Here is a 112,631-nt window from a genome sequence, read left to right as displayed (position 1 = left end):
TCCGAAGTACAAGATCGCCCTGATCGTCGGCGCCGGCGAGGGCCTCAGCGCCTCGCTGACGCGGCTATTTTCGCGAGAGGGAATTCGTGTGGCCTTGGGCGCGCGCAGCATCGAGAAGCTCGGCGCGCTCTGCAACGAGACCGGCGCGCGCGCCTATGCCTGCGACGCCACCAAGGCCGAGGATGTCGAGCGTCTGTTCGGCCTGGTCGAACGCGAGATCGGAACACCTGATCTCGTGGTCTACAACGCCTCCGGCCGCAGCCGCGGTCCCTTCGTTGAACTCGTGCCCGCCGAGGTCGAGCAGGCGATCGCGATCTCGGCGTTCGGCGGTTTCCTGGTGGCGCAGGAGGCGGCGAAGCGCATGCTGCCCAACAAGAAGGGCGCAATCCTGTTCACCGGCGCCTCGGCCAGCGTCAAGGGCTATGCGCAATCGGCGCCGTTCGCGATGGGCAAGTTCGCGTTGCGCGGGCTGGCGCAGAGCATGGCGCGCGAATTGTCCCCGCAGGGCATCCATGTCGCGCATTTCGTGATCGACGGCGGCATCCGCAGCGCCGCGCGCATCGAGCCCGCCGACCGCCCGGATTCGATGCTCGATCCCGACGCGATTGCCTTGAGCTACTGGAACGTGCTGCAGCAGCCGCGCAGCGCCTGGACCTGGGAGCTGGAATTGCGGCCCTGGGTTGAAAAGTTTTGAGATGACGGAAATCATTTATAAGCCGTAGGCTGCACGCGAGCCGCAGCCAACTCCGTCATTGCGAGCGGAGCGAAGCAATCCATGCCTCGTCTCGGGGAAAGATGGATTGCTTCGTCGCTTCGCTCCTCGCAATGACAGATAAATAGGGGAAGGAAACATGACCGCTGAAATCAAGATCGAGACCGGCACCGACGAACTGCTCTGCATGATCCGCGACCGCGTCGCCGTCATCACGCTGAACCGTCCGGACGCCCGCAACTCGCTGTCGGACACGCTGACGCCGGCGCTGCGCACGATGATCCGGAGCTGCGGCGAGAACCCCGAGGTCGGCGTGCTGCTCGTCACCGGCGCCGGCAAGGCGTTCTGCGCCGGCGGCAACGTCAAGGGCATGGGCGCCAATCGCGATCCGAAGAAGCTCGAAATGTCCTATGAGGACAAGGTCGCGGACCTGCAGGAGCGCCAGCGCCTCTTGACCGGCGCGCTCGCCTCGGTGCGCAAGCCGACCATTGCCGCGCTGCCCGGCCCCGCGGTGGGCGCGGGCCTTGCGATCGCGATGGCCTGCGACATCCGAATCGCGGCGCAATCCGCCTTCATCTCGACCGGCTATCTGCGCGTGGCGCTGAGCGGCGACTACGGCATGGCCTGGCTGTTGACACGCCTGGTCGGCACCTCGCGCGCCCGCGAATTGATGTTCACCTCCGAGAAGGTCGATGCCGCAAGATGCGAGCAGATCGGTCTCGTCAACCGCGTGGTGCCGGACGAGACGCTGCAGGACGAAGCGTTTGCGCTGGCGAAATCGATCGCCGAAGGTCCGACGCTCGCGTTGCGTTACATGAAGGACAATCTCGACGAGGCGCTGCAATTCGACTTCGCCACCGCCCGCGACCACGAGGCCGAGCGGCTGATCCGCCTGACCACAACGGCCGATCACAAGGAGGCCGTGCAGGCCTTCATCGAGAAGCGCAAGCCGGTGTTTCGGGGCAACTAGGCGCGCAGCCTCTTCTCCTTCCCCCTGCAAGGGGGAAGGTCGGGATGGGGGTCAGCCACAAGTACCGCTGCTCGGGGAGAGAGTTGATCCCCACCCGCTTTGCTCTAGCGAGCAAAGCGACCTCCCCTTTTCAAGGGGAGGTTAGAGAAAAGGGCCCGGTTCTGGAGGGGCCAGAACCGGGCCTAGTCAGTCAAACCGCAAGCGAGGACATCACGGCCGAGCGGGAAGTGACGGCGAGCCGCCAGCTGGCACAGGGAATGTCTTGCGGTTCGACGTGGATCTCCTTCGCAAAGCGCACCAGCTTCCAGTCGCCGGGGCTTTGGGTAAAGGCGTAATCGGACTTGCGGGCGAGGCCGATCATCGCCGTATTGGAGCGCAGCGTGTCGCCGAAGATGCGCTCGGCTCCGAAAGACGCCGCGCGGCATTCGAGGTTCTTCAACAGCGCCTTGCCAATGCCGTGGCCCTGCCACCGGTCATCGATCGACAGGCCGAACTCGACGCTCGACGTATCGGCATGGAAGGCGTAGCGGGCTTCGCCGACGATGGTCTCAAAACCATCGACCAGCATCGTCGCGACCACCGTGAACCGGTCAGCCTCGCCGACGTGAATAAAACGCTCGAGCTCCATCTTCGGCAGCTCGCTGAGTGCACCCAGAAAGCGATTGTAACGCGACCCGGCGGAGAGCGAGCGGATGTAAGCCTGCAGCTCTTCGCGGTCGCGCGGCTCGACGAAGCGCACCTTGACCTCGCTGCCGTCCTTGGCGCGCAGCACATCAGAGTATTGCTTGAGATCGTCGAGATGCAGCGCAGTCATGACACGCTCCTCGGGGGTGAAGAATTGGCCGGCACCCCTCGATCGAGGCGGCGCCGGCGATGGCGGCCCATCAGGCCCGCCAGAACGGCTTGTCGGTCTCGAAAACGATGTCGCTGCGGGACATGCCGATGTCGTGCAGGTCGCGCTCGGTCCACTGCGACAACTCGCGGCGGCGCTCATAGCGATCCCACCAGACATGCAGGGTCTCACCGACCTGATCCAACAGGCCCGGCGTATGATGATTTGTCATCGATTCATTGGTGAAAATAGACATTTGCGGCTCCTCTCGGTAACCTTTTGGCGGTAATATTGGCGCTATTCGGTCTGTTCACAAACGACACTTTGTACCGCTTCGCATGAAATAAAGTCATGTATTGGGAGACCGTCCTGAGATGACCAGCCGCCTGCCGTCGTTGAACGGCCTGAGAGCGTTCGAGGCCGCCGCGCGGCACATGAGCTTCACGGTCGCGGCGTCCGAACTGAACGTGACGCAGACCGCGATCAGCCATCAGATCCGGCGCCTCGAGGAAGAGCTCGGCGTTCGTCTGTTCGTCCGCCAGAACCGCTCGTTGAGCCTGACGCCGGAGGCCGCCGAATACCTTCCGGGCGTCCGCGCCGCCTTCAACGACCTCAGGCTTGCGACCGACCGCCTGCTGCGCCGGGACGACGATCACGTGTTGACCGTCTCGACGCTGGCATCGCTCGCCGCCAAATGGCTGCTGCCGCGGCTGTCGGCATTCCAGGAAACGCATTCCGGCATCGACGTCCGCATCACCACCTCGACCAGCCTGGTCGACTTTCAGCGCGACAAGGTCGATGCGGCGATCCGCTATGGCCGCGGCCAATGGCCGGGCCTGCGCGCGGACTGGCTGATGGCGGACGAGCTGTTTCCGGTGTGCAGTCCGTCGCTGCTGGATGGAACCAGGCCGCTCAAATGCCCCGAAGACCTTAGGGACCACGTGCTGCTGCACACCAGCAATGCCAACAGCGACGACTGGCGGCTGTGGCTGACCGCGGCCGGATTGCCGACCGACATCTCCAAGCAGCCGGGGGTGACCTTCGACCTGCTGTTCGTAACGATCCAGGCTGCGATCGACGGCATCGGCATCGCGATGGGCCGCACCTCCTACGTGCAGGACGACATCGCCAAGGGCCGCCTCGTGGTTCCCTTCAAGATCGCGCTGCCTGCCGACGCCGGCTTCTATCTGGTCACGCCGCAGGGACGCGCCGATTCACCGAAGCTCTCCGCATTCCGCTCCTGGCTCGGCGCCACCGCGCATACCGCGCCTTGATGCGGCGCACGCCGCAACAGCGATTCCCCCCTACGGCTTTTTTCCGATAGCGGCGGCGCGATTTCGGGTTGGTCGCGCCGGACAGCCGTGCCAGATTGCCGCATATGGCAGGTAACTGCCTTGGCTGGCGAAACAATTTGCGCCGGCCGTTTGGTCACGGGGAGGAAAGGGCGTTATGTCGCAGTCGAGTTCATCACAAGTGCCGCAAATCAAGTCGCGTCTCGGCGCCATCCTGCGCGCGACCAGTGGCAATTTCCTCGAACAATTCGACTTCTTCCTGTTCGGCTTCTATGCGCAAGACATCGCGAAGGCGTTCTTTCCTGCCCAGAACGAGACGGCGGCCCTTCTCAACGCCTATGGCGTGTTCTGGCTCGGCGCGCTGATGCGCCCCGTGGGCGCGATCGTGCTCGGCTCCTACATCGACCGCATCGGCCGCCGCCAAGGCCTGATCGTGACGCTGGCGCTGATGGCGCTGGGCACCGTCGTGATCGCGTTCTGCCCGGGTTATGCGGCAATCGGCATTGCAGCGCCGATCATCGTCCTGATCGGCCGCCTGATCCAGGGTTTTTCGGCCGGCGTCGAGCTGGGCGGCGTGTCCGTCTACCTCTCCGAGATCGCAACACCCGGCAACCGCGGCTTCTACACCTCGTTCCAATCGTCCAGCCAGCAGGTTGCGATCTTCGTTGCGGCGATCATCGGCTATCTGTTGCGCGAAGTGATGCCCGGCGACACTTTCCTCGATGCGATCGGCGGCGTCGCCAAGTGGCGCATCCCGTTCTTCGTCGGCTGCATCATCATTCCCGTCATTTTCATGTTGCGGCGTTCGCTCGAGGAAACGCCGGCCTTCCTGGCCATGAAGAAGCATCCGACGCCGAGCGAAGTGTTCGCCTCGGCAATCGAGAACTGGCGCATCGTCATCCTCGGCATGATGATCGCGGTGCTGACCACCACGACGTTCTATTTCATCACCGTGTATGCGCCCGGCTTCGGCAAGGAGTTGCACCTTTCGGCGTCCGGGACGCTGCTGGTGACCCTGCTCGTCGCGGTGACGAATTTCATCTGGAATCCGGTCGGCGGCGCGCTGTCCGACCGGATCGGCCGCAAGCCGGTGCTGATCGCGATCGCGAGCCTGTCGTTCGTGACCGCCTATCCGGCCCTGTCGTGGCTCGCGCATGAGCCCACGCTCGGGAAGCTGCTCGCGGTGCAAATGATGTTCTCGTTCTACTTTGGCGTCTACAGCGGCACGATGCTGGGTTGTCTGGTCGAGATCGTGCCGGCGCATGTCCGCACCACCTGCTTCTCGATCGCGTTCGCGCTGGCGGCCGGCATCTTCGGCACCTCGACGCCCTTTGTCGCAACCAAGCTGATCAGCATGACCGGTGGGGACAAGGCCTCCCCGGCCTACTGGCTGATGTTCGGCGCGGCGCTCGGCATCATCGCCGCACTGATCGTCTATCGTGGCGGCCAGACCATCGAGCAGCGCGAGACGGTTGCTGCGTGATTGGCATATGCATTCGGGGCAGACTCCTTATTTGAGCATGATCTTTCGGAAAACCGCTACACACTTTTCCGGATCATGCTCATTCGCCTGCCCCTGTTGCTTTCCATGCCGACAGCGATAACAAGAGCGCATGGTTGATCTGACACGCAGGTTCGACGTGCTGGTGATCGGCGGCGGCAACGCCGCCCTCTGTGCTGCGATCAGCGCGCGGCGCGCCGGCGCCTCCGTGCTGGTGCTGGAGGGGGCCCCGAAGTTCTACCGTGGCGGCAACACCCGCCACACCCGCAACATGCGCTGCGCTCATGACGCGGCGACCGAGATCCTCACCGGTCCCTACACCGAGGAGGAGTTCTGGAAGGATTTGCTGCTGGTGACCGGCGGCCAGACCGACGAGGAACTGGCGCGCTTCATGATCCACGAGTCCAAGGACATCCTGAACTGGATCGTCGAACAAGGCGTGCGCTGGCAGCCCTCGCTCGGCGGCACGCTGAGCCTTGGCCGTACCAACTCGTTCTTCCTCGGCGGCGGCCGCGCGATGCTGAACGCGCTGTATCGCACCGCCGAGGAGCTCGGCGTCGACATCCTCTACGATGCCGAGGTGATCGACCTCGTGATCGAGGACGGCATGTTCCTGTCAGCGCAGCTGAAGCAGCCGGTCGGCGGCAAGACCGAGGTGCGCGCCTCGACGCTGGTCGGGGCGGCCGGCGGCTTCGAGGCCAACATCGAATGGCTGAAGCAATATTGGGGCGAGGCCGCCGACAATTTCCTGATCCGCGGCACACCCTATAACCGCGGCACGATCCTCAAGATGCTGCTCGCCAAGGGCGTGCAGGAGATCGGCGATCCCACGCAGTGCCACGCGGTCGCGATCGATGCCCGTGCGCCGAAATTCGACGGCGGCATCATCACTCGGCACGACTCGGTGGTGTTCGGCATCGTCGTCAACAGGCATGCCGAGCGCTTCTACGACGAAGGCGAGGACATCTGGCCGAAGCGCTATGCGATCTGGGGCCGCCTGGTCGCCGCGCAGCCGGACCAGATCGCGTACATCATTTTCGACTCGACCGTCGTGACGAGCTTCATGCCGACGCTGTTTCCGCCGATCGCGGGCGCGACGATCGCCGAGCTTGCCGGCAAGCTCGAGCTCGATGCCGCGGCACTGGAAAAGACCATCACCGAGTTCAACGCCGCGGTGCAACCCGGGACGTTCGACCACACCAACCTCGACGACTGTGCTACCCAAGGCATCACGCCGCCGAAGACGCATTGGGCGCGCAAGATCGACACGCCGCCCTACCTCGCCTATCCGGTGCGGCCCGGCATCACCTTCACCTATCTCGGTACCCGCGTGAACAGAGAGGCGCGAATGCTGATGAAGGACGGCAAGCCGTCCGCCAACATGTTCGCCGCCGGCGAGATCATGGCCGGCAACGTGCTCGGCAAGGGCTACGCCGCCGGCATCGGCATGACCATCGGCAGCGTGTTCGGCCGTGTCGCCGGCCGGGAAGCGGCGAAGAATGCGCGGAATTGAGTGCCGCGCGATCGGGGAGGAGCGATGTCACGTGTTGCGATGTTCGCCGCTGCGGCGATCCTGATGGCCTCGGCCGCCAGCCACGCCGCCGAGCCGATCGCGCTGCGCGACATGGGCTCGTTTCATGTCGGCGGCCGCCTCGTCGAGATATCAGGCAAGCCGGTGAAAGAAGTTACCTTCACGCCCGGCGGCGTGCCCGCAAAAGTCGATCCGAACGGCACCTACCAGGTCGAGCAGATGTACGTGCAGTACTTCCTGCCGCAAAACGAGAAGGGCGCCTATCCGCTGTTGCTGTGGCACGGCGGCGGCCTGACCGGCGTCACCTATGAGACGACGCCGGACGGCCGCGAGGGCTGGCTGAACTACTTCCTGCGCAGGGGCTGGAGCGTCTACAATTCGGACGCCGTCGAGCGCGGCCGCGCCGGCTGGGCGCAATATCCCGATATCTTCAAGGGCGAGCCGGTGTTCCTCACGACTGCCAATCCGTTCGAGCGCTTCCGCATCGGCGACGGCCCCGGCTCCTACGATCCCGATCCGGCCAAGCGCCGCCTGATGCCGGGCAGCCAGTTCCCGAACGAAGGCTACGAAAATTTCGTCAAGCAGAACGTGCCGCGCTGGACCACCACCGACGACGCGACGATCGCGGCCTACATTGCCGAGATCGATCGCGTCGGCCCCTGCATCATCCTGTTCCACAGCCAGGCCGGCACGTTCGGCTTCAAGGTCGCGCAGGCGCGGCCCGACAAGGTCAAGGCGCTGATCGCCATCGAGCCGGCCGGGGTCGGCGATCCCGCCAAGGTCGACGTCCTGAAGAACATCCCGACGCTGATGGTTTATGGCGATTACATCGAGCGCGATTCGCGCTGGCCGAAGATCCGCGCCACCGGCGGCGCCTTTGCCGACGCCATCCGCGCCGCCGGCGGCAGCGTCGACGTGGTCGACCTGCCCAAGGCCGGCATCACAGGCAATTCGCACATGATGATGATGGACAAGAACAACGCCGAGGTCGCCGGCCTGATCCAGACATGGCTGGAAGGCAAAGGGCTCACCAAGAAATAGGACACCAACGCGCGATGCACGGGACGAGAATCTTGCAGGAAGCCGACCGTCTGATGACGGTGTGCAATTCCTGCCGCTATTGCGAGGGCCTGTGCGCGGTGTTTCCCGCGATGGAGATGCGTCGCGCCTTCTCCGACGGCGACCTCAACTATCTCGCCAATCTGTGCCACGCCTGCGGCGCCTGCTACACGGATTGCCAGTTCTCGCCGCCGCACGAGTTCAACGTCAATGTGCCGAAGACACTGGCGGTGGCGCGCGCAGAGTCCTACGCCGCCTATGCCTGGCCGCGGGCCTTCTCCGGCGCGTTCGCGCGCAACGGTCTCGTCATCAGCCTGATCGCAGCACTCAGCGTTGCCGCCTTCATCTTCGGCTTCGCCGCGATCAACGACCGCGGCGTGCTCACCGGCATCCACACTGGTCCCGGCGCGTTCTACAAACTGATGCCGCATAATGCGATGGCGCTGCTGTTCGGCGCCGCTTTGCTCTACGCGATCCTCGCGCTGGTGATGGGCGTGCGGGCGTTCTGGCGTGATATCGGCGAGCCGGCCGGCATGACGACCGACGCAAGATCGCTGTTGCAGGCGGTCCGCGATGCCGGCGAATTGCGCTATCTCGACGGTGGCGGCGTCGGCTGCTTCAACGAGGACGATCATCCGACCGACCGCCGCAAGCTGTATCACCACCTCACCTTCTACGGCTTCGCCCTGTGCTTCGCCGCGACCTGCGTCGGCACGCTCTACCATTACCTCTTGGCGCGCGAGGCGCCCTATGCGTGGTGGGACCTGCCGGTGGTGCTCGGCACGCTCGGCGGCATCGGCCTCGTGGTCGGCCCGATCGGGCTCCTGTCGGAGAAATGGAAACGCGACCGCGTGCTGGTCGACGCGCAGCAGATGGGCATGGACACCGCGTTCATCCTGATGCTGTTCCTGACTAGCGTCACCGGCCTTGCCTTGCTGCTGTGGCGCGAGAGCGCCGCGATGGGCCCGCTGCTGGCGCTGCATCTCGGCGTGGTATTCGCGCTGTTCATCACCATGCCTTACGGAAAATTCGTCCACGGCATCTACCGTTTCGTCGCGCTGGTGCGCTACGCACGGGAACGGCAGATGATGGTGCACGGCGAATAATTGCCCGCCGTCATTCCGGGGCGATGCGCAGCATCGAGCCCGGAATCCATCGGGCGACATATCCAAGCGGAGAAATGGATTCCGGGCTCGCCGCTTGGCGGCGCCCCGGAATGACGCGCGGTCAGAGGTCCACCACCACGTAGTCGCTCTCTACCGCGACCTTGATGGTCTCGGCGACATACGGCCCCTTCACCACATTGGTGCCGGGCTCGACGCTGACCGGGTAGGCGCGCACGCGGAAGCGGCGCGGGTCGCAATAGGACTGGCCGGTGCGGATATCGAACTCCCAGCCGTGCCAGGGACAGCGCAGGATCTCGCCGAGCTTGGTGTATTCGATCTCGCCGGGGTCGGACGACGAGGCGAGCCCGATCAGCGGCCCCTCGCACAGCGCCGCGCCCTGATGCGGGCAGCGGTTCAGCAGGCCGAAGAACTCGCCCTTGACGTTGAAGATTGCGATCGGCCGTCCGTCGATCTCGAGGAATTTCCGCGACCCCGGCGGCAGTTCGTCCACCGGAGCAATCACATGACGCGCCATCTTAGGAAATACCGTACAGCTGCTTCGCATTGTCGAGATAGAACGCCTGGCGGTTGGCGTCGCTGACGCCGGCCGGCAGCACGCGCGACGGCTCGTCATAGTCCCAGTGCGGGTAGTCGGTCGCAAACAGCAGCTTGTCCCAGCCGATCCACTCGATGGTCTGGAACAGATGGTCGCGGCTCTCCGGATCCTCCATCGGCTGCGTCGTCCACCAGATGTGATCGCGGATATATTCCGACGGCTTGCGCTTCAGGTGCGGCACCTCGGCGTGCAGTCGCGAAAACACCTTGTCGAGCCGCCACGCCAGCGACGGCGCCCAGCCGAAGCCCGCCTCGACCATCACCATCTTCAGTTTCGGGAAGCGCTCGAACACGCCCTCGAGCACGAGGCTCGCCAGTGCGGTCTGCTGGCACTGCGAATGCCCGACCATCTCCTCGATGTAATAGCTCGGCCAGCCCGACGCGGTGATCGGGTTGCCGCCGAAGCCGAAGGCGTGCACACCGATCGGAAGACCGGCCTCCTCGGCCGCCTCATAGATCGGCCAATAACGGCGCTGGCCGAGCGGCTCGACATTGCGGCTCAGCAGCAGCACCTGGACGAAATTACTGTCGCCTGCGCGCCGGCGGATTTCGGCCGCGGCCGACACGCCGTCCTCGTTGGCGACGACGACCGAGCCCTTCAGGCGTAAATCCTTACTGGTCCATTTCTCGATCTGCCAGTCGTTGACCGCCGTGCAGATCGCACCGGCCAGATCCTGGTTGCGGATTCCCTGCCCGGTGTTGAGCGGATTGAGCACGCCGAGCGCGACGTTGTTGGGATCGAGATGCTGCTTCTGCATGAAGGACAGCGAGGAGCCCTGCGGCCCGCCTTCCGGCGGATAGGCATCGCGGCGCGAGGCATTGGGCTGCGCCTTCGGATAGGGCGGGCCTTCCATCATGCCCTGATAGGCATGGACGCCGAAGGTCTCGAGATGGCTGTGCCAGCGCTTGGCCAGATAAGGATGCAGTTCGTCCTTGGTCGCGCGGGCCGGATGAATGTCGCAATCGGCGATCGCGGTCTTGATGCCAGCCGACGCAGCCGCCTCGGGACGTTCCCGAATCTGGATGTTCATCGCACCGTCTCCTTCACCTGCAAGCGCGGATAGGTCGCATGCGGATTGTCGATCATGATCTTGCGGACCAGATCCTGCGACAATCCCTTCGGCAACACCTCGTCACCGTCGAACTGCCAATGCGGATAGTCGGTGGAGAATAGGATCAATTCGTCCGACTGCATATGGTCGAACAGCCGGTTCAAGGTGTCGCCGTCCGGCGGCGCGTCGACCGGCTGCAATGAGAAACGGATGTTGCTGCGCACAATCTCCAGCGGCGCGCGGTCGACCCAGGGCGTCTCCATGCGCACGCCGCGCCAGAACTTGTGCAGCCGCCACAGGAACGGCGGCAGCCAGGTGAAGCCGGACTCCAGCATCACCATCTTCAGGTTCGGGTGACGCGCGAACACCCCCTCGACGATCAGGCTGGTGAGCTGGGTCTGGAACGCCTGCGCCTGCGCGACATAATCCTCGATGTGATAAGAGCCCCAGCCGACCGAGGTCGGCGGGTTGTGATAGGCGCTGCCGGCATGGATGCCGATCGGCAGGCCGAGCCGTTCGGCCGCCGCGTAGATCGGCCAATAGTGCCGCTTGCCGAGCGGCATGTCGCCCATCACGAGCATCAGCACCTGCACGAAGCGTCTGTCCTGCGCGCAGCGCTCGATCTCGGCGACAGCCTTCTCGATGCTCTGCACGGGGATCACGATCGAGCCGCGCAGCCGATCGTCCTTGTCGAGCCATTCCTTGACCAGCCAGTCGTTGAGCGCGCGGCAGAACGCATCGGCCATGTCCTCGGAGAACACCATCTGCACGCCGTAGAGCGGATTGCAGATGCCGGTGGCGGTGCCGAACCGGTCGAGCGCCTGGCGCTGCATGTCGGCGAGGCTCGAACCCGGCTTGCCCTGCGCGGGACGCCAGTCCGGCCGCGAGGCGATCGGCGAGTTGGTCGGATAGGATTGCGAGATCAGGTCGGTCATGCCGCGCGTCGTCACCTGGTCCCGCCAGTAGTCGTTCATGTACGGCAGCAGACTGGTGAGATGAGGCACGGCGGGATGCAGATCGCAATCCACGCCGCCCGCGATCGGCGACGTCATGGTGTTTCCTCCGCGCACGCTCTCGCAACAACTGTCGGGGCGGCGCTTGGTTGTTGTCCGGCATTGAAGCAGTCCATGCCGCGCTCCGCAACATCGGCAGAGGCTGACGTGGTGTGCTAGGAAGGCAGAACGCCCCACGGGATTTTCATGGCAGTTTCCTGGCAGTTTTCCTGGCAGTTTTCATGACAAACAACGAGAAAGAGCGCCGATGAACGCACTCATATCCATCGCCGAGCAGGTCGCCGCAAAGCTGATCGCGAACAAGCAGACCATTGCGGTCGCGGAATCCTCCACCGGCGGACTGATCTCGGCATCGCTGCTCGCGGTGCCCGGCGCATCGGCCTATTTCCTCGGCGGCGGCGTGATCTACACCCGCGATGCGCGGCGCGTGCTGATGGACATTCCCGACGACGCCATGCGCGGTCTCCGCTCGTCGTCGGAACCCTACGCGCAACTGCTGGCGCGCCAGATCCGCGAGCGCCTCTCGGCGGATTGGGGATTGTCCGAGACCGGTGCGGCCGGCCCGACCGGCAACCGCTACGGCGATGCCGCCGGCCATAGCTGCATGGCGGTCGCAGGTCCCCGGCAGCAGGTGATCACGCTGGAGACCGCGAGCGGCGACCGGCAGGCCAACATGCAGACGTTCGCGAAGGCGGCGCTGGAGCTGTTGTTGAGGAACCTCGAGCAGTGACTTCAATTCCGTAGCCCGGATGCAGCGAAGCGCAATCCGGGGCGACTGCGTCCGCAGCACGACCGTTCCCGGATTTCGCTACGCTGCATCCGGGCTACGACGATTTCGCGCGTCCTCATTTCTCGCGGAACGAGCGCATGAACTGGTCGCTCAGCGGCTTCATCAGATACGACAGCATGGTGCGGTCGCCGGTCTGGACGAAGGCTTCCACCGGCATGCCGGGGATGATCTTCACCTCGCTGCCGAGGCGCGCGACCTCTTCCGGCGGCATCGAGACGCGGATCGTGTAGTAGCTCTGCCCGGTGCGCTGGTCGGTGTTGACGTCCGCGGAGACGCGGGTAACGACACCGTTCAGCTCCGGCGTGGTGCGCTGGTTGAAGGCGGAGAGCCGCAGCACGGTCTTCTGTCCGACCTGGAGCTTGTCGATGTCCTGCGGATTGACCTTGGCCTCGACCGACAGGTCATCGGCCCTCGGCACGATCATCATGATGGCGTCGCCCGCGGTAACGACGCCGCCGACGGTGTGGACGGTCGATTGCAGCACCACGCCGTCCTGCGGCGCGCGGATGTCGATGCGGCGGAGCTGGTCTTCGGCGGTCACCTTGCGCTCGACGAACTCGCCGATCTTGTCATTGGCCTCGCGCAGGTCCTTGGAGACTTCCGAAAGCATGTCCTTGTCGACCTGGATGATCTGCAGCTCGGTCTCGGTGATCTTGCCCTTGGCCTGGGCGCGTGAGGCAATGTACTGCGCGCGCTCGCCGGAGAGCCGCGCGGCGTCACGCTCCAGCGTGGTGAGGCGGGTCAGCTGCACCAGATGCTGCTCATAGAGCTGACGGACGCCGACCAGCTCCTGCTGCACCAGCGCGATCTCCTTGTCCTTGGCGGTTTCCTGCGCCTGCAGGCCGGCAATTTCCTCGTTGAGCTGGGTGACGCGTTCGCGCAACTGCGCCTTCTGGCCGGCGCGGCCGTTGACCCGCACCTCGAACAGCTTGGTTTCGCTCGCCATGATGTCGCGGACGTCGGGATCCTTGGCCTGCTCGGTGAGCTGCGGCGGAAATGCGATCTTGTCGAGGCCCTGCTGCTCGGCCTGGAGCCGGGCCGCACGCGCATAGAGACCGTTCAGCGTCTTGACCACGATCGCAAGGCTCGCCTTCACAACGGTCTCGTCGAGACGCACGACAACGTCGCCCGCCTTGACCGTGTCGCCGTCGCGCGCCAGGATTTCGCCGACGACACCGCCGGTCGGATGCTGCACTTTCTTGACGTTGGTATCGACCACCACCGAGCCCGGCGCGATCAGCGCGCCCGAGATCGGTACCGTCGCAGCCCAGCCGCCGACGCCGCCGCCCAGCACCAGGACCACGGCGAGGCCGACCACGAGGTGCTTCCTGATCGAAGCAAGTGCATTGCGCGGCTGATCGGTCATGCGGCCGCTCATGACTTGGTCGCCCCGGCATCGGCGACGATCTTGATCGGCGTCGGCACCGGCGGCGCGGCGCGCTGCAGCACCTGCGCGAGCACGGTTTCCTTCGGCCCGAAAGTCTGCATGCGACCGTCCTTGAGTACCAGCAGCTGGTCGACGCCCTCGATACCGATCGGCCGGTGCGCGACCACGATGACAATGGCACCGCGTTCGCGGGCGCTGCGCACCGCGCGGGTCAGCGCCTCGTCGCCTTCGCTGTCGAGGTTGGAGTTCGGCTCGTCCAGCACGATCAGGAACGGATTGCCGTACAGCGCGCGCGCCAGCGCGACGCGCTGTGCCTGGCCGGCGGAAAGCGCAGTGCCCTGCTCGCCGACCTGGGTGTCGTAGCCCTCGCGCATCTTGATGATCATCTCATGCACGCCGGCCTCCTTGGCCGCCGCGATGATGCCGTCGGACTTGGCGTCGGGATCGAACCGGCAGATGTTCTGCGCGACGGTGCCGGCGAACAATTCGACGTCCTGAGGCAGATAGCCGACATGGCGGCCGAGTTGGTCCGACGACCACTGATCGAGCGCGGCGCCGTCGAGCCGTACCTTGCCGCGCACCGGCACCCAGACGCCGACTAGCGCCCGGATCAGCGACGACTTGCCGGACCCGCTCGGGCCGATCACGCCGACGCCGCTGCCGGCTTCGACGGCGAAGGTGACGTCCTGCACAATCGGGCGCTGGTCACCCGGCGCCACCATGGTCACCCCTTCGACGGAAAGCTTCTTCTGCGGCGCCTGCAGCAGCGTCTGCTCCGGTCGCGCCGGAATCTGCTGCAGCAGGCGGTTGAGGCGCTGCCAGCTCTGCCGCGCGGCGACGAAGCTCTTCCAATGCGCGATCGCGAGATCGACCGGCGCCAGCGCCCGCGCGCTCAGGATCGAACCGGCGATGATGATGCCGCCGGTGGCCTCCTGGTGGATCACGAGATAGGCACCGACCGCGAGCACGGCGGACTGCAGCATCATGCGCAGCACCTTGGCGACCGCACCGAGCCCGCCGCTCACGTCGCTGGCCCGCTGGTTGCCGGACAGATACTCCTCGTTGGCTTCGTTCCAGCGCTTGTTCATCCGCCCGGCCATGCCCATCGCCACGAGCACTTCGGCGTTGCGGCGGCTGGAGGCAGCGAGATCGTTGCGCCGCGCCGCGAGCGACATCGCTTCCCTCGCCGGCGTGCGCGACAGGTATTCGGTGATCAGCGTCAACATCACCAGGATCACGGCGCCGACCAGCGCCGTGACGCCGAGCAGCCAATGGAACGCGAAGCAGATCAGCATGTAGAACGGCAGCCAGGGCAGATCGAAGAACGCACCGGGCCCCATGCTGCCGAGGAAGGAACGCACATTGTCGAGGTCGCGTAGCGGCTGCAGGCCCTCGCTGCGATTGCCGGCCATCAGCGGCAGCCGCACGATGGTGTCGAACACCCGCGCATTGAGCGCTTCGTCGAGCGAGGTGCCGACGCGGCCGAGAATCCGTCCACGCAGCAGATCGAGCACGCCCTGGGCCATGTAGAGGACCGCGGCGATGACGACGAGGCCGATCAGGGTCGGAACGCTGCGGCTCGGCAGCACCCGGTCGTACACCTGCAGCATGAACATCGAACCTGTCAGATAGAGCAGGTTGATCATGCAGCTGATGAGGCCGACGCCGATGAAGGCACTGCGGCATGCGCGCAGCGCCTCAGCCAGTTCGGAACGCCGGACAGCGGGCGCGACTGCCATAAAAACCGATCTCTGCAATCAAAAGAGCTACGTGATCACCGACTTGTATAGGCGTTTGCGACCACCGTCCATTTAAGTCGCGCCGACCAAAGCATGGTTGGCGGCCTATTTTTGTGATGCCACAGACAGTTGAAGGAATAATTAGCGTTAGCCGGCCGCGGAACCCGGGCCGGCCGCCGGTGCGCTTCTCGGAAAGGGCACGAGAATGACCGACATCGAGACCCGGCCGATCTCGCCATCAACATCGAGCAATACACCGCTGCCGACGCCGAGCCCGGCCTCCGGGCGCCAGCGGGCCTCGGCGCGAATGCCGATCCACGCCCCCCGCGGCGGTCTGAGCAGCTGCACCGCGAGGTTCGGATTGGGGTCGGCCACCACGTTCTGCACCGGGCGCGCGATGCCGTGGGTCCAGTCGGCCGGGCCGAGCACGCGCGCCAGCGGACCGGCGTCCGCAACCACGCTGTGGTGCATGCGAAACCAGGCGACATCGCCGCCGGCACGGGCCTCCATCGCGTCCATGAACCAGCTGCGGCCATGGACCGCGTGCGGGCTGCGCAGCGGAAAGCGCATGGGATCCACCGGGTCGGCTGCGCTGCCGCGAAAGCCGGGGATCTCGACCGCGCGTTCGCGCGACAGCGTCACGCGCACCGTCGCGCAGGGCTGCTCCTCGCCGACCGGCCAGAGCGTGTTGTCGACGACGCTGACCCGGCCGCCCTCGGTCACGGCGGCGACCTGCGTGCGCAATTCCGCCATCGGGGTCGGCCGCAGGAACCAGGCTGACGCCGATATCGCGGTGCCCCAGTTGCGCGGACCTGCCATCGCCTCGACCTCCGCGGTCAACAGGCTTGCGACCGCTCCGCCCTGCAGGCCTGCGAACGGCCCCGCCGCCAGCGCGGCCGGCTTCCAGTGATGCGGCGTAGCTGTTGGTTCGAAGATGGCCAAGGCTGATAAATCTCATGAGGTGAGCAGGATTGAGCGCAGGGCCAATCTGATCCAAGAATAGCGGTCATGACAAACGGCCATTCATCACTTCAGGTGAACCGGATTCACCCATTGGACGCCCCGGATCCGCGGGCCATCCCGCCGCTGCCGGCGCTGCTTGCATTCGAGCGCGCGGCCACCCAGCTCAGCTTCCGCCGCGCCGCGCGCGACCTGTCGCTGAGCCCGTCGGCGATCAGCCACCAGATCCGCGGGCTGGAACAGCAGTTCGGCACCAAGCTGTTCGTCCGCGGCGCGCGCTCGGTGCGCCTGACCGCGGACGGTGAGCGTTACCTTGCGAAAGTGTCGGCCGCGCTGGCAACGCTGCAGGAAGCAAGCCGCGACATGCTGCGGCAACGCGGCGAGGCCAGCGGCGAGCTGTGGATCAGCTCGCTGCCGTTCTTCACCAGCGCCGTGCTGCTGCCGGCGCTGCCGGAGTTCAAGCGGCGCCACCCGCAACTGACGCTGCGGATTGAGGCCACGCACCAATATGCCGACTTCAACGGCTCCCGCGTCGACGTCGCGGTCCGCTACGGGCGGGAACATGCGGCCGGGCTGAAGGTCGAGCCGCTGGTCCAGGTCAGGGCATTGCCGGTGTGCACGCCGGCGCTGGTCAAGGCGGGGCTTCGGAACCCGGCAGACCTGTCGCGCGAGGTGCTGATCCATGTCACGACGCAACCGCGGGGGTGGCCGGCCTGGCTCAAGGAGGCGGGGCTGCCACATCTCGCCCCGCGCGGGCATCTGTGGCTCGACAGCGTGCCGGCGATGCTGGAGGCCGCAGAACATGGGCTAGGCGTGGCGCTTGCAATGGCGCCGCTGATCAAGGCGCGGCCAGGCTTCGGCAAGCGGCTGGTGGCGCCGTTTGCGTTCGAGGCCGAGCCCAGCGAGACGATCTATCTGGTCTCCCGCACCGAGCAGGCGCGGGACCGGCGGATCGCGGCGGTGCGGCGCTGGATCGCCGAGGCGGTCGCGCGGGCGAGCTAAACCGTCGCCGCGGCCGGCTCTGCCAGGACGCAGCGCGCCAGATGGCCGGGCGCGACCTGCACGCTCGGCGGCAGGCTCCCGCTGCAGCGCGGTTCGGCGAACTTGCAACGCGGCGCGAACGAACAGCTGGCCGGTGCCTGGTCGAGCGAGGGCGGCGTGCCCGGGATGGTCTCGAGCCGCTGTCCGCGCATCGCGCCGTGAATGGTCGAGGCCAGCAAGCCCTTCGCGTAGGGATGGACCGGCGTGCGCACGATGTCGCGCAAGGCGCCCTGCTCCACGATCTGCCCGGCATACATCACCGCGACCCGGTCGCAGATCTCGATGGCAACGCCGATGTCGTGGGTGACGAAGATGACGGACATCCCGAACTCGCGCTGCAACTCGCGCAGCAGCAGCAGGATCTGGATCTGCACGGTGGCATCGAGCGCGGTGGTCGGCTCGTCCGCGAGCAGGATCTTCGGCTTGCAGGCCAGCGCCAGCGCGATCATCGCGCGCTGGCGCATGCCGCCCGACATCTCGTGCGGATAGGAGTCCAGCCTTCGCCTCGCGGAGGGGATCCGCACCACCTCGAGCATCTCGAGCGCGCGCGCGGTAGCGTCGCGCTTGCTCTTGCCCTCGTGGCGCATCACCGTCTCCGCGATCTGGCGGCCGATCGTGTAGACCGGATCGAGCGCCAGCGCCGGCTCCTGGAAGATCATCGAGACGGTCTGGCCGCGGAATGCGGACAGCGCCTCGTCATCCATCGCCAGCACGTCCCGGCCGAGCACTTTCACGCTACCGGAGATCTGCGTGCGCTTCTTCGGCAACAGCCGCATCAGCGCGCGCAAGGTCACGCTCTTGCCCGAACCGGACTCGCCGAGCAGCCCCAACACCTCGCCCTCGCCGATCTGCAGGCTGAGATCGTTCACGGCATGGACCGTGCGATCGCCGGTGAAGCGAATGTTGAGGTTGTTGATCTCGACGAGGTTGGTCATGCGAGCTTGGGGACCCTGGCGTGGAAGTCGGTCGCGCGCTGGAAGGCAGCGCCGATCCGGAGCAGCACCGCTTCCTCGAAGGAGCGGCCGATCAGTTGCATCCCAACCGGCAGACCCGTCTTGGTGAAGCCCGAGGGGATCGCGAGCGACGGCAGGCCGAGATAATTGACCGGGCGGGTGAACCGGGTCAGCCGCTGGATCACCGCCTCCGCGCCAGGGCCATTGCCGACATCACTCTCGGCGATGGTCGGCGCCGGTACCGGCGAGGACGGCGCGATCACAGCATCGATCCCGCTGACCGCCGCGTTGTGCGCGGCGAGCGCGGGCCCACGCCAGCGCATCGCCTCGAGATAGGTGACTGCCGGAATGGTCAGGCCGTTCTGCAGCCGCATCAGGACCTGCGCGCCGTAATCCTGCGGCCGCTCGATCATCCAGCGCTTGTGGAAGGCGGCGGCCTCGACCGCGAGAACCAGTTGCGACGCCGAGCCGAGCTGGCGCTGATCAGGCAGCTCGACCTTGACGATCTCGGCACCCTCCTTCTTCAGGGTCGCCACCGTCTCGTCGAGGACGCGCGCCACCTCGCCATCGAGGTCGTCGACATAGAACGCCGTCGGGACGCCGATCTTGAGACCCTTCAACGACTGCTTTGTCGCCGCCATGTAGTCCGGCACTGGCTGCGTCGACGCCGTCAGATCCTCAGGGTCGGCGCCGGCCATCAGGCCGAGCAGCAGCGCGCAGTCCTCGGCAGTCTGCGCCAGCGGGCCGACGGTGTCGAGCGATTGCGACAACGGCATTGCGCCGGCGCGGCTGATGCGGCCGACCGTCGTCTTCAGGCCGGTGACGCCGCAGAAATGCGCAGGCATCCGGATCGAACCGCCGGTGTCGGAACCAAGTGCTGCGAAGGTGAGCCGTGCAGCGACCGCCGAGCCCGAGCCCGAGGACGAGCCGCCGGTGATGTGCTCGGTGTTCCAGGGATTGCGCACCGCGCCGTAATGCACGTTGTGGCCGGTCGGCCCATAGGCGAACTCGACCATCTGCAGCGAGCCGAGCCGGACCTGCCCGGCATCCTTCAGCCGCTGCAACGCGGTCGCGGTCGTCTTCGGCACGAAGTCGCGGCGGATCAGCGAGCCGCAGGTCACAACCTTGCCAGCCTCGTAATACATGTCCTTGTGCGCCAGCGGCACGCCGTGCAGTGCGCCCCGGCTGTTGCCCTTGGCGAGCGCGGCATCGGCCTCGGTGGCGGCGGCCAGCGCCTGCTCCGATTCGATCGCCATATAGGCGTTGAGGCGCGGCTGCCATTCCGCGATGCGGTGTAGTACGGCGCGCGTCACCTCATGCGAGGAGAGTTTCTTGTCGGCAATCGCCTTGGCGACCGCGGTCAGCGTCATCAGGGCAGGTTCGGTGCTCATTTCGACACCTTCTGCGCCAGCAGGAAGCTCGCGGGTTCGAGATCGAACGGCAGCGTGCCGGAGATCGGCGCGAAGCCGTCGAATGCCGGTCCGATCGAATTGGCGATGCGGTTCGCGACCTCGTCGTCAGCGGGCACGTCGGCGACATGCGCGATCACCTTGACGTCCTTGGGAGTTGGTCTGGTCATGCCGCGTTTTCTCCTTTTGCTTTTGCCGGCGCGCGGCTGTGCCCCGAGCCAGGAATGGCCATGTAGCATGCCGCTTGATGGCCCATTGTATCGAGATCGCTGAGTTTTGGCGTGACGTTTGCGCAGAGCGGCTCCGCAAACGGGCAACGGGTGTGGAATCGACAGCCGGCCGGCGGATCGATCGGATTGGGTGGATCGCCCGAGATCGGCGGCACCTCGGTGCGCCTGTCAGGATCGGACGACGGCATCGCGGCCAGCAGCGCGCGGGTATAGGGATGCGCCGGCGCGTCCCAGACCGCGTCGACCGGGCCGAGCTCGACGACTTCGCCGAGATACATCACCAGCACGCGATCGGAGATGTAGCGAACGACGTTGAGATCGTGGCTGATGAACAGATAGGTCAAGCCGAATTCACGCTTCAGGTCGGCGAGCAGGTTGAGCACCTGCGCCTCGACCGACTTGTCGAGCGCGGACACCGCCTCGTCCAGGATCACGAGCCGCGGCGACAGCGCGAGCGCGCGGGCGATGTTGACGCGCTGGCGCTGGCCGCCCGACACTTCGTGTGGATAACGGTTGGCGAAAATCTCCGGGCGCAAGCCCACCTTGCCGAGCAGCTCGCGCGCCAGCGTCCGCGCCGTGTCATCGGCCATGCCGTGCACTTTGGGTCCGAACGCGATCGACTCCTCGATGGTGAGGCGCGGATTGAGTGAGGCGTAGCTGTCCTGGAACACCATCTGCACGCCGCGCCGCAAATCGCGCAGCGAGAGCGCGGCGCCGACCTGCCTTCCATCATAGATGATGTCGCCGGCATCGCGCGTCATTAGATGCATCAATAGCCGCGCGGTGGTCGACTTGCCGCAACCGGATTCACCGACGATGCCGACGGTCTCGCCCTTCATGACTGCGAAGGTGACGTCGTCGACGGCCCGCACGGTCTTGCGCGGGCTGAACAGCCCGCCGCGCACCGGAAAGTGCTTGGTCAGTCCATTGACTTGCAACAGCGGCTGCGCGGCGCCGCCGACATCGGCGATCGGCTCCAGCATGTCGGTTACGGGATTGGCATCCGTCATCGCACTAATTCCTGATGTCCATGGCGCTGCGCATGCCGTCGCTGAGCAGGTTGAAGCAGATCGAAACCGCGAAGATCATCGCCCCCGGCAGCGCCGCGACCCATGGATTGACATAGATCGCGGTGCGCAGCGTGTTCAGCATCAAGCCCCATTCGGGCTCCGGCGGCTTGGTGCCGAGCCCGAGGAACGACAGACCGGCGGCGAGGATCATCGACACCGAGATCAGGCCGGTGGCATAGACGAAGATCGGGCCGAGCACATTGCCGAGCATGTGCACGCGCATGATGGTGAAGGGACCGGCGCCGGAGGCGCGCGCCGCCTCGACGAAATCCATGTTGCGCACCCCGGTGGTGACGCTCTCGGCGACGCGGGTGATCTGCGGCACGAACACGATGGTCAACGACACGATCGAATTGGTGATGCCGGCGCCGAGCGCACCCGAGATCGCGATCGCCAGCAGCACCGACGGGAAGGCGTAGAACACGTCGACGGTGCGCATGATCGCGGTATTGAGCTTGCCGCCGACGTAGCCGGCGACGAGGCCGAGCGAGGTGCCGATCACGAAGGCGAAGATTACCGGCAGGATGCCGATCACTAATGAGAGACGGCCACCATAGATCAGCCGCGCCAGCATGTCGCGGCCGAGCTCGTCGGTACCGAGCGGATAGCCCGGCGTGCCGATGTGGCGGAGGCGGCGGATCATCGAGCCCTGATAGGGATCGGCGAGATGCAGCCATGGCGCCAGCAGCGCGGACGCGAAGATCAGCACCAGGATGATGGCGCAGGCCATGCTGACCTTGTCGCGCCGGATGCGGCGGCCGACCGTCGCCCAATAGCCGCGCGCCTTGCTCGCCGGGGCGGCCTGCAATGCGGTATCGCTCATTGCACTCATGCTCAGCTCCGCTTGATGCGCGGATCGATCGCGGCTTGCGCGATATCGACCAGGAGATTGAGCAGCACGAAGAACAGCGCCAGCACCAGGATCGTGCCCTGCAGCAGTGGCAGATCGCGCTGGAAGATCGCCGAGTTCAGCAAGAGCCCCGAGCCCGGCCAGGAGAACACGGTCTCGATCAGGATCGAACCGCCGAGCATGTAGCCCAGTTGCAGGCCCATCACCGCAAGCGCGGTCGGCGCCGCGTTCTTGATGACGTGGCGAAACACGCCCGTCTCGCGCAGGCCCTTGGCGCGCAGCGCCTCGACGAAGTCCTGGCTCAGGATGTCGCCGGTCAGCGCACGCACCGTGCGGGTGACGATGCCCATCGGGATCACCGAGGTCGTGATCGCGGGCAGCACCAGATAGCGCAGATGCTCCCAATCCCACGCCCAGGCGCCCGAGCCGCCGGGACCGGCGCCGACCGCAGGCAGCCAGTTGAGCTGCACCGAAAAGATGATGACCAGCACCATGCCCAGCCAGTAGTGCGGCAGCGAGACGCCGGCGATGGCGATCGACGTTGCGACCTTGTCGACCCAGGTGTCGCGGAAATAGCCGGCGATCAGGCCGAACAGCAGGCCGAGCGTGAAGCCGATCATCGCAGCCGCAATCGCCAGCATCACGGTGTTGCCGACCGCGCGCATCACTTCCGACAGGACCGGCCGTCCGGTGGCGATCGAATTGCCGAGATCGCCATGGATCGCGCGCCACAGCCACAGGCCGAACTGCACCGGCAACGGTCGATCGAAGCCGTAGGCGCTGCGCAATTGCGCGGCGAGCTCCTGCGAGGCGTCGGCCGGCAGCACCGCGACCAGCGGGTCGCCGGGCGTGATGTGCACCAGGAGGAAGCACACCAGCGCGACGCTGAGCACGATCGGAATGACGTAGACGATCCGTCTGGACGTATAGGCGAGCACGTTGCGTTCTTTCTTCCTTCTCCCCTTATGGGAGAAGGTGGCGCGCGAAGCGCGCCGGATGAGGGGTTCTATCCGCGGAGACTGTCACTTCATCAGAGCGAGGAGCGTCCGCGGAGACAACCCCTCACCCGGCTTCGATGCTGCCGCATCAAAAGCCACCCTCTCCCGCAAGGGGAGAGGGTACACCGGTCTACGCCGCCGGCGTCACGGCACGACCGAGACCGGAGAGAAGTCGACGAACCAGCTCTTCGGCTGCACAAAGCCCTTAACCTTCGGGCTCATCGCGCGCGGTGCGACGTCGTGAGCGACGTACAGGAACGCCGCATCGTCGACCGAGGCGGCGTGCAGCTCGGCGAGCGCGGCATCGCGCGCCGCCGGCTCGAAGGTCTGGCGGGCCTTCTTCACCAGTTCGTCGAACTTCGGATTGTTGATGAAGCCCCAATTGTTCGAGACCGGCGGCGCCATGCCCGATTGCAGGAAGCGCACCAGCGCGAAGAACGGATCCATCGCCGCATAGGTGACGTTGGTCGCGTTCGAACCGTTGGCCGACGGATCCTTGGCGCCGCGCCGCCAGTTGGTGAACAGCGTATTCCACTCGATCACGTCGAGCTGCACATCGAAATAACACTCGGCCAAAGCCTGTTGCAGATACTCGTTCATCGGCAACGGCAGCATCTGGCCCGAACCCGATGCCGAGGTCTGGATCTTGACCGTCAACTTCTTGTTCGGACCGAAGCCGGCCTCCTGCATCAGCTTCTGCGCGGCCGGCTTGTCGTACTTGATCTGGAAGGTCGGGTTGCCGCGCCAGGGATGGCCGGGCTCGAAGGTGCCGGTGGCCGGCACCATCAGCCCTGCGAGCAGGCCGTCGCGCAGTCCTTCCCGATCGACGCAGAGATTGGCCGCCTTGCGGACGCGGATGTCATTCCACGGCGAGCCCTCGACGCGCGAGAACTGCCAGGGCCAGACATGCGGCTCCTCGTTGGAATACAGATTGAAGCCGCGCTGCTTGATCTCGGGCAACGCATCGGGCGCCGGTGCCTCGATCCAGTTGACCTGCCCCGACAGCAGCGCCGCGGTACGCGCGTTGGCCTCGGGCATCGGCAGCAGCACCATCTTGTCGGTCTTCGGCACGCGGGCCTTGTCCCAGTACTTCTCGTTCTTCACCAGCTCGAGCCGCTCGCGCGGGGTGAAGCTCGACATCTTCCAGGGGCCGGTGCCCGACGCGTCCTTGGCGAACGCGGCCCAAGCAGCCTGCGACTTCGCCTTGGCATCGGCGCCTTCGGCCTTGTCATAGAATTGCTGCCACTTGGTTGGGCTCGCCATGAACAGATTGGTGAGGTTGATCGGCAGGAAGCTGTCCGGCTCCTTGGTGGTCAGCTCCACCGTCATGTCGTCGATCTTGCGCGCCGCGACCAGCGTCGGCATGCGCGAGGCGGTGACGCCGACCTGACTCGCGTCGAATTGCGGCGCGTCCTGCTTCAGCACCTTGTCGACATTCCAGACCACCGCGTCGGCGTTGAACGGCGAGCCGTCGTGAAAGGTGACGCCTGGACGCAGCTTGAATATCCACTTGGTCTTGTCGGCATCGTCGACCTTCCACTCGGTGGCCAGGCCCGGAATCATCGCGCTCGCCTTGTCCGACGACGACAGGTCCCACATCGTCAGTGCGTCATACATCGTGAGCCCGGTGAAGCGGTTGCCCTCGAAACCCTGGTCGGGCTGGCCGAGCGTGCGCGGAATATCGGCAGCCGTCATGCCAATGCGCAGCACGGTCTCGGCGCTGGCGATCGCCGGCACGCCGGCCGCAATCGCGAGCGCCAGCATGAATGCCGTCGCTTTGGTCTTCTTGTTACGCATCTCAGCAACCCCTTCGAAGTCTGGTGACATTTTGGTGATTATTTCTTGGGCAAGCGTATGCAATGCCTGTGCCAAGAGGAATAGATCTTCAGCAAATAGCCGCTGGGCGCGTCATTTCTTCCCACCTTAGGCTAAGATGGGGCAATGCTGCCTATTCTGGCATCATGCTTGCAAGTTTTGGCTCCGACTTCCCACCAACGGAGCCTTTCATATGCGTGCGCGCAATTCGATCCTGATGGCGGCAATGGCGCTCGCCCTGGCCGCGAGCTGGCCGGCCATGTCCGCGCGGGCAGAGTCCATTGTGCGCTACGGCATTTCGATGGCCGACATTCCGTTGACCACCGGCCAGCCCGATCGCGGCGCCGGCGCCTATCAGTTCACGGCCTACACGATCTACGATCCGCTGGTGGCGTGGGAGATGGACGTCGCCGACCGGCCAGGCAAGCTGGTGCCGGGGCTTGCGACCGAATGGAAGGTCGATGACAATGACAAGACCAAGTGGCGCTTCACCTTGCGCAGGAACGTCAAATTCCACGACGGCAGCGACTTCAACGCCGACGCGGTGATCTGGAATCTCGACAAGGTGCTGAACGACAAGGCACCGCAATTCGACAAGCGGCAGAGCGCGCAGGTCAAGACCCGCCTGCCCTCGGTCGCGAGCTGGGCCAAGATCGACGACTATACCGTCGAGATCACCACGAAGACGGTCGACTCCTTCTTCCCCTACCAGATGCTGTGGTTCCTGGTTTCGAGCCCCGCGCAATATGAGAAGCTCGGCAAGGATTGGGACAAGTTCGCCAGCCAGCCCTCCGGCACCGGTCCGTTCAAGCTGACCAGGTTGGTGCCGCGCGAGCTCGCCGAACTGACCAAGAACCCGGACTATTGGGACAAGAAGCGGCTGGCGAAGGTCGACAAGATGATCCTGATCCCGATGCCGGAAGCCCTGACCCGCACCAATGCGCTGCTGGCTGGTCAGGTCGACCTGATCGAGACGCCGGCGCCCGACGCCGTGCCGCAGCTCAAGGCCGCCGGCATGCGGATCGTCGACAACGTGACGCCCCATGTCTGGAATTATCATTTGAGCGTGCTGCCGGGTTCGCCCTGGACCGACATCCGGCTGCGCAAGGCGCTCAACCTGGCGATCGACCGCGACGCGGTCGTCGGCCTGATGAATGGTCTTGCCAAGCCCGCCAAGGGCCAGGTCGACCCGTCGAGCCCGTGGTTCGGCAAGCCGAGCTTCGAACTGAAATACGACCTCGCGGCCGCCAAGAAGCTGGTGGAGGAAGCCGGCTACTCCAAGGACAAGCCGCTGAAGACCACCTTCATCATCGCCCAGGGCGGCACCGGGCAGATGCTGTCACTGCCGATGAACGAATTCCTGCAGCAAAGCTTCAAGGAGATCGGCATCGAGATCGACTTCAAGGTGGTCGAGCTCGAGACACTCTATTCGCACTGGCGCAAAGGCGCCGCCGACGAGATGAACGCCGGCATCACCGCCAATAACATCGCCTATGTCACCTCGGATCCGCTCTACGCCATCGTGCGGTTCTTCCATTCTGGCCAGGTGGCGCCGACCGGCGTCAATTGGGGCGGCTACAAGAATCCGAAGGTCGACGCGCTGATCGACGAGGCCAAACAGACCTTCGACAGCGCGAAACAGGATGCGCTGCTGGCGCAGGCGCACGCGTTGATCGTCGACGATGCCGCACTGGTGTGGGTGGTGCACGACACCAATCCGCACGCACTGTCGCCGAAGGTGAAGTCCTTCGTGCAGGCGCAGCACTGGTTCCAGGATCTGACGCAGATCGGGCTGGAGTAAATCTCTCGTAGTCCCGGCGGAGGCCGGCATACGTAGCGGCCAGCGCAAGAGGCAAGCGGCCAGACGGCTTTCTAACGAACACCCGTTTGTGGTTCCGGCCTTCGCCGGGACGACACCGGATCTGTGGCACCGATTTCGTCGTCAGCCGGGACGACACCAATTTGTGGCGCGTTACTTCGTCGTCAACGCAAAGGCGCCATCCCAATCGTCCGGCGGCGGCTCCTTCTGGAAGGTACGGATGCGCGCCTCGTAGAGGCGGTAGAGATATTGCAGCGTCTGTGCCTCGTCGGTCTTGCGGCCGCGCTCGATCGCCGCGAGCGCGCCGTCCCAATCGCGGCCGCGGTAGCAGGCGAGCATCTCGATGGTCAGGTTGCGTAGCCGCTGGAAGCGGCCAGAATTCGCGACGTCCTCGCGGCCGGCGATCGCATAGATCACCTCGGGCTCCTTCTTGCCCTTGACCATGATGAAGTCGAGCTCGAGGATCGCAAACTTCTCCTTCACCGCGAGCGCGGTCTTCGATCCCACGATGATCGGGAAGCCGTACTCCTTGGACTGCCCCTCCAGCCGCGAGGCCAGATTGACGCTGTCGCCGAACACCGAATAGTCGAAGCGCACATCGGAGCCCATATTGCCGACCACGCAGGTGCCGGTGTTGAGACCGACTCCGATGTTGAGCGGCACGTAGACGTGGCCGCCGTCCTTCGCCTCCTGCTCGCGCGCACGGTTGAGGTCGTCGACGCGCTCCAGCATGTCGAGAGCGGCATCACAGGCATTGATCTGGTGCTGCTTGTCGTCGAGCGGCGCGTTCCAGAACGCCATGATGGCGTCGCCCATGTATTTGTCGATCGTGCCCTTGCGAGCAAGGATCGCGTTGGAAAGCGGGGTGAGGAACCGGTTCATCAGCGCCGTGAGGCCCTGCGGATCGCTCTTGTAGGTTTCCGAGATCGTGGTGAAGCCGCGCATGTCCGAGAACATGATGGTCATCTCGCGCTCTTCGCCGCCGAGCACGAGCCGTTCCGGCGCCTGCGCCAGCTGCTCGACCAGCGCGGGCGACATGTACTGCACGAACTGCGACCTGATCTGCCGGCGCTGCTGCTGTTCGCGTACGAAGGCGGAGAAGATCAGGGTGAGATAGATCGCCGTCGTCGACATCAGCGGATAGGTGAAATCGATCAGGAGCCGGTGCTGGGAGTAGAAGTACCAGGAGGTGCCGATCAGCACCGAGGCAAACAACCCGCCGACCACGACCAGCGTGATCGGCCCGAACTTCGGCGCGAAGGCGATGACCAGCAGCCCCATGATCATCGCGGCGAGGAATTCGATGGCAATGCCGTAACTCGGCTGCGAAACCACGTCGCCGGTCAGCGCGCTCTCCAACACCTGGGCGTGAACCTCGACACCGGGCATGGCCGGCGTCACCGGTGTGGTCTTGATGTCGTTGAGCCCGATCGAGGAAGTGCCGATCAGGATCAGCTTGCCGGCGATCCTCTCCGGCGGCACCCGCCCATCCAGCACATCGACGGCCGAGACGTAGATCGAGGGGTCACGGCGGGCGTAGTGGATCCAGAGCTGGCCGTAGAGATCGGTCGGGATCGCAAACCCCTTGATGCCGAGGCTCTGGATGCCGCCCTTGTCGGCCTTGATCAGGATGGTGCCGGAGCCGCCCGCCACCCGCAGCATTTCGAAAGTCAGCGACGGCATGGTGATGCCCTGCGCGACCATCATCATCGGCACCCGCCTGACGATGCCGTCGCGCTCCGGCCTGATCGTGAACAGGCCCCGCCCGGCCGCGGCCTCCTCGAGCACCGGTACGTTGCGCAACAATCCCGGAAACTTGAACATGAAGCGCTGCGGCTCCTCGCCGAGCATCGCAAGCCCGGTGACCGGCAGCTTCTCGTTGAGGTCGGCGCGCACGTTGGGGCCGCCGGACTCGCCGAGCACCACACGCGAGTTCTTGATGGCGTCGGCCAGGATGCTGTCGTTGCTCGGCAGTTGCCGCAACCTGGCGCGCATCTCCTCGTCGAGGCTGCTGAACGTATCGGCCGCGATATCGGGGTTGAGGCGGTCAGGCTCGGAGAACACCGCGTCGAACGCGATCACCACGGCGCCGAGACGGGTGAGGTTGATGACGATGTCGGCGAGCCGCGTCCGCGGCCACGGCCATTGCCCGAGCCGGGGGTCGGCGAGGCTCTTCTCGTCGATATCGACGATCGTGACGGGCCGCGCGGTCTTCTGGCGGGGTTCGAGCACCTGGAAATTGTCGAACGTCCTGACGCGAAGCTCCTGAACCGGAGCCGGATCCGCGATCCGCAACGCGGCAATGCCGATCAGGAGCGCCACGCAGGCCAGCCGCGCGTAGCCGAAGCGCCGTCCGAACCATCTTCGTATCGCCTTCAGCCGTCTCATACCGTCTGGATATCACGCGCGGCGAGTAGTTCCAATCGAGCAGACGTTGCGCAATGCAGGATGCAGCCGGCCTTTCGGGAGGCCAAACGCCCATCACGTGTAATGAATGATGAAGTCGTTCTGGGACAAACTCGCCTTCGCGACGTTGTGCAACGTGATCGTGTCCGCACTGTCGATCGTGATCAGCGTATCAGCCGAATTCGTCGGCGATGTCGTCACGTTCTGATCGAACCAGTTGCTGAAGGTGCTCGTCGAGACGATCGCGGACAGGTCGATCTGGTCCTGGCCCGGCGTAAAGTTCAGGATCGTGTCATGATTGAAGTTCGGCGCAAACACGAACTTGTCCTGATAGCCCGATCCGAAAAACACGTCCTTGTCGCTGGTGCCCGTCAGCGTGACCGGCTGAGACGGATTTTGCTGGACGTTGAAGATCAGATTGACCGTATCGCTGGCGCCATGGCCGTCGGTCACGGAGAGCGCGATCTTGTCGGTCGCCGGCGGGGTCTGGCCGGGGTTGTAGACAAGGCCCGGTGACCCGAGCGCGGTGTTGATATCCGGGAGATGGCCGAGCAGCGCCGCCGGCGCGACGCTGCTGCCCGAGCCGGGGTTGGTCGCGGCCGCCAGGGTGAAGCTCTCGTTGGCGCCGGCATCGACATCGGTGACGGTGAGGCCGGAGATCGTTTCGGTCCCATCGGGGTTATTGGTGATGCTGATGTTGTCGGCATGGATCACCGGTGCGTCGTTGGCGCCGACGACATCGACCGTCAGCGTCGCAGTCCCGGTCGCGCCATGCGCATCGATGGTTTCGACGGTGAACGTGTCGGCATAGCTGCCCTTGGCCAGCGCATTGATCGCGGCGGCGTCGGGGACATAGCTGTAGGTGCCGTCCGGGTTGACCGTGAGCGAGCCGTAGATGCCCGCGATCGGCGAGTTGACCGCGACGTGGTCCGAATTGAGGGCGGCGTAGGTCAGCGTCGCGGTCTCGCCGTCGTCGACATCATGACCGTGCAGCGCGCCGGTGAGCGGGCTGAACGTGTCGTAGGCAGCGGTATCGGTGAGCGTGCCGGCGTTGACGTCAGCCAGCGTCGGCGCGTCATTGGCGCCGTTGATCGTGATCGTCACGGGCGTGGTGATGACGCCGCCATGATGGTCGTCGATCTGGATCGTGTAGGTCAGCGTCAGCGTCTCGCCGGCGGCGAGATAGTCGAAATTCTGGTCCGCGGCCGAGAAGATCCAGGCCTGCGATCCGTTCACATGGCCGGTCGAGTCCGTCAGCGTCCCCAGCGACAGCCAGTTCAGGATGGTGGACTGGTCCTCGGGCAGGCCCGCGGTCGCGCCGGATTCGGCTACACCGGTGATGCTCACCGCGTGGGTGTCGCTGAGATCCACATCGGCGAACTTCACGACGCCTGATGCGCCGTCCGGCTTGGACGAACCGGTCGTGTCAGTCTGCTCGGCGATGGTGGCGGTCTGCGGCTCCGACGTGATGGTTGGTGCATCGTTGCTGCCGTTGATCGTGATCGTCACCGGCTCGCTGATGACGCCACCATGGTGATCGTCGATCTTGACGGTGTAGGTCAGCGTCAGCGTTTCGCCGGCGGCGAGATAATCGAAATTGTTGTCCGCGGCCGAGAAGGTCCAGGCCTGCGACCCGTTCACATGGCCGGTCGAATCCGTCAGCGTCCCCAGCGACAGCCAGTTCAGGACCGTGGACTCGTCTTCAGGCAGGCCCGTGGTCGTGCCGGATTCCGCGACGCCGGTGATGGACACGCTATGGGTGTCGCTGAGATCGACGTCGGCAAACGCCACCACGCCTTGAGCCACATCCGGCTTGGTCGAGCCGGTCTCCCCGATCGCCTCGGTGATCGAGGCCGTCGGCGGCGCCGATGTGAATGTCGGAACGTCGTTGGTGCCGGTGATGGTGATCGTGACCGGCTGGGTGACGACGCCGCCATGGTGGTCGTCGACCTGGATCAGATAGGTCAGCGTCAGCTTCTCGCCGGCCGCCAGGTAGTCAAAATTCTTGTCGGCGGCCGAGAACGTCCAGGCATTGGATCCGATAACGCCGCCGGTCGAGTCCTTCAGCGTGCCGAGCGAGAGCCAGCTCAGTATGGTCGCCTGATCGGGGAGCCCCGTGGTAACGCCCGTTTCGGTGACACTGGCCACGGTGACGCTGTGGGTGTCGCTGAGATCGGCATCGGTGAAGGTCACCGTACCGGACGCAGTATCCGGCTTCGTTGAACCGGTCACACCTTCGGCCTCGGTGATGGCCGCCGCCTGGGTCGGCGACGTAATCACCGGGTTGTCGTCGGTGCCGACGATCGTGATCGTGACGGGGACCGTGACGACCCCACCATGATGGTCGTCGATCTGGACCGTGTAGATCAGCGTCAGCGTCTCGCCGGCGGCGAGATAATCGAAACTTCTGTCGGCGGCCGAGAATGTCCAGGGGCGCGATCCCGTCACGCCGTCGGTTGAATCGGTCAGTGCGCCCAGCGACAGCCAGCTCAACACGGTGGCCTCGTTGGCAAGTCCGCTGGTGACGCCGGCCTCGGTGACGCCGGTGATGGTGACCGTGTGGGTGTCGGTCAAATCCGCATCGGTAAACGTCACCGTGCCATGCGCCGTATCGGGCACGGCGGAATTCGTCGTCCATGGAAGTTCGGTGATCGAACCGACCTGTGCCGCGGACGTCACGACCGGCGTGTCGTTGGTACCGGTGATCGTGATGGTGATGGTGTTGAAGCCGGTCTCGTTGCTCAGCGGGTAGTTGTTATCGACGCGCACGAGATAGGTCAGCGTCAGCGTTTCGCCGGCGGCGAGGAAGTCGAACGCGCCGTCGGCAAGGCTGTAAGTCCAGGTCGCCGAGCCGATGTTGGTGTTCTGCGGATTGGGATCGAGCAGCAGCGGGATCTCGACGGCCTTGATGGCGGCCTGCTCCGCCGCCGTCAGCGACGACGTCACGTCGTTGCCGTGGGCATCCCGGTAGCTGAACGAATTGAAATTGACCGTCGCGGTCGGCTTGTCGCCGAGATTGACGTCCACCCAGGTGATCTGGCCGCTCACCGTGTCGGGCAGCGTGCTATGGGTCTGCCCGGCCTGTTCGGTGATCGCTCCATCCTGGGTCACGACATGCGGAGCCCCGGGGATGTGGTCGGACCTGCCGGGCGCCGCCTGTGACTGGGTATTGTTGGTCAACCCCAGCAGGAAGTTGATCGGCACGAAGGCGTCGCCGGTGGCGAGCTTCAGGCCGATCGTGACCGGGACGACGCTGTCCGTGAAGTTCGTCGTGAGCTTGGTGTTGGGATTCGAGTTGTCGGTGAACTTCAGCGCGAAGACGTCGGAGATCAGCTTCTGCGCATCGGTCGACAGCTGCGCCGACGAGACGAAGCTGACGCTGCCCTGGCCGTTGACGATGGTCTGGGTGCCGGCCTGATCGACGGTCGCGATCGGATTGAGCGTCGTCTTGTCGAACAGAATGTAGGAGCCGGTGGTGCCGTCGGGCTCGACCAGCACCTGGAATTTGGCCGGCGGCACGCCCCCCGTGCCCTGAACGTCGAAATCGATCTCGACCAGCACCGCGGTGCCGCGGATGCCCATGGTCGCGACCGGCGTATCGACCTTCATGTCGCCATGCTTGGCGGTCGCGCCGGCAACGAACGAGATCGTGCCCGAGACGAGGCTCATCAGCGCCGAATTGCTCGACCCGTTCGGGTCGTAGATCATTTCGTTCAGCACCATCTTGGCGTTCGGTCCGAGACCGAACACGGTGCCGTCGATGAAAGTGATGCCGAGCGTCGAGTCGCTGCCGGACTGAACCACGTCACCCTTGTTGACGTTGTCGCCCTGGTTCAGGACGATCGAGACGCCGTTGCGGATCGCGGTGGCGCTGCCCGCCAGCTTGGTGACGTGGCCGATGACCTTGGCCGGTTCCACCGCGCCGCCGGCCTGGGCATATCGGGTGTACCCTGTGAGCGCGTTGACGAGATCGCCGGTGAGATGCGCGCCTTCAGGCGACGCCAGCGCCGCGCGTTTCTCGCCCTTGAAGTAGTCGTGCAGGACGAGTTCCCGGTCATCCTTCGAGATGACGAGATCGAGCCCGGTCCGCTTGAAGTCGCCGGTAAACAGCAATTGCCCGTCGTCGACGGTGATCGCGCCGGGCGGAGCGCGGGTGGAAACGCTGTCGACATGCACCGTTCCACGGGCATAAGCGTCCGTGCTCGGCAAATAGCCGTCGAATTTCTCGACAAAGTTCACTGCGGATCACCGCACGATGGTTAATATTGGTAGAATATCCGAATGATTACGCCTGCATATCATCGGATAAAGCTTCGCGAAACCATCCTGTGCTTTCGCAAGGTGCTCTGATTGCGCGGTTTGACTGGGTGTGACTTGGCTCACTCTCAGATGAGTCGTGTAGTCCGAACTTGCCGGACGGTATCATAGGATGGGATCTGAGCCAAGATGGGTACTGAGCCACGTATTCGTGGTATTCGCTTGCATTTCTCTACTTGCCTTTATTTCCTCGCAGCCCCGAGAGGTCACTTGACCCCAATTTTCCGGCCAAAGCTGTGAATTGGCTTACAAATCGCAGCTATCCCGTGCGCGGACCGGCCGGGTTAACCAGAAGGCACGGATGAGGCGTTTCGCGGTGGAAAAAGGTTCGCCGGTTCGTTTCACAGACCGGTAAAGTTTTCGGGACCCGAAGTGTACGCCCTTTAGCCTGCTGCCCGGTTTCCCCACATCTTAAGTCGATTCGAAGGGATCGTTGGCCATGCTGCCGGCATGAAACGATCCGGTCGCGCGCGCGGTGCAGTATCCACCCGTCGATGAGCGGACAGGGGGTGTCGCATGGGTAACTCGCTTCGCTCGTTTGCGCTGCGTGCCGTCATGCTGGGCTTCGGCCTCGCCATGGCCGCACCGATTGCCGAGCTCAATGCCGCTTCGCTGCTTTCGCCCGGCCCCGCGACCCTGCTCAGAAAGTCGACCGAGCCGTTTGGCCTTACGACCAGCCCGCTTGCCGGCGGCGGCCTGCACGACAAATGGCTCGGCGTGCAGCGCCAGCTTGCCGACGAATTGGTGCAGATCGCAGCCTGCGAGAGCGCCCGCGCGGGATGCGCTTCTCCGGAGGCGCTGCGGTTCCTGGCGATCGTCGATGCCGGACGCGCGCGCAATGGCCGCGCCCGTCTCGGCGAGATCAACCGCGCGATCAATCTGGCGATCCGCCCGGGCAGCGATCTCGCGACTTATGGCGAGCCCGACGTCTGGGCCACACCGCTCGCCACGTTTGCGCGGGGAAGCGGCGATTGCGAGGACTATGCGATCGCGAAATTCGTGGCGCTCGGCAAGGCCGGCGTCGCGCCGGACGATTTGCGCATCGTCGTCATGCACGACCTGCTCGGTGGCGAGGACCATGCCGTGGTCGCGGCGCGGCTCGACGGCCACTGGCTGACGCTCGACAACCGGCGCATGACGATGATCGAGGATGCCGACATCAGGAATTTTCGGCCGACCTTCGTGATCGACCAGAACGGCGTCAGCCGCTATGTCGATGCGCCGCTCGCCACCGAGGCCGCGTGGCGGCCGTCGGCGACGAATTGAACGAACGATAGGAATCCGGTTCCGTCATTGCGAGGAGCGAAGCGACAACGCAATCCACATTTCCTCTCGCCGAGGTGTGGATTGCTTCGCTTCTCTCGCATTGGCGATTGTCCCAGCGCCCGGACCACCGCCTAGAACATTAGATTGTCCTTCACCAGCACCCAACGGCCGCCCTTGACCTGCTGCACCTGGGTAATGGTGTTGGCGAGATGATCGGTCTTGGAGAACTTGGTCGGCGGCGAGCTGAAGATGTCGAGGAACTTGTCGCCTGACTCCAGCGCGTCCAGCATCTTCTGGCCGGTGAGGTCCTTGCCCGCCTTCTGCGCGTAGAAGGCGAAGGTCATCACCGCGTTGTAGCCGATGATCGCCTGCGTGTTGGCCTCAGAGTTGAACATCTTCTTGTAGTTGACGAGCCAGTCCTTCACCTTGCCCTTGGCCGTGTCCTCGTAGGGAATCTCGAAGCCTGACGCTGCATAGAGGCCCTCGACGGCTTCCTTGCCGAGCGCCGGCACCTCGAGCACGTTGGTCGGGGTGGCGCCGAGGAAGGTCACGTCCCAGCCGAGCTTCCTGGCCTCGTTCATCGCGCCGATGGTCTCGCGGATCACGGTGCCGAGCACGACGAGGTCGCAGCCGTCGGACTTCATCTTGGCGACCTGCGCCGAGAAGTCGGAGGCGCCGCGCTTGTAGCTGGTGACCGAGGCCGGCTGCACCTTCATCGCGCCGAGCTGCTGGGTGAATCCGTCGAGCACGTTCTTACCGTACTCGTCGTCCTGATGCATGATGCAGGGCTTTTTGAAGTTCTTCCAGTCCATCATGTATTTGAGCGCAGCGCGCGTGCTCTCGACATAGGGCAGGAGGTTGTTGAACTTGAGCCGCTCCTGCGGCTTGGCGGGATCGAACTTGAAGGTGAATTCGGCGGCGGTCAGCGGGAACAGCTGCAATACGCCGGCATCGAACAGGATGTCCTGCGCGGCGAGCACGGTCGGCGAGCCCATCGGGCCGATCATCGCGAACACCTTGTCGCGCTCGACCATCTTCTGCGAAGCCAGCACGGCCTTCTTCGGGTCGTAACCATTGTCCTCCAGGATCATCTTGATCTTGCGGCCGTTGATGCCGCCGCCGGCGTTGATTTCCTCAACCGCCATCTTCATGCCGTTGGACACCGGAACGCCCCAGACCTTGATCGGGCCGGACAAATCCTGATGCGTTCCGATCACGATCTCGGTCGGCGAAATGCCTTCATTGGTGACCTTGGTCTGGGCTGCGGCCGGCAGACAGGTCAGCGCCAGCGCGCTAACCGCAAGGCCCAGCGCCTTCAGCGATTTCGACATTGCAGTCTCCTCCTAACATGGCCCATGTTGAGCGAAGGGTCGGGCCTGCTCGCTCCCTCGCCAATTCCATGCCTTCGCTTACGCGACCGCGCGTTCGCCATACATGGCGTCGATCTCGGCTGCGTAGCGCTTGTTCACAAAACTTCGCTTCAGCTTCATGGTCGGCGTCAGCTCCTCGTCCTCGGGCGTGAGCTGGCGCTCGATCAGGTAAAACTTCTTGATGGTCTCGACGCGCGCGAATTTCGCGTTGACCGCCTCGACCTCGCGGTGGATCAGGTCCTGGATCTCGCGGGCGCGGCAAAGGCTCGCGTAGTTGGTGAACGGGATATCCTGGTCCTGGGCATATTTCTCGACATTTTCCTGATCGATCATGATCAGGCAGGTCAGGTACGGCCGCTTGTCGCCGATCACGACAGCATCCGAGACATAGGGCGAGAATTTCAGCTGGTTCTCGATCTCGGACGGCGTGATGTTCTTGCCGCCTGAGGTGATGATGATGTCCTTCATCCGGTCGGTGATCTTGACATAGCCCTCATTGTCGATCGCGCCGACGTCGCCGGTGTGCAGCCAGCCTTTGGCGTCGATGGTCTCGGCGGTCTTCTCCGGCTGGTTGAGATAACCCATGAACAGGAAGTCGCCCTTGATCAGGATCTCGCCCTTCGGGCAGATCATCACCTCGCCCCAGGGCGCGGCCTTGCCGACCGAGCCGAGCTTGATGCGGTCCGCCGACATCATAGTCGCGACGCCGCAATTCTCGGTCTGGCCGTAGACCTCGCGCATGTCGATGCCGAGCGCGAGATACCAGCGGATCAGATCCGGCGAGATCGGCGCCGCGCCGGTCAGCGCGATCCGGCAGCGGTCGAGCCCGAGCATGCGGCGGATGTTGCGGAACACCAGCCAGTAGGCGGCGCGGTTGGCAAGCCGCAGCGACAGCGGCGGCGTCTCGCCCTGCAGCCGGCATTCGGTCATCCGGTTGCCGATCGCAAGCGCCCGGGCATACATCCAGTTCTGGAACGGGGTCGCATCCTTCAGCGCGATAGTGATGCCGGAATAGAACTTCTCCCAGATCCTCGGCACCGCCAGGAACGCGGTCGGCTGCACCTCGCGCAAATTGTCCGGCACCGTCTCAGGGCTCTCGGCGAAATTCATCACCGAGCCGAGCGCGAGCGAGATGTAGTAACCGCCGACCCGCTCGGCGACATGGCAGAGCGGCAGGAACACCAGCCGCTCCTCGCTGTCGGTCGAGGGGTAGAGATCGTTGGCATGGCGCATCTGGTGCGTCACGCTGCGGTTGGAGTGCATCGCGCCCTTGGGCGGGCCGGTGGTGCCCGACGTATAGACCAGGATCGCGAGATCGGCGGCGGTGCGGCTGCCGGTCATCTCATCCCACAGGGCATCATTGCCCTGCGCATGATTGCGGCCGAGCGCGGTGAATTCGCCAAGCGACAGCACCATCGGATCGGAGAAGCCGGAGAGGCCCTCCATGTCGAACACCACGATCTTGTCCAGCGTCGGACAGCGCGACCGGCAGGTCAGTACCTTGTCGAGCTGCTCCTCGTCCTCGACGAAGATCACCCGGGTGCGGGAATCATTGACGAGGTATTCGACCTGCGCCGCTGAATCGGTCGGATAGATGCCGGAGGACACGCCGCCGGCACACAGGATGCCCATGTCGGCATAGACCCATTCCGGCACCGCGTTGGCGATGATCGAGGCGACGTCGCCGGGACGGAAGCCGGTCGCATGCAGGGCGAAGGCGATGTCTTTGGACAGCTGCAGCCATTCGCGCCAGCTGGTCGGCTGCCAGATGCCGAACTTCTTTTCGCGGATCGCGGGCCTGTCGCCACGCGTTTGCACCGCGAGCAGAAAGCTCCTCGCGATCGTGTCGGCAACCGTCAGCACCGCTGGTCCTGCCATGCGCGCTACCCTCCTCTGCCGCTTGCCTCACGCGCTGGCTCTTACCGCCGGTCTTGTTCGCGAAGCAGGCCTGAAATCTAGCTCCAACTCACTCTCAGTGCCAAACCTTCCTCGGCCAACTTTAGTCGACGTCAACCTTCGGCAACGCCAGATATGCCTCAGCGCCACGTCTTCTTCTTTTTCCAGCGCCGCTCGCCCCGCGCGCCGGCTTCCTTGGCGCCAAGGTAGAACTCCTGGATATCGGGTGAATTCAGCAGCCGCTCGCAGGTGTCGTTCATGACGACACGGCCGATCTCCAGCACATAGCCGTAATGTGCCGTCTCCAGCGCGATCTTGGCATTCTGCTCGACCAGCAGGATCGACATGCCCTGCTCCTCATTGACGCGGCGGATGATGGTGAAGATCTCCTTCACCAGGATCGGCGACAGCCCGAGCGACGGCTCGTCCAGCAGCAGCAAGGTCGGCCGGTTCATCAGTGCGCGCCCGATCGCAAGCATCTGCTGCTCGCCGCCCGAAAGCTGCCCGGCCGGCTGGCCGAGCCGCTCCTTCAGCCGTGGAAAATAGCCGTAGACGCGTTCGAGGTCCTGCGCCACACCGTCGCGGTCCTTGCGCAGATAGGCGCCCATCATCAGGTTCTCGCGCACCGACAGGAACGGAAACACTTCCCGTCCTTCCGGCACATGGCTGAGGCCGAGCCGCACGATCCGGTCGGCCTCCATCCGCTGGATCGGCCTTCCGAGGAATTCGATCGAACCCTTCTGCGGATCGAGGATGCCGGAGATCGTCTTCAGCACCGTGGTCTTGCCGGCGCCGTTGGCGCCGAGCAGCGTGACGATCCGGCCGCGCGGCACCTCGAGGCTGATGCCGCGGATCGCCATGATCGGTCCGTAATAGCTTTCGATGTTGGAGAGCTTCAGGATGATGTCTGGCGTGCTCATGGCAGCATCCTCATGCGCCGAGATAGGCTGCGACGACGTCGGGATGGTGCTGCACCTCGGACGGCGAGCCCATCGCCAGCACGCGGCCGTAGTTCAGCGCGATGACGCGGTCGGAGACCCGGTTGACCAGCGTCATGTCGTGCTCGACCATCAGGACCGTGATGCCGAGCTCGCTCTTCATGTCGCGGATCCAGAACGACATGTCGTCGGTCTCCTCGACATTGAGGCCGGATGACGGCTCGTCGAGCAGGATCAGCTTCGGCTCCGAGCACAGCGCGCGCGCCAGCTCGATCACCTTGCGCACGCCGTAAGGCAGCCCCGAGATCAGCTTGTCGCGGTACGGTTCGAGATCAAGGAATTCGATTACCTGCTCGACGCGGCGGCGATGCGCTTTTTCGCCGGCCCGGACGCTCGGCAGGAACAACAGCTCCTGCCAGAGCTGGGTGGTGGAATGGCGATGGCGGCCGACCAGCAGATTGCTCAGCACCGTCGCATTCTCGAACAGCTCGATGTTCTGGAAGGTCCGCGCGATGCCGAGCTTGGCGATGTCGTAGGCCGGCTGCTGGGTGATGTCCTGATCCTCGAAGAAGATCTTGCCCGAGGTCGGCGGATAGATGCGCGAGATCAGGTTGAAGATCGAGCTCTTGCCAGCGCCGTTGGGCCCGATGATCGAGAGGATCTCGCCCTTCTCGACCGCGAAGCTGACGGCATCGACCGCCTTGAGGCCACCGAAATGCAGGGACAGGTTCTCGGCGCGGAAATAGCTCATCGGTTCCGCTCCGATTTCACGTAGATCTTCTGCCGCTTGAAAGTCGCGCGCTTGTAGAGCGGGAACAGCTGGAAGAAGAGCTTGATCTTGAGCCAGCGGCCATAGAGTCCCAAGGGTTCAAAGAGCACGAAAACCACGATGATGACGCCGTAGATCGCGCCCTTCAGCCCGTTGGCGGAAGCGAAGGCCGCGACCGCGTCCTGAATGTGGCCGGCGCGTTCCGTACCGGCGCCGAGCGTGGCGGCGACGCCGCCGATCACGCCGGGCATGTCGTCCTTCAGATAGGTCAGGAACGGATCGATCATGACCAGGAAGATCGCGCCGAGCACCGCGCCATGCAGGCTGAAGGTGCCGCCGATCAGGATCACGATGATGAACTCGATCGAGAGCTGCAGCGTGAACATCTCGGGCGAGATGAAGGAGAGCTTGTGGGCGAACAGCACGCCGGCAAAGCCGGTGATACCAGCCGAGATCGCGAACGATTTCACCTTGTAGAGCGCGACGTTGATCCCCATGCTGCGCGCCGCGGTCTCGCTGTCGCGGATCGCGACAAAGGCGCGCCCGGTCGGCGAGCGCAGCAGGTTGAGCGTGCCGACGATGGTCAGCACCAGCACCGCGAGACAGAGATAGTAGAAGGGGGGGCCGTCGCGCGACACCGTGGTGCCGAGCAGCTGAATGGTCTTGACCCGCATGCCTTCGTTGCCGTGGGTCACGCCTTCCCAGCGCGCCAGGATTTCCTCGACGATGAAGGCAAACGAGATCGTCGCGATCACCAGATAGATGCCCTGCAGCCGCAGCGCCGGAAATCCGACCAGCGCGCCGACCACGCCGGTGAGCAGGCCGGCGGCGAGGAAATAGACCGGAAACGGCACGTTGAACTGCTGCAGATAGGCCGCAGTGTAGGCGCCGATCGCCAGAAACGCGGCATGGCCGAGCGAGGCCTGGCCGGTAAAGCCGGTCAGGATCATGAGCCCGACGCCGACCGTCGCATAGATGCAGACGAAGACCAGCTGGCTCATCAGATAACTCGAGAGCGCATAGGGCGCGATCAGCAACACCGCCAGCAGCAGGCCGTAGGAGTAGACGTAGCCGGAATGCGGAAACAGCCTGATGTCGTCTTCGTAGTCGGTCTTGAAGAGAAACCGCATGCTGGCTCCTCAGACTTTCTTGCGCACATGAAGGCCGAACAGGCCTTCGGGCTTGAGCAGCAGCACCGCGAGCAGCACGATGTAGGGCGCGACGTCCTTCCACCCCTGCGGCAGATAGAAGCCGGCCATGCTCTCGATCACGCCGATCAGGACGCCGCCGACCACCGCGCCCGGGATCGAGCCGAAGCCGCCGAGCACGGCGGCCGGAAACGCCTTCAGCCCCAGCACCAGGCCGACATTGGAATGGATGAAGGTGATCGGCGCCAGCAGCACGCCGGCGCAGGTCGCCACAGCCGCCGAGATCGCCCAGACGATCGAGACCACGCGCTTGACCGGGATGCCCATGTAATAGGCAGCCAGCATGTTCTCGGAGCTGGCGCGCATCGCGGTGCCGAGCGTGGTGCGGTTGAAGAACAGATAGAGCAGCGCGCACAGGATGATGGTCGCCGCGATCACCGACAATTTGTCATAGGCGAGTACCAGGCTGCCGATCCGCAGCACGCCCTGGCTGAACGGCGTTTCGATCTTGAAGTCGTCGGTGCCCCAGATCATGCCGGCCACCGAGCGCAGGAAATAGCCGAGCCCGATCGTCGCCATGATGATCGAGAATTGCGGATAGCCGAGGATCGGCCGCACCACCAGCCGCTCGGCCAGCATGCCGAACAGCGCCATGCAGATCACCGCGCCGGCGAAACCGACCCAGTAATTCAGTCCGAGCATGCCGATGAAGGTGAAGGCGAAAAAGCCGCCCAGCATCATCAAATCGCCTTGCGCGAAATTGACGACCTCGGTTGCCTTGTAGACCAGCACGAAGCCGAGCGCGATCAGGCCGTAAACGCAGCCGAGCGCGATGCCGCTGACGAGCTGCTGAACAAAGTCCAGCATCGTTCCCTCCCCGATGCCCGGCGATTCTTATCCGATCGCTCGTCGCATCCCGCCTTCGCGCCCTTGTGTCGGAATCGCTGAAAGCCGCCTATGTCCGATCGGGATTGAGCCAAAAGGCCCGTTCCCTGTCAACAAACCGCTGACCCGGCTGTATCATCACATTTGCGGAGATATGCCGCAGCACGGACTAATACGGATATCGCGGTCGATTTACCCCGTGCGATTCACTGCACCGAAACGGTTTTTGTCCAAGGTCACGCAACCGACGAGCGAACTCCCGGATCGCCACACATCATGACTTCGGAACTATCCGCACTCGCCGTGCGAGGGTTAACCAAGCGTTTTGACCGGCCGGCGGTCGACGCGCTCGATCTCACCGTCCGTGCCGGTGAATTCTATGCGCTGCTCGGGCCGAACGGCGCCGGCAAGACCACGACGTTGCGCATGGTGGCAGGGCTGTTGCGGCCCGATGCCGGCACGGTGTCGATCTTCGGCATCGACGCACTGGCCGACCCGGTTTCAGCCAAGCAGATCATGGCCTGGGTGTCCGACGAGCCGATGATCTACGACAAGCTGACGCCACTGGAATATCTCGAATTCGTCGCCGGCCTGTGGGGCATCGATCCCCGCACGTCGGAGAAGTCGGCGCGCAATCTGCTGGTGTCGCTCGGGCTGGAGCCGCATCTCAACGAGCGCTGCGAGGGCTTCTCCAAGGGCATGCGCCAGAAGGTGGCGCTCGCCGGTGCGCTGGTGCACGATCCCCGCCTGATCATTCTCGATGAACCGCTGACCGGCCTTGACGCGCTGTCGGCGCGTCACGTCAAGGGTCTGCTGCAGGAGCGCGTCCGCGCTGGCGGTACCGTGATCATGACCACCCACATTCTCGAAGTCGCCGAGCGGATGGCCGACCGCATCGGCGTCATCGCGACCGGCAGGCTGATCGCCGAGGGCACGCTGGCCGAGCTGCGCGCGCGGAACGGCAGCAACGACACCACGCTCGAGGACATGTTCATCGCGCTGGTCGATACCGAGGCGGCCGCCGCGTGAGCTCGACCGCCCATCTCGCCTGGTTCGCCCGCCACGAATTCCGCCTGGCCTGGCGCGAATGGCTGGCGATGATGACAGGCGGTCGGCGCCGGCGCAATCGCGCCGTGATCGGCCTCTTGACCTTCGCGGCGATCCTGCATCTGCCGGCCTATGCCGTGGTCGCCCGCTATGTCGACCTGCGGTTTCCGCTCGATCCGTCCTCGCTGATCGTGCTGACCGCGACGATCTTCCTGGCCTGGGCGCTGATGCTGTCGCAGGCGATCGAGTCGGTGACGCGGGTGTTCTACGCCCGCGCCGATCTCGATTTGATCATGTCGTCGCCGGCCAAGCTCACCAACATCTTCTCGATCCGGATCGCGGCGATCGCGCTGACGGTGAGCAGCATGGCACTGCTGCTGTCGACGCCGTTCATCGACGTGCTGGTGTATCTCGGCGGTGCGCGCTGGCTTGCCGGCTTCGGCGTCGTGCTCGCGATCGGGCTGTCGGCGGCTGCCGCGGCGATCGCCGTCACAGCGTTGCTGTTTCGCCTGATCGGGCCGGGCCGGACGCGGCTGGTGGCACAGATCGTCTCCGCCGTCATCGGCGCCGGCTTCGTCATCGCGCTCCAGGTCGTCGCCGTGCTGTCCTACGGCACGCTGTCGCGCTTTGCCTTTCTGACTTCGGAAACCGCAGCACGCATTGCCCCGGGCCCCGACAGCCTCGTCTGGTGGCCGGCCCGCGCATCGCTCGGCGATTTCGAAATTATGATGCTGCTGCTCGCCGCAGCGCTCGTGCTGCTCGGCGTCGTGATGGCGGTGTTCGCGCCGCGGTTTGCCGACACCGTCGCGCGCGTCGCCGCCAATCCGGCCGCGGTCACGCAAGGACGGGCACGCGCGTTCCGGACCGGCTCGCGGCAGCAGGCGCTGCGGCGCAAGGAGCTCCTGCTGCTGCGCCGCGATCCCTGGCTGCTGTCGCAGAGCCTGATGCAGATGCTCTATCTGCTGCCGCCGGCGCTGATGCTGTGGCGGAGCTTCTCCGGCACGTCGACCGCGATCGTGCTGATCACGCCTGTCATTGTGATGGCCGCAGGCCAGCTCGCCGGGGGACTCGCCTGGCTGACCATCTCGGGCGAGGATGCGCCCGATCTGGTGGCAACCGCGCCACTGCCGCCGTCGCGCGTGACCCGCGCCAAGGTCGAGGTGGTGCTGATCGCGATCGCCACGGTTTTCGCGCCGCTGGTGGCCGCGCTGGCCTTCGCCTCGCCGGGGCAAGCGGTGGTCACGGCGATCGCGATCATCATCGCGACGGCATCCGCCGCCGCGGTCCAGCTCTGGTTCCGCGCGCAGGCCAAGCGCAGCCAGTTCCGCCGGCGTCAGACCTCCTCCCGCATCGCCACCTTCGCGGAAGCCTTCTCCTCGATCGGCTGGGCCGCAACCGCGGCGTTGGCCCTGACGATCCCGGCGGCCGCGCTCATCAGCGGCAGTCTGACGCTGCTGACGCTCGCCACCGCCTGGAAGATCAGCCCGCGGCGCGCGTAAGAGTTAGCCCTTCACCAGTTCCATCACCGCCGCGGCAAACGCCTCCGGCGCTTCCTGCGGCAGATTGTGGCCGGCGCCCGGGATCACCCGATAGGCGCGGCGGGCCGTGTACTTGGCCGCGCTGGCGCTGCCGTCGCCGGCGGCCGTAACCCCGTCGTCGCCGCCGTCGAGCGTGATGGTGGGGACCGTAATCACCGGCAGCGCGTCCAGCCGCCGCTGCACCTCCGCATAGCGCGGATCTCCAGCGACGACGCCGTAGCGATGCCGGTAGCTGTGGATCACCACGTCGACATAATCAGGATTGTCGAATGCGACCGAGGTGCGCTCGAAGCAGGCATCGTCGAACGCCCAGCTCGGCGACCATTGCGACCACAATAGCTTCGCGATGCCGCGCCGGTTGGCGGCGAGCCCGGCGCGCCCCCGCTCGAGCTGGAAGTAATACTGATACCATAGCGGCACCTCGCGCTCCGGCCGCGCCGGCACCATCGCATGCGCGATGTCCTGGATCATGTAGCCATTGGTGCAGATCAGCCCGATGCATCGTTCCGGCCACACCGCCGCACCGATCGAGGCGGCGCGGCCGCCCCAGTCGTATCCGGCGAATACCGCGCGCTTGATGTCGAGCGCATCCATCAGCGCCATCAGGTCGGCACCGACCGCAGCCTGCTCGCCCGAGCGTGGCGTCGCCTTGTCGCGGAACACCGTCGGGCCGTAGCCGCGCAGATAGGGCACGATGACCCGGCAACCCTGCGCCGCCAGCAGCGGGGCGACGTCCACATAGGAATGGATATCGTAGGGAAAGCCGTGCATCAGCATCACGGCCGGCCCGTCGGCCGGCCCCGCCTCGTAATAGGCGATGTCGAGCACGCCTGCTTCGACATGGCGCAATGGCTCGAGCCGTTTGGTCGATGACGCGCGCGGCGCGTAGCTGTGCTCAGTCACGCAGAACTCCCTGATCGCTGTGATCATGCGCGGCATAGTAGCGTGTCCCCACGCAAGAATCGCCCGGATCGTATTGCAGCCAGCGCCGTGGAGCGATGCGCCGGCCTCATCATGACGGCGCGCCGATTGCGCGATAGTCTGACGTCGGCGGATATTGCCGCGGATGGAACAGCCCATGCTGAGATTGCTTGCCGCACTCGCCTTGCTGGGAACGCTGACCAGTCACGCATTTGCGCAGGACGCCCAGCGCAGCGAATGCCTGGCGATGGCCAATGCACCGCCACGCGCCGTCCCGGTGAACTACCGGCGCGTCGCCGCTAAAACGGACGAGGTCGCGATCACTTATGCCGGCCATTCCACCTACTACATCGACACGCCTGGCGGCATCCGGATCGCGACCGACTACAACGGCGTCTATCAAACCGGGCGGCTGCCCGACGTCGCGACCATGAATCGGGCGCACGCGACGCATTACACGCTGTTTCCCGACCCGAAGATTCCCCACGTGCTGCATGGCTGGGGCGAGAACGGCCAGGCCGCGCACTACGGGATGCGGATCGGCGACGTCTATATCCGCAACGTCACCACAGACATCCGCCGCTACTGGGGCGAAGACTCCGGCGGCGAGATGATCAAGGATGGCAACTCGATCTTCATCTTCGAGGTCGCCGGCCTCTGTATCGGCCATCTCGGCCACCTCCACGTCAAGCTCGACGACAGCCAGTTTGCCGCGATCGGCCGTCTCGACATCGTGATGGTACCGATCGACGGCACCTATACGATGTCGCTCGACGGCATCTCCGAGATCACCAGGCGGTTGCGCTCAGCCGTCGTGCTGCCGATGCACCGCTTCGCGACCCCGCTCGACGAGTTCATGCGCCTGATCGGCCAGCAATTCGAGATCGACCGCCGCGGCGGCGAGCGCACCTTGCGGATTTCACGCGACACGCTGCCGGCGACGCCGACGGTGATCATCCTCGACGGGGTGTAAGGCGCAAACGCCATCATTCCCCCGCCGCCTGCATGCGCTGGTAGTGCCGGCGCGATTTGGCGAGATTGCCGCAATCGCCCATCGAGCACCATCGCCGGTTCTGGGCACGGCTCTCGTCGACGAACAGCCAGCCGCAGCCCCGCTCATCCTGGCACTGCTTCACCCTCTCCGCACGGGCCCCGGTCAGGAGGCTCACGGCCGACCATGCGATCGGCTTGAGCAGCATCTCGGGCGCAACTTTCTCGGCTGTCGGCAGCCAACGCAGCGTGTCGCCGACAGACCCCAGCGTCACGCCGCCCAATGCAGCTTCGATGCATCGGTTGAGATCGGCCAGCGCCGCCGGATCGATCCGGCCGCCTCCGATGCGGGCAATAAAGATCGTGTAGAGCGCCTCGCGCAGGTCACGGGCGGCTTTCAGAAAGGTATCTGCCTCGTGCGGTGAGGATTTCCATCGTGCCCTGAGCTGCGCGACCAAACGGCGGTCTGCCAGTCCGGCGGCGGCGAACCATTTCAGCGCGGAATCAGGGGTGGCAATCCGATCCTCAGCCGGATCGCGCAGACGCCACGCGACGGTATTCACGAACTGGATGCTGAGCTCTTCCCGAGCCAGCGTCTCAAGCGAAGGAACACGCGACATGATCGGGCGACTCCTCAGGAACGGATAACCCCTTAATCGGTTGGGTTGGACACAACCTGTTAAGTGGTTAGAATCTAGCCCGGGAGCCAACCATGTCCAAGCGACTTTTGATGGTCGGCGCGTTCGCCGCCATCTATCTGCTTTGGGGTTCCACCTACCTGGCGATCGCGCTCGGCCTGAAGACGATCCCCCCGTTCCTGCTGATGGGCCTTCGTTCGCTTGGCGGCGGTGTGATCCTGATCGCGCTGAACGGGGCTGAGGTCATGCACGTGTCGCGATGGCGCTGGCTGACTGCATCGCTCTGTGGCGTGCTGTTCTTCGTCGGTTGCCACGGCGTTCTCGCCCATGCCCAGCAATCGGTTCCGTCCGGCATCGCCGCAATCGTGCTGGCCACGATTCCGTTCTGGGTGCTGCTCATCGATTTCCTGTATCCGCAAAGCCGGCGCCCCAGGGCGATGACGCTGGCCGCATTGCTGCCCGGCCTTGCCGGTGTGGCAATCGTGGCCTGGGAGTCGGCCGGACGAGGCGACTTCAACGTCATTCCCCTCCTGCTGCTGCTCGGTGCGGCGCTCTCCTGGGCGGTGGGCACGGTGCTGTCGCGCCGGACAACGGATCACGGCTCGCCAATCTTGTCGTCAGGCATGCAGCTGTCGATCGGCGGCGTGGTCCTGCTTGCGATCAGTCTTGCGTCCGGCGAATTGGAGGGCTTCTCGCCGCGGAACATTTCGACGGCCTCGCTCGCAGCCGTGATCTATCTCGCCATCGCCGGAAGCGTCATCGGTTTCACGGCGTTTCACTGGCTGCTCGACAATGTGTCGACGTTCATGGTCTCGACCTACATCTTCGTCAATCCGATCATCGCCGTGCTGCTCGGTACGCTGGTGCTCGGCGAACCATTTTCCGTCACGATGCTGCTCGGCGCGCTCCTTGTGATCGCCTCGATTATCATCACTTGGCGAGCCGAGCAGGCATCGCCGGCGCTGGCGAAACCGCCTCGGTCGACGATCTGGTCGCGATCGGCGCTGCGGTCGGGCTGACGGCACATTCGCAGGCGGTGGTTTGACGCGCGCCGGCCCCCCTCGTTATCCTTCCCGCAGCCGACCTCGGATCGGCGGCCGACAAGAGCAAGAACAGGGAGCATCATCCATGGCCAGCACTCTGCCCGCCTCTGCGAGCGGGCTTTATGCCAATCCGCGCGAAGACTGGCTCGCCCAATATACAGAAGAGATCATCGACCCGGCCCGCCCGATCGTCGATCCGCACCATCATCTCTGGGACCGCGGGGGATTGCGCTACCTGATCGAGGAGATGCGCGACGACATCGCCTCGGGCCACAACATCGTGGCGACCGTCTATGTCGATTGCCGGTCGATGTATCGCGCCGACGGGCCGGAGGCGTTCCGCCCGGTCGGCGAGGTCGAGTTCGCCAATGGCGTCGCGGCGATGGCAGCGAGCGGTGGCTACGGCAAGGCGGCGATCTGCGCCGGCATCGTCAGCCACGTTAACCTTTTGATCGGCGACCAGGCCAAGGCGGTGCTGGAGGCTGAGATTGCAGCGGGCAACGGCCGGTTCCGCGGCATCCGCCACTCCTCGGCCTGGGACGAGGACCCCAACGTCGCCCACATGTATGCCAACCGTCCGAAAGGCATCTTGCTGGATTCCACCTTTCGTAGGGGGTTCGCCTGCCTGGCGCCGCTCGGCCTCAGCTTCGATGCCTGGCTGTTCCACCCGCAGATCGGCGAACTGACCGACCTCGCCCGCGCCTTTCCCGACACAAGGATCGTGCTCGACCATTGCGGCGGACCGGTCGGCATCGGCCGCTTTGCCGGCAAGCGCGAAGAGACCTTTCCGGTCTGGAAGGCGTCGATCCAGGAGATCGCCAAATGCCCGAACGTCGTGGTCAAACTCGGCGGGCTGGCGATGTGCCTGCTCGGCTACGACTTCCACCTCCGCCCCAGGCCGCCCTCGTCGGAGGAACTCGCCGCCGCCTGGCGGCCCTATGTAGAGACCTGCATCGAGGCGTTCGGCCCGAGCCGTTGCATGTTCGAAAGCAACTTCCCACCTGACAAGGGACAGTGCAGCTATCAGGTGATCTTCAACACCTTTAAACGGCTTGCATCACAATATAGCGAAGCCGAGAAGACGGCGTTGTTCTTGAAGACGGCAAAGGATGTTTATCGGCTCGATATCGGGTAAGCTCTCGACTCATGGATGACAGCATCACCATCCGGCCGCTTCGTGAGGCTGATGCGGAAGCGGTGGTCGAACTCTACGCAAAGGCGGCTGCGGTGGAACCGCGGCTGGGCCCAGTCACGTTGCCGCAGTGGGAGCAGTTCTTGAAACTGCCGCAGAACCGTAGCGGCCGCGACTTCCGCATTGCCGAGCGGAACGGCCGGCTCCTCGGCCTCGCTGAGTCATCGTTGCGCGTTCAGGGCGCGCATCATTCCCGGTTCCTCAAGATCGTTGTCGCACCCGAGATGCGGCGCCGCCGGATTGGTCTTGCGCTGTTCGACGAGGTGCTTGCGATCGACACCAGTCCAGATATCACGGTCCAGACGCTGGTGAGCGGCGACTGGCCGGCGGGAATGGCTTTCGTCGCCGCCTTCGGCTTTGTTCATCTTGAGTCAGAGATCGGGATGAAATGCGTCGAGCCGTTGCAGCCGGCGCGCACACTCGCGGCGGCCCGCGCCACCATCGAGCAGGTCAGCGACGTCACCGCCTGCGCCGGCGAGGTCGCTCGCATCCACAACGCCGCCTATGCCTCGGACGCCGCGTTTCGCCGCTATTCACCGGAGGAGATGGCGCAGGTCCTGACCGAGAGCGAAGTCTGGATCGCGTCGGAAGACGGTCAAATGTCGGGCTTCTGCCTGACCGAGCCGGAGCGGAACTCGATGTGGATCGAGTCGGTCGCCGTCGACCCAGCACGGCAGGGACGCGGGCTCGGCCAGCTCTTGGTCTATCGCGTGCTGGCCGCACACGACGTGTCGGTCGAGCATCCCTGCTGGCTCAACGTCTCGAGCCGCAATGCGCCCGCGCTGAAAATCTACCGCCGGCTCGGCTTCCGGCCCCAGCACGAGACCTGCCGCTTCAGCGCGCTGCGCGGCGAGCTGATCGCCGCGCGGGAGCGGCGGTTTCAATAGCGCCCTGGATACAATCCATCCCCGCCACCCCCGCGCAACGGCTTTGCCGTTGTCGCTGGAGGTGCGAGCGGAGCGAGCCTCGAAGGGCGAACGGCCGGGATTTTTCCCCGCACGCGATACCCGGGCCGTCCATCCTTCGGGACTTACAAGGATGACGGATTGAGTTGGGTACAATGAATTGGCTGCGCCTTACGCCCACTCGCCCTTGCGGAACACCGGCACGCTGCGGCCGTCGGCATGGATGCCGTCGATATCGGTGTGGGCCGAGCCGATCATCCAGTCGATATGGATCAGGCTCTTGTTGCCGCCCTGCTCGGCGATCTGCTGCGGCGTCAGCCTGTCGCCGTTGACGAAGCATTTGGAGTAGCACTGGCCGAGCGCGATGTGCGAGGCGGCGTTCTCGTCGAACAGCGTGTTGAAAAACAACAGCCCGCTCTTCGAGATCGGCGAGGAGTGCGGCACCAGCGCGACCTCGCCGAGGCGGCGCGCGCCCTCGTCGGTGTCGAGCACCTTCTTCAAGACTTCCTCGCCGCGCGAGGCCTTGGCCTCGACGATGCGGCCTTCCTCGAACTTGACCGAAATGTTGTCGATCAGCGTGCCCTGATAGGACAGCGGCTTGGAGCTGACGACATGGCCTGAGACGCGGCGGCAGTGCGGCGTGGTGAAGACTTCCTCGGTCGGGATGTTGGCATTGCAGACGATGCCGTTCTTGGCGGTCGACGCGCCGCCCTCCCATTCATGACCGTCGGCAAGCCCGATCGTAAGATCCATTCCGGGACCGGAATATTTCAATTCGTGGAAGCGCTGGCCGTTCAGCCATTCGGTACGCTCGCGCAGCCTGGCATTGTGCCTTTCCCAGTTGGCGACGGCGCCATCCTGATCGACCCGGGACGCGGAGAAGATCGCATCGGCGAGCTTGGCCACCGCGACGTCCTCGGCATCGTCGGGGAATACCTGCTTCGCCCACGACGTGCTGGGATAGGCGATGATATTCCAGTTGGTGTCGAAATTGACGATCTTCTCCAGCGCCGGCTGGTAGGCGATCGAATTGGCCTTGCTGGCGCGCGCCACCTTGGTCGGATCTTCGCCCGACAGCAGCATCGGATTGTCGCCGACGATCGCAAGCCGCGCGGTATTGGCGCCGAACGCCTTGGCCATGCCCTCGTAGAGCCAGCTCGCGGCACGATCGAAGCTCGCATCGTTGGCGTAGCGATAGCGCGCCAGCGTGAGCTCCTCGTCCGAGAAGAACGGAGTCACGAGACCCGCCCCGGCCTTGTAGGCGTGCTCCGCCACCCGCCGCACCAGCGGCATGGCCGCGGAAGGCGCCGTCAGCAGCAAATCCTGCCCCGCCTGCAGTTGCAGGCCGACCTTGATCGCGACTTCGGCGAGCCGATCGAGTTTTACAGGATCGATCGAGGCGGAAAGGTTGCGTTGGTGTGCGGTCATGAAGCGTCCGGCTGTGTCGTTTGAGGGGTTTTGAGGATTCGTAGTCCAATTCGATCCGCGTTCGCAAGGTTCCCGGCCGCAGCCCCCGATCACGCGACGGCGAGCAATTGCCGCGAATTTTACCGCTTCACTGAGGCCAGCACCCGGTCGACCATCTCGGGCGCGAGGCCGAGATAGTTTTTCGGCGCGGTGAGACGGTCGATCGTCGCCCGATCGATCCGGCTCGCGACGCGATCATCCGCCGCCAGCGCCTCGGCCAGCATCAGGCCCTTGTCGTTGGCGACCCGGCAGGCGTCGTAGACCACATCATGCGCCTCCTGCCGGCCGATCGCCGGCGCAAGGCCCATCATCACGGCTTCGGCAACGATCAGCCCGCGGCTGATGTCGAGATTGGCGGCCATCCGCTTCTCGTCGACGATCAGGCCGCCAAGCGCGAATCTCGCCTGATGCAGCGCGCCGGCGGTCAGCACGAAGCTTTCCGGGATCGCCATCCACTCGGCGTGCCACGGGCCGGTCGCCCGCTCGAAATCCTGCACCATCGCATCCAGCATCAGGCCGGCGTGCTGGCGCACCGCCTTGGCGGCGGCGAGCATCAGCTCCGACGAGATCGGGTTGCGTTTCTGCGGCATGGTCGAGGAGGCGCCGCGCCCCTTCACGAAGGGTTCGTAGACTTCTCCGAACTCGGTCGAGGCCATGATCATGATGTCGAGCGCGATCTTGCCGAGCGTTCCCGTGACCAATGCGAGGAAATTCACCGCTTCCGCCAGACCGTCACGCGCGACATGCCAGGTCGAGACCGGAACGCCGAGGCCAAGCTCCTCGCACAGCGCGTTCTGGACCTCGAAGCCCTTATCGCCAAGCGAGGCCAGCGTGCCGGCGGCGCCGGCGAACTGGCCGACCAGTACGCGCGGCTTCAGCTCGGCGAGCCGCGCGGCGTGGCGATCGAAGGCGGCGAGCCAGATCGCGGTCTTGTAGCCGAAGGTCACCGGCAGCGCCTGCTGCAGATGGGTGCGGCCGGCCATCGGCGTGTCGCGGTATCTTTGCGAGAGGTCGGCGAGGATGCCGCGCAATGCAGTGATGTCATCCTCGATGATCGCAAGGCCATCGCGCAATTGCAGCACCACGGCAGTGTCCATGATGTCCTGCGTTGTGGCGCCCCAATGGACATAGCGGCCGGCCTCGCCGCACTGCTTCGCCATCTGATGCACCAGCGGCAGGATCGGGTAGCCGACCACATCGGTCTCCTGCCGCAGCAGATCGAAATCGAACGCGGTGACATCGGTGCGTCTTGCGATCTCCGCGGCTGCTTCCGCAGGGATCACGCCGCAGCGCGCTTCGGCCTTTGCAAGCGCGACTTCGACCTCGGCATAGCGCTGCAGCAGCCGCAGGTCGGAAAACACCTCGCGCATCGCGCGCGTGCCGAAGGCATCGCGAAACAGCACTGAATCGAGCACGGTGGTCGAAGTGGGGAAGCCGGACATGGACGCATCCTGTTGCCGTTCGCAGTCGGCAACGTCCCTATCACGGTGCAGGCCTCTGCCCTAGTCCGCGGGCGCCTCGCCGAACACCTCGGCGGCGATCTTGCTGGTCTCGATCGCGGCCGGAATGCCGCAATACATCGCGACCAGCAGCAGCACGTCCTGCACCTGCGCGGCGGTGCAGCCATTGGCCAGCGCGCCCTTGGCATGGACGCGGAACTCGGTCGGCTTGCTGCTCGCCGCGGTGATGCCAAGCATCACGAGGCTGCGGACCTGGTCCGACAGCCCGGAGCGCTCCCAGACGTCGCCATAGACGTAAGCATTGATGATGTCTTGCAGCGGCGTGCCAAAATCGCCTGCGGCCGCCATCCGCTTGGCGACATCGACCTCGCCGAACATCTTCTGGCGCCGGCGCAGTCCGCGCGCATGGAGATCGCTGGTGTCCACCATCGTCGTCTGGCTCCCCTGTATGGGCTATTTATACGGATAAATATGCCGCATCTCAATATTTCAGAGCGCGATTGCCTTGCACTTCCGGCATATTTGTCCGTATAAATTTGACCAAGCAAAAACGGAGGGACCGGGATGAAGTTACGGCTGGGGCTGCTCGTCGTCCTGCTCGCGGTGCTTCCGGTCCTGCCGGCGTTCGCCGCGACCGATTTCCCGCAACGGCCGCTCAGGATCATCGTGCCCTTCCCGGCGGGCGCCGGCCCCGACAATGTCGCGCGGCTGGTCGGCCAGCATCTGCAGGACGCGTTCGGCCAGACCGTGCTGATCGAGAACCGCGCCGGCGCGCTCGGCAGCATCGGCGCCCAGGAAGTCGCCCGCAGCGCGCCCGACGGCTACACGCTGTTGATGGGCACCAACACCACCCATGCCAGCAATGTCGCGACACTGAAGAGCCTGCCCTACGACCCCGTGAGGGATTTCGCGCCCGTGATCCGTACAACGACCACGGCGATGGTGCTGCTGGTCAACCCCAAGCTTGCGGCCAGCGACCTCACGCAGTTCCTTGCCTACGCGAAGGCCACGCCCAATCTGACCGCGGGCTACGGCTCCGGTGCATCGCAGATCTCGATCGCGCAGCTGCAGTCGCGCGGCGGCCTGTCGCTGATCGCAGCCTCCTACCGCGGCGTGCCGCAGGCGATGACCGATGTGATGGCGGGCGTGATCGACCTGACCTTCGGCGATTTCTCGGTTGCGATCCCGCAGATGCAGGGCGGCACCTTGCGCGGCATCGCCGTGACATCTGCGACCCGCAACGAACTGACGCCCGGCCTGCCCGCGCTCTCCGAAGCGATGCCCGGCTTCGAGGCCACCATCTGGTACGGGCTGTTCGCACCGGCCGGCACGCCGGAACCGATCGTCAACAAGATCTACGCCGAGTGCGCGAGGTACCTCGCGATGCCGGAGACCAGGAAGAAGCTTGCCGATGTCGGCGTGATCGTGGCGCCGCTGGCGCCGGCCGAGTTCGGCGCCTTCGTCAGGAGCGAGGTCGTGCGCTGGTCGGCGGAGGTCAGGGCGGCCGGCATCCAGCCGCAATAGCGCGAAGCGGCGTCGCATCATGGCTCGCGAGACACCTGTCGGAATGATCGGCCTGGGGCTGATGGGATCGGCGCTGTCCGCGCGGCTGATCGATGCCGGCGTCGGGGTGATCGGCTTCGACGCCGATGCGGCGAAGACGGATGGGTTGAGAACCAGCGGCGCCGAGTTCGCAGCCTTCGCCGCTGACGTGGCGGCGCGATGCCGGACCATCGTCATCGCGGTGTATGACGCGGCTCAGGTCACCGGCTTGCTGCCGGACCTTGCGAACGCGAGAGTGCCGCCGCTCGTCATCTGCACCACCACCTGCGCACCGGGCGAGATCACTGACATCGCCGAATTCGCCGCACGCGCGCGCCTCGCCTTCATCGAAGCGCCGATCTCGGGCACCAGCGCCGAGGTCCGCGCCGGCACGGCCACCGCGCTGGTCGCCGGCGATCGCGACGTCATCGCAGCCGCCGCGGCGACGCTCGACATCCTCTGCCCGCAGCGGATCAACGTCGGCGCGATCGGCAATGCCAGCCGCACCAAGCTTGCCATCAACCTGATCCTGCAGAACAACCGCGCCGCGCTCGCCGAGGGCATCGCCTTTGCCGAAAGCCTCGGCCTCGACGGCGCGAGCTTCCTTGCGACCGCACGGCAATCGGCGGCATATTCCAGAGTGATGGACAGCAAGGGACCGAAGATGCTGGCGCGGGATTTCGCGCCGCAATCGCACATCGCGCAGACCCTGAAGGACGCCGAGCTGATCCTGCAGGAGGCCGGCCGGCACGGCCTGTCTCTGCCGCTGACCTCGGCGCAGTCCGAGCTGCTGCGCGCGGCGATCGCGCTGCAGGGCCCGGACAGCGACAGCGCCGCAGTGATCGAGGCGATCCGTGCCGGACGCGACCAGGACAAGGAACATTCATGATCAATTGTGCCATCGCCGGCCTCGGGCGCTGGGGCCGCGCGCTGGTCGAGGCTGCGCAGGACGAGCCGCGGCTCAGGATCGTCAACGCGGTGGAACCCGACATGGCGGGCGCCGCGAGCTTCTGCGCGGCGCATGGCCTGTCGCCTGCGGCCAGCCTCGAGGCCGTGCTCGCCGACCCCGGCATCGATGCCGTGCTGCTGGCAACACCGCATTCGCTACACCGGAGCCAGGTGATCGCGGCAGCCAGAGCCGGTAAGCAGGTGTTTTGCGAGAAGCCGCTGGCGTTGAGGCGTAGTGATGCGACCGAGATGTTCGCGGCCTGCCGCGACGCCGGCGTGCTGCTCGCGGTCGGGCATAACCGCCGGTTCTGGCCGTCGATGCAGGCGCTGCGCGCGATTGTCGCCGGCGGCGAGCTCGGTACGATCCTGCATCTCGAGGGCCACAACAGCAACGAGAACTCGCAAGCCGTTACGCAGGGCTGGCGGCTGTCGCCGGAGGAGTCGCCGGGCGGCGGACTGACCGGCGCGGGACTGCATGTGCTCGACGGCTTCGTCAGCCTGCTTGGTCCTGCCCGACAAGTTTATGCCCGGTTGAGTGAACGCGAGGCCGGACCGCCGCCGCTCGACACTGCAACTTTAGCGATTGAATTTGTGAATGGTGTGAGTGCAACCCTTGCTACGGTCCGCGCAACACCGTTCTATTGGCGCGTGCATGTGTTCGGGACGAAGGGATCCGCAGAGGTGCTCGACGAGGGGACGATGGTGCTACGGAAATCCGGCGAGGCACCCGCGACAACGCGTTATGCGGCGGTCAACACGCTCGCCGCGGAACTTGCTGCCTTTGCCGACGCGGTCGAACGCAGACAGCCGTTCCCGGTGCCCGAAGCAGACGTGCTGGCGACACTCGCCGCGTTCGAGGCCGCGTTGCATTCGATGGAGTCTGGACAACCGGTCGCCTGCCATACGGCATACCAGTGATCTGCCATGTCTGAACAACCGGACCGGGCGAGATCGTCCCGCTATCGCGACATCGCCACCGGACTGCAGAAGGACATCCGACTCGGCACCTATGCGGTCGGCAATCTGCTGCCGACTGAAACCGAGCTGATGGCAAGCTATCAGGCGAGCCGCCAGACCGTGCGCGAGGCGCTGCGCATCCTGATCGACCAGGGCCTGATCGTGCGCCGCGCCGGCCTCGGTTCGGTGGTGATCGCCTCCGAGCCGCCGGTGCTGTTCACCCACAGCGTCAAGTCGCTCGGCGAGTGGCTGCGCTATTCCAACGAGACCTACCGCGACGTGGTTGGCAGCAGCGATATCGTTGCCGACCGCAAGCTGGCTGCCCACCTGAAATGCGAGCCCGGCAAGAGCTGGTTCCTGATCGAGGCCGTGCGCCGCTCCGACCAGTTCTCAGCGCCGCTCGGCTGGACCGAGATCTACGTGCTGCGCCGGTTCGCCGATGTCGTGACCCGCAGCGACCACGGCCGCACTCCGGTGCACGAGCAGATCGCCAAGATGTACGGCCAGGTCACCGAGCGTGCGCAGATGGAAATCTTCGTGCGGGGCATGCCGGCGCCGATCGCCAAGGCGCTCGGCGTCAAGACCGGATCGCCGGCGCTCACCGTGGTACGGCGCTACTACGGCCTGCGCGAGGAACTGTTCGAGGTCACCATCACCACGCACCCGGAAGGGCGCTACACCTACACAATGGATATGCAGCGCTCGCTGCGGCCGAAGCTCTAGGATTTTGCTGAGACGCGTTTCGCTGCGAAACGCGCTATCGCGCCCGCGCCAGATGCGTGGGGGCGGAAGTATGTGCCATCTGCGGGGTGCCGCTTACGCCCCAGATCACGACCGCGATCAGCGCGGCCGCCCAGACATATGGCACAGCATTCGGCTTCTTCATTTCCGAGATCATCCCCAACGTCTCAGATGCACCGATCGACCTCACGACCTCCGTCGTGAATCTCACGACCTCGATTGTCAGCGTCTCACCAGACACCCGTCCTTCACAACGCTACTAAGGTCAGACCTTGTCGGTTTCAGGACGTCTTCATGCGAATCCGGAAATGATTTCGTGGGAACCCGGCCCTCTCATCCGAATTGATGAGATCGCGGGTTTCAATGGCCCGGCACTCGCGGCAGACCTAAGAGAATTTCCTGCTCAAATTTGAGTCAGATGCACAACGAACGTTCCAAAGCGCGGCCACGAAGTACTTTTTGATTGTCCGCCGGACTCCAGCCGTGGCATGCCTGCGCCTGTGACACTGCGATGACAAGGGTTCTCCCGTGACTGCCCAACCGGCCAAACCGCACGGCGGCTCCCGCCGCCACTCCAAGGAATCGCAGAACGAGGTCGCGCGCTCGCTGGAACGGGAGCTGCAGTTCTTGACCGAAGAGCGCCAAGAGCGCGCCCGTCGGCTCGGCCTCGACTTTGCGGCCAAGACGCTGAAGACGGACAACTAGGCGCGCGGCCATCTGTCAGTACCAGTGCGCTGGGATGCACCGCTCGGGGGTCTGGTCACGCCGCAACGGCGAGGCCATTGCGCGCCGAGGGGGCGAGTCCGATTCACCCGGGCACCGTGATGGGACTATCGTGCGCCTTCCAAGAACGTAACCGGCGTCCCCTTTGCAACACCAGCAGCAACGCGCTGCGCATCCCAGTTCGTGAGCCGGACACAGCCGTGGGACGCGGCCTTGGAGACCTTGCCGGGATCGCCGGTGCCGTGAATGCCGTAGCCTTCCCCCGAGAGGTTGATCCACACCACACCGACCGGATTGTTCGGGCCCGGCTTGATCGTGAACGGTTTGTTCGATCTGACGCCCTTGAACTTGTACTTGGGATTGTAGCGATAGGTCGGATTCTTGTTGACCGCCGTCACCTTCAACGTGCCGGTCGGCGTCGGCTTCTCCGTGCTGCCGACCGTTGCGGGATAGAAAGCGAGCAGCTTTCCCGCAGCATCGAATGTGCTGAGCGTCTGCCGCGTCTTGTCGACCTCCACGCGCGCAATCGCCGGCGGCTTTCCGGGGTCGAGCACGTTCGCGACCGCAATGCCGTCACCGGGCTTGTCGAACTTCTGTCCTGGATTCAGTGCCTGCAGCAACGCCTCGCTCATGTGGAATTTTTCCGCAATCGCCTCGCGCGGGCTGGTGTAGTTCAGCGCCGGCAGGCTCTTCATGTCTTCCATTCTCGCGGGAATCTTCTTTAAGAACGGCCCTTTCACGTCGGCGTCGACGATCGTGTAGGTGACGATCACGGCCCCTTCGCTGGCCGCAGCGAGCCTGCTCCAGAGGTCCGCCGTCACGGCCTTGTCGAACGACAATCCATTCGCCTCGGCAAACGCCGTGAGCGCCTTCTGCGCGTTGTCACCGAGCTTGCCGTCGATCTCGCCGGGAGAGAAATGCGCGCGATCGAGCAGGATCTCGAGCTTGGCAACGGATGCGCTGATCTGTTGCCGGCCCGGCAATTTTGCCGTTGGGGCCGCCGCATCATTGATCGCCACGGCATCGAGGCCGGCTGCGATCGCTGGGGCAGCCGAGGCGAGCAAGAGGACGAGGGCAAAATTCGCAACAGAAGAAAGTCGGAACATCGCATATCCCAACGTAGCTACCTTCGGTCAAGCTACGGGAAGCGTCGAAGTTCCAATGCAGAAAGCGGCCGAGAAACAGCAGAGATCGCTGCTTGCCGCAATCGTCCTGCCAAAAAGTCGCTATCGGAAACGCATTTGCGCGCAGACCACGCTGATCCGCAAAGCAATCTTACGGCGCGGACGAAACCGCTGCGCTCGGCAGCGGCGCGAACTGCATCCCCGCGACAGCGGAGCCGGCATATGCACTGGCGATCAGGATCATAACGCGAAGAGCGACAAACATGGTGCCTCCTGAGCTTCTTGTATTTGCCGCAGGATGCCAGGGACTTCTTTCCCGCCGGTGAGCAAAGCTGGTTGCCGCAACCTTGAAGGCATTGGTAAGCGAGCCGTTACGCAGGTGCCCGTTCATGAGTTGAGAACCGTATCGGCCGATCGACCGGAGCGCTCAACGCGCGGTTCACCGTCGCCGGGCATTGTGCGCCTCAATCAAGAAGGCGCAATCACAATGCCGATTTTCAGGACGATCCTTGTTGTCGTATCGACTTTTCTTGCCGGTTTGTACGTCTACGATACCTGCCGCGGCGACTGGCTCACCATGCCGGCATCGGTAAACGATATCTTTGCGCGACGATGGCCGGAACCAGATGAATTTCGTGGCACGGCTCCCCCCGTCGCCACCTTCGTCGCCGACGCGACGCCGGCGGCGCGCGTTAGGGAAACGTTTGCGATGTTCATCCCCAGGGACGCGCGACGCCACCTGATACAGCGCAGCCTTTAATGCTCCGATTTAGCCCAGGGACACGCCGGCCTTGGCGCGGCTGATCCCCAGCGCCACAATGCGATTCAACAGAACCGGGTAATCCAGTCCGTCATGCCCGGCGGCTGTCGCAAACTCCTGGCTCTTGGCGATTTCGGGATTGGGATTGGCTTCGATAAAATACGGAACGCCATTGGTGGAGAGACGGAAGTCGATGCGCGCGTAGCCATCGAGCCCCAAGGTCCGGTAGATGCGTTTCGCCAGCCGCTGAATATGCGCGGATAGTTCCGGCGTCAGATCCTCGGCCGGTCCATCCGCAATTCCGATGCGCTCCTGATAGCTGGTATCGTGCTTGACCTTTTCGGTGGCGATCTGGCGCGCGGCGGGGCCGCCCATGCTGCCGAACTTCAATTCCCAAACCGGCAGCACCCGCAGCCGGTTGTTGCCGATCACGCCGACATAGAGCTCACGTCCCTCGATGAACTGCTCGGCGATCGCGGCCGTTCCGATCCGCTCATGGATAAAGGCGACGCGCTCGGCGAGCTTCTCGTCGGTATCGACGATCGACGCCTGCGAGATGCCGAGCGATCCGTCGCTGCTCAGGCTCTTGACGATCAGCGGCAGCGCAAGCCGCGGCGGCCGCTTGACCTTGCGGCGCATCGGGAACACGGCGAAGGCCGGCACCGGGATGCGGCGGTGATGCACCAGCGTCTTGGACAGATCCTTGCCGCGCGCCAGGATCAGGCCGCGCGGATTGCACCCGGTATAGGGGATCTTCATCAGCTCGAGATAGCTTGCGATGTGCTGGTCGTAGACGACGTCGTAATGAAACTCCTCCAGCAGCGTGAACACGACGTGCGGCTTGAAGCCCTCGATCTCGTCGCGCACCGGCTTGATTTCCTCCTGCACGCCGAGCGGACGAACCTCGTGGCCGGCCGCGCGCAGCGTACTCACCACGTCGTATTCGGTTTTCCACTCGTTGATTTCCCGCGCCGAGTATCCTTCGCTGGAGTCCGGCGGCACACAGTCCGGGTGCATCAGCACCAGAATGCGAAAGTGTTTCATAGCGCGATCCACTTGCGGCGCGATGGGCCGAACAGCGCGTGCATGGTCTTGGCGGTCAGCAGGATGGTGAAATTGGTCACCAGCTTCTGCTCCGGGCCGACGGCGCGCAGATTGAGCTCGCGGCAGCGCGAGATCATGTCATCGAGCACGGCATCGAGCGTCAGCTGGTTCTCGCCCGTCCAGCGCGCGACCAACTGCCTGACCTGGGCACGATGCCGCCTGATGAAGGACGCAGCCGGCGGATGCCGGTGATGCCGCGGATCGGCAGAGAACAGCTTGGACAGATCGCGGTCGTAGGTCTTCGGCGGCGTGAAAGCGTAAAACGCCTGCTTCTTCTTGTAGTGCTCGCCGAGCGTCTGCTTGAGCGTATGCAGCGGATCGACCCGCTCGCGCGTCGTCAACAGCGGCCGCTCGCCGGCTATCTCGCCCATCAGTTCGTCGACATATTCGAGCTTCTTCAGCGCCGGCCATCCGGCATAACGCGTCCGCCAGTTCGAACGCGGCCGCAGCCACACCGCGAAGGTCTCGGCGAAATCCTCATCCGGATGGCTCTGCGCGTACCAGAGCCTGAGATGCTGGACATAATTGCGGCTGGCCGGATTGGGTCGGTAGTAGCGCGGATAGTGTTGCGACGACGGGCCGAACAGCTGCTGCCAGCGCCGCCGACGTTGCAGCTGGTAGCCGTGCTGTATGGCATGACCCGCCTCGTGGCGGAGAATGGCCATGCACTCGGACCACGAGGCGCCCTCGACGTCGAGCATCATCTTCTTCTCGAGTTTCATCAGGCGGGGATGGGCGAGATAGAACGGAATGGCGATGCCGGGCACATCGGCCGGGCTGAACCATTCGCTCGAGATCCAGGTGTGCGGCCGCAGCCGGATGCCGCGCTCTTCGAGCTCTTCGTAGAGCGTGCCGACACAATCCGCGAGCCAAGTGCCTTCGACCGCAACCCTCAGACTGCTGAGGCGTTGCTCGAGCAACTGCGCATCCGTGAGCTTCTCCCAGGCGTGTTTGCGGCGCGGCATAGGCTTCCAAAAATCAAGAACAAACCGGAATTGGGATGGTGTCATAGGTTGCCGCCGGCAACAACCGCCGGGCTTTTGCAGCAGGCCTCGGTCCGCGCCGCTTCACGCCAACCCCGCTTCGTGCTTGCGCCGCAGGTCGGCAGGACACGGAGCGCCCGGGCCATAGGCCCAGATCGCCGCAGGGACAGCTTCGCGCCTTCTGCTATGATTGGGCCGTTTTCCGGGGCAAGGTTCTTTGAGGGGGCGAGATGGATAATCGGCGGCGGCTGCTTTTTCACGGCATGGCTTTGTTCCTGATCGGGCTGTTGACCGGCCTCATCGAACAGCACTTCACCAATGTGCGGATGGCGCTCGCAGCTCATCTCGAGGGCGTGATGAACGGCACGTTCCTGCTCGCCGTCGGCGCGATCTGGAGCGAGGTCAGGCTGTCGCCCCGCGCGAGCGTCGCGGCCTACTGGGCGCTGCTATGCGGAACGTACGGCAACTGGGCCGTGACGACGCTCGCCGCCGCTCTCGGAACCGGCGCGCTGTCGCCGATCACGGCGGCCGGGCGTGGCGCCGCGCCGTGGCAGGAAACGCTGGTGACCACAGGCTTCGTCTCGATCGGTCTTGCGATCATCGCGGCATCGATCCTGCTGCTGTGGGGGCTGCGCGGCAAGGTGGCGCGCATTGCGCCTAAGGCTTGACCCAGCGCTGCACGGCAGCAGCGGTGTCCGCCGGATTGGTGTTGAAGCAGATGGCGGCGCCGGGCGCGAGCCGGTGCACCAGATTGAGAATGGTCTCGAACAGCAGCAGCCGCTCCGGCGGCTCGCGCAGCCCGGCGCCGATCACGACGCAATCATGGCGGCGGGCGTTCAGGGCCGCCGCCGTCACCGCTTCGGCAGTCTCGCCGAAATCGATCAGGCAGCTGTCGACGTCGTAGCCCAGTGTTCGCAGGCCCTCGATCTGCGCGTCGATATAGCTGCGCACCAGTTCGGGCGTAAACTGCGGCATGACGGACAGATCGACAAAGGTGGGGTCGAGCCCGATCGCCAGCACGGATGGTTTCGTCATGGTCGCGGTTCCTGGTCCGAGGCATCTCGCCCGAGCATGCCGCGGGTTTGAGTCGAAATCGCGGACGGGAGGTCAGTAACCGGCCTGCTGTTGGGCGGCGCGTGCCGCGACCGCGGCGCGCCGCTTGAGCAACTCGCGCTCGCGCGCATTGCCGGCCAATGCGGCGGCGGCCTCGAACGCAGCGCGGGCCTCGTCGAAGCGGCTCAGCCGGTGCAAGAGATCGCCCCGCACGCTCGGCAGCAGATGGTAGGCTCTCAGCGCCGGCTCGTCGGCGAGGCCGTCGACGATCGCAAGCGCCGCTTGGGGGCCTTCGGCCATGCCGATCGCGACCGCGCGGTTGAGCGCGATGACAGGCGAATCCAGCAGCGCGGCGAGATCGCCATAGAGCGCGGCGATGCGCCGCCAGTCGGTGGCAGCAGGCGTGCCGGCCTCGGCGTGACAGGCGGCGATCGCGGCCTGCAGCGCGTAGAATCCGCCGCCGCCGCCGAGCTCGCGGGCGCGTGCCAGCGCCAGTTGCCCGCGGCGGATCTGCAGGCGGTCCCACTGCGCGCGGTTCTGGTCCATCAGCAAGATCGGCTCGCCGGCGGCGTCGGTGCGCGCCGCCATCCGCGAGGCGTTGAACTCCATCAGCGCCAGCAATCCGTGCGCCTCCGGCTCGTGCGGCGCAATCGAAGTCAGCACGCGGCCGATGCGCAGCGCCTCGTTGCAGAGCTGCGGCCGCAGCCATTCGTCGCCGCTCGCCGCGGTATAGCCCTCGTTGAAGATCAAATAGGCGACCTCGAGCACGGAGGCGAGCCGCTCCGACAGCGCCTCGCCGCGCGGCGTCTCGTAGACGAGACCGGATTCCGACAGCGTGCGTTTAGCCCGCACGATGCGCTGGGCGATGGTCGCCTCCGCCTGCAGGAATGCGCGCGCGATCTCGCCGGTGGTGAGGCCACAGATCATCCGCAGCGCCAGCGCCGCGCGGGCCTCGCGCGACAGCAGCGGATGGCAGGCGGTGAAGATCAGCCGCAGCAACTCGTCGCCGATATCGTCGTCGAGCGCGGAATCGAAATCGGGCATGGTCTCCTGCTCCCGCACCAGATCATGCGCCAGCATGCCGTGCTTTGCGGTCAGCATGCGGCTCCGCCTGATATGATCGAGCGCGCGCCGCTTGGCGGTCGCCATCAGCCAGGCGCCCGGCTTCTCCGGCACGCCAGTGAGCGGCCAGTGCTCGAGCGCCGCGATCAGCGCTTCCTGGGTCAGATCCTCGGCGAGCGGCACGTCGCGCAGCATCCGCGACAGGCTGGTGATCAGCCGCGGCTGCTCAATGCGCCACACCGCAAGGATCGTCGCCTGGATGTCGGCGGCCGTCATCGCCGCCGACCTGGATTGCCGTCCTGATGCGTCGTCTTCACGCGAACCGGAGGCCGCCTCGCGCGAACGCGCCCTGTCCGTTCCGCATCAAGCGATGGCGGATACATCGACCTGGCAGGCGCCGTCGACGCCCGGCGAGGCGAAGGGGCGCACCTCGCAGGTGCCGTCCCAACCGGGCATGTGCTCCTTGTGCAACTGCATGAACTCCACGGCGGCCGCGACCGCCTCCTCCTTGTTGCGGAGCTCGAAGATCGCGTAGCCGCCGATCATCTCCTTGGCCTCGACGAACGGCCCGTCGATGACATTGAGCTTGCCGTCGGTGATGCGGACCTGGGCCCCCATCGCGACCGGCAGCAGCCCGCCGGTATCGATCATGCGGCCGGCCTTGATCTCCCGCTCGGCAAGCTTGCCCATCGCCTCCATCAGGGCCGGCGTCGGCGGGCGCGGGGGCTGGGTGGAGGTGACGATATACATGAACCGCATCGGAAAACTCCTGTTGGGCGAGAAGCGACGATAATCGCCGCAAACCAGCTCGCTATGGGGAACGACGATCCGGGGTGCGTCGGATCGACAAGGAAAAGGGAATTATTTTGGGGGGCAGAAGGCAACATCTCGGCCAAGGCCCCTTCTCCTTCCCCCTGAAAGGGGGAAGATCGGGATGGGGGTCAGCCGCAGACACAGCTGCAAGCGGAGAGAGCGGATCCCCACCCGCTTCGCTCTACGAGCAAAGCGACCTCCCCTTTTCAAGGGGAGGTTCAGACGCGCGCCGCCCCCTTACTGCTCGCGCAGCATGATCAGCGGGTCGGCGCTGTCGGGGACGCGGCGCCACTGGGCGTTGTCGTCCGCCTCGAACTGCCAGGTCTCGCCCTTGGGCGACATCAGGATCATCTGGCCATGGTCGAGCCGCCACAGCGTCGGGTTGAAGGCCGCGACCGCGGGATCGCATTTGCCTTTCAGGAACACCTGGAAATTGTCGTTGCCGGCGTCGGTGTTGGTCAGCACCAGGGCGCAGATCGCCTGACCGTTGCCGCGGACCATTGACCAGTCGCCGATCATCTGGTCCATCGACTTGGCGAGTGCGCGCGCAGCGGCAAGGTTTTGCAGGATGTAGACGCCCTCATTGGTGCGCATCCCCTCGAAGATGCCGGTCTCGACCTCGGTGAAATCGATCACCGCCTCGCCGGCCGCGTTGTGCAGCCGCACGATGTCGCCGAGACCCTTGATGCTCCAGCCCGCGATGTCCTTGGTGAAGGGCAACGCGGCGGCGCAGGCCGGCTCGAGCTCGAGCTTGAAACCTAAAGGCGTCGCATCGCTCTTCAGCGTCACGACGCAGGTCTTGCTGCGCTCGGTGGTAGCGAGCTCCCACTGCCCGATCATGTCTTTCTTCAACGTCGAGACGTCCTGCGCGGCTGCCGGACCGCACGCGGCCAGCAGCACAAGCAGCGCGACGCTGAAGCGGGACAATGACATCACCGGCCCTTCACCGGCGTTTCGGCAACCGGCGTCAGCGGCGGCTTGCCGGCGAACCAGTTCGTGATGTTGTCGACCACGAGCTGGTCCATCGCGTTGCGCGTGACCACCGAGGCCGAGCCGATATGCGGCAGCAGCACGACATTCTGCATCGCCTTCAACTCGTCCGGCACGTTCGGCTCGGCCGCGAACACGTCGAGACCGGCGGCGAGGATGGTGCCGGATTTCAGCGCCGCGACCAGCGCCGGCTCGTCGACGACAGAGCCGCGCGCGACATTGATCAGCACGCCGCGCGGGCCGAGCGCCTTCAAGACGTCGGCATTGATCATCTTCGCCGTCGAGGCGCCGCCCGGCACGATGACGATCAGGGTGTCGACCGCCTTCGCCATCTCGATCAGATCGGGATAGTGCTTGTAGGCGACGTCCTTGGACGGATTGCGCGAATGATAGGAAACCGGCACGCGCGAGGCTTCGAGCCGACGCCCGATCGCCTGGCCGATGCGGCCCATGCCGACGATGCCGATCTTGCGGTCGCGCAACGAGCCGACGCTGAGCGGATAGTTCTGGGTCTGCCACAGGCCGGAGCGCACGTAGCGGTCGGCCTTGATGAACTCGCGCAGCGTCGCGATCAAAAGGCCCATCGCGACGTCGGCGACCTCCTCGGTCAGCACGTCGGGTGTGTTGGTGACCACGATATTGTGATCCCGCGCATAGGCGGAATCGACGTGGTCGTAGCCGACACCGAAGCTGCCGACGATCTCGAGCTTGGGAAACATCGCCATCGCGGTCTTGTCGGTGGCCATCGTGTGATAGGTGACGGCGATGCCGCGGATCTTGGCCATCGTGTCGGGGGTCAGCCGCTCGAGGTCGCCGCGGCTCTCGGCCCGGTGCAGCACATATTGATCGGAAAAGCCGTTTTCGAGGATTGGCCGGATCGGTCCATAAACCAACAGATCGATCTTTTCGGAAGAAATCGGGGCCATCAATTGTCCTTTCCTAACGCGCTTTCATGCCAACGCCGCAACAAGAGGTGCGAAACTAGCGCCAGCACCCCATAGATGACAATCCCGGCCAGCGATAGCAGCAGAAGTGCTGCAAACATGCGGGGAATATTCAGCCGGTAGCCCGATTCAGCGATCCGGAAGGCAAGGCCCGAGCCGGCGCCGGCGCTGCCCGCCGCGATCTCCGCGACCACGGCACCAATCAGCGACAGGCCGCCGGCGATGCGCAGGCCACCGAGGATATAGGGCAGCGCCGCGGGCAGCTTCAGCAGCAGCAGCGTCTGCAGCTTCGATGCGCCATAAAGTTGAAACAATCCCGCGAGGTTGCGATCGACCGAGCTGAGGCCGAGCGTCGTGTTCGACAGCACCGGAAAGAACGCCACGATCCAGGCGCAGACGATCACGGCGGTCTGCTGCTGCAGATAGATCAGCAGCAGCGGCGCGATCGCGATCACGGGCGTGACCTGCAGCACCACCGCGTAAGGGAACAGGGAATATTCCAGCCATTTCGACTGGTTGAACAGCAGCGCCAGCACGACTCCGCCGACTGCGGCCGCAACGAAACCTTCGAGCGTGGTCAAGAGCGTGACACCGAGCGATTGCGACAGCACCGGCCAGTCCGCAACCAGCGTCTTCAACACCAGGAGCGGGCTCGGCAGCACGTAGGGCTGGATGCCATAGGCGCGGACGATCGCTTCCCAGAGCGCGAGGCCGGCGGCGAACACCGCGACGGGCAACACGAAACGAATGAGGTCCTGCGGAGATTTCATGCGCCCGCCTGCCCTGCATAGGACGGCGCCAGTGCATTGGAGACCTCGCGGCAGAACGCGGCATATTCGACCGAGGTGCGGAACTCCTCGCCACGCAACTCCGGCGAGGTGATGCGAAACTCGGCGCCGATCCGGCCCGGGCGAGCCGTCATCACGATCACGCGCTCGGAGAGATAAACCGACTCGAACACCGAGTGCGTCACGAAGATGACGGTCTTGTGCAGATCGCGCCACAGCGACAACAGATCATTGTTGAGACGAAAGCGCGTGATCTCGTCGAGCGCGGCGAACGGCTCGTCCATCAAGAGGATGTCGGGATCGGTGATCAGCGCGCGCGCCAGCGACACCCGCATCTTCATGCCGCCGGACAGTTCGCGCGGGTAGGCCGCCGCGAACTCGGCCAGCCCGACCTGATCGAGCGCGGCCTCGATGCGCGCATCGGCGTCGGCCGCCGGCAGCCGGGCGAGCTTCAGCGGCAGGCGGACATTGTCGCGCACCGTCGCCCACGGCATCAGGGTCGGCTCCTGAAACACGAAGCCGATCGGATGGCTGCCGCGCCGCGCCGCGCCATGATGTGAGAGCTCGACCGTGCCGGTGCTGGGTGTAGCGAGGCCGGCAATCAGCCGCAGCGCGGTGGATTTGCCGCAACCGGACGGCCCGAGCAGCGAAACGAACTCTCCGCGCCTGACATCGAGGTCGAGCGGCCCGAGCGCCGTCACGCCGCCGTCGTAGGTCTTGCTGACGCCGCGCAGGCGCACGGCCGATCCGGCATCAGGTCCCGACAACGCAGGCTCCGCCATCGCGCGTCCGCACCGGTCAGTTCTTCGGCCTGAGCTCGACGCCGACCGCCTTGTTGACGAAGCGCAGCGTGTAGCCCTGGCGATAGTCGATGGTGCTCTTGACCACGCCGGCGCGCACCATCTTGTCGAAGAAGCTCGCCATCCGCTCGTCGGTCATGGCGCCGATGCCGTTCTTGATGGAATCGCCGGAATCGACGATGCCGTGCTCGCGCATCTTGGCGACGCAATAGGCCAGCAGCTCGTCGTTCATCTCAGGATTGAGCTTCTTGATCATCGCATTGCCTGCCGAGTTGTCGCCGTAGACGTAGGTGTACCAGCCGACGATGGAGGCATCGACGAAGCGCTGCACCAGATCGGGCTTCTTGTCGACGAGGTCGCGGCGGGTCTCGATCAAGGTCGAGTAGGAGTTGAAGCCGTAATCGGCGAGCAGCAGCACGTTCGGCTTGAAGCCGGCAGCTTTCTCCACCGCAAACGGCTCCGAGGTGACGTAGCCCTGCATCGCGGTCTGCTTGTTCACGATGAAGGGCTGCGGGTTGAAGGTGTAGGGCTTCACCTTGTTCTCGTCGAAGCCGTATTCCGACTTCAGCCACTGGAAGTAGCTGGTAATGCCTTCCTTCGAGATCAGCAGCGTCAGCGGCTTCAGATCCTCGATTTTGCCGACCTTGACCTCGGGATGGGTCAGGAAGACCTGCGGGTCCTTCTGGAACATCGCAGCGACGGCGACCAGCGGCACGTTATTGGTGACGGCATCGAAGGTCTGCAGCGAGTTCGCGCTCATGAAGAAGTCGAGCTTGCCCGCGATCAGGAGCATCCGGTTGTTCTCATTGGGACCGCCGGGCACGATGGTGACATCGAGGCCGTATTTTTTGTAGGTGCCGTCGGCGAGCGCCTGGAAAAACCCGCCATGCTCGCCCTCGGCGACCCAATTGGTGCCGAACGAGACCTTGTCCAGAGTCTTGTCCGAGCTCTGCGCCCGCGCCGGGAGCAGGCCTGCGGAAACGCCGAGGGTGGCGGCCAGAACGGCCGTGGTTAACGCTCGCGGCAAAAAGGCCGGGATCATGGTTGGACTCCGTCGATCATTATGGCCCATGATGGAAGCGGGAAGACGTGCACCGCGCCAGGAGACGCGAACGCCTCACCGATGTTAAACAAACTATCCTGCAAATCCATCCCATGAAACGCTTGTATTGAAACGACTGGCTTGATGACTTCTCAGCTTCCGCCCCGTGACTGGACCGCCATCCACTGGCCCGACCTTGCCAAGGACGCGGCCGCGCGCTGGATTGCGGTGCTGCCCCTGGCCGCGACCGAGCAGCATGGGCCGCACCTGCCGCTCGGAACCGACGTCATGATCGGCGATGCGTATCTGGCGCGGGTTCGGGAGCTGCTGCCGGCGGCCATCCCGGCGACGTTCTTGCCCCTGCAGCCGGTCGGCATCTCCACCGAGCACATCGATTTTCCGGGCACGCTGACCCTGCCGGCCAAGGTGGCGCTGAACAGCTGGATGGCACTCGGCGAGAGCGTGGCGCGCGCCGGCGTCAGGAAGCTCGTGATCGTGACCAGCCATGGCGGCAATTCCGCCGCGATGCAGCTCGTGGCGCAGGACCTGCGCGCGCAACACAAGATGCTGGTGGTGACCACGAGCTGGTCGCGTTTCGGTACGCCGGACGGCCTGTTCGATGCCGACGAATTGCGCCATGGCATCCATGGCGGCGCGGTCGAGACCTCGATCATGCTGGCCAAGTATCCGCAACATGTGCGCAAGGATGCGATCGCGGACTTCAAGCCCGCGAGCGTGCAGATCGAGAAGGATCACCGTTTCCTGTCGACCCAGCGGCCGGCGCCGTTCGCCTGGCAGGCGCAGGACCTCAATCCGAGCGGCGCAATCGGCGATGCGACCCAAGCCTCGGCCAAGAAGGGCGAGCAGCTGATCGAGCACGGCGCGCGCGCGTTCTGCGAGCTGCTGGCCGACGTCGACAGGTTCGATCCGGGCGCGTTTGACGGCAACTGATCGCGAATTCTTGACGCTATGGCGCTGAAAGAGATTTGAGGCCTTAAGCCAGCTTGGTTTGATCTGCTTCAATTTTGCTGGGTTGTTGGTTTCGTAATTCTTGGAACCCGAATTTGGATTCTCGGTATGGAAATCTCGCAGCGCATCTTACCCGGCGTCAGCAAGTGGAAGTTACGATTGCTCAGAAGCGCTCCCTCCTACGACCAACTTGACGCGAGAGGGCAGATCATGTTGCGCCAGTTTCATCGCCTTCTGTGGATGGTTCTGCTCCCCTACCTCGTTGGAGGCGGACTCCTGTTTGACTTCCTAAAAAAGCATTTGCAGTAATGGTTAGCTTGCCGCCCCTTTTGGCGTTTGTGTCATAGCACCGGGAATTCCTTCGTCCCGGGGCCGACGAAACAATTCACGAAACCATATTTCCGTCACGGTCCTTCGAACCGGAACCGGAAAGCCTCCGTCCAACGGGCATGCGGACCACACCGGCGCCGCGCTCAAATAGGATGGAGTATCCCATGTCGATCAAGACCAGGTTTGCCGCCCTCGCCCTCACCACGCTCGCCGTGACCGGCACCATCGCAACCACCACGTCTCAGGCCGAAGCCAGGCCGTATGGCTGGGGCTGGGGCGTTGGCGCGGGCCTCGTCGGTGCCGCCATCGTCGGCAGCGCGATCGCAGCCAATGACGGCTACTACTACAACGGCTATCGCCGCTGCGCCTGGGTGCGCCAGTTCGACGCCTACGGCAACTACATCGGCCGCGTGCGCTCCTGCTACTGATCGACGGGTCTTCATAGTGTTTTCGAGCGAAGTGGGCACCGGTTCGCGTGAAGAAAACACGTCAAGCTAAGAATCTAGAGCCGACTAGGCTCTAGGCTGCGGATCCTGCGTTCGGCGCGGGTCCTCATCCACCCCGTGTCGCGCACGACCCGTCCGGTGATCCCCCGGGCGGGTCAATTCTTGAACGCGGCGATCACAGATATTTCGCGATCAGCCGGAAGTCGCGCAGCACGTTGCGGCCCTTCGGACCCGATGCCTTCAGCGTTTCTTCCAGGCTGTGGCCGATGTGATCGTGGATCAGCGCCTTCTTGGCGCTCTCGATCGCGCTCTCCACTGCCTGCAATTGCTGGGCGATCTGCGCGCATGGACGGCCCTGCTCGATCATCTCGACGATGGTCTCGAGATGGCCGTTGGCGCGCTTCAGGCGCCGGGCGATCGCTGCGTGCGGATGGTCGTCTGACATTCGGTTTTCCTATCCTCCCCGGAGGATAATCGCGATCCTCCCCGGAGGATAGCAGAATCGGCTTGACAGGCCATTGTGGCAGGCGTAGTGCCCAACTGTCGGAACATGCGTTCCGCACCGGGGCCTGACCCCGGACACCAACCCGACCACGAGCCAACACAGAAGGCACATGGGCAGTAGCAACTCAGGCGACAGTAGACCGACAACGGGACTGTTGACGCCGCAACATAGCAAGACTGATCGCGCAGATTTCGCCTGCGTGGATGGGTGGTCGCGCCTCGCATAACCGCCTGCTCCTCACCGGCCTGCCGCGCGACAGCGGAAGTGGAGGTGAGCGATGTTCGAAAAGCTCGCAAAATTCCGGCAAGCAAGCCCGCGGCGCGTTGTCGAGCCGCGGCAGATCCCGCCGCGGGCGGCCACCTATTCCAATGACAACCTGCCGGGTTTTCGCCGCCCGGTGGACCGCCGGCGTCCAACCCCGGCCTGTCATTGGATCCTGATCGACGGCCGCCTGGAGTGCCGGTGGATCGTCGAGACCACCCTTGAGCCATCAACGAATGATCTCGATCGAAAGCGGCGCGCGGACCGGTATTCCGGCCCGCGCGCAACACCTGCGCATTTCACCGCAAAGCTGACCGCAAGCGCCTGAAGGACCGACATGGACGAAGGACCTAGTTGTCCCGTTGCGCGCCATCGCGGCGCGGCAACGGGACTCCCTCCGGGGAACGACATCACTTCTGGAATTGCCGCTGCTCACGGCAGCGGAGGCTGCGCGCGCGCATAGAGTTGCTCCGCGTCCCTCGTGCCGTGTCCAACGTGCGGCGAGGAGACGACGATGAGCAAGACAATCGACATCTTCGGACAAGCCAGTCGGCCGACTGTTGCCGGTGCCGTCACGCGACCCGCAACGGCCAACGACCCACTCGTCCCGGTGATTCGAAGCGTCGTCGGTCTCATCAACGAGAGCGCCGGCCTCGTGCGCCACGTCGCCGCGTTCGGCATCGCGCTGATGCTCGACACCGGCCGTGCGCCACCGCGGCGCCGGGCGGCTTCAGACCCCGTCCGGGTGCCTGAAGCCGGCAACATCATCCGCTTTCCCACTCCCAAAACTACCAAACCATGCAAATGAGAAGGAATGGGTCATGACCGTTGTCAATGACTTGAAAATGCACGCCTCCGATCGTGAGGCCATCGCCAGCTCTGTCGGCACTGCGGTGCTGGACCGCGCGCATCTCGGCGATATCCACGGCGCGCTTGGAAGCATCGCCGAAGATGATGTCGCACCGCGCGCGACATTGCCGGCCCGGCTGAAGACCCTGCTGGCGATCGTCGGCCCCGGCCTGATTGTGATGGTCGGCGACAACGACGCCGGCGCCTTCGGCACCTATACCCAGGCCGGGCAGAATTACGGCACCACGCTGCTGTGGACGCTGCTGCTCTTGATCCCCGTGCTCTACGTCAACCAGGAGATGGTGGTGCGGCTCGGCGCGGTCACCGGCGTCGGCCATGCGCGGCTGATCTTCGAGCGCTTCGGCAAGTTCTGGGGCGCCTTCAGCGTCATCGACCTGCTGGTGCTGAACGCGCTGACCATCGTCACCGAATTCATCGGCATAACCTTTGCGCTGCATTTTCTCGGCGTCTCGCAGTTCTGGGGCGTGTTGGTCTCGGCCGTCATCGTGATGCTGGCGGTTTCGACCGGCGACTTCCGCCGCTTCGAGCGCTTCGGCATCGTGCTGGTCGCGGGCAGCCTGCTGCTGGTGCCCGTCATCCTGATGGTGCATCCGCCGATCGGGCAGATCGCGGCTGATTTCTTCGTGCCGAAGATGCCCGAGGGTGCCAAGCTCAGCGAGGTGATGCTGCTGATCGTCGCCATTGTCGGCACCACGGTGGCGCCGTGGCAATTGTTCTTCCAGCAGAGCTACATCGTCGACAAGCGGATCACGCCGCGCTTCATCCGATATGAGCGGATGGATCTGTGCATCGGGATCGTGCTGGTCGTGGTCGGCGCGGTGGCGATGATCTCGTTCTGTGCCGAAGTGTTCGGCGGAAAGCCCGAATTCGGCAATTACACCGACGCTCTGGGGACCGCGGTCGGGCTCGAGAAATATGCCGGCCGGCTGCCGGCGGTGCTGTTCGCCCTCGCGCTGCTCGATGCCTGCATCATCGGCGCGGCGGCGGTTTCCCTCTCGACGGCCTACGCGATCGGCGACGTGTTCGCGGTCAAGCATTCGCTGCACCGCAAGCCGCGGGACGCGAAGGGCTTCTACAGCGTCTATTGCGGGCTGATCGTGCTGGCCGCGGTGCTGGTGCTGACGCCCGGCACGCCGCTCGGCCTGCTCACCAACGCGGTGCAGACGTTGGCCGGTGTGCTGCTGCCGAGCGCGACCGTATTCCTGCTGCTGCTCTGCAACGACCGCCACATCCTCGGCCCCTGGATCAATTCGACCCGGCTGAACCTGTTCACCGGCGCCGTGGTCGCGGGCCTCGTGATGCTGTCGGTGATCCTGACCGCCTCGGTGCTGTTCCCCGATCTCGGCGAGCAGTGGATCATCGGCATCCTGGCCGGCGGCAGCGCGCTGGCACTCGCGGTGACCGCGCTGGTCAAGCTGTACGAGATGTCGTCGCGCCGCAGCGCGTCGTTCCGCTTCAAGAACAAGCCGCCGCTGTTCAACCGCGACACCTGGCGGATGCCGCCGCTCGACCGGCTGCCGCCGGCCCGGCTCAGCCCGCTGAGCCGGATCTGGATGATCGTGCTGCGCGGCTATCTGGTCGTCGCTGCCGGCCTCGTGCTGCTGCGCATCGTGCAGCTCGCCACGGTGGGGGCGTGACGACACTCGGTCGCGGCCGGCGATGGGGCGCGATCGTGCTGCTTCGGATGGCGAGCGCCGTCCTGCGCAGCGCCACCGCGCTCTACCTGAAACGCACTATCTCCGCCGCCGGGCTGCGGGCGGCGCTCTCAGTGGCACGATCCTTCGAACGAACCGGCGCGCTGATCGCGCTGGGAAGAAGGTCGCGCCCGGATTTCACTTCGACAGAGAAAGCTAAAGACCATGACGGCATCGAATGAAGGGTGGGCGCTCGGCATGACTGCCACACCGGCACGGCGAAATGCAGTGAACGACGCAGGCGGCTTTGCCCCGTTACGCGACTGTCATACAGGCAGTGCACACCGGGAGGCATCTGGCGTGCCCCAGTTGCTATTGCGAACCATTTGCAATAAGGAACCCGGAATGTTAGTTGCTGATCTGGCGTTGGACGGGACAACACGGATCGGACCGGGGATGGCGGGCGATGACTTCAAATCTCGGGTGGCAAGCGGCCGCCAAATCTGCAGTGATGGCATGGAATACCTCCAACCGAGCGTGGGGGATCGTCGCGCCATGACCTGCGTTCGCCTCTTTCGGGTCCAGATCGCTGCCGGCGCAGCCCTCGGGGCTGCCGCCTTCGGGACGCCGGCGACCGCGGCCGACATGGCCGTCAAGGCACCGACCTTGAACGCGATTTACAGCTGGACCGGCTTTTACGTCGGCGGCCATGTCGGCTATGGCGACGGCCGCCTCGGTCCCGATACCAATCCGCTTCCCCTGCAGGCCGTCTTCTTTCCGCACAGCATCATCGGAGGGATCGGCGGCTTCCAGGTCGGATACAATCATCAGCTCGGGAACCGCTTTGTGCTCGGCGTCGAGGCCGATGCGACATTCGTGGGCCCGGTCGATCTGCCGCGGCGCATGCTCGGCCCCTTCAACAGCTCGATCGATTATGTCGGTACCGTGCGCGGCCGCGCCGGTTACGCCTTCAACGGCTGGATGCCCTATGTCACCGGCGGCTTCGCCTGGGGCCGCACCCAGGTCAGGGTCAATGATGCCGCCGGCAACGTGATCTCGGAGCCCGGCCAGTATCAAACCGGCTGGACGGTCGGCGCCGGCGCCGAATTTGCGCTGAGCGGCAATTGGACGGCCAAACTCGAATACGACTACGTCGACCTGTCGCGCCGTACGCTCGGCCTCAACGACTTCGGCATGCCCGGCGTCAGCATCGACCCGCGGCTACAGATGCTGAAATTCGGGCTGAACTACCAGCTTGGCGACTCGCCCTGGTCGGCGACGCCGGCCAAGCCCCTGCTGCCGGAAGCCGACAATTGGTCCGTCCATGCACAGACGACGCTGATCGGGCAGGGCTACCCGGCGATTCGCTCCGCCTATAGCGGCACCAACAGCCTTCCGGCCGGCGGGCAGGCGCAGCAGACCTGGACCACGACTGCCTTCCTCGGCGTGCGGCTGTGGGAGGGCGGCGAGCTCTATTTCAACCCTGAGACGGCGCAGGGCTTCGGCCTCAACGGCACGCTCGGCCTTGCCGGCTTCCCGAACGGCGAGGCACAGAAGGCCGGCGCCGAATATCCGAGGATCCGGCCGCAGCGCTACTATTTCAAGCAGACCTTCGGCCTTGGCGGCGAACAGGAAGACGTTCCCGACGGTCCCAACCAGATCGCGGGCAAGCGCGACATCGATCGCCTGACCTTGATCGTCGGCCGTTTCGCAATCGGCGATTTCTTCGACGGCAACTCCTACGCCAAGGATCCGCGCGCCGACTTCATGAACTGGGCAATGTGGGCCTCCGCGGCCTACGACTTCCCGGCAGATTTGCCCGGCTACACCCGCGGCGCCGTGGTCGAGCTCAACCGCAAGGACTGGGCGGTGCGCGCCGGCGTGTTCCAGGTGCCCAATGCACCGAACAGCGATGTGCTGGTCTCGAACGCCAACAACGGCGGCGCGGTGGTCGAATTCGAGGGCCGCTATTCGATCTTCGACCAACCCGGCAAGGTACGCGTCGGCGTGTTCGGCAATCGCGGCTTCAGCGGCAATTATCGCCAGGCGCTTGCGATCGAGGACGCCAATCCCGCGCTCGACATCAACGACGTGATGGCCGGCATCCGCAAGGACAACACCAAGTACGGCTTCTATTTGAACGGCGAGCAGCAGATCGCGACCGATGTTGGCCTGTTCGGGCGCCTCAGTTGGAACGACGGCCGGAACGAGATCCTGTCGTTCACCGATGTCGATCGCAGCGTCTCGGGCGGCCTGTCGATCAAGGGCAGCTATTGGGGCCGGGCGAACGACACGATCGGCATCGGCGGCGCGGTCAACGGGCTGTCTTCGGCGCATCGCGACTACCTCGCCGCCGGCGGCCTCGGTCTCTTGATCGGCGACGGCGCGCTGAACTACAGCCCCGAACGTATCCTCGAGACCTACTACGCCTATCAAGTGAACAAGAACCTGACGCTGACCGCGGACTATCAGTTCATCACCAACCCCGCTTACAACGCGGACCGCGGCCCGGTGCACATCTTCTCCGGCCGCATCCACGGCGAGTTCTGAGCAATGGCGCTCTCCCGACGAACAGGGGCGCTGGGGGCATTGCCACCCCCAGCGCCCCTGCCTTATCAGGAACGCCACGGCTGGAGCGATCCGGAGGGTGGCAGACGCTCGGTACGCATCGACAACGTCAACCAACCGATCGGGATTTCGCGCAGTGGACAGATCGGTTGAGCACGGCGGACGATTGCTGATGGCCGACGACGCGCTCGCGAGCGACGAGAACCTCAGTACCGGCGATCAACTCATCGCAAGTCACAACGTCGATCGCGGGCTGACCTCCGCGTTCTCCAGCCGGTTGCACTGCAAATCCCAGACAAGGCGCTCGCAATGAACCTGCAGGATATCCGGACGCCGGCTCTGGGACAGGTGCTGCGGCCAAACGTTTGGGACGTGGTCGCGCTGGTCCTCATCATCGGCACCATGGTGGCGCTCGTCTATGGCGGCGAGCAGACCACGCTTCCGCTGTCGACACTCGACGTCAATCCGGTATCGCTCGATCCGGCTAATTTGCCGCTATACGCCTTGCGCACGACGATGCGCATGCTGCTGGCGATCGCCTGCTCGATCGTCTTCACGTTCATCTATGCGGCGCTGGCGGCGAAGAGCCGGCGCGCCGAGATCGTCCTGATCCCGCTGCTCGACATCCTGCAATCGGTACCGATCCTCGGCTTTCTCACCTTTACGGTCGTCTTCTTCCTGAATCTGTTTCCTGGCAAGGTGCTCGGCGCCGAACTGGCATGCGTGTTCGCGATCTTCACCAGCCAAGCCTGGAACATGACCTTCAGCATGTACCAGTCGATGCGCAATGTGCCCAAGGATCTGGAGGAGGCTTCCCAAAGCTTCCATCTGACCGGCTGGCAGCGGTTCTGGCGGCTCGACGTACCGTTCGCCATGCCGGGCCTGATCTGGAACACGATGATGTCGATGTCGGGCGGCTGGTTCTTCGTGGTGGCCTCCGAGGCCATCACCGTCGGAAACACCACCGTGACGCTGCCCGGCATCGGCTCCTATGTCGCTCTGGCCATCCAGGAAAAGAACCTGACGGCGATCGGCTATGCGATCCTCGCGATGCTTCTGGTGATCATCGCCTACGATCAATTGCTGTTTCGCCCGGTGGTGGCGTGGGCCGACAAATTCCGGTTCGAGCAGACCGCCTCGGCCAGCGCACCGACCTCGTGGATGCTCGATCTGTTTCGGCGAACCCGCGCGCTGCGCGCACTGACCTATCCGTTCACGGCCTTGAACCGGGCCGTCTCGAACTTGCATATTGGATTTCCGCGTCTCGCCGCAGCGTCAAAGGGCGGGAGCGAGCGGCAGTCTCGCGTGATCGACGCCGTCTGGCTCGCCACCATCCTGGCCGGCACCGGCTATGCCGCCTGGAAGAGCTATCAATATCTGTCGGCGACACTCGACCTGTCCGACGTCGTGACCACAATTGGATACGGATTCATCACTCTGGCACGCGTGGCCGTGCTGATCGCGCTGGCCACCCTGATATGGGTCCCGATCGGAGTGTGGATCGGGCTGCGGCCAAAGCTCGCCGAGCGGATTCAGCCGCTCGCGCAGTTTCTGGCGGCGTTTCCCGCCAATCTCGCTTTTCCGGTGTTCGTGGTCATCATCGTCCGCTTTGGCCTGAGCCCGAATATCTGGCTCAGTCCGCTGATGATCCTGGGCACCCAGTGGTACATCCTGTTCAATGTGATCGCGGGCGCCAGCGCGTTCCCGACGGATCTTCGTGAGGCTGCCGGCAGTTTCCACCTCAAGGGATGGCGGTGGTGGGTCAAGGTCGTACTGCCCGGGATTTTCCCCTATTACATCACCGGCGCCATCACTGCCTCGGGCGGGTCCTGGAATGCCTCGATCGTCGCGGAGGTCGCAAGCTGGGGCGATACCCATCTGACCGCGACAGGCCTCGGGGCCTACATCGCGAAAGCGACCGAAGCCGGCGACTTCCCCCGGGTCGTTCTTGGCATCGCCATCATGTGCGTGTTGGTAACACTGTTCAATCGCCTCCTGTGGAGGCCGCTGTATGCCTTTGGCGAGCGCCGCCTTCGCCTTGGCTAATCAGGAGGGCTGCATGCTCGATCAACCCAACCAACCCAGCCTGCTCGATATCCGTGGCGTCTGCCGGTCGTTTCCCAAGGGCAGCGGCGAGGAGCTGCTGGTGCTGGAGAAGGTCGACCTGACGCTGCGTTCGGGCGAGATCGTAGGCCTGCTCGGGCGCTCCGGGTCGGGCAAATCAACCCTGCTGCGCATCATCGCCGGCCTGGTCGCGCCAAGCTCCGGCGACGCGAAATGCCGGGGCGAGGCGATCAAGGGACCGCCGAACGGGGTCGCGATGGTGTTCCAGTCGTTTGCGCTGTTCCCTTGGCTGACGGTTCTGCAGAACGTCGAGCTCGGACTTGAGGCATTGGGGATCGATAGCGCCGAACGCCGCAAGCGGGCGCTCGCCGCAATCGACCTGATCGGCCTCGACGGGTTCGAGTCGGCCTATCCCAAGGAGCTGTCGGGCGGCATGCGACAGCGCGTCGGCTTTGCCCGGGCGCTGGTGGTCCATCCGGACCTGCTGTTGATGGACGAGCCGTTCTCGGCGCTCGACGTGCTCACCGCCGAGACGCTGCGCACCGATCTTATCGACCTCTGGATCGAGGGTCGGCTGCCGATCAAATCGGTGCTCATGGTGACGCACAACATCGAGGAAGCGGTCCTGATGTGCGATCGCATCCTGGTATTCTCGTCCAATCCCGGACGCGTCGCAGCCGAGATCAAGGTCGACCTGCCGCATCCGCGTAACCGATTAGATCCAATGTTTCGGCAACTGGTCGACAGCATCTACGCCCGCATGACGCAGCGCCCGGAGCCCAAGACGCCGGCCCTCGAGGGCATCCCGGGCAGCGGCGTCGGGATGATCCTCAACCACGTCTCGTCCAACGTGCTTTCGGGCCTGATCGAGACCCTTGCCGGACCGCCCTACAACGGGCACGCCGACCTGCCGGTGCTCGCAGGCCATCTGCAGCTCGAGGCTGACGAGATCTTTCACCTCGGCGAAGCGCTGCAATTGCTGCGGTTCGCGCAATTGAGCGAAGGCGACCTGATGCTGAGCGATGCCGGCAAGCGATTCGCCCACCTCGAAACCGACGCGCGCAAGCGGCTGTTCGCGGAGCACCTCGTCAATTACGTGCCGGTGATGGGTCTGATCCGCCGCGTCCTCGATGAGCGGCCGTCGCACTCGGCTCCGGCAGCGCGCTTCCGCAACGAACTGGAAGACTACATGTCGGAAGACTATGCCGACGAGACGCTGAAGACGATCGTGTCGTGGGGCCGTTACGCCGAGCTATTCGCGTATGATGAGCAGTCGGAGCTGTTCAGCCTGGAAAATCCGCACTAGCCAGCGGTCGTGTAAGGGAAGCGCGACCAGGGACCATAACCATCGCCGATTGCGTCGGGACGGCACGCGCCCTCTCCCCACTCAGATATATGTAGCCCCCCGGGCTTGCCGCAAGCCCGGGGTCATCCCGTAGAACGCGCGCCCAATCGAACGGAGGAGTGCGCGATGCGGGAACATGCTGTGGTGATTGCCGGCGGAGGGCCGACCGGGCTGATGCTGGCGTGCGAGCTGGCGCTGGCCGGTGTCGATGTCGCGATCGTCGAACGGCGCGAGGTGGCGGACCTGATCGGCGCGCGGGCGGGCGGTCTGCACGCACGCACCATGGAGGTGCTCGACCAGCGCGGCATCGGCGACCGCTTCGTCGCGCTGGGGACGCGCCATCCGGCGGTGCTGTTCCATTCCCATCTGGTTCCGCTCGAGATCAGCGACTTCCCGACCCGGCGCAATTTCACGCTGGGGCTGCGGCAGAACCATATCGAGCGCGTGCTCGGCGAATGGTCCGACGAGTTGGCGGTGCCGATCGATCGCGGCCGCGAGGTGACCGGCTTCGCGCAGGACGAGGATGGCGTCGACGTCGCACTGTCGGATGGCCAGGTGCTCCGGGCACAATATCTGGTCGGCTGCGACGGCGGCCGCAGCCTCGTGCGCAAGGCGGCCGGCATCGAATTCGCCGGGTGCGATCCGAGCAGCAGCTGGCTGATCGCCGAGGCCGAGATGTCGGACGAACCTGAATGGGGCTTTCGCCAGGACGACGCCGGCATCTATGCCATCGGCAAGGTGGAAGACGGTGACCGGGTGCGGCTCGTGCTGACCGAGCGGCAGCTCGGCACCGACCGGGAGCCGACCCTGCGCGAGGTCAGCGAGCGGCTGGTCGCGGTCTACGGCACCGATTTCGGCATCCACAGCCCGGTCTGGATATCGCGCTTCACCGACATGACCCGGCAGGCCGTGACCTACCGCAAGCAGCGCGTGCTGCTGGCCGGCGATGCCGCCCATGTGCATCCGCCGATGGGCGGACAGGGCCTCAATATCGGCGTGCAGGACGCGGTGAATCTGGGCTGGAAGCTCGCCCAGGTGATCAAGCAGACATCGCCGGACAGCCTGCTCGACACCTATCAGGCCGAACGGCATCCGGTTGCGGCCCGCGTGCTGCGCAACACCATGGCGCATGTCGCGCTCAGCCGGACCGATGCACGAAGCAAGGCACTGCGCGAGGTCGTCTCCGAATTGCTGCGTATGGACGGGCCACGCCGAAAGTTCGCCGCGATGATGTCGGGCCTCGACCTGCATTACGATCTCGGCGACGGCCATCCGCTGCTCGGACGCCGCATGCCCGATCTCGATCTGGTGACGACCAACGGCCCGCTGCGGGTCTTCACGCTGCTGCACCAGGCACAGCCGGTGCTGCTCAATCTTGACGAGCCCGGCAGCATCGACATCGCGGGATGGATCGACCGGGTTCGGCTGGTCGATGCCGATTACGCCGGCGCGTGGGAGCTACCGGCACTCGGGACGGTGCCGGCGCCCGGCGCGGTGCTGGTCCGGCCCGACGGCTACGTGGCGTGGGTCGGGAACCGGAGTCAGGCGGGACTCGCCGAGGCGCTGACCAAATGGTTCGGTGCGCCGACCCACACATCGTGAGCGTAGCCCGGATGGGGCGCAGCGCAATCCGGCCTACGGATTGTCGACGCCCCTACCCCGCCGGCTGGAACGAGTCCGCGCGCGCCATCGCCCACGCGTCGCGGAAGCGACGGTCCTGGGTGCCTTCGAGCAGCTCGCCGGGGCGCAGCGTCGGATAAAGTTCGGCGAAGGAGGAAACCTCGGTGGTCGAGCTTCGCTGCGAGAAGTGGATCGGACGCAGCTCCTGCGTGTGCTCGAGGCCGGCGGCCGCGAGCAGCTCGGTCAGCGCGTGCAGGGTCGAGTGATGGTAGTTGTAAACGCGCTCGATCTTGCCGGGCACGTAGAGCGCGCGGTTGCGGATCGGGTCCTGCGAGGTGACTCCGGTCGGGCAGCGATCGGTGTGGCAGCTCAGGGACTGGATGCAGCCGAGCGCGAACATGAAGCCGCGCGCCGAATTGCACCAGTCGGCGCCGATCGCCATCGCGCGCGCCATGTCGAAGGCGGTCGCGATCTTGCCGGCAGCGCCGATCTTGATGCGATCGCGTGCGCCGATGCCGATCAGCGCATTGTGGACGAAATTGACGCCCTCGCGCATCGGCATGCCCAAATGATCCATGAATTCGAGCGGCGCGGCGCCGGTGCCGCCCTCATTGCCGTCGACCACGATGAAGTCGGGATAGAGCCCGCTCTCGTGCATCGCCTTGCAGATCGCCAGGAACTCCCAGGGATGGCCGATGCACATCTTGAAGCCGGCCGGCTTGCCGCCGGACAGTTTTCGCATGTTCGCGACGAATTCCATCATCTGGATCGGCGTCGAGAACGCCTTGTGATAGGCCGGCGAGATGCAGTCCTCGCCCATCGGCACGCCGCGGATCTTGGAAATCTCCTCGGAGACCTTCGCCGCCGGCAGCACGCCGCCATGGCCGGGCTTGGCGCCCTGGCTGATCTTGAGCTCGACCATCTTGATCTGATCGTCGCCCGCGACGCTTGCGAACAGCTCCGGATTGAAGGTGCCGTCACGGTTGCGGCAGCCGAAATAGCCGGAGCCGATCTCCCAGATGATGTCGCCGCCCATCTCGCGGTGATAGGGGCTGACGCCGCCCTCGCCGGTGTCGTGGGCGAAGCCGCCCTTCTTGGCGCCGGCGTTGAGCGCCCGCACCGCGTTCGGGCTGAGCGCGCCGAAGCTCATCGCCGAGATGTTGAAGACCGAGGCCGAATACGGCCTGGTGCAGTCGGGCCCGCCGATGGTGATGCGGAATTTCTCCTCGGCACGCGGCTTCGGCGCCACCGAATGATGCATCCACTCGTAACCCTCGCGATAGACGTCCTCCTGGGTGCCGAACGGCCGCTTGTCGAGCACCATCTTGGCGCGCTGATAGACCAACGCGCGGGTGTCGCGCGAGAACGGCATGCCGTCCTTCTCGCTCTCGAAGAAATACTGCCGCATCTCCGGGCGGATCTCCTCGAGCAGGAAGCGCATATGCGCCGAGATCGGGTAGTTGCGCAGCACTGCATGGTTCTTCTGCGTCAGGTCGCGGATGCCGAGCAGTGTCAGCGCGCCGAAGATCGCGAGCGGGATGAAAACGATCTTGAAGACCTTGTGGTCGAAAATCCCGACCAGCAGCAGCAGTGCGGTGACGACGGCGCAGATCGTCAGCACGATGAAGCGCGGCGAGAACGGAAGCATTATCGTATCCATGGAATCCCCCGGTCTGCCTTGAAGGCCTTGTCGGCGTAAGCCTAATCCAACTCGCGGAACAAGTGCACTACGGTTATACGGCCGAGCAGTCACAGATGTGACAACCGCCCGGATGGGCGGGTGCAGCTGCCGGCAAACTGCAACGCGCCCGCCTTTTGCAGTGCAACGAAGCGGCGCGAGGGGGCATCCTGCCAAAATATTGAAAACAACCCCATGCACAGTAGCGGGCATTCGACGGGGCGACTTGACACGTCGGGCAACTCACCGGCATTATTCCATTATTCCGAAAATCCTGCAGACGCCTCTCGCAGTGCCATCACCCGTGCATGCGGGTGATCCAGTATTCCAGAGGCAGCAGTGCTTGAGCCGAGAGGCCGCGGCGTGCTGGATCGCCCGGTCCATGTGCGCAATTGCGCACAGGCCGGCGATGACAGCGGTGGGCGAGGATGTCGCCTCACCGAGGAGAGCACCGTTCGCCTAATGCTGGTGCGGCTGCAATTCGTGCGGAATATGCCGCGCCTTCAGGCCGTCGCCGGCGAGCCAGGCGTTGGTGGTATCGAGGGCGCGGGCGATGTGATCTGAGGTGCGGGAGAAATCGTAGGGCGAGCCGACCAGCGGACACAGCGGCGGCACCACGAAATACTCCACGTCGGAGCCGATGTTCTCGAGCTCGTTGACGAGTTGGCGCGCGATCAGCAGCGTCAGCGCATGCAGCGCATTGGCAAGCGCGCCGGCCGGCGGTGCTTGGTTGGCGCAGGCATGCCCGGTCGGCAGCACGATCAGGCGTTTTGCCCCATGCTTCACGGCGACGCGGACTGGCGTGTTGCTGGAGATCGCGCCGTCGGCGAGGTAGTGATCGCGATAATGCACCGGCGTGAACGCGCCGGGGATCGCGGTCGATGCGACGATCGCCTCGGCGGTGGAGCCTTCCGACAGCACGACGCTGTCGCCGCTGATGATGTCGGTCGTGACGATGTGGAGCGGCAGCCGCGCGTCCTCGAGATGGCGGAACGGGATGTAGTCGTCGATCAGCCTGCGGACGCCGTCATGCGGGATCAGGAAGTCGCGCCGCCACAGGAAGCCCACCAGCGTCCGCCACGTCACCGGAAACACGTCCTGCCGGTTCAGGCCGCGCCAGATCTCGGCCAGCCGCGCCACGCCCGAGACCGTCGGGTCGCCCGCATAGAACGCGCCGTTCAAGGCGCCGACGCTGGAGCCGACCACCATGTCGGCGGCGACGCCATGCGCTGCCAGCGCCTGCAGCATGCCGACCTGGACCGCACCAAAGCTGCCGCCGCCGGCAAACACAAAGGCGGTCTTCGGGGCATCCGGATCGGTGATGGACAAGGTGCGGCTCCCTGGATCGCCGCGTTCGGGAAACGGCTGCGCGGCGTTGGGGGATTTATAGCAGTGAGGGGATGCGCGGCGCTATATCGGGCGTCATTCCGGGGCGATGCGAAGCATCGAGCCCGGAATCCATAACCACAAATGCAAAAGGCTGGAGCCCGATGGGGCCCCAGCCTTCGACAAACAAAGAGCGGTGGTTATGGATTCCGGGCCCATCGCTTCGCGATGTCCCGGAATGACGAAGTGGAAGGAGCCTCAGCGCTCGACGAACGCCTTCTCGATCACGAAGTGACCGGGGGTGTTACCGCTGCCTTCCTTGAAGCCGCGGGTCTCGAACAGCTGCTTCAGCTCTTCGAGCATCGCCGGGCTGCCGCACATCATGATGCGGTCGGTCTCGATGTCGAGCGGGTCCTGATGCAAATCGGTGAACAGCTGGTTGGAGGTGATCAGGTCGGTGATGCGGCCGCGGTTGCGGAACGGCTCGCGCGTCACCGTCGGGTAGTACGAGAGCTTCTCGGACAGCAACGGCCCGAACAGTTCGTCATCGCGCAGCTTGGCGACCAGCTCCTCGCCATAGGCCAGCTCGGAGACTTGGCGGCAGCCATGCACCAGGAGGATCTGCTCGTAGCGATCATAGACCTCGGGGTCCTTGATCAGGCTGGCGAACGGTGCAAGGCCGGTGCCGGTCGACAGCAGCATCAGCCGCTTGCCGGGGATCAGATTGTCGGTGATCAGCGTGCCGGTCGCCTTGCGGCCGACCAGGATGGTGTCACCCTCGCGAATCTTCTGCAGCTTTGAGGTGAGCGGGCCGTCCTGCACCTTGATCGAGAAGAACTCGAGCTCTTCCTCATGATTGGCGCTCGCCATCGAATAGGCGCGCAGCAGCGGTCGGCCATCGACCTCGAGGCCGATCATGGCAAACTGGCCGTTCTGGAAGCGGAAACCGGAATCGCGGGTGGCTCGGAAGCTGAAAAGCGTATCGGTCCAGTGCTGAACGGAAAGAACTTTCTCTCGATAGAACGCGCTCATGGGTTTTCGTTTTCTCGACTGACCAGATTTAGAATGGTTTGATTTCTAGACTGCTCGCGACGGCGCTGAAGTGGCCGAAATCATTGAAGATCTCGCGTTTCCATTGCGCCAATACATGAGATAGTCAAGATCAACTGGCGTGCAATTGCGATCTCAGAATGGCAGTCGTTCGATTTCGCGCGGAGGTTCAACGGCAACATCGCTAACACGTGACACTGCAGGTAATTTACTTGCTGAGATCGCCGCCGATCTGGCAATTAATTGCTACGAAACTGCGGTGAAGGGAAAATGATCTCGTGGTCCTGATCAGCCAGCGAATCTTCCTGGAAACCATCAAAAGATATTGTTTGGCGCGCTCGATTGCCGTCGAGGTGCGGTCCGGCGGCTGGCTGGTCATCATGACCAAGGGCGACGCGCGACGGCTTGCGATCGGCTACGACATCGGGCTGAACAGCGCGGTCGCGCATCAGGTCGCCAACGACAAATCGGCCTGCGCCGAGGTGCTGGCATCGGCTGGCGTATCAGCCGTTCCGCACACGCTGTTTCTCGGCAGCAAGCTCAGCAAGCACATCCCGGGATCGGACTCGCGCGTAGCGATGCAGCGTCTGCTCGACGAGCATCCGCACGGGCTTGTCGTCAAGCCCAACGAGGGGACCTCCGCCGAGCTCGTCTTCCGCGTCACGACACCGGCGCAACTGGAGACCGCGGTCGCACGCATCCTCGCCGCGCATCCGAGCCTTGCGATCTCGCCTTACGTCGATATCAAGGACGAGGTGCGCGTCGTGCTGCTCGATGATCGCGCGCTGATCGTGTACGGCAAGACGCGGCCGTCGGTGATTGGCGACGGCGTCCATTCCCTGCGCGCGTTGGCGGAGGCGGCCGCGACGGCCGAACAGCTGAAGGCCCTGTCCGAGGATTTCGATGCCGCCGCATTCGACGTCATTCCAGCCGCCGGCGAACGGCTTCTGCTCAACTGGCGGCACAACCTCGATGCCGGCGCCGAGCCCGTGCTGCTCACCGACGCCGCGACACGCGAGGTCTGCGTCGCACTCGCGATCAAGGCCGCGCAGGCCGTCGGCATCCGCTTCGCCTCGATCGACGTGGTGCGCGTCGATGGCGCGTGGCAGGTGCTCGAGGTGAATTCGGGCGTGAAGATGGAAGCGCTGGGCCACCGCCATCCGGCGCTGGTCGAGGCGGCGTATTCGGCGGCGCTGGACGCCGTGTTCGCCTAAGCAGCGTGCGACGGTGCCGCTTGCCGCGATTCAGCGGCTTGCTCATCCCGCTCAAGGGAGTACGCTCACGCGCATTACTCGATCCGGATCCAGATTATGCGCAAACTCCTTTTGAGCGTCCTCACAATCACGGCGTTCGTCGCCGCATTCAATCCTCCTGCCGCCAACGCCGTGTTCTGGCGCGGCGTCACGGCACCCACGAATATCGACATCCACGGATACCCGATCATCAAGGAGCCACCGCCGAGCCCATGCCAGTTGATCCATGTGAACGGATTCTGGGTCCGGCAGTGCCTGGATTTGTCGCATCGCTATTGGCGGTGAAGCAAGCCGCGGTTCGTCCGGACGGTTCGGGACCGCGCCGGTTGCGAAGAGCCCCTCACCCGGATTGCGCCTGCAGCGCAATCCGGCCTCTCCCGCAAGGTAGAGAGGCCGAATTCGCGGCTAAAGCGCGATGAGATTGAGTTGAATCGTCATCGCGCTTTAGCTCCTTGTTTAAGCATGATCTTTTCGGAAAACCGCTTCACACTTTTCCGGATCATGCTCTAGTTGGCACCACCCGCGGAATCGTCGAGCGCCTTGAAGGCCTCTTCGAGCTGCGGCGACAGCGCGACGTTGAGCTTCTCGCCGGTCGGCAGGCGGGCGACGAACCACTTGTTGTAGAGCGGGACGATGTCGCGGTTCGAGGCGAGCTTGCGGAAGGCGCGCTCGACCACGTCCTTCATCTGCGGTTCGCCCTTGCGGTACATGATGCCGTAGGGGTCGTAGGACAGATAATCGCCGGTGACGCGGAACTTGTCCTGCGACTTGTGACGCGCGATCAGGCCGTAGAGCAGGATGTCGTCGGTCGCGAACGCATCCGCCTTGCCGTCGACCAGCATCTGGTAGGACTGCTCGTGGTCGGGCGCCGTCACGATGTTGAGGCCGAGCTGTTGCCTGGCATCGACACTATGCATCGCCTGCTCGTTGGTGGTGCCCTTGGTCACCACCACCGTCTTGCCCTTCAAGTCGGCGACCTGGTTGACGCCCGAGGCCTTCGGCACCATCAGCTTGGTGCCGGCCACGAACATCAGCGGCGAGAACGCGACCTGCTTGCCACGCTCGGAATTCGCCGTGGTCGATCCGCATTCGAGATCGATCTTCTTGTCGATGACCGCCGCAATGCGGTCGTCGGAGGTCACCTTGACGTAGTCGACCTTGAGGTTGGCGTCGTCGACCTCGGCCGCGATCTCATCGACGATCGCATCGCACAGCTCGAGGCTGTAGCCGATCGGCCGGTTGGAGTGGTCGAGGAACGAGAACGGCGGCGAGCTTTCGCGATAGCCGATCCGCACCGCGTGCGTGGCCTTGATGTTGGCGAGCGTGGGGCTGAGCCCCTCGCCCGCCGGCTGTGCGGACACCGGTCCGGCGAGCAGGGCCGCCGCCAGCAGACATGCCGGCAACAGGCATGTCGACAGCAGAGGCAGAGGCGCCTCAGCCCGTACCGGCCTCCAGCGGGCGCGATGCATGCGTCCCTCCCGTCAATGGCCGGCCATCACGGCGCCGGGCACCGCATCCTGCGGCACCGCATCGTCGGGCCCGAGCTCGTGCTCGGCCTTCAGCTCGCCCTCCCACTTCGCGACCACGGCGGTAGCCAGCGAGTTGCCGATCACGTTGGTGGCGCTGCGGCCCATGTCGAGGAAGGTGTCGATGCCCATGATCATCAGCAAACCGGCCTCGGGGATGCCGAATTGCGACAGCGTCGAGGCGATCACCACCAGCGACGCGCGCGGCACGCCGGCGACGCCCTTCGAGGTGATCATCAAGGTCGCCAGCATCGCGAGCTGCGTGCCGAGCGACATCTCGATGTGGTAGGTCTGCGCGATGAAGATGCTCGCGAAGGTGCAGTACATCATCGTGCCGTCGAGATTGAAGGAATAGCCGAGCGGCAGCACGAAAGCGGAGATCCGCGAGGAGGCGCCGAACCTGTTCAGCCCCTCCAGCGTCTTCGGGTAGGCCGCCTCCGAGGAGGCGGTCGAGAACGCGATCATCAGCGGTTCGCGGATCAGCCGCAGCAGATGGCTGTAGCGCGGCCCGATCACCACGAAGCCGACCATCACCAGGATGCCCCACAGGATCAGCAGCGACAAATAGAAGCCGCCCATGAAGACGATCAGCTTCCAGAGCACGGCGAGGCCGTTCTTGGAGACGGTTGCCATGATCGCGGCCCACACCGCGAGCGGCGCGAACAGCATCACGTAGCCGGTGACCTTGAGCATGATGTGGGCGAGATCGTCGATCAGGCTCATGATCGGCTTCGATCGCTCAGGCATGGCGCCGAGCGCCACCGCGAAGAACACCGCGAACACCACGATTTGCAGGATCTCGTTCTGCGCCATCGCATCGGCGATCGAGGTCGGGATCAGATGGGTCAGGAACTTCTCGATCGAGAAGGCCGAGACCGGCAGGCCGGTCGACTGCGCCTTGTCGGGCAGCGTGCCGGGGAAATTGGCGCCGGGCTGCAACAGATTGACCATCACGAGGCCGAGCAGCAGCGAAACGAACGAGGCGGAGACGAACCAGCCCATGGTCTTGGCGAAGATGCGCCCGAGCTTGGCACCGCTTCCCATATGGGCGATGCCACCGACGAGGGTCGCGAACACCAGGGGCGCGATGATCATCTTGATCAGGCGCAAGAACAGCATAGCGATCAGGTTGACGTCGGCTGCGATCTCGGCGCGGCTGTCAGGAAAGTAGTTGAAGACGATCGTCCCCATCGCGATGCCAAGGACCATCGCAAGCAGGATGTATTGCGTAAACCTGTTCGACATTCTCTTACCCCCGTAAGTTCCCGGCGAAAGGCAAGTGTGGCAGATTTACGCAGCGACGCAACACGCTTCGCGCCGAGCGGGACTTTGTCGATCTGTTCCCGTTGTGGAATGCCAGCGCGGAGAATAGCGTTCATGCAGCGCACAATCTGTGCAATGAGCTGCGCAGGGTGCAGTCAAACTGCATGCGAAACGACCAACGTGAGGGGAGACACCGCCTATGAACGACACCGTCAATCGCCAGATCCTGCTTGTCGAAAAGCCGACCGGCAAGCTCGGCCCCGAGCATTTCCGCCTGACCAAGGGCACCGTCCCCGCGCCGAAGGACGGCGAGGCGCTGGTGCGGACGCGCTACATCTCGCTCGACGCCGCCAACCGCGCCTGGATGCACGGCGCCACCTACCGCGCCGCGGTCGAGGCCAACACCGTGATGGCCGGCGGCAGCATCGCCGAAGTGGTGGCGTCGAACGACCCGAGCCTGAAGCCGGGCGATATCGTGTTCGGCGACACCGGCTGGCAGGACTATGCCGCGGTGCCCGCCAAGCACCTGGCCAAGATGCCGAAGCTCGAGCCGATGACGCATCTGCTGAGCGTCTACGGCATTGCCGGCCTGACCGCCTATTTCGGCCTGCTCCACGTCGGCAAGCCGAAGGAGGGCGAGACCGTGGTGGTGTCGGCGGCCGCCGGCTCGGTCGGCTCGATCGTCGGCCAGATCGCCAGGATCAAGGGCTGCCGCGTGGTCGGCATCGCCGGCGGCAAGGACAAGTGCCACTGGCTGACCTCGGAGCTCGGCTTCGACGCCGCGGTCGACTACAAGGACGGCGCCGCCTACAAGGCGCTGCGCGCGGCGGCGCCCAACGGCATCGACGTCTATTTCGACAATGTCGGCGGCGACATCCTGGAGGCCTGTCTGGCGCAGATGAACAACCGCGGCCGGATCGCCTGCTGCGGCGCGATCTCGCAATATGACGGCGTGCCGTCCGCGCACGGGCCGCGCGGCGTGCCCGGCCTGATCGTGGTGAAGCGGCTGATCATGCAGGGCTTCATCGTGATGGACTACATGGACCAGCGCGACGCCGCACTCGCCGACCTGCAATCCTGGGTCGCCTCGGGCAGGCTCAAGGTCCAGGAAGACGTCATCGACGGCATCGAGCACACGCCGCAGGCGCTGATCGGGCTCTTGGCGGGCGAAAACCGCGGCAAGCGCATGGTGAAGGTGTAGCCATCTTTCTTACCTCTCCCCGCTTGCGGGGAGAGGTCGGATCGCAAGATGCGATCCGGGTGAGGGGGTACAAGTCTCGCCACTCGTACCGCCTGGCGGAGAGAGCCCCTCACCCCAACCCTCTAAGAGCGAGCTTCGCTCGTCTCGACCCCGCAAGAGCGGGGCGAGGGAGTCAATGCACCGTGCCCGATGCCTGCGGTGCGGCTTGCGGCGTCGCCGCCTTGCCGTTCTTCGCCTTGCGCCAGTTCTCGAAATTCTGCACCACGACGAAGAACGCCGGCACGAACAGCACTGCGAGGCAGGTCGAGGCGATCATGCCTGAAAATACGGTGATGCCGATCGACTTGCGGGCGTTGGCGCCGGCGCCGGTCGCGATCACCAGCGGCAGCACGCCGAGGATGAAGGCGAACGACGTCATCAGGATCGGCCGGAACCGGGCGCGCGCCGCGTCGATCGCCGACTCCAGTACCGGCTTGCCGTCGCGGATGTGATGCTCGACCGCGACCTCCACGATCAGGATCGCGTTCTTGGCCGACAGCGCGATCAGGAGGATGGTGCCGATCTGGGTGTAGAGATTGTTCTCGATCCGGAGCGACGTCAGCACCAGCATCGGCCCGAGCAGCGACAGCGGCACCGCCAGGATCACCGAGATCGGCGCATACCAGCTCTCATATTGTCCGGCGAGCACGAGATAGACCAACAGCAGCGCCAGCGCGAACACGAAGTAGATCTGGCCGCCGACCGCTTTCTCCTGGTACGACATCGCCGTCCACTCATAGCCGGTCCCCGGCGGCAGCGTCTTCGCCGCGATCTCCTCCATCAGCGTCATCGACTGGCCGGAGCTGTAGCCCTGCGACGGCAGGCCGATGATGGTCGCGGACGGATAGAGGTTATAGAGGCTGATCAGCGATGGCCCGACCGACGGCGTGATCCTCGCCACGGTGCCGAGCGGCACCATGTCGCCATTGCTGTTGCGCACCATCATGTTCTCGATGTCGCGCAGCGTCAGGCGGTATTGCGCATCGGCCTGGGTATAGACCTGGAAGGTGCGACCGAACTTGGTGAACTGGTTGACGTAGCTCGCGCCGAGATAGGACGACAGCGTCGAGAATATCTGGTCGGTGGTGACGTGCAGCGTCTCGGTCTTGACGCGGTCGACCTGGACGTCGAACTGCGGCACCATCGAGCGGAACGAGGACTGCACCCGTTGCAGCGCGCTTTGGGTCTGCGCATTGCTGACGACGGCGCCGGTCACCGCCTGCAGCTTGCCGTAGTCGGCGTTGCCGTCACGGAGCTGCACCTGCATGGCAAAGCCGGCGGCATTGCCGATGCCCTGGATCGGCGGCGGCGGGATCACCAGGATCCGCGCCTCCGGGATCACCGCCAGCTTGTCGTTAAGCCCGTAGACCAGCGAGCGCAGGTCCTCGCCGGGGCCGCGGGCGCCCCAATCCTTCAGGATCACATAGGCGACGCCGGCATTGGCGAGGCTCGACGAGTTGTCGAGCGCGGAGATGCCGGCGATGGTGACCACCTGCTCGACACCCGGCGTCTTGCGGGCGATCTCGGTGACCTGGTCGAGCACCCGCTGGGTGCGATCGATCGCGGCGCCGTCGGGCAGCTGCACCGCGGCCAAGAGATAGCCCTGGTCCTCGATCGGAATGAAGCCGGTCGGCACCCGTGACAGGCCGTAGCCGGCAATGCCGATCAGGACCAGCGCGACGAGCACCGAGGTCCTGGCGTGGCCGGCAATGCCGCCGATGATCCGGGTGTAGCCGCGCTCGACCCGGTCATAGACCGCATTGAAGCCGCGGTAGAAGAAATTACGCTGCTCGGGCGGCACCGGCGGACGCAGCCACAGCGCGCATTGCGTCGGCTTCAGGGTCGCAGCGTTGACGGCGCTGAGCAGCGCGGTCGCGGCGATGACAAGCGCGAATTGCGCGTACATCCGGCCGGTCAGCCCCGGCAGGAAGGCCGCCGGCAGGAACACCGAGATCAGCACCAAGGTGATGCCGACGATCGGCGCGAACAATTCGTCCATCGCCTTGATCGCGGCATCATGCCCGGACATGCCGCGCTCGATATTGTGCGCGGCGCCTTCGACCACCACGATGGCATCGTCGACCACGATGCCGATCGCCAGCACGATCGCAAACAGCGTCGACAGGTTGATGGTGAAGCCGAGCGCGGCCATCGCCGCGAACGCGCCGATGATGGTGACCGGCACCGTGGTCGCGGGCACCAGCATCGCCCGCCAGTCCTGCAGGAACACCAGGATCACGACCAGCACCAAGAGGCCGGCCTCGATCAGCGTCCGATAGACCTCGTCGATCGAGGCCTGGACGAATTTGGTGGTGTCGAACGGGGTGTCGTATTTGATGTCCTGCGGGAACTGCTTGGCGAGTTGCGCCACCTTCTTCTGCACTTCCTTCTCGACCTGCAGCGCGTTGGCGCCCGGCGACAGGAACACGCCGATGCCGGTGGCCGGCTTCTGGTTGAGCGAGAACACCTGGCTGTAGGTCTGCGCGCCGAGCTCGACCGAGCCGAGATCGCGGACCCGGATGACGTCGCCGACATTGCCGGTCTTGACGATGATGTTCTCGAACTGGCTCGCATCGTCGAGCCGGCCGTTGACGTTCAGCGTGTACTGGAACGCCTGTCCCTGCGGCGCGGGCGGCGCGCCGACCTGCCCCGCGGTGACCTGCTGGCTCTGCTGCTGGATCGCCTGGACGACGTCCTGCGGCATCAGCCCGCGTGCCTGCAGCTTGTTCGGGTCGAGCCACACCCGCATCGAATATTGTCCGGCGCCGAACACGGTGACGTTGCCGACACCCGGCAGACGCGACAGCTCGTCGCGGATGTTGATGGTGGCATAGTTCGACAGGAACAGGCTGTCGTAGGTCTTGTTCGGCGAGGTCAGGGTCACGAACAGCAGGATCGAGGTCGAGCGCTTCTGCACCGTGACGCCCTGGTTCTGCACCGCGGCCGGCAGCTGCGACAGCGCCGAGGAGACCCGGTTCTGCACCAGCACCTGCGCGAAGTTGAGGTCGGTGCCGATCTTGAAGGTCACGGTCAGCGTGTAGGTGCCGTCGGCGCCGCTGTAGGACTGCATGTAGAGCATGTCCTCGACGCCGTTGACCTGCTGCTCGATCGGCAGCGCCACGGTGTCGATCACGGTCTTTGCCGAGGCGCCGGGATAGCGCGTCGTCACCTGGACGGTCGGCGGCACCACGTCGGGATATTGCGCAACCGCGAGATTGAACAGCGCGACGCCGCCGATCAGGATCATCAGGATCGCGATGACGTTGGAAAGCACCGGCCGCTCGATGAAGAATTTCGAGATCATGGCGCGTTACGTCCTATTTGGTCGCTGCCGGCGCCGCGTCGGCCTTCTGCATCTGCGGATCGACCTTCTGCCCCGGGATCGCGCGCAACAATCCGGCGGTGACGACGCGGTCGTCGGCCTTCAGTCCGCTCTCGATGACGCGCAGGCCGTCGTCGAGCGGACCGGTCGTCACCTTGCGCTGCTCGACCAAATTGTCGGCATTGACGACCAGCACGTAGCGGCCGCTCTGGTCGCTGCCGATCGCAACATCAGGTACCAGCAGCGCGTTGTCCTGCTTGTCGATCGGCACGCGAACGCGGACATAGAAGCCTGGCAGCAGCACCCGATCCGGATTGGGCACCAGGCCGCGGACGGCGAGCGTTCCGGTCGATTGGCTGACGGTCGGCGACAGATAATCGAGCTTGCCCTTGTGCGGATAGCCGGTCTCGGTCTGCAGCCCGACCTCGATCGGCAGCTGCCTGAGATCGTTGAACGTCAAGCCGCGGCGGCGCGCCTCGTCGCGCACCCGCTGCACGTCCTGCTCATTGACGTTGAAATTCACGTAGATCGGGTCGAGCTGCACGATGGTGGCAAGCTGGGTCGGCGAAGCCACGCCGACCAGTTCGCCGACCGAGACCAGGTGGTTGCTGACGATGCCGTCGAACGGCGCGGCGACGTTGGTGTAGCCGTAATTGACCGCGGCGATCTTGGTGTTGACCTGGGCCTGCTGCAGATTGGCCTGGGCGTTGTCCCGCGCCGAGGTCGAGCTGTCCAGGGTCGACTGCGAGACCGCCTGGCGCTGCACCAGATCGGTCTGCCGCTTGAAGTCGGCCTCGGCCTGCTTCAGCGTCGCCTGCGCGCCGACTTCCGCGGCCTGCGCCTGCTCCAGCTTCAGCTTGTAGGTCTCCGGCTCGATCGTGAACAGGGTGGTCCCCTCCTTCACCGGCGAGCCGTCCTGATAGTTGATCGACTGCAGAAAACCCTGCACGCGCGCGACCAGATCGACGGTCTTGATCGGCGCGGTGTTTCCGGTGGCGTCGAGATAGCGCGTGATGGCGCGCTGCACCGGCGATGCGACGTCGACCTTGGGCGGCGGCGGCGCAACAAAACTGTTTTGCTCGCAGGCACTTAAACTGACAAGGGCGGCTATGATGAACGCGATGCGCACAAACGGCGCACTTCGCAGCCGCACAAAATCGCTCTGACTGAAATGTGCCGACGCGCGCGCATGCCTCATTTCCGAGCCTCAACTCAAATGACAAAATTCTGATATCGAAGTGAGCAAAAAATCAGCCGGCCTCTTCCATAGCAACAATCCGCTTGCAGCGGAACTCGAAAGCGAAAATGATGTCGCTCGCGAAGGTTGTTAGAGCAAAGTAATTTCAGACTCGGTTCAGTTGGGCCGGAGGCTTCCGGCGCGACAAGAGGATTTTTTCAAATGATCAACGCGTTGACACGTGCAACGAGGCTCTCCGCATGGCTTGCGCTTGCGGCATTGATGAGCACCTCACCGGCCTTGTCGCAAGCGCCGACCCAGGCGCAGCGCGACGCCATCAAGTCGCAATGCCGCAACGATTACATCGCACACTGCTCCAGCGTGCCGCCCGGTGGCGAAGCGTCACTGCAATGCCTGCAGAAGAACATGGCAAGCCTTGGCCCCGGCTGCGCCAGCGCCGTGAAGGCCGTGGAAGCGCCAAGCGCGGCGCCCGCAGCAGCCAAGACCGACGCGGCGACGGCGGCCAAGCCCGCGGAGACGGCGGCACCGAAAGCCGCGGCAGGAAAGCCGAGCAGCGCGCAGGTCTCCGCGATCCGCAGCGCGTGCCGCTCCGATTATCCCAAGGTCTGCGCGGGCGTGCCGACCGGCGGTGCGCCGGCGCTGCAGTGCCTCGAAAAGAACAAGGACAAGCTTTCGCCGGCCTGCGAGAAGGCCGTGGCGGCGGCGGGCGCCGGTGGCACCGCGCCGGCCGCGGGTGCCGCGACCGCGACAGCACCGGCCGCGGCTCCGTCGGCGATCATGTTGCGGCCGCTGCGGCCACGCGAAGAGCTGTTCGTGCTGCGTTCGGCCTGCGGCGCCGACGTCCGCTCGATCTGCGGCGGCGTCCAGCCCGGCGGCGGGCGGATCGTGCAGTGCCTCGCAACCAATGCCGGCTCGCTCTCGCCTGCGTGCCGCGACGTGCTGGCGCCGTTCGCGGCGCGCTGATCCCGTTGTCACGCGACTGGCCGGAAAAGGGAGCGATCGATGCTGCGTCTTGTCCTGATCGCCGCGCTGCTGTGCGGCTCAACCGCCGTCTACGCCCAGGAGCTGACGGCGGCGCAACGCGACGCCTGCATGGGCGACTACCAGAAGTTCTGCAAAAGCGTGACGCCCGGCGGCGGGCGCATCATCGCCTGTCTCGCCAAGCAGAGCGACAAGCTGACGCCCGCCTGCAAGAAGGTGCTGGCGGAAGCGGAAAAGAGATAGCCGCGCAAGCGGTGAGACGACAGGTGCCCGGCGATTTGCCGGGCACGGAGCCGCAGCACCTTGTTGTCACAAACAGGCCAACCAACCTCACTCCGGAAGAGGGAATAACATGCGCTCATTATTGCTGATCGCTGCGGCCCTGCTGTCCTTTGCCGCGACCATGACCTTCGAGTCCTCCGATGCCAACGCCGTGGTTTGCGCGCGCGGCGTCTATCGCGCCGGATGCGCCGGCTATCGCGGTGCGGCCGTCGTCCGAAGGCCGGCCGTCGTCGGCTGCCGCTGGGTATGGGTCGGCGGGGTCAAGGTTCGCCGCTGCTACTGAGCCGTTCGCCGCCGCGCTTCTGGTCGCCGCGCGCATTTTCCCTCTGGCGTTCCCGCCAGAGGGCGACTAGTCTGGAGCCAAATTGTAAGTACACTGTCAATCTGGGAGGCAGACGTTGCGGATCGCCGTGATTGGCGGAGGGCCCGCCGGGCTCTATTTCGCCTATCTCTGGAAGAAGCGTCATCCTGACGCCGAGATCGATCTGTTCGAGCAGAACGCCGCCGGCGCCACCTGGGGCTTCGGCGTGGTGTTCTCCGAACAGGCGCTGGACTTCCTGCGCGCCGACGACCCCGAGACGGTCGACGCCATCACCCCGAGGATGGAGAGCTGGAAGAACATCACCCTCAATCTGCGCGGCGAGAGCGTCGAGATCGACGGCGTCGGGTTTTCCTCGATCGGCCGGCTGGCGCTGCTGACGATCCTGCAGGAGCGGGTTCGCAGCACAGGCATCGCGCCGCGCTTCGACACCGCGGTGCAGTCGGTCGACGAACTCGGGGGTTACGACCTGATCGTCGCCGCAGACGGGCTGAACTCGATGGTCCGCCGCGGCCATGGGGCCGCGTTCGGTGCGTCGGTCACGCATTCGACCAACAAATTCGCCTGGTACGGCACCACCAAAGCCTTCGCGACCTTGTCGCAGACCTTTGTGGCGACCGACATCGGCTGCTTCAATGCCCATCACTACCGCTATGCAAAGGACATGAGCACCTTCCTGGTCGAGTGCGACGCCGCGACCTGGGCGGCCTACGGCTTTGCCGGCAAGACGATCGAAGAATCACAAGCGATCTGCGAACAGGTGTTCTCAGCGACCTTGGATGGTCACAAGCTGATCTCGAACAAATCGGTCTGGCGCAATTTCCCGTGGATCTGGAACGAGCGCTGGTCGCACGGCAACATGGTGCTGATCGGCGACGCGCTGCATTCCGCGCATTTCTCGATCGGCTCCGGCACGCGGCTTGCGATCGAGGATGCGATCGCGCTGACCAAGGCGCTGGAGGCCGAGGACAGCATCGCCGCTGCGCTGGCCCGCTATGAGAGCGAGCGCAAGCCGATCGTCAAGAAGCTCGTCACCGCGGCGCGGACCAGCGCCGACTGGTACGAGCATTTCCCCGCGCACATGCAGCGCGACCTGATGGATTTCGCCTACAGCTATATCACCCGCTCCGGCCGGATCGACGACGCGCGGCTGCGCGCGATGTCGCCCGGCTTCATGGCCCGCTATGAGGCCGCGAAGGGACGCTCATGACGGGGATCGCTGACCAGGTTCCGCAGGACAATCCCGGTTCGCGCGAGATCGGCTTTGCGATCCCCGAGCGCTACAATGCGAGCCGCATCCTGTTCGACAATCTCGGCAACGGCAACGCCGAACGCCTGGCGCTGACCGGTCCCGCCGGCACGCGCACCTATCGCGAGCTCTGCGCCGACGCGGCGCGCTGGGGCCACGCCTTCCAGTCACTGGGACTGACGCGCGGCGATCGCGTGCTGCTGTTCCTCGACGACACGCCGGCCTATCCGGCGGCGTTCTTCGGCGCGGTGCGCGCCGGTTTCGTGCCGCTGCTGATCAACACCCTGACGACGCCGGAGCTGCTGCAATTCTATCTGTCCGATGCCGGCGCGCAGGTCGCCGTCACCGATGCCGAGTTCTGTTCGCGCTTCGACGCCGAGGCCTGCAGGGACACGCCGCTGCGCACGCTGGTCGTGGTCAATGGCAACGCCGGCGACCACGCGGTTGCCGAAGCGCGCAACGCCGGCGACTGGCTGCATGCGTTTCCGACCGAGCTCGACGCGGCCGACACCCACCGCAACGAGATGGCGTTCTGGATGTATTCGTCGGGCTCGACCGGCCGCCCCAAGGGCATCGTGCATCTGCAGCACGACATGGCCTATAGCGAGCGCGCGTTTGCCCGCAACGTGCTGAAGCTTCAGCCCGGCGACATCTGCTTCTCGGTGCCGAAGATCTTCTTCGCCTACGGCTTCGGCAATTCGATCACGTTTCCCTTCTCGGTCGGCGCCGCGACGCTGCTGCTGCCGGGCCAGCCGAAGCCCGCCGCGATTTTCGCCGCGATCGGTCAATATCGACCGACCGTGTTCTTCGGACTGCCCACGCTCTACATCTCGCTGACCAAGGCCGAAGGCGCGGACGCTGCCGATTTTTCCTCGCTGCGGATGGCGGTCTCGGCAGCCGAGGTGCTGTCGGCCGAGGTGTTCAACGGCTGGAAGCGGCTCACCGGGCTCGAGATCATCGAAGGCCTCGGCTCGACCGAGGTGCTGCACGTCTATCTCAGCAACCGCGCGGAGCGGAAGAAACTCGGCGCCGCGGGCCTGCGCGTGCCTGGCTACGAGATCATGCTGCGCGACAGCGACGGCCGCGAGGTCGGCGACGATGAGGAAGGCATTTTGTGGGTGCGCGGCGATTCCGCGACGCCGCTGTACTGGAACCGGCCGGACAAGACCGCCGAGACCGTGCACGAGGACGGCTGGATCTACACCGGCGACCGCTTCATCCGCGACAGCGACGGCTTCCACTTCTTCCGCGGCCGCGCCGACGACCTGGTCAAGATCTCCGGCCAGTGGGTCTATCCACTGGAGGTCGAGCTATGTCTTGCGGAACATCCCGATATTCGCGAATGCGCCGTCTACGCCGCGGAATTGCCGGACCGCCGCATGACATTGCGGGCGGTTGTGGTGATGAACAAGGCCGGCTTCGACGCCGATGAAGCAACGCGGCGACTGCAGGATTACGTCAAGACAAGGTTGCTTCCGTACAAATACCCGCGCGAGGTGAAGTTCGTCGACGAGCTCCCGAAGACCGGCACGGGGAAGATCGATCGCCAGGCCGTGATGCGAATGTGAGGGCGCGACGCTGTCGCGGCACATTCGGCGTCGTCCCGGTGAAGGCCGGGACGACGGGTGTGGGGCTGTTAATTCCCCAATCCCGTTCCACCATACAGCCACGCAATATCGTCGCACCACTCTTCCTGCGACTTCGTACTCATGATCGCATTGCGGATGCGGGCGTGCTCGCCTGAGGGATGATAGACGTGCTCGCCGATCGCGCGGGACATCAGTTGCACGCGCGCGGTGCGCGGGAAGCGCTGGGTCCGGTAAGCTTCCAGCGCGACCGCGTGATCGTCGTGACTGTCCAGCATGTGCGACAGGCACACGGCGTCCTCCATCGCCTGGCAGGCACCTTGCGCGAAATATTGCAGCATCGGATGCGCGGCGTCGCCGAGCAGCACCACGCGCCCGTCGATCCAGCGCTCGGTCGGGTCGCGGTCGCACAGCACCCAGAGCTTCCAGTTGGTGCCGTGGCGGATGATGTTCTGCGCCCGCTCGTGGACGTGGGTAAATCCCTTCATCACCTCGTCCTCGGAGACCGGCTTGCCGGCGACCGGCTCCGGCGCATCGTTGTGATAGGTGACGACGAGGTTGAACACCTTCCAGCCCGACAGCGGGTAATGCACGATGTGGCATTTCGGCCCGGCCCACAGCGTCGCCGCGTTCCAGCGCAGATCTTCCGGCATCTGCTCGGTCGGGATCACGGAGCGATAGGTGGTGTGGCCGGAGACGCGCGGCGCGCCGTCCGCCGTCACCTGCTTGCGGATGTTCGACCACAACCCGTCGGCGCCGATCAGCAGGCGTCCGGTGATGCGCTCGCCACTGGCGAGCCTTGCGGTCACCGATGGGCCATCCTGCTCGTAGTCGACAACTTCGCTGGATACGCGCAGCTCGATCAATTCATGGTTCTGGCAGGCGCGCAGGAACACGCCGTGCAAATCGCCGCGATGCACGACAGCATAGGGATTGCCGAACCGCGCCCGAAAACTATCGCCGAGATCGATATGGGTGATCTCGTCGGCGGTCAGCGCATCCATCAGCCGCAGCTGGTCGATATAAACAGCCATGTTGCGCGCGGCTTCGCCGACGCCGAGATAATCGAAGGCGTGGAACGCGTTCGGCCCGAGCTGGATGCCGGCGCCGATCTCGCCGAGCGCTGCGGCCTTCTCCAGCAGGATTGAGCGAATGCCCTTCTGGGCGAGGCCGAGCGCGACGGCGAGACCGCCGATGCCGCCGCCTGCGATCAGGACCGGCTTGCCCTCCGCCATCAGCCCGACCTCCCGAGATGTTCCAGCGCGTCCTCGGCGCGCAGCGGCACCCGGGACGCCTCGTTGTTGAGGTCGACAAGTTGGGTCAAGAGCGAGAGAAGCGTCTTGCGGTCGGCCGGCTTCAGCGGCTGCAGCATGCGCGCCTGCGCCTTGTCGACCGAGGGCATGATGTCGCTCAGCACTGCGGCACCGGCCTTGGTGAGGTAGAGCAGCTTGACGCGCTTGTCCTCGGGCGCGGGCTTGCGCACGACGAATTCCTTGACCTCAAGCCGCTCGATCACATTGCCGAGCGTGGAGCGGTCGAACGCGATCACGGCGGAGAGCCTCGTGGCGTCGATGCCGGGGTGGGTCGAGATCGCGACCAGCGCGGCATATTGAACCGGCGTCAGGTCGAACGCCTTGCACTCCTCGATGAACAGCGCGACCGCGATCTGCTGCATGCGGCGGAACAGATAGCCGGGCGCGGTGTAGACCGCGTCCATGGTGACGGGCGTTGGCTTGCTATTCGGCATCGGGTTGCCTGTCCGGGGCGGCGTCGGCGAACGCCTTGACTTGTTTTGCCGCCGCTTCGGCCTTGAGCAGGCGCGGATAGGCCGACACGTCGACGCCGAAGCGCCGCGCATTGGCGAGCTGCGGCACCAGGCAGAGATCGGCAAGCGTCGGCGCATCGCCGAAGCAGAACGGCCCGGCCTCCTCGGCGATCAGGGTTTCGCAGGCCGAAAGGCCTTCGCGGTTGGCCCAGGCCGCCCACTCCGTTACCTGTTCCTCGGGCAGGCCGAGCTTGCGCAGCCGCGCCAGCACCTTCAAATTCTGCACCGGATGGGTGTCGCAGGCGATCGCCTGTGCAAAGGCCCGCACTTTTGCGCGCCGCAACGGATCCTTCGGCAACAGCGGCGGATTGGGGTTGGTCTCGTCGAGCCATTCGATGATCGCGAGCGACTGGGTGAGGATCGCGCCGGCGTCGCTCTCCAGGGTCGGCACCAGCCCCTGCGGATTGATCGCAAGATAGGCCGGCGCGCATTGCTCGCCCTTGCGCAGATGATGCGGCAGATGCTCCGGCGTCAGCCCCTTGAGATTGAGAGCGATCCGGACCCGGTAGGACGCGCTGCTCCGGAAATAGCCATGCAGCTTCATCGGAACCTCCCTTGCAATTTTCTGGTTGTTCACGCGAAGCGGCATCCGCTTCGCCCGAAAACACGATGGCTTGGTTGATTGACGCTAGCCATATAGTGAGTATACTGTCAATTAATTCAACCGACAAGAATGATGATGGGAGGCTTGCCATGGAAGCCGTGCAGAAGACCCCCGAGCGCGAGGCGTTCTACAAGAAGATCGACGGCCAGAACCTGTCGGCGCTGTGGAACGTGATGAACGATCTGATCACGCCAGAGCCGAAGAGCGCCTGCCGTCCTCACTTGTGGAGGTTCGACCAGATCCGTGACTACATGAACGAGGCCGGGAGACTGATCACGGCCAAGGAAGCCGAGCGCCGCGTGCTGGTGCTGGAAAATCCCGGCCTTCGCGGCCAGTCCAAGATCACGACCTCGCTGTTCGCCGGCGTGCAGATGGTGGTGCCGGGCGACATCGCGCCGGCCCATCGCCACGCCCAGTCCGCGCTGCGCTTCGTGCTCGAAGGCAAGGGCGCATTCACTGCCGTTGACGGCGAGCGCACCGCGATGTCGCCGGGCGATTTCGTCATCACGCCGTCGATGACCTGGCACGACCATTCCAACGAAACCAACGAGCCGATGTTCTGGCTCGACGGGCTCGACATCCCGATGGTGCAGTTCTTCGACTGCTCGTTTGCGGAAGGCGCCAAGGAAGATCAGCAGTCGATCTCCAAGCCATCAGGCGCGAGCTTCGCGCGCTACGGCCACAATCTGCTGCCTGTTGACCAGAAGCGGACCTCGAAGACTTCGCCGATCTTCAACTACCCCTATGAATACACCCGCGAGGCGCTGGAGAAGGCCAGGGCCAGCGACGATTGGGATGCCTGCCACGGCCTGAAGCTGAAATTCTCCAATCCCGAGACCGGCGATTTCGCGATGCCGACAATCGGCACCTTCATCCAGCTGCTGCCGAAGGGTTTCACGACCGCGCGCTACCGGTCGACCGACGCCACCGTGTTCGCCGCGATCGAGGGCAAGGGCCGCACGCGCGTTGGCGACCAAACCTTCGAATGGGGCCCGCGCGATCTGTTCGTGGTGCCGAGCTGGCACTGGGTTACCCACGAGGCCGACACCGACTCGGTGCTGTTCTCGTTCTCCGACCGCCCGGTGCAGCAGAAGCTCGATTTGTTCCGCGAGGACAGGGGGAACGCGTAACGACCAGCGAAGCATCGGCTCCTTCCATCGTCATTGCGAGCGAAGCGAAGCAATCCATCGCTCGGCATAACGGATAGATGGATTGCTTCGTCGCTTCGCTCCTCGCAATGACGGTGGAGGCCCTCACCGCCAGTGCAGCAACCGCGTTTCGAGCAGGTTGATCAGTCTGCCGACCGCAAGCCCGAACAGCGACAGGATCACGACGCCGGCGAGCAGCTGATCGGTCTGCATCAGATTGCCGGCCTGCAGCACGAAGGCGCCGATGCCGTATTGCGCGCCGATCATCTCGGCGCTGACGACGAGCAGCAGCGCCACCGACGCGGTGATGCGGAAGCCGGCGAGGATCGAGGGCAGCGCGCCCGGCCAGATCACGCGGCGCACGATGGCGTGGAACGGCACGTTGAAGCTCTGCGCCATCCGGATCAAATTGCGCGGCACCGCATCGACGCCGCTATAGACCGAGATCGCGGTCGAGAAGAACACCCCGAGCGCAATGGTCGCGACCTTCGGCTCCTCGCCGATCCCGAGCCACAGGATCAAGAGCGGCAGCAGCGCGATCTTCGGAATCGGGAACAGCGCCGAGATGAAGGTGATGCCGACGCCGCGCGCCATGGTCGACAGCCCGATCGAAAAGCCGACGATGACGCCGGCCGCCGTGCCGATGATCCACCCCGTCCCGATCCGCATGATCGACCACGAGAGGTGCTGCCACAGCGCCCCCGACACCGCGAGCTTATAGATCGCAACCGCGATCGCCGATGGCGCCGGCAGGAACAGCGGATTGACCCACCCTGCGCTGCCGGCAAGCTGCCAGACCGCGATGACGAGTGCGAGCGCGATCCAGCCGGAATAACGGCTGCCACGAGGCGTGAAGCCGGCGCCGCGAAACGCGACCGGCCGCGTTGCTTCCACCGATTGACTTTTCGTCTCCTGCGATGCGCGGTCAAGCATGCTGGACCTCGCGCTCGGCATCGATCGCTTCTTTCCGGATCAGCGACCACAACTCGCCCTGCAGCGCGGCCATGGGCGCGCGTGCGTCCGCCGTGCCGCGCTCGGCGCGCGTCATCGGGATGGTCACGATCTCCCGGATGCGGCCGGGGCGGCGCGACAGCACCACGACGCGGTCGGCGAGCCGCACCGCTTCCTCGAGGTTATGCGTGACATAGACCGCCCCCATCGTGCCGTCGGCGAGCAGGCCGACGAAATCCTCCATCAGCAGCTCGCGGGTCTGCGAATCCAGCGCCGACAGCGGCTCGTCCATCAACAGGATCGCGGGACGAACCGCGAGCGCACGCGCGATGCCGACGCGCTGGCGCATGCCGCCGGACAATTGCTTCGGATAGGCGGCGCGAAAATCCGACAAACCGGTACGGCGCAGCGCATCGTCGATCACGGCGCGGCGCTCGCCGGCGCTCAAGGCAGTGTGCAGCAGCGGAAACGCGACGTTCTCCTCAACCGTATTCCACGGCAGCAGGGCAAAGTCCTGGAAAACGAAGGTCAGCGGATTGAGGCTGCCGGCCGGCGGCGCGCCGCGCAATTCGGCGGCGCCCTGGCTCGGCCGCAGCAGGCCGCCGAGGATCGACAGCAGCGTGCTCTTGCCACAGCCGGACGGACCGACGATCGCGACGATCTCGCCGGCCGAGACCTGGAAGGAGACATCGTCGAGCACGTCGAGCGCGCCGAAGCGATGGCTGATATGGTCGGCGATCAGGTCCATGTTACCGGCTCACTCCTTGACCCGTCATCCTGAGCAGCGCGCACTTGCGCGCGTCTCGAAGGATGCACGTCCGGGCCGTCGACCCTTCGAGACGCCGCTTCGCGGCTCCTCAAGGTGACGGGGATACAGTGGCGCGCGCGGCCCATCATCAATCCGCCTTCACGTAATCCTTGGCGATGATCGCGTTCGCGTCAAAGCCCTTGTCGACGAACCCCTGCCCTTGCAGCCATTTGATCTGGTTGTCGACGTTCTTGACGTCGAGCTTGCCGTCGGGATCGATATAGGCGCAGTTGCCGACCACCTGCTCGACCGGCAGATTGGTGTACTTGGCGATGATCTCGAGCAGCGGCTTTGTCTTGTCGTTGATCGGCGCCACGCCGTCCTTGATCGCAGTCAGGATCACGTCGTGATATTCGTGGTCGGCGCGGGTGAGCGCGGTGAGCAGCTTCGTTACCAGCTGTGCATTGGTCAGCGTCTTCGGCGAAGCGAAGATGGCGCCCAACTGCCACGGCGTCTCGTCGCCGACCCAGCCAAGGAGCTTCGCGCCGTTGGCATCGATCAGCGTTCGCGCGGTCGAGACCGGCAGCAGCGCCGCGTCGACGGTTTCGCCCTTCAGCGCCGCGACCGCATTCGACAGCGATTGCAGCGGCACGATCTTCACCTCGGACAGCCTGAAGCCGTATTTGTCGGCGAGCAGGCCGAGCGAGTAATGGAAACTGGAGCCGACCTGGGTCACCGCCACGCGCTTGCCGGCCAGATCCTTCGGCGTCTTGAGGCCGGCCGCATAGGCATTGTTGCTGGCGAAATAGCCGATCAGGGGATAGCCGGCCTTTTCGCGGCTCATGCCGCCGATCACCTTCAGCGTGCCCTTGCCGGCGAGATTGTAGAGACCTGCGGTGACGGCGGTGACGCCGAAATCGACATCGCCTGAGGCGGTCGCGACCGCGATCGGCTGCGCCGCGTCGAAGAACTTCAGCTCGACATCGAGGCCGGCATCGCGGAAATAGCCCTTGTCCTGCGCGATGAACACCGGCGCCGAGGACGACAGCCGCAAGACACCGATCTTCGCTTTCAGGAGATCATCGGCCCGCGCGATGCCGCTCGCGGCCCACACCAGGAGACCCGCGAGTGCGAGCCGCGCCCAACCCTTCATTGCCGTCTCCACTCATAATCCTTCGGGCACCGCCTGATCGCGGCCGATGAACGCGCCCTGTTTGCCGAGCTGTTGTTGCAACTTTTCGACGGAAATGTCGCGCGGAATCGTATTGCCCGACAGCGCCAGCGCCGCCGCGGTTCCCGCCGCCTCGCCCATCACGAAACAGGCACCGGAGACGCGCGCCGCCGATTGCCCCTCATGGGTCATCGACGCGCAGCGGCCGGCGACAAGCAGGTTATCGACGCCGTCAGGCACCAGCATGCGGTACGGCAACTCGTTGTAGCCGCGGCTCTCCGGGATCGGCGGAAACTCGAAAGTCACGTCGCCCGGCACATGCTTTTCCATCGGCCAGCCATTGACGCCGATCGAGTCGGCGAACGAGGCGCAGCCCAGCACGTCCTCACCTGACAGCATGTAGCCGCCGATCACGCGCCGCGTCTCGCGGATGCCGAGCTGCGGCGGCAGATCGACGATGTAGGAATTCTCGAAGCCCGGCACCGTGCGCAGGAACTTGAAGGCCTCGACCGCCTGGCGACGGCCCTCGATCTCGCCGCGCGTCATGTCATCGGGATCGATCCCGGAAATGGCGCCGCCGTCGCTCCGCGTCACCTGGGTGAAATTTACCCGCCATTCGATCTGCGATTTCTGCGGCCGCACGATCGCGGATTTGCGCGGGAATTGATGGGTGCCGGCAGCCTCCGCCTCCGCCATCAGCGCCGGGATGGTCCGCCAGGCATCGCCGGCTTTCGCCGGATCGATGCCGTTGAGGCGGAACATCATCGAGGGGTAGAGCATGCCGCCCTTGTTGTCGCCGACCTCATAGGGCGCGCCCGCCCATACCGCGAGGTCGCCGTCACCGGAGCAATCGATGAAGATGCTGGCCACGACCGCCTGCCGGCCGGCCTTGGTCTCCACCATCAGCGCGCGGATGTGCGCGCCGTCCATCACGACACCGGCGCCAAGCGCATGGAACAGGACGTCGACCTTGTGATGCGCCAGCAGATCGTCCGCCGCGATCTTGTAAGCTGCGGTGTCGTAGGCCTGCGCGAGGATCTTGCCGAGGATCAGATGCGGCGCGTTCAGCCCGCCGAGCCGGTCGATCCGCGCCAAGAGGTCGGAGGCGATGCCCTGCACCACGCGGTGCATCTCGCCGTAAATGTTGGCGTGGAGGCCGCAGAAATTGGTCACGCCCGCGGCGGTGCCCATGCCTCCGAGAAAGCCGTAGCGCTCGATCAGCAGCGTCCGCCGCCCGGCGCGCGCCGCGCCGACGGCTGCCGCGATGCCGGCTGGACCGCCGCCGAGCACCACGACGTCATATTCGCCATAAAGGGGGACCTGCCGCGCAGGCTCTTCGATCGTGCTCATCAGCATCATTTCCGCCCTGAACAAAGTTGATTGGGCCAACTATGAATTGATGCGGATTGCAGTACAATCCACCAAATTATGTAATCAGCTTTCGCGAATCGAGAAAAGTTACAGGGAGAGCAGATGGATACGCTGGTCAACCTCGAAGCCTTCCTCGCCACCGCCGACGCCGGAGGCTTCTCCGCCGCGGCGCGCAAGCTCAATGTCGCGACATCGGTCGTCGCCAAGCGCGTCACCCAGCTCGAGGAGCGGATCGGCACCGCGCTGTTCCAGCGCTCGACCCGCCAGCTGCGGCTGACCGAGGCCGGGCAGCGATACGTCCATCGCGCCCGCGGCGTGGTCGCCGATGTCGGCGATCTCTTGTCGCGGATGGGCGAGAAGCAGCGCGATCTCACCGATCACCTGCGCGTCAAAGCGCCGACTTCGCTGACGGTGGCGCGGCTCGCCGATGCCTTCACGATCTTCCAGAAGCAGAACAGAAGCGTGAAGCTGGAGATCGTGATGATCGACCGCCCGGTCGATCCGGTGACCGAGGGTTTCGACATCGCGATCGGCGCCTTCCCGCATTCCTTCGGCGGGGTCGTCGACGAGCCGCTGTGCCGGCTGCCGCGGCTGTTGTGCGCGTCGCCGGCGTATCTCAAGAAGCACGGCACGCCGAAGCATCCGCGCGATCTGGTCGATCATCGCTGCCTCAGCTTCCTGCCGACCGGCCCGGAATGGCCGTTCGAAGGACCGCGCGGCCGCATCAATGTCCAGGTCCGCCCAATTCTCTCGTCGAACGAGGGCCGCGTGCTGACACAAAGCGCGATCGCCGGCAACGGCATCGCGCTGCTGTCGCATTATCTGGTCGCCGACGCGTTGCGCGATGGCGCGTTGCAGCCGATCCTCGCTGAGTTTCCGATCCCGGAACTGTGGGTGAAGGCCGCCGTTCCCGAGCGCCGCATCAACGCCGCCGCGGTGCAGGCGCTGCTGAAGACATTGAAGAAGTCGCTGTCGCAATCGCTGTGATGCAACGGCGGTCTTGCCCCTCACAGGCGGACCTGAGACAACAGCACGAAAGGATCGCACGCTTGAAACTCCTGATCTCAGTGTCGCTCGGTCTCATCATCGTCGCGACGCCCGCGACGGCGGTCGAGACCTGTCGGTTCATCGAGGCCAAGGCGGAGCGCGAGGCCTGCTACCATCGCCAGGAGCAGGAGCTGGCGGCCAAGCGCAAGCCCGAGCCACCGATCACGCAGTCGAGCGAATCGAAGACGTTCGATCAGTTGCAGCAGATGCGCCGCGACGACGAGGAGGTCTATCGCAGCATGCGCGGCATCTGCCGCGGCTGTTGAGCTGAGCGGCGAGGCTTACGCCTTGCCGCCGCCCCACCTACCCGCGCGCTTCTCGGCAAAGGACGCCAGCCCTTCGGCGGCCTCGGCGGTCTGCCGCTTGGCCGAATGCAGATGGACGAGGCGCTTGTAGGCCACATCGTCCACCGCCATGCCGCCGAACGAGCTCTCCATCGCGAGCTTCTTGGTCTCGGCCATCGCATCCGGGGCGTTGCCGAGCAACTGCTCCACGACCTTGGCGCCGGCGCTTTCCAGATCGTTGAGCGGGACCACCTCGTGGACGAGGCCGATGCGCCGCGCGTCTTCGGCGCCGAACCGTTCGCCGGTCAGCGCGTAGCGGCGAACCTGGCGGACGCCGATGGCGTCGCAAAGCTGCGGGATGATGATCGCAGCGGTCAGGCCCCAGCGCACCTCGGTGATCGAGAACAGCGCGTTGTCGGCCGCAATCACGATATCGCAGGCCGCGATCACGCCGGTTCCGCCGCCGAAGCAGCCGCCCTGCACCAGCGCCACGGTCGGGACCGGCAGCGTGTTGAGGCGCTGCACCGCCTCGAATGTGGCGCGCGACGCCGCCTCGTTCTCCTCAGATGATTTCGGACGCACGCCGTTGATCCATTTCAGGTCGGCGCCGGCCTGGAAATGCTTGCCGTTGCCGTTCAGCACGACGACGCGCACCGGCTTGGCCGAGAGATCGTCGATCGCCGCCAGCACGCCCGCGATCAGCGCGCCGTCATAGGCGTTGTTGACCTCGGGCCGGTTCAGCGTGACGGTCGCGACCCCGCGCGCATCGAGGCTCCACAGGACTGGACTGGCCGACATGAACGTTCTCCCTCGTTCGGCATTGCTCTTGCGGCCACTATGGCGAGCAGAGATGACTTGATCCATCACTTTCGAGGGCGCACGGTCGCGCCGCATGCATGGCGGGTTGCGCAATGCCCCGCGCTTGTGGAAACTGACGCGGCAGCTTGCAAGGAATGTTCCACTGATGCGTATTTGCATTTTCGGCGCGGGCGCCGTCGGCAGCCACTTTGCGGTCCGGCTGGCACACGCCGGCCACGATGTGTCCTGCGTGATGCGCGGGCCGCATCTCGACGCGGTCAAATCCAACGGGCTGACGCTGAAGGTCGGCGACAGCAGCGTCACCGCGCAGGTGAAGGCGTCGGCCGATCCTGCCGAGCTCGGGCCGCAGGACGTCGTCATCAGCACGCTGAAGGCGACCGGCCTCGCCGCGCTCGCAACCGGACTTCCGCCACTGCTTGGACGCGACACGATGGTCGTGTTCGCGCAGAACGGCATTCCCTGGTGGTACGATCTCGGCCTGCCGCCGCAGCATCCCGCCATTCCCGATCTCGGCTTCCTCGATCCCGGCGGGCGCCTGCGCGCCGCGATCCCGAAGGAGCGGATCATCGGCGGCGTGATCCTCTCCTCCAATGAGGTGATCGCGCCGGGCGTTGCCGCGAACCTGTCGCCGGACCGCAACCGCCTCCTGATCGGCGAATGCGACGATCGGCAGAGCGAGCGCATCGTCGCGCTTCGCGCGGCGCTGAACGACGCCGCGATCGAATCGCCCGAGGTCAAGGAGATCCGCGAGACGATCTGGTCGAAGCTCTTGACCAACATGTCGATGTCGGTGCTCTGCCTGCTGACGGGACTGACCGCGCGCGGCGTCCGCGACGATCCCGACATGCAGGACGTGATCCCGCGCCTGCTCGACGAGGCCAACGCGGTGGCGACGCATTACATTGCCGAGGTCAGGCGCGTCACCCGCTCGGGGCCGGCGCCCGACCACAAGCCGTCGATCCTGCAGGATTACGAGCTCGGCCGCGCGATGGAGATCGATGTGCTGGTGCGCGCACCGGCGGCGTTTGCCCGCGCAGCTGATATTCCGACCCCGATGCTCGACCTGATGGCCGCGCTCGCGATCCAGAAGGCGCGTGACAAGGGGCTCTATCAGGGCTGACAATCCGAACACCACGATATCAAGCGGGAACATCGAGCCATGCAAGTTAAGGACAAGGTCTGCGTTGTCACCGGCGGCGCCAGCGGGATCGGCGAAGCAGTGGCGCGGGCCTATGCGGACGCCGGCGCGCGCGGCGTCGTGGTCGCCGATCTCAAGACATCGCGCGACCGGCTCGCCAGCGTCGCCGGCGACATTGACGGGCTCGCGGTCACCGCCGATGTCGGGCTCGAGGAGGACGTCAAGGCGCTGATCGCGGCGGCCGAGGACAAGTACGGCCCGGTCGACGTGTTCTTCTCCAATGCCGGGCTGTCGCGCAAGGGACAGGAAACCGCGTCCGATGCCGACTGGGACGTCAGCTGGCGCGTGCATGTGATGAGCCACGTGTTCGCCGCGCGTGCGCTGGTGCCCGGCATGCTGGCGCGCGGCTCCGGCTATCTGCTCAATACGGCGTCCGCGGCGGGGCTGTTGGCCTCGCTGAACTCGATGCCTTACGGCGTGACCAAGAACGCCGCGGTCGCGCTCGCCGAACATCTCGCCATCCAGTATGGCGATCGCGGCATCCGCGTCTCCGTGCTCTGCCCGCAATCGGTGCAGACCGGGATGACGACGCCGGGCCCGAGTGCCGCGCGCGTCGACGGCGTGCTGCAGCCCGGTGAAGTGGCACGGATGGTGATCGAGGCGATGGCCGAGGAGCGCTTCCTGATCCTCTCGCATCCCCAGGTGCAGGAATACATGCAGCGCAAGGCCACCAACCGCGAGCGCTGGCTGGCCGGCATGCGCCGCCTGCGCGACCGGATCTATGGCGGCGCGACGTCAAGCTGACGCGTAGCCCGGATGGAGCGGAGCGCAATCCGGAACGGTGTCACAGACGGAAGGACCGATCCCGGATTTCGCTTCGCTCCATCCGGGCTACGAATCCCATGAATGCTTCGTGACCCAGGCCGCGAATGCGTCCAGCACCTCGGCCATCACCTCGCCATCGTTGCGGCCGGAGCGCTTCAGGACGTGAAAGGAATGGTCGGCCTCCTGCACCAGATGCAGCGTTGCCCGCGCACCCAGCCCCTTCACCACGGGCTCGAGCAGATCGAGCTCGGCCAGCGCGTCACGCGTGCCTTGCAGGAACAGCATCGGGATCTTGATCCCGGTGAGATGTTTGGCCCGCTCGCTCGACGGCTTGCCGGCGGGATGCAGGGGAAAGCCGAGGAACACCAGCCCGCGCACACCGGCCAGCGGTGCTTTGGCCTGCGCCTGCGAGGTCATGCGCCCGCCGAACGACTTGCCGCCGGCGAACAGCGGCAGTTCGCCGCAACGCCGCGCGGCCTCCGCCACCGCGGCGCGCACCGT

106 protein-coding genes (2 of these 106 running past the window's edge) are annotated in these 112,631 nt (G+C 64.9%); 49 read left to right on the top strand and 57 right to left on the bottom strand.

The window, feature by feature from the left end; translation table 11 throughout:
• Together AKN83_RS08200 and AKN83_RS08195 are read left to right on the top strand one after the other, a co-directional pair.
• Positions 1-694, top strand: the 3' portion of a protein-coding gene (locus AKN83_RS08200; protein ID WP_050403880.1) for an SDR family NAD(P)-dependent oxidoreductase. 8 nt of this gene lie to the left of the window's left edge; 694 of the gene's 702 nt are visible here — the last part of the coding sequence; its start codon lies off the left edge, out of view; the stop codon is at positions 692-694.
• A gap of 157 nt (positions 695-851) precedes the next feature.
• Positions 852-1,682 (top strand): enoyl-CoA hydratase, encoded by an 831-nt coding sequence (locus tag AKN83_RS08195; protein WP_050403879.1) that lies wholly within the window; start codon positions 852-854, stop codon positions 1,680-1,682.
• A 190-nt stretch (positions 1,683-1,872) separates the two neighbouring features.
• On the opposite strand, the gene AKN83_RS08190 is transcribed toward AKN83_RS08195, so the two are convergent.
• On the bottom strand, positions 1,873-2,496 hold the full coding sequence (locus AKN83_RS08190) for a GNAT family N-acetyltransferase (RefSeq protein ID WP_050403878.1): 624 nt from the start codon (positions 2,494-2,496) through the stop codon (positions 1,873-1,875).
• Positions 2,497-2,566: 70 nt separating this feature from the next.
• Entirely contained in the window at positions 2,567-2,770 is a 204-nt protein-coding gene (locus tag AKN83_RS08185; protein ID WP_050403877.1) for a DUF1127 domain-containing protein, read from the bottom strand.
• 118 nt (positions 2,771-2,888) lie between these two features.
• On the opposite strand from AKN83_RS08185, the gene AKN83_RS08180 reads away from it, so the two are divergent.
• From AKN83_RS08180 to tcuB, 5 genes are all read left to right on the top strand, one after another.
• Positions 2,889-3,788 carry a transcriptional regulator GcvA gene (locus AKN83_RS08180; protein ID WP_050403876.1) on the top strand — a complete coding sequence of 300 codons (900 nt, stop codon included), beginning with the start codon at positions 2,889-2,891 and terminating at the stop codon, positions 3,786-3,788.
• A 175-nt stretch (positions 3,789-3,963) separates the two neighbouring features.
• On the top strand, positions 3,964-5,289 hold the full coding sequence (tcuC, locus tag AKN83_RS08175) for an MFS transporter (protein ID WP_050403875.1): 1,326 nt from the start codon (positions 3,964-3,966) through the stop codon (positions 5,287-5,289).
• 130 nt (positions 5,290-5,419) lie between these two features.
• Positions 5,420-6,820, top strand: coding sequence for an FAD-dependent tricarballylate dehydrogenase TcuA (gene tcuA, locus AKN83_RS08170; protein WP_172803507.1), 1,401 nt, complete (start codon positions 5,420-5,422; stop codon positions 6,818-6,820).
• A 24-nt stretch (positions 6,821-6,844) separates the two neighbouring features.
• Positions 6,845-7,879: an alpha/beta hydrolase gene (locus tag AKN83_RS08165; protein ID WP_050403874.1), complete on the top strand. Its 1,035-nt coding sequence runs from the start codon at positions 6,845-6,847 to the stop codon at positions 7,877-7,879.
• A gap of 14 nt (positions 7,880-7,893) precedes the next feature.
• Positions 7,894-9,003 carry a tricarballylate utilization 4Fe-4S protein TcuB gene (gene tcuB, locus AKN83_RS08160; protein WP_050403873.1) on the top strand — a complete coding sequence of 370 codons (1,110 nt, stop codon included), beginning with the start codon at positions 7,894-7,896 and terminating at the stop codon, positions 9,001-9,003.
• A 121-nt stretch (positions 9,004-9,124) separates the two neighbouring features.
• On the opposite strand, the gene AKN83_RS08155 is transcribed toward tcuB, so the two are convergent.
• From AKN83_RS08155 to AKN83_RS08145, 3 genes are read right to left on the bottom strand one after another with little or no spacing between them, the layout of a single operon-like run.
• Complete coding sequence (locus tag AKN83_RS08155) at positions 9,125-9,538, bottom strand: Rieske (2Fe-2S) protein (protein ID WP_050403872.1); 414 nt, start codon at positions 9,536-9,538, stop codon at positions 9,125-9,127.
• Between the two features lies 1 nt (position 9,539).
• Complete coding sequence (locus AKN83_RS08150) at positions 9,540-10,649, bottom strand: amidohydrolase family protein (protein ID WP_050403871.1); 1,110 nt, start codon at positions 10,647-10,649, stop codon at positions 9,540-9,542.
• Positions 10,646-11,722, bottom strand: a complete 1,077-nt coding sequence (locus tag AKN83_RS08145) for an amidohydrolase family protein (protein ID WP_050403870.1) — start codon at positions 11,720-11,722, stop codon at positions 10,646-10,648. The genes AKN83_RS08150 and AKN83_RS08145 overlap by 4 nt, the downstream gene beginning before the upstream one ends.
• Positions 11,723-11,930: 208 nt before the next feature.
• On the opposite strand from AKN83_RS08145, the gene AKN83_RS08140 reads away from it, so the two are divergent.
• Positions 11,931-12,413 carry a CinA family protein gene (locus AKN83_RS08140; protein ID WP_050403869.1) on the top strand — a complete coding sequence of 161 codons (483 nt, stop codon included), beginning with the start codon at positions 11,931-11,933 and terminating at the stop codon, positions 12,411-12,413.
• A 115-nt stretch (positions 12,414-12,528) separates the two neighbouring features.
• Here the strand turns inward: AKN83_RS08140 and AKN83_RS08135 are convergent, their stop codons facing one another.
• From AKN83_RS08135 to AKN83_RS08125, 3 genes are all read right to left on the bottom strand, one after another.
• Positions 12,529-13,839, bottom strand: coding sequence for an HlyD family type I secretion periplasmic adaptor subunit (locus tag AKN83_RS08135; RefSeq protein ID WP_172803506.1), 1,311 nt, complete (start codon positions 13,837-13,839; stop codon positions 12,529-12,531).
• Positions 13,840-13,847: 8 nt separating this feature from the next.
• The gene (locus AKN83_RS08130; RefSeq protein WP_050403867.1) at positions 13,848-15,599 is read right to left on the bottom strand and encodes a type I secretion system permease/ATPase; all 1,752 of its coding nucleotides are present in this window, start codon (positions 15,597-15,599) and stop codon (positions 13,848-13,850) included.
• A gap of 147 nt (positions 15,600-15,746) precedes the next feature.
• Entirely contained in the window at positions 15,747-16,541 is a 795-nt protein-coding gene (locus AKN83_RS08125) for an acyl-CoA thioesterase domain-containing protein (protein ID WP_050403866.1), read from the bottom strand.
• Positions 16,542-16,652: 111 nt separating this feature from the next.
• Between AKN83_RS08125 and AKN83_RS08120 the strand changes: the two genes are divergently transcribed.
• The gene (locus tag AKN83_RS08120) at positions 16,653-17,561 is read left to right on the top strand and encodes a LysR substrate-binding domain-containing protein (RefSeq protein WP_050403865.1); all 909 of its coding nucleotides are present in this window, start codon (positions 16,653-16,655) and stop codon (positions 17,559-17,561) included.
• Here AKN83_RS08120 and AKN83_RS08115 read toward each other — a convergent pair.
• From AKN83_RS08115 to AKN83_RS08085, 7 genes are all read right to left on the bottom strand, one after another.
• Positions 17,558-18,535, bottom strand: a complete 978-nt coding sequence (locus tag AKN83_RS08115; protein WP_050403864.1) for an ABC transporter ATP-binding protein — start codon at positions 18,533-18,535, stop codon at positions 17,558-17,560. The genes AKN83_RS08120 and AKN83_RS08115 overlap by 4 nt on opposite strands.
• Positions 18,532-19,944 (bottom strand): Asp-tRNA(Asn)/Glu-tRNA(Gln) amidotransferase GatCAB subunit A, encoded by a 1,413-nt coding sequence (locus AKN83_RS08110; RefSeq protein ID WP_050403863.1) that lies wholly within the window; start codon positions 19,942-19,944, stop codon positions 18,532-18,534. Before AKN83_RS08110 ends, AKN83_RS08115 begins: the two co-directional genes overlap by 4 nt.
• Positions 19,941-20,132 (bottom strand): hypothetical protein, encoded by a 192-nt coding sequence (locus AKN83_RS08105; protein WP_050403862.1) that lies wholly within the window; start codon positions 20,130-20,132, stop codon positions 19,941-19,943. The genes AKN83_RS08110 and AKN83_RS08105 overlap by 4 nt, the downstream gene beginning before the upstream one ends.
• Positions 20,129-21,202 (bottom strand): ABC transporter ATP-binding protein, encoded by a 1,074-nt coding sequence (locus AKN83_RS08100; protein ID WP_050403861.1) that lies wholly within the window; start codon positions 21,200-21,202, stop codon positions 20,129-20,131. The genes AKN83_RS08105 and AKN83_RS08100 overlap by 4 nt, the downstream gene beginning before the upstream one ends.
• Before the next feature lie 4 nt (positions 21,203-21,206).
• On the bottom strand, positions 21,207-22,094 hold the full coding sequence (locus tag AKN83_RS08095; protein ID WP_172803505.1) for an ABC transporter permease: 888 nt from the start codon (positions 22,092-22,094) through the stop codon (positions 21,207-21,209).
• 2 nt (positions 22,095-22,096) lie between these two features.
• Positions 22,097-23,050 (bottom strand): ABC transporter permease, encoded by a 954-nt coding sequence (locus AKN83_RS08090; protein WP_021080294.1) that lies wholly within the window; start codon positions 23,048-23,050, stop codon positions 22,097-22,099.
• A 204-nt stretch (positions 23,051-23,254) separates the two neighbouring features.
• Complete coding sequence (locus AKN83_RS08085; protein WP_244521974.1) at positions 23,255-24,874, bottom strand: ABC transporter substrate-binding protein; 1,620 nt, start codon at positions 24,872-24,874, stop codon at positions 23,255-23,257.
• Positions 24,875-25,118: 244 nt separating this feature from the next.
• On the opposite strand from AKN83_RS08085, the gene AKN83_RS08080 reads away from it, so the two are divergent.
• A complete protein-coding gene (locus AKN83_RS08080; protein WP_050403859.1) occupies positions 25,119-26,726 on the top strand; it encodes an ABC transporter substrate-binding protein in 1,608 nt (535 codons plus the stop codon).
• Between the two features lie 171 nt (positions 26,727-26,897).
• Here AKN83_RS08080 and AKN83_RS08075 read toward each other — a convergent pair whose 3' ends face one another.
• Both AKN83_RS08075 and AKN83_RS08070 read right to left on the bottom strand, forming a co-directional pair.
• Positions 26,898-29,132, bottom strand: coding sequence for a CHASE2 domain-containing protein (locus AKN83_RS08075; protein WP_050403858.1), 2,235 nt, complete (start codon positions 29,130-29,132; stop codon positions 26,898-26,900).
• A 93-nt stretch (positions 29,133-29,225) separates the two neighbouring features.
• Positions 29,226-33,389 carry a VCBS domain-containing protein gene (locus AKN83_RS08070; protein ID WP_063695259.1) on the bottom strand — a complete coding sequence of 1,388 codons (4,164 nt, stop codon included), beginning with the start codon at positions 33,387-33,389 and terminating at the stop codon, positions 29,226-29,228.
• A 594-nt stretch (positions 33,390-33,983) separates the two neighbouring features.
• Here AKN83_RS08070 and AKN83_RS08065 point away from each other — a divergent pair.
• Positions 33,984-34,733: a transglutaminase-like cysteine peptidase gene (locus AKN83_RS08065; protein ID WP_050403857.1), complete on the top strand. Its 750-nt coding sequence runs from the start codon at positions 33,984-33,986 to the stop codon at positions 34,731-34,733.
• A 131-nt stretch (positions 34,734-34,864) separates the two neighbouring features.
• On the opposite strand, the gene AKN83_RS08060 is transcribed toward AKN83_RS08065, so the two are convergent.
• The 6 genes from AKN83_RS08060 to AKN83_RS08035 form a co-directional block, all read right to left on the bottom strand.
• Positions 34,865-36,064, bottom strand: coding sequence for an ABC transporter substrate-binding protein (locus AKN83_RS08060; RefSeq protein ID WP_050403856.1), 1,200 nt, complete (start codon positions 36,062-36,064; stop codon positions 34,865-34,867).
• A gap of 78 nt (positions 36,065-36,142) precedes the next feature.
• The gene (locus AKN83_RS08055) at positions 36,143-37,981 is read right to left on the bottom strand and encodes an AMP-dependent synthetase/ligase (protein WP_050403855.1); all 1,839 of its coding nucleotides are present in this window, start codon (positions 37,979-37,981) and stop codon (positions 36,143-36,145) included.
• A gap of 158 nt (positions 37,982-38,139) precedes the next feature.
• Positions 38,140-38,919 carry an ABC transporter ATP-binding protein gene (locus AKN83_RS08050; RefSeq protein ID WP_050403854.1) on the bottom strand — a complete coding sequence of 260 codons (780 nt, stop codon included), beginning with the start codon at positions 38,917-38,919 and terminating at the stop codon, positions 38,140-38,142.
• 10 nt (positions 38,920-38,929) lie between these two features.
• The gene (locus AKN83_RS08045; RefSeq protein WP_050403853.1) at positions 38,930-39,688 is read right to left on the bottom strand and encodes an ABC transporter ATP-binding protein; all 759 of its coding nucleotides are present in this window, start codon (positions 39,686-39,688) and stop codon (positions 38,930-38,932) included.
• Positions 39,685-40,836: a branched-chain amino acid ABC transporter permease gene (locus AKN83_RS08040; protein ID WP_050403852.1), complete on the bottom strand. Its 1,152-nt coding sequence runs from the start codon at positions 40,834-40,836 to the stop codon at positions 39,685-39,687. Before AKN83_RS08040 ends, AKN83_RS08045 begins: the two co-directional genes overlap by 4 nt.
• 9 nt (positions 40,837-40,845) lie before the next feature.
• Positions 40,846-41,721, bottom strand: a complete 876-nt coding sequence (locus tag AKN83_RS08035; RefSeq protein WP_021080282.1) for a branched-chain amino acid ABC transporter permease — start codon at positions 41,719-41,721, stop codon at positions 40,846-40,848.
• A gap of 294 nt (positions 41,722-42,015) precedes the next feature.
• Here AKN83_RS08035 and AKN83_RS08030 point away from each other — a divergent pair, with 294 nt between their 5' ends.
• Entirely contained in the window at positions 42,016-42,768 is a 753-nt protein-coding gene (locus AKN83_RS08030) for an ABC transporter ATP-binding protein (RefSeq protein ID WP_050403851.1), read from the top strand.
• Positions 42,765-44,285, top strand: a complete 1,521-nt coding sequence (locus AKN83_RS08025) for a hypothetical protein (protein ID WP_050403850.1) — start codon at positions 42,765-42,767, stop codon at positions 44,283-44,285. Before AKN83_RS08030 ends, AKN83_RS08025 begins: the two co-directional genes overlap by 4 nt.
• Before the next feature lie 3 nt (positions 44,286-44,288).
• Here the strand turns inward: AKN83_RS08025 and AKN83_RS08020 are convergent, their stop codons facing one another.
• Positions 44,289-45,173 carry an alpha/beta fold hydrolase gene (locus AKN83_RS08020; RefSeq protein WP_430641533.1) on the bottom strand — a complete coding sequence of 295 codons (885 nt, stop codon included), beginning with the start codon at positions 45,171-45,173 and terminating at the stop codon, positions 44,289-44,291.
• A 229-nt stretch (positions 45,174-45,402) separates the two neighbouring features.
• On the opposite strand from AKN83_RS08020, the gene AKN83_RS08015 reads away from it, so the two are divergent.
• Positions 45,403-46,218, top strand: coding sequence for an MBL fold metallo-hydrolase (locus AKN83_RS08015; RefSeq protein ID WP_050403939.1), 816 nt, complete (start codon positions 45,403-45,405; stop codon positions 46,216-46,218).
• Between the two features lie 13 nt (positions 46,219-46,231).
• On the opposite strand, the gene AKN83_RS08010 is transcribed toward AKN83_RS08015, so the two are convergent.
• A complete protein-coding gene (locus AKN83_RS08010; protein ID WP_050403849.1) occupies positions 46,232-46,855 on the bottom strand; it encodes a CGNR zinc finger domain-containing protein in 624 nt (207 codons plus the stop codon).
• A gap of 92 nt (positions 46,856-46,947) precedes the next feature.
• Here AKN83_RS08010 and AKN83_RS08005 point away from each other — a divergent pair, with 92 nt between their 5' ends.
• The 3 genes from AKN83_RS08005 (at position 46,948) to AKN83_RS07995 (ending at position 49,995) form a co-directional block, all read left to right on the top strand.
• Positions 46,948-47,892 carry an EamA family transporter gene (locus AKN83_RS08005; RefSeq protein WP_083991988.1) on the top strand — a complete coding sequence of 315 codons (945 nt, stop codon included), beginning with the start codon at positions 46,948-46,950 and terminating at the stop codon, positions 47,890-47,892.
• A gap of 109 nt (positions 47,893-48,001) precedes the next feature.
• A complete protein-coding gene (locus tag AKN83_RS08000; protein ID WP_050403847.1) occupies positions 48,002-49,051 on the top strand; it encodes an amidohydrolase family protein in 1,050 nt (349 codons plus the stop codon).
• 11 nt (positions 49,052-49,062) lie between these two features.
• Positions 49,063-49,995, top strand: coding sequence for a GNAT family N-acetyltransferase (locus tag AKN83_RS07995; RefSeq protein ID WP_050403846.1), 933 nt, complete (start codon positions 49,063-49,065; stop codon positions 49,993-49,995).
• Between the two features lie 189 nt (positions 49,996-50,184).
• Here the strand turns inward: AKN83_RS07995 and AKN83_RS07990 are convergent, their stop codons facing one another.
• The 3 genes from AKN83_RS07990 to AKN83_RS07980 all read right to left on the bottom strand — a co-directional run bounded on the left by AKN83_RS07990 (position 50,185) and on the right by AKN83_RS07980 (position 53,369).
• Positions 50,185-51,441 (bottom strand): aminopeptidase, encoded by a 1,257-nt coding sequence (locus AKN83_RS07990; protein ID WP_050403845.1) that lies wholly within the window; start codon positions 51,439-51,441, stop codon positions 50,185-50,187.
• Positions 51,442-51,560: 119 nt separating this feature from the next.
• Complete coding sequence (gene pcaB / locus AKN83_RS07985) at positions 51,561-52,922, bottom strand: 3-carboxy-cis,cis-muconate cycloisomerase (protein WP_050403844.1); 1,362 nt, start codon at positions 52,920-52,922, stop codon at positions 51,561-51,563.
• Positions 52,923-52,982: 60 nt separating this feature from the next.
• Positions 52,983-53,369, bottom strand: coding sequence for a carboxymuconolactone decarboxylase family protein (locus tag AKN83_RS07980; RefSeq protein ID WP_050403843.1), 387 nt, complete (start codon positions 53,367-53,369; stop codon positions 52,983-52,985).
• Positions 53,370-53,504: 135 nt separating this feature from the next.
• Here AKN83_RS07980 and AKN83_RS07975 point away from each other — a divergent pair, with 135 nt between their 5' ends.
• From AKN83_RS07975 to AKN83_RS07960, 4 genes are read left to right on the top strand one after another with little or no spacing between them, the layout of a single operon-like run.
• Complete coding sequence (locus AKN83_RS07975) at positions 53,505-54,464, top strand: Bug family tripartite tricarboxylate transporter substrate binding protein (RefSeq protein WP_050403842.1); 960 nt, start codon at positions 53,505-53,507, stop codon at positions 54,462-54,464.
• A gap of 19 nt (positions 54,465-54,483) precedes the next feature.
• Positions 54,484-55,371 (top strand): NAD(P)-dependent oxidoreductase, encoded by an 888-nt coding sequence (locus tag AKN83_RS07970; protein WP_063695258.1) that lies wholly within the window; start codon positions 54,484-54,486, stop codon positions 55,369-55,371.
• Positions 55,368-56,348 carry a Gfo/Idh/MocA family protein gene (locus AKN83_RS07965; protein WP_050403840.1) on the top strand — a complete coding sequence of 327 codons (981 nt, stop codon included), beginning with the start codon at positions 55,368-55,370 and terminating at the stop codon, positions 56,346-56,348. Before AKN83_RS07970 ends, AKN83_RS07965 begins: the two co-directional genes overlap by 4 nt.
• A gap of 6 nt (positions 56,349-56,354) precedes the next feature.
• Entirely contained in the window at positions 56,355-57,110 is a 756-nt protein-coding gene (locus tag AKN83_RS07960; protein ID WP_050403839.1) for a GntR family transcriptional regulator, read from the top strand.
• 34 nt (positions 57,111-57,144) lie between these two features.
• On the opposite strand, the gene AKN83_RS41700 is transcribed toward AKN83_RS07960, so the two are convergent.
• A complete protein-coding gene (locus tag AKN83_RS41700) occupies positions 57,145-57,273 on the bottom strand; it encodes a hypothetical protein (RefSeq protein WP_283807357.1) in 129 nt (42 codons plus the stop codon).
• 383 nt (positions 57,274-57,656) lie between these two features.
• Between AKN83_RS41700 and AKN83_RS40485 the strand changes: the two genes are divergently transcribed.
• Positions 57,657-57,833: a hypothetical protein gene (locus tag AKN83_RS40485; protein WP_172803504.1), complete on the top strand. Its 177-nt coding sequence runs from the start codon at positions 57,657-57,659 to the stop codon at positions 57,831-57,833.
• Between the two features lie 125 nt (positions 57,834-57,958).
• Here the strand turns inward: AKN83_RS40485 and AKN83_RS07950 are convergent, their stop codons facing one another.
• Positions 57,959-58,957 (bottom strand): L,D-transpeptidase family protein, encoded by a 999-nt coding sequence (locus AKN83_RS07950; protein WP_050403837.1) that lies wholly within the window; start codon positions 58,955-58,957, stop codon positions 57,959-57,961.
• Positions 58,958-59,012: 55 nt separating this feature from the next.
• Between AKN83_RS07950 and AKN83_RS40480 the strand changes: the two genes are divergently transcribed.
• Together AKN83_RS40480 and AKN83_RS41105 are read left to right on the top strand one after the other, a co-directional pair.
• Positions 59,013-59,252: a hypothetical protein gene (locus AKN83_RS40480; RefSeq protein ID WP_172803503.1), complete on the top strand. Its 240-nt coding sequence runs from the start codon at positions 59,013-59,015 to the stop codon at positions 59,250-59,252.
• A 45-nt stretch (positions 59,253-59,297) separates the two neighbouring features.
• Positions 59,298-59,735: a hypothetical protein gene (locus AKN83_RS41105; protein ID WP_244521931.1), complete on the top strand. Its 438-nt coding sequence runs from the start codon at positions 59,298-59,300 to the stop codon at positions 59,733-59,735.
• 9 nt (positions 59,736-59,744) lie between these two features.
• Here AKN83_RS41105 and AKN83_RS07940 read toward each other — a convergent pair whose 3' ends face one another.
• Positions 59,745-60,779 (bottom strand): D-alanine--D-alanine ligase family protein, encoded by a 1,035-nt coding sequence (locus AKN83_RS07940; protein ID WP_050403835.1) that lies wholly within the window; start codon positions 60,777-60,779, stop codon positions 59,745-59,747.
• Positions 60,776-61,804 carry a putative zinc-binding metallopeptidase gene (locus tag AKN83_RS07935; protein WP_050403834.1) on the bottom strand — a complete coding sequence of 343 codons (1,029 nt, stop codon included), beginning with the start codon at positions 61,802-61,804 and terminating at the stop codon, positions 60,776-60,778. Before AKN83_RS07935 ends, AKN83_RS07940 begins: the two co-directional genes overlap by 4 nt.
• Positions 61,805-62,052: 248 nt before the next feature.
• Here AKN83_RS07935 and AKN83_RS07930 point away from each other — a divergent pair, with 248 nt between their 5' ends.
• On the top strand, positions 62,053-62,490 hold the full coding sequence (locus tag AKN83_RS07930) for a styrene oxide isomerase (RefSeq protein WP_050403833.1): 438 nt from the start codon (positions 62,053-62,055) through the stop codon (positions 62,488-62,490).
• Here AKN83_RS07930 and AKN83_RS07925 read toward each other — a convergent pair.
• From AKN83_RS07925 to AKN83_RS07890, 8 genes are all read right to left on the bottom strand, one after another.
• Positions 62,480-62,857: a hypothetical protein gene (locus tag AKN83_RS07925; RefSeq protein WP_050403832.1), complete on the bottom strand. Its 378-nt coding sequence runs from the start codon at positions 62,855-62,857 to the stop codon at positions 62,480-62,482. The two genes, AKN83_RS07930 and AKN83_RS07925, sit on opposite strands and share 11 nt — an antisense overlap.
• A gap of 72 nt (positions 62,858-62,929) precedes the next feature.
• The gene (locus AKN83_RS07920; protein ID WP_063695257.1) at positions 62,930-64,213 is read right to left on the bottom strand and encodes an RNA polymerase sigma factor; all 1,284 of its coding nucleotides are present in this window, start codon (positions 64,211-64,213) and stop codon (positions 62,930-62,932) included.
• 87 nt (positions 64,214-64,300) lie between these two features.
• Entirely contained in the window at positions 64,301-64,696 is a 396-nt protein-coding gene (locus tag AKN83_RS07915; protein WP_050403830.1) for a YciI family protein, read from the bottom strand.
• 291 nt (positions 64,697-64,987) lie between these two features.
• Entirely contained in the window at positions 64,988-65,683 is a 696-nt protein-coding gene (locus AKN83_RS07910; RefSeq protein WP_050403829.1) for an AprI/Inh family metalloprotease inhibitor, read from the bottom strand.
• The gene (locus AKN83_RS07905; RefSeq protein ID WP_050403828.1) at positions 65,683-66,666 is read right to left on the bottom strand and encodes a 2-hydroxyacid dehydrogenase; all 984 of its coding nucleotides are present in this window, start codon (positions 66,664-66,666) and stop codon (positions 65,683-65,685) included. The genes AKN83_RS07910 and AKN83_RS07905 overlap by 1 nt, the downstream gene beginning before the upstream one ends.
• Positions 66,666-67,454: an ABC transporter permease gene (locus AKN83_RS07900; protein WP_050403827.1), complete on the bottom strand. Its 789-nt coding sequence runs from the start codon at positions 67,452-67,454 to the stop codon at positions 66,666-66,668. The genes AKN83_RS07905 and AKN83_RS07900 overlap by 1 nt, the downstream gene beginning before the upstream one ends.
• A complete protein-coding gene (locus tag AKN83_RS07895) occupies positions 67,451-68,254 on the bottom strand; it encodes an ABC transporter ATP-binding protein (protein WP_050403826.1) in 804 nt (267 codons plus the stop codon). Before AKN83_RS07895 ends, AKN83_RS07900 begins: the two co-directional genes overlap by 4 nt.
• A 16-nt stretch (positions 68,255-68,270) precedes the next feature.
• Positions 68,271-69,314, bottom strand: a complete 1,044-nt coding sequence (locus AKN83_RS07890) for an ABC transporter substrate-binding protein (protein WP_050403825.1) — start codon at positions 69,312-69,314, stop codon at positions 68,271-68,273.
• Positions 69,315-69,458: 144 nt separating this feature from the next.
• Here AKN83_RS07890 and AKN83_RS07885 point away from each other — a divergent pair, with 144 nt between their 5' ends.
• The gene (locus AKN83_RS07885) at positions 69,459-70,265 is read left to right on the top strand and encodes a creatininase family protein (RefSeq protein ID WP_050403824.1); all 807 of its coding nucleotides are present in this window, start codon (positions 69,459-69,461) and stop codon (positions 70,263-70,265) included.
• Positions 70,266-70,777: 512 nt separating this feature from the next.
• Complete coding sequence (locus AKN83_RS07875; RefSeq protein ID WP_050403938.1) at positions 70,778-71,041, top strand: hypothetical protein; 264 nt, start codon at positions 70,778-70,780, stop codon at positions 71,039-71,041.
• A gap of 193 nt (positions 71,042-71,234) precedes the next feature.
• Here AKN83_RS07875 and AKN83_RS07870 read toward each other — a convergent pair whose 3' ends face one another.
• The gene (locus tag AKN83_RS07870; RefSeq protein WP_050403822.1) at positions 71,235-71,504 is read right to left on the bottom strand and encodes a metal-sensing transcriptional repressor; all 270 of its coding nucleotides are present in this window, start codon (positions 71,502-71,504) and stop codon (positions 71,235-71,237) included.
• A gap of 337 nt (positions 71,505-71,841) precedes the next feature.
• Between AKN83_RS07870 and AKN83_RS07865 the strand changes: the two genes are divergently transcribed.
• The 9 genes from AKN83_RS07865 (at position 71,842) to AKN83_RS07830 (ending at position 81,908) form a co-directional block, all read left to right on the top strand.
• Positions 71,842-72,153 (top strand): hypothetical protein, encoded by a 312-nt coding sequence (locus AKN83_RS07865; RefSeq protein WP_050403821.1) that lies wholly within the window; start codon positions 71,842-71,844, stop codon positions 72,151-72,153.
• Positions 72,154-72,339: 186 nt separating this feature from the next.
• Complete coding sequence (locus AKN83_RS07860; protein WP_050403820.1) at positions 72,340-72,633, top strand: hypothetical protein; 294 nt, start codon at positions 72,340-72,342, stop codon at positions 72,631-72,633.
• 37 nt (positions 72,634-72,670) lie between these two features.
• Entirely contained in the window at positions 72,671-74,332 is a 1,662-nt protein-coding gene (locus tag AKN83_RS07855; RefSeq protein WP_050403937.1) for an NRAMP family divalent metal transporter, read from the top strand.
• Entirely contained in the window at positions 74,329-74,571 is a 243-nt protein-coding gene (locus AKN83_RS07850; protein ID WP_063695256.1) for a hypothetical protein, read from the top strand. Before AKN83_RS07855 ends, AKN83_RS07850 begins: the two co-directional genes overlap by 4 nt.
• 313 nt (positions 74,572-74,884) lie before the next feature.
• Positions 74,885-76,879 (top strand): carbohydrate porin, encoded by a 1,995-nt coding sequence (locus tag AKN83_RS07845; protein WP_050403818.1) that lies wholly within the window; start codon positions 74,885-74,887, stop codon positions 76,877-76,879.
• 190 nt (positions 76,880-77,069) lie between these two features.
• On the top strand, positions 77,070-77,210 hold the full coding sequence (locus AKN83_RS39490) for a hypothetical protein (protein ID WP_157113275.1): 141 nt from the start codon (positions 77,070-77,072) through the stop codon (positions 77,208-77,210).
• A complete protein-coding gene (locus AKN83_RS07840) occupies positions 77,207-78,943 on the top strand; it encodes an ABC transporter permease (protein ID WP_050403817.1) in 1,737 nt (578 codons plus the stop codon). Before AKN83_RS39490 ends, AKN83_RS07840 begins: the two co-directional genes overlap by 4 nt.
• 13 nt (positions 78,944-78,956) lie before the next feature.
• A complete protein-coding gene (locus tag AKN83_RS07835) occupies positions 78,957-80,267 on the top strand; it encodes an ABC transporter ATP-binding protein (protein WP_050403936.1) in 1,311 nt (436 codons plus the stop codon).
• Positions 80,268-80,432: 165 nt separating this feature from the next.
• Complete coding sequence (locus AKN83_RS07830) at positions 80,433-81,908, top strand: FAD-dependent monooxygenase (protein WP_050403816.1); 1,476 nt, start codon at positions 80,433-80,435, stop codon at positions 81,906-81,908.
• Between the two features lie 52 nt (positions 81,909-81,960).
• Here the strand turns inward: AKN83_RS07830 and AKN83_RS07825 are convergent, their stop codons facing one another.
• The 3 genes from AKN83_RS07825 to AKN83_RS07815 form a co-directional block, all read right to left on the bottom strand.
• Complete coding sequence (locus AKN83_RS07825; RefSeq protein WP_050403815.1) at positions 81,961-83,586, bottom strand: FMN-binding glutamate synthase family protein; 1,626 nt, start codon at positions 83,584-83,586, stop codon at positions 81,961-81,963.
• 477 nt (positions 83,587-84,063) lie between these two features.
• Positions 84,064-84,933 (bottom strand): patatin-like phospholipase family protein, encoded by an 870-nt coding sequence (locus AKN83_RS07820; RefSeq protein ID WP_083991986.1) that lies wholly within the window; start codon positions 84,931-84,933, stop codon positions 84,064-84,066.
• 255 nt (positions 84,934-85,188) lie between these two features.
• Entirely contained in the window at positions 85,189-85,962 is a 774-nt protein-coding gene (locus tag AKN83_RS07815; RefSeq protein WP_063695255.1) for a ferredoxin--NADP reductase, read from the bottom strand.
• A 296-nt stretch (positions 85,963-86,258) separates the two neighbouring features.
• Here AKN83_RS07815 and AKN83_RS07810 point away from each other — a divergent pair, with 296 nt between their 5' ends.
• Together AKN83_RS07810 and AKN83_RS07805 are read left to right on the top strand one after the other, a co-directional pair.
• Complete coding sequence (locus AKN83_RS07810; protein ID WP_050403814.1) at positions 86,259-87,194, top strand: ATP-grasp domain-containing protein; 936 nt, start codon at positions 86,259-86,261, stop codon at positions 87,192-87,194.
• Between the two features lie 96 nt (positions 87,195-87,290).
• Complete coding sequence (locus AKN83_RS07805; RefSeq protein ID WP_050403813.1) at positions 87,291-87,518, top strand: hypothetical protein; 228 nt, start codon at positions 87,291-87,293, stop codon at positions 87,516-87,518.
• 221 nt (positions 87,519-87,739) lie between these two features.
• On the opposite strand, the gene AKN83_RS07800 is transcribed toward AKN83_RS07805, so the two are convergent.
• Positions 87,740-88,702, bottom strand: coding sequence for an amino acid ABC transporter substrate-binding protein (locus AKN83_RS07800; RefSeq protein WP_050403812.1), 963 nt, complete (start codon positions 88,700-88,702; stop codon positions 87,740-87,742).
• 12 nt (positions 88,703-88,714) lie between these two features.
• Positions 88,715-90,004, bottom strand: a complete 1,290-nt coding sequence (locus tag AKN83_RS07795; protein WP_050403811.1) for a dicarboxylate/amino acid:cation symporter — start codon at positions 90,002-90,004, stop codon at positions 88,715-88,717.
• Between the two features lie 217 nt (positions 90,005-90,221).
• Here AKN83_RS07795 and AKN83_RS07790 point away from each other — a divergent pair, with 217 nt between their 5' ends.
• Positions 90,222-91,223, top strand: a complete 1,002-nt coding sequence (locus AKN83_RS07790; RefSeq protein ID WP_050403810.1) for an NADP-dependent oxidoreductase — start codon at positions 90,222-90,224, stop codon at positions 91,221-91,223.
• A 172-nt stretch (positions 91,224-91,395) separates the two neighbouring features.
• On the opposite strand, the gene AKN83_RS07785 is transcribed toward AKN83_RS07790, so the two are convergent.
• Both AKN83_RS07785 and AKN83_RS07780 read right to left on the bottom strand, forming a co-directional pair.
• Entirely contained in the window at positions 91,396-94,566 is a 3,171-nt protein-coding gene (locus AKN83_RS07785) for an efflux RND transporter permease subunit (RefSeq protein WP_050403809.1), read from the bottom strand.
• A 13-nt stretch (positions 94,567-94,579) separates the two neighbouring features.
• Entirely contained in the window at positions 94,580-95,737 is a 1,158-nt protein-coding gene (locus tag AKN83_RS07780) for an efflux RND transporter periplasmic adaptor subunit (protein ID WP_050403935.1), read from the bottom strand.
• A 246-nt stretch (positions 95,738-95,983) separates the two neighbouring features.
• On the opposite strand from AKN83_RS07780, the gene AKN83_RS07775 reads away from it, so the two are divergent.
• The 5 genes from AKN83_RS07775 to AKN83_RS07755 all read left to right on the top strand — a co-directional run bounded on the left by AKN83_RS07775 (position 95,984) and on the right by AKN83_RS07755 (position 100,181).
• Positions 95,984-96,745, top strand: coding sequence for a cysteine rich repeat-containing protein (locus AKN83_RS07775; RefSeq protein ID WP_050403808.1), 762 nt, complete (start codon positions 95,984-95,986; stop codon positions 96,743-96,745).
• A 39-nt stretch (positions 96,746-96,784) separates the two neighbouring features.
• Positions 96,785-97,006 carry a cysteine rich repeat-containing protein gene (locus AKN83_RS07770; RefSeq protein ID WP_050403807.1) on the top strand — a complete coding sequence of 74 codons (222 nt, stop codon included), beginning with the start codon at positions 96,785-96,787 and terminating at the stop codon, positions 97,004-97,006.
• 109 nt (positions 97,007-97,115) lie between these two features.
• On the top strand, positions 97,116-97,328 hold the full coding sequence (locus tag AKN83_RS07765; RefSeq protein ID WP_050403806.1) for a hypothetical protein: 213 nt from the start codon (positions 97,116-97,118) through the stop codon (positions 97,326-97,328).
• 115 nt (positions 97,329-97,443) lie between these two features.
• The gene (locus tag AKN83_RS07760) at positions 97,444-98,574 is read left to right on the top strand and encodes an FAD-dependent monooxygenase (RefSeq protein ID WP_050403805.1); all 1,131 of its coding nucleotides are present in this window, start codon (positions 97,444-97,446) and stop codon (positions 98,572-98,574) included.
• Positions 98,571-100,181 carry a benzoate-CoA ligase family protein gene (locus tag AKN83_RS07755; RefSeq protein ID WP_050403804.1) on the top strand — a complete coding sequence of 537 codons (1,611 nt, stop codon included), beginning with the start codon at positions 98,571-98,573 and terminating at the stop codon, positions 100,179-100,181. Before AKN83_RS07760 ends, AKN83_RS07755 begins: the two co-directional genes overlap by 4 nt.
• Positions 100,182-100,249: 68 nt before the next feature.
• Here AKN83_RS07755 and AKN83_RS07750 read toward each other — a convergent pair whose 3' ends face one another.
• The 3 genes from AKN83_RS07750 to maiA are packed head-to-tail and all read right to left on the bottom strand — an operon-like array spanning position 100,250 to position 102,568.
• On the bottom strand, positions 100,250-101,434 hold the full coding sequence (locus AKN83_RS07750; RefSeq protein ID WP_050403803.1) for a 3-hydroxybenzoate 6-monooxygenase: 1,185 nt from the start codon (positions 101,432-101,434) through the stop codon (positions 100,250-100,252).
• Positions 101,434-101,946, bottom strand: coding sequence for a MarR family winged helix-turn-helix transcriptional regulator (locus AKN83_RS07745; protein WP_050403802.1), 513 nt, complete (start codon positions 101,944-101,946; stop codon positions 101,434-101,436). The genes AKN83_RS07750 and AKN83_RS07745 overlap by 1 nt, the downstream gene beginning before the upstream one ends.
• The gene (gene maiA, locus AKN83_RS07740; protein ID WP_050403934.1) at positions 101,936-102,568 is read right to left on the bottom strand and encodes a maleylacetoacetate isomerase; all 633 of its coding nucleotides are present in this window, start codon (positions 102,566-102,568) and stop codon (positions 101,936-101,938) included. The genes AKN83_RS07745 and maiA overlap by 11 nt, the downstream gene beginning before the upstream one ends.
• A gap of 149 nt (positions 102,569-102,717) precedes the next feature.
• On the opposite strand from maiA, the gene gtdA reads away from it, so the two are divergent.
• Entirely contained in the window at positions 102,718-103,758 is a 1,041-nt protein-coding gene (gene gtdA / locus AKN83_RS07735) for a gentisate 1,2-dioxygenase (protein WP_050403801.1), read from the top strand.
• A gap of 123 nt (positions 103,759-103,881) precedes the next feature.
• Here gtdA and AKN83_RS07730 read toward each other — a convergent pair whose 3' ends face one another.
• The 4 genes from AKN83_RS07730 to AKN83_RS07715 form a co-directional block, all read right to left on the bottom strand.
• On the bottom strand, positions 103,882-104,709 hold the full coding sequence (locus AKN83_RS07730) for an ABC transporter permease (protein WP_050403800.1): 828 nt from the start codon (positions 104,707-104,709) through the stop codon (positions 103,882-103,884).
• Complete coding sequence (locus AKN83_RS07725; RefSeq protein WP_050403799.1) at positions 104,702-105,475, bottom strand: ABC transporter ATP-binding protein; 774 nt, start codon at positions 105,473-105,475, stop codon at positions 104,702-104,704. The genes AKN83_RS07730 and AKN83_RS07725 overlap by 8 nt, the downstream gene beginning before the upstream one ends.
• A 148-nt stretch (positions 105,476-105,623) precedes the next feature.
• Positions 105,624-106,628 (bottom strand): ABC transporter substrate-binding protein, encoded by a 1,005-nt coding sequence (locus tag AKN83_RS07720; RefSeq protein WP_050403798.1) that lies wholly within the window; start codon positions 106,626-106,628, stop codon positions 105,624-105,626.
• Between the two features lie 12 nt (positions 106,629-106,640).
• Positions 106,641-108,002, bottom strand: coding sequence for an FAD-dependent oxidoreductase (locus AKN83_RS07715; RefSeq protein ID WP_050403933.1), 1,362 nt, complete (start codon positions 108,000-108,002; stop codon positions 106,641-106,643).
• Between the two features lie 117 nt (positions 108,003-108,119).
• Between AKN83_RS07715 and AKN83_RS07710 the strand changes: the two genes are divergently transcribed.
• Positions 108,120-109,004, top strand: coding sequence for a LysR family transcriptional regulator (locus tag AKN83_RS07710; protein WP_050403797.1), 885 nt, complete (start codon positions 108,120-108,122; stop codon positions 109,002-109,004).
• Between the two features lie 62 nt (positions 109,005-109,066).
• The gene (locus AKN83_RS07705; RefSeq protein WP_063695254.1) at positions 109,067-109,330 is read left to right on the top strand and encodes a hypothetical protein; all 264 of its coding nucleotides are present in this window, start codon (positions 109,067-109,069) and stop codon (positions 109,328-109,330) included.
• Positions 109,331-109,345: 15 nt separating this feature from the next.
• On the opposite strand, the gene AKN83_RS07700 is transcribed toward AKN83_RS07705, so the two are convergent.
• Positions 109,346-110,146 (bottom strand): enoyl-CoA hydratase-related protein, encoded by an 801-nt coding sequence (locus AKN83_RS07700; protein WP_050403796.1) that lies wholly within the window; start codon positions 110,144-110,146, stop codon positions 109,346-109,348.
• A gap of 166 nt (positions 110,147-110,312) precedes the next feature.
• Between AKN83_RS07700 and AKN83_RS07695 the strand changes: the two genes are divergently transcribed.
• Both AKN83_RS07695 and AKN83_RS07690 read left to right on the top strand, forming a co-directional pair.
• Positions 110,313-111,287 (top strand): ketopantoate reductase family protein, encoded by a 975-nt coding sequence (locus AKN83_RS07695; RefSeq protein ID WP_050403795.1) that lies wholly within the window; start codon positions 110,313-110,315, stop codon positions 111,285-111,287.
• Positions 111,288-111,326: 39 nt separating this feature from the next.
• Positions 111,327-112,109 (top strand): SDR family oxidoreductase, encoded by a 783-nt coding sequence (locus AKN83_RS07690; RefSeq protein ID WP_050403794.1) that lies wholly within the window; start codon positions 111,327-111,329, stop codon positions 112,107-112,109.
• An 87-nt stretch (positions 112,110-112,196) separates the two neighbouring features.
• On the opposite strand, the gene AKN83_RS07685 is transcribed toward AKN83_RS07690, so the two are convergent.
• Positions 112,197-112,631, bottom strand: partial view of an alpha/beta hydrolase family protein gene (locus AKN83_RS07685; protein ID WP_050403793.1) — the 3' portion only. It continues 255 nt past the right edge of the window; 435 of the gene's 690 nt are visible here — the last part of the coding sequence; its start codon lies beyond the right edge, outside the window — the gene reads right to left on this strand; the stop codon is at positions 112,197-112,199.

It is taken from the genome of Bradyrhizobium embrapense, assembly GCF_001189235.2.
GTDB classification, from domain to species: Bacteria; Pseudomonadota; Alphaproteobacteria; order Rhizobiales; family Xanthobacteraceae; genus Bradyrhizobium; species Bradyrhizobium embrapense.
The sequence above is the reverse complement of the archived record's forward strand: the minus strand, read 5'-3'. Positions and strand labels throughout refer to the sequence as shown.

Bases quoted from the DNA above. Each gene is read 5' to 3' on its own strand.
- AKN83_RS08195 (WP_050403879.1), top strand. From the start codon at position 852: ATGACCGCTGAAATCAAGATCGAGACCGGCACCGACGAACTGCTCTGC.
- AKN83_RS08190 (WP_050403878.1), bottom strand. From the start codon at position 2,496: ATGACTGCGCTGCATCTCGACGATCTCAAGCAATACTCTGATGTGCTG.
- AKN83_RS08185 (WP_050403877.1), bottom strand. From the start codon at position 2,770: ATGTCTATTTTCACCAATGAATCGATGACAAATCATCATACGCCGGGC.
- AKN83_RS08180 (WP_050403876.1), top strand. From the start codon at position 2,889: ATGACCAGCCGCCTGCCGTCGTTGAACGGCCTGAGAGCGTTCGAGGCC.
- tcuC (WP_050403875.1), top strand. From the start codon at position 3,964: ATGTCGCAGTCGAGTTCATCACAAGTGCCGCAAATCAAGTCGCGTCTC.
- tcuA (WP_172803507.1), top strand. From the start codon at position 5,420: ATGGTTGATCTGACACGCAGGTTCGACGTGCTGGTGATCGGCGGCGGC.
- AKN83_RS08165 (WP_050403874.1), top strand. From the start codon at position 6,845: ATGTCACGTGTTGCGATGTTCGCCGCTGCGGCGATCCTGATGGCCTCG.
- tcuB (WP_050403873.1), top strand. From the start codon at position 7,894: ATGCACGGGACGAGAATCTTGCAGGAAGCCGACCGTCTGATGACGGTG.
- AKN83_RS08155 (WP_050403872.1), bottom strand. From the start codon at position 9,538: ATGGCGCGTCATGTGATTGCTCCGGTGGACGAACTGCCGCCGGGGTCG.
- AKN83_RS08150 (WP_050403871.1), bottom strand. From the start codon at position 10,649: ATGAACATCCAGATTCGGGAACGTCCCGAGGCGGCTGCGTCGGCTGGC.
- AKN83_RS08145 (WP_050403870.1), bottom strand. From the start codon at position 11,722: ATGACGTCGCCGATCGCGGGCGGCGTGGATTGCGATCTGCATCCCGCC.
- AKN83_RS08140 (WP_050403869.1), top strand. From the start codon at position 11,931: ATGAACGCACTCATATCCATCGCCGAGCAGGTCGCCGCAAAGCTGATC.
- AKN83_RS08135 (WP_172803506.1), bottom strand. From the start codon at position 13,839: ATGACCGATCAGCCGCGCAATGCACTTGCTTCGATCAGGAAGCACCTC.
- AKN83_RS08130 (WP_050403867.1), bottom strand. From the start codon at position 15,599: ATGGCAGTCGCGCCCGCTGTCCGGCGTTCCGAACTGGCTGAGGCGCTG.
- AKN83_RS08115 (WP_050403864.1), bottom strand. From the start codon at position 18,535: ATGACCAACCTCGTCGAGATCAACAACCTCAACATTCGCTTCACCGGC.
- AKN83_RS08110 (WP_050403863.1), bottom strand. From the start codon at position 19,944: ATGAGCACCGAACCTGCCCTGATGACGCTGACCGCGGTCGCCAAGGCG.
- AKN83_RS08105 (WP_050403862.1), bottom strand. From the start codon at position 20,132: ATGACCAGACCAACTCCCAAGGACGTCAAGGTGATCGCGCATGTCGCC.
- AKN83_RS08100 (WP_050403861.1), bottom strand. From the start codon at position 21,202: ATGACGGATGCCAATCCCGTAACCGACATGCTGGAGCCGATCGCCGAT.
- AKN83_RS08095 (WP_172803505.1), bottom strand. From the start codon at position 22,094: ATGAGTGCAATGAGCGATACCGCATTGCAGGCCGCCCCGGCGAGCAAG.
- AKN83_RS08085 (WP_244521974.1), bottom strand. From the start codon at position 24,874: ATGCTGGCGCTCGCGATTGCGGCCGGCGTGCCGGCGATCGCCAGCGCC.
- AKN83_RS08080 (WP_050403859.1), top strand. From the start codon at position 25,119: ATGCGTGCGCGCAATTCGATCCTGATGGCGGCAATGGCGCTCGCCCTG.
- AKN83_RS08075 (WP_050403858.1), bottom strand. From the start codon at position 29,132: ATGAGACGGCTGAAGGCGATACGAAGATGGTTCGGACGGCGCTTCGGC.
- AKN83_RS08065 (WP_050403857.1), top strand. From the start codon at position 33,984: ATGGGTAACTCGCTTCGCTCGTTTGCGCTGCGTGCCGTCATGCTGGGC.
- AKN83_RS08060 (WP_050403856.1), bottom strand. From the start codon at position 36,064: ATGTCGAAATCGCTGAAGGCGCTGGGCCTTGCGGTTAGCGCGCTGGCG.
- AKN83_RS08055 (WP_050403855.1), bottom strand. From the start codon at position 37,981: ATGGCAGGACCAGCGGTGCTGACGGTTGCCGACACGATCGCGAGGAGC.
- AKN83_RS08050 (WP_050403854.1), bottom strand. From the start codon at position 38,919: ATGAGCACGCCAGACATCATCCTGAAGCTCTCCAACATCGAAAGCTAT.
- AKN83_RS08045 (WP_050403853.1), bottom strand. From the start codon at position 39,688: ATGAGCTATTTCCGCGCCGAGAACCTGTCCCTGCATTTCGGTGGCCTC.
- AKN83_RS08040 (WP_050403852.1), bottom strand. From the start codon at position 40,836: ATGCGGTTTCTCTTCAAGACCGACTACGAAGACGACATCAGGCTGTTT.
- AKN83_RS08035 (WP_021080282.1), bottom strand. From the start codon at position 41,721: ATGCTGGACTTTGTTCAGCAGCTCGTCAGCGGCATCGCGCTCGGCTGC.
- AKN83_RS08030 (WP_050403851.1), top strand. From the start codon at position 42,016: ATGACTTCGGAACTATCCGCACTCGCCGTGCGAGGGTTAACCAAGCGT.
- AKN83_RS08015 (WP_050403939.1), top strand. From the start codon at position 45,403: ATGCTGAGATTGCTTGCCGCACTCGCCTTGCTGGGAACGCTGACCAGT.
- AKN83_RS08010 (WP_050403849.1), bottom strand. From the start codon at position 46,855: ATGTCGCGTGTTCCTTCGCTTGAGACGCTGGCTCGGGAAGAGCTCAGC.
- AKN83_RS08005 (WP_083991988.1), top strand. From the start codon at position 46,948: ATGTCCAAGCGACTTTTGATGGTCGGCGCGTTCGCCGCCATCTATCTG.
- AKN83_RS08000 (WP_050403847.1), top strand. From the start codon at position 48,002: ATGGCCAGCACTCTGCCCGCCTCTGCGAGCGGGCTTTATGCCAATCCG.
- AKN83_RS07995 (WP_050403846.1), top strand. From the start codon at position 49,063: ATGGATGACAGCATCACCATCCGGCCGCTTCGTGAGGCTGATGCGGAA.
- AKN83_RS07990 (WP_050403845.1), bottom strand. From the start codon at position 51,441: ATGACCGCACACCAACGCAACCTTTCCGCCTCGATCGATCCTGTAAAA.
- pcaB (WP_050403844.1), bottom strand. From the start codon at position 52,922: ATGTCCGGCTTCCCCACTTCGACCACCGTGCTCGATTCAGTGCTGTTT.
- AKN83_RS07980 (WP_050403843.1), bottom strand. From the start codon at position 53,369: ATGGTGGACACCAGCGATCTCCATGCGCGCGGACTGCGCCGGCGCCAG.
- AKN83_RS07975 (WP_050403842.1), top strand. From the start codon at position 53,505: ATGAAGTTACGGCTGGGGCTGCTCGTCGTCCTGCTCGCGGTGCTTCCG.
- AKN83_RS07970 (WP_063695258.1), top strand. From the start codon at position 54,484: ATGGCTCGCGAGACACCTGTCGGAATGATCGGCCTGGGGCTGATGGGA.
- AKN83_RS07965 (WP_050403840.1), top strand. From the start codon at position 55,368: ATGATCAATTGTGCCATCGCCGGCCTCGGGCGCTGGGGCCGCGCGCTG.
- AKN83_RS07960 (WP_050403839.1), top strand. From the start codon at position 56,355: ATGTCTGAACAACCGGACCGGGCGAGATCGTCCCGCTATCGCGACATC.
- AKN83_RS41700 (WP_283807357.1), bottom strand. From the start codon at position 57,273: ATGAAGAAGCCGAATGCTGTGCCATATGTCTGGGCGGCCGCGCTGATC.
- AKN83_RS07950 (WP_050403837.1), bottom strand. From the start codon at position 58,957: ATGTTCCGACTTTCTTCTGTTGCGAATTTTGCCCTCGTCCTCTTGCTC.
- AKN83_RS40480 (WP_172803503.1), top strand. From the start codon at position 59,013: ATGCAGAAAGCGGCCGAGAAACAGCAGAGATCGCTGCTTGCCGCAATC.
- AKN83_RS07940 (WP_050403835.1), bottom strand. From the start codon at position 60,779: ATGAAACACTTTCGCATTCTGGTGCTGATGCACCCGGACTGTGTGCCG.
- AKN83_RS07935 (WP_050403834.1), bottom strand. From the start codon at position 61,804: ATGCCGCGCCGCAAACACGCCTGGGAGAAGCTCACGGATGCGCAGTTG.
- AKN83_RS07930 (WP_050403833.1), top strand. From the start codon at position 62,053: ATGGATAATCGGCGGCGGCTGCTTTTTCACGGCATGGCTTTGTTCCTG.
- AKN83_RS07925 (WP_050403832.1), bottom strand. From the start codon at position 62,857: ATGACGAAACCATCCGTGCTGGCGATCGGGCTCGACCCCACCTTTGTC.
- AKN83_RS07920 (WP_063695257.1), bottom strand. From the start codon at position 64,213: ATGACGGCCGCCGACATCCAGGCGACGATCCTTGCGGTGTGGCGCATT.
- AKN83_RS07915 (WP_050403830.1), bottom strand. From the start codon at position 64,696: ATGCGGTTCATGTATATCGTCACCTCCACCCAGCCCCCGCGCCCGCCG.
- AKN83_RS07910 (WP_050403829.1), bottom strand. From the start codon at position 65,683: ATGTCATTGTCCCGCTTCAGCGTCGCGCTGCTTGTGCTGCTGGCCGCG.
- AKN83_RS07905 (WP_050403828.1), bottom strand. From the start codon at position 66,666: ATGGCCCCGATTTCTTCCGAAAAGATCGATCTGTTGGTTTATGGACCG.
- AKN83_RS07900 (WP_050403827.1), bottom strand. From the start codon at position 67,454: ATGAAATCTCCGCAGGACCTCATTCGTTTCGTGTTGCCCGTCGCGGTG.
- AKN83_RS07895 (WP_050403826.1), bottom strand. From the start codon at position 68,254: ATGGCGGAGCCTGCGTTGTCGGGACCTGATGCCGGATCGGCCGTGCGC.
- AKN83_RS07890 (WP_050403825.1), bottom strand. From the start codon at position 69,314: ATGATCCCGGCCTTTTTGCCGCGAGCGTTAACCACGGCCGTTCTGGCC.
- AKN83_RS07885 (WP_050403824.1), top strand. From the start codon at position 69,459: ATGACTTCTCAGCTTCCGCCCCGTGACTGGACCGCCATCCACTGGCCC.
- AKN83_RS07875 (WP_050403938.1), top strand. From the start codon at position 70,778: ATGTCGATCAAGACCAGGTTTGCCGCCCTCGCCCTCACCACGCTCGCC.
- AKN83_RS07870 (WP_050403822.1), bottom strand. From the start codon at position 71,504: ATGTCAGACGACCATCCGCACGCAGCGATCGCCCGGCGCCTGAAGCGC.
- AKN83_RS07865 (WP_050403821.1), top strand. From the start codon at position 71,842: ATGTTCGAAAAGCTCGCAAAATTCCGGCAAGCAAGCCCGCGGCGCGTT.
- AKN83_RS07860 (WP_050403820.1), top strand. From the start codon at position 72,340: ATGAGCAAGACAATCGACATCTTCGGACAAGCCAGTCGGCCGACTGTT.
- AKN83_RS07855 (WP_050403937.1), top strand. From the start codon at position 72,671: ATGCACGCCTCCGATCGTGAGGCCATCGCCAGCTCTGTCGGCACTGCG.
- AKN83_RS07845 (WP_050403818.1), top strand. From the start codon at position 74,885: ATGACCTGCGTTCGCCTCTTTCGGGTCCAGATCGCTGCCGGCGCAGCC.
- AKN83_RS39490 (WP_157113275.1), top strand. From the start codon at position 77,070: ATGGCCGACGACGCGCTCGCGAGCGACGAGAACCTCAGTACCGGCGAT.
- AKN83_RS07840 (WP_050403817.1), top strand. From the start codon at position 77,207: ATGAACCTGCAGGATATCCGGACGCCGGCTCTGGGACAGGTGCTGCGG.
- AKN83_RS07835 (WP_050403936.1), top strand. From the start codon at position 78,957: ATGCTCGATCAACCCAACCAACCCAGCCTGCTCGATATCCGTGGCGTC.
- AKN83_RS07830 (WP_050403816.1), top strand. From the start codon at position 80,433: ATGCGGGAACATGCTGTGGTGATTGCCGGCGGAGGGCCGACCGGGCTG.
- AKN83_RS07825 (WP_050403815.1), bottom strand. From the start codon at position 83,586: ATGGATACGATAATGCTTCCGTTCTCGCCGCGCTTCATCGTGCTGACG.
- AKN83_RS07815 (WP_063695255.1), bottom strand. From the start codon at position 85,962: ATGAGCGCGTTCTATCGAGAGAAAGTTCTTTCCGTTCAGCACTGGACC.
- AKN83_RS07805 (WP_050403813.1), top strand. From the start codon at position 87,291: ATGCGCAAACTCCTTTTGAGCGTCCTCACAATCACGGCGTTCGTCGCC.
- AKN83_RS07800 (WP_050403812.1), bottom strand. From the start codon at position 88,702: ATGCATCGCGCCCGCTGGAGGCCGGTACGGGCTGAGGCGCCTCTGCCT.
- AKN83_RS07795 (WP_050403811.1), bottom strand. From the start codon at position 90,004: ATGTCGAACAGGTTTACGCAATACATCCTGCTTGCGATGGTCCTTGGC.
- AKN83_RS07790 (WP_050403810.1), top strand. From the start codon at position 90,222: ATGAACGACACCGTCAATCGCCAGATCCTGCTTGTCGAAAAGCCGACC.
- AKN83_RS07785 (WP_050403809.1), bottom strand. From the start codon at position 94,566: ATGATCTCGAAATTCTTCATCGAGCGGCCGGTGCTTTCCAACGTCATC.
- AKN83_RS07775 (WP_050403808.1), top strand. From the start codon at position 95,984: ATGATCAACGCGTTGACACGTGCAACGAGGCTCTCCGCATGGCTTGCG.
- AKN83_RS07770 (WP_050403807.1), top strand. From the start codon at position 96,785: ATGCTGCGTCTTGTCCTGATCGCCGCGCTGCTGTGCGGCTCAACCGCC.
- AKN83_RS07765 (WP_050403806.1), top strand. From the start codon at position 97,116: ATGCGCTCATTATTGCTGATCGCTGCGGCCCTGCTGTCCTTTGCCGCG.
- AKN83_RS07755 (WP_050403804.1), top strand. From the start codon at position 98,571: ATGACGGGGATCGCTGACCAGGTTCCGCAGGACAATCCCGGTTCGCGC.
- AKN83_RS07750 (WP_050403803.1), bottom strand. From the start codon at position 101,434: ATGGCGGAGGGCAAGCCGGTCCTGATCGCAGGCGGCGGCATCGGCGGT.
- AKN83_RS07745 (WP_050403802.1), bottom strand. From the start codon at position 101,946: ATGCCGAATAGCAAGCCAACGCCCGTCACCATGGACGCGGTCTACACC.
- maiA (WP_050403934.1), bottom strand. From the start codon at position 102,568: ATGAAGCTGCATGGCTATTTCCGGAGCAGCGCGTCCTACCGGGTCCGG.
- gtdA (WP_050403801.1), top strand. From the start codon at position 102,718: ATGGAAGCCGTGCAGAAGACCCCCGAGCGCGAGGCGTTCTACAAGAAG.
- AKN83_RS07730 (WP_050403800.1), bottom strand. From the start codon at position 104,709: ATGCTTGACCGCGCATCGCAGGAGACGAAAAGTCAATCGGTGGAAGCA.
- AKN83_RS07725 (WP_050403799.1), bottom strand. From the start codon at position 105,475: ATGGACCTGATCGCCGACCATATCAGCCATCGCTTCGGCGCGCTCGAC.
- AKN83_RS07720 (WP_050403798.1), bottom strand. From the start codon at position 106,628: ATGAAGGGTTGGGCGCGGCTCGCACTCGCGGGTCTCCTGGTGTGGGCC.
- AKN83_RS07715 (WP_050403933.1), bottom strand. From the start codon at position 108,002: ATGCTGATGAGCACGATCGAAGAGCCTGCGCGGCAGGTCCCCCTTTAT.
- AKN83_RS07710 (WP_050403797.1), top strand. From the start codon at position 108,120: ATGGATACGCTGGTCAACCTCGAAGCCTTCCTCGCCACCGCCGACGCC.
- AKN83_RS07700 (WP_050403796.1), bottom strand. From the start codon at position 110,146: ATGTCGGCCAGTCCAGTCCTGTGGAGCCTCGATGCGCGCGGGGTCGCG.
- AKN83_RS07695 (WP_050403795.1), top strand. From the start codon at position 110,313: ATGCGTATTTGCATTTTCGGCGCGGGCGCCGTCGGCAGCCACTTTGCG.
- AKN83_RS07690 (WP_050403794.1), top strand. From the start codon at position 111,327: ATGCAAGTTAAGGACAAGGTCTGCGTTGTCACCGGCGGCGCCAGCGGG.